Annotated in this window: 107 protein-coding genes, 8 tRNA genes, 6 pseudogenes, 1 riboswitch and 1 other annotated feature; of the genes and pseudogenes, 20 read left to right on the forward strand and 101 right to left on the reverse strand. The window is 49.5% G+C overall.

Features of this window, described 5'->3' with window-relative positions; all coding sequences use genetic code 11:
* Window positions 1–734: 734 nt before the first annotated feature.
* From DW085_RS04305 to DW085_RS20400, 6 genes are all read right to left on the reverse strand, one after another.
* Entirely contained in the window at window positions 735–2,186 is a 1,452-nt protein-coding gene (locus DW085_RS04305; RefSeq protein WP_118491573.1) for a 4Fe-4S dicluster domain-containing protein, read from the reverse strand.
* Window positions 2,187–2,201: 15 nt separating this feature from the next.
* Complete coding sequence (locus DW085_RS04310) at window positions 2,202–3,386, reverse strand: SpoIIE family protein phosphatase (protein ID WP_107000473.1); 1,185 nt, start codon at window positions 3,384–3,386, stop codon at window positions 2,202–2,204.
* Window positions 3,387–5,102, reverse strand: a complete 1,716-nt coding sequence (locus DW085_RS04315; protein WP_107000474.1) for a [Fe-Fe] hydrogenase large subunit C-terminal domain-containing protein — start codon at window positions 5,100–5,102, stop codon at window positions 3,387–3,389.
* A 37-nt stretch (window positions 5,103–5,139) separates the two neighbouring features.
* Window positions 5,140–5,385: an NAD(P)H-dependent oxidoreductase subunit E gene (locus DW085_RS04320; RefSeq protein WP_107000475.1), complete on the reverse strand. Its 246-nt coding sequence runs from the start codon at window positions 5,383–5,385 to the stop codon at window positions 5,140–5,142.
* Window positions 5,386–5,689: 304 nt separating this feature from the next.
* Window positions 5,690–6,016 carry an HAD-IA family hydrolase gene (locus DW085_RS20395; RefSeq protein WP_347474969.1) on the reverse strand — a complete coding sequence of 109 codons (327 nt, stop codon included), beginning with the start codon at window positions 6,014–6,016 and terminating at the stop codon, window positions 5,690–5,692.
* Window positions 6,013–6,303 carry a hypothetical protein gene (locus DW085_RS20400; protein ID WP_347474970.1) on the reverse strand — a complete coding sequence of 97 codons (291 nt, stop codon included), beginning with the start codon at window positions 6,301–6,303 and terminating at the stop codon, window positions 6,013–6,015. The genes DW085_RS20395 and DW085_RS20400 overlap by 4 nt, the downstream gene beginning before the upstream one ends.
* Window positions 6,304–6,491: 188 nt before the next feature.
* Between DW085_RS20400 and DW085_RS04330 the strand changes: the two genes are divergently transcribed.
* Entirely contained in the window at window positions 6,492–6,827 is a 336-nt protein-coding gene (locus DW085_RS04330) for a cyclic-di-AMP receptor (RefSeq protein WP_022358984.1), read from the forward strand.
* 149 nt (window positions 6,828–6,976) lie between these two features.
* On the opposite strand, the gene DW085_RS04335 is transcribed toward DW085_RS04330, so the two are convergent.
* The 9 genes from DW085_RS04335 to DW085_RS04375 form a co-directional block, all read right to left on the reverse strand.
* Window positions 6,977–7,060, reverse strand: a tRNA-Leu gene (locus DW085_RS04335).
* Between the two features lie 11 nt (window positions 7,061–7,071).
* Window positions 7,072–7,151: transfer RNA gene (locus tag DW085_RS04340), tRNA-Leu, on the reverse strand.
* Window positions 7,152–7,428: 277 nt separating this feature from the next.
* A tRNA-Ala gene (locus DW085_RS04345) sits at window positions 7,429–7,501 on the reverse strand.
* 103 nt (window positions 7,502–7,604) lie between these two features.
* Window positions 7,605–7,677, reverse strand: a tRNA-Thr gene (locus DW085_RS04350).
* Between the two features lie 233 nt (window positions 7,678–7,910).
* Window positions 7,911–8,675: a 23S rRNA (guanosine(2251)-2'-O)-methyltransferase RlmB gene (gene rlmB / locus DW085_RS04355; RefSeq protein ID WP_022358985.1), complete on the reverse strand. Its 765-nt coding sequence runs from the start codon at window positions 8,673–8,675 to the stop codon at window positions 7,911–7,913.
* Window positions 8,676–8,694: 19 nt separating this feature from the next.
* Window positions 8,695–9,132, reverse strand: coding sequence for a ribonuclease III domain-containing protein (locus tag DW085_RS04360; RefSeq protein WP_107000477.1), 438 nt, complete (start codon window positions 9,130–9,132; stop codon window positions 8,695–8,697).
* The gene (gene cysS / locus DW085_RS04365; RefSeq protein WP_107000478.1) at window positions 9,117–10,526 is read right to left on the reverse strand and encodes a cysteine--tRNA ligase; all 1,410 of its coding nucleotides are present in this window, start codon (window positions 10,524–10,526) and stop codon (window positions 9,117–9,119) included. The genes DW085_RS04360 and cysS overlap by 16 nt, the downstream gene beginning before the upstream one ends.
* 18 nt (window positions 10,527–10,544) lie before the next feature.
* Window positions 10,545–11,120: a 2-C-methyl-D-erythritol 2,4-cyclodiphosphate synthase gene (gene ispF, locus DW085_RS04370; protein ID WP_118491575.1), complete on the reverse strand. Its 576-nt coding sequence runs from the start codon at window positions 11,118–11,120 to the stop codon at window positions 10,545–10,547.
* 97 nt (window positions 11,121–11,217) lie between these two features.
* Window positions 11,218–12,165, reverse strand: a complete 948-nt coding sequence (locus tag DW085_RS04375; RefSeq protein ID WP_243033928.1) for a YegS/Rv2252/BmrU family lipid kinase — start codon at window positions 12,163–12,165, stop codon at window positions 11,218–11,220.
* Window positions 12,166–12,406: 241 nt separating this feature from the next.
* On the opposite strand from DW085_RS04375, the gene DW085_RS04380 reads away from it, so the two are divergent.
* The 5 genes from DW085_RS04380 to DW085_RS04400 all read left to right on the forward strand — a co-directional run bounded on the left by DW085_RS04380 (window position 12,407) and on the right by DW085_RS04400 (window position 13,645).
* Window positions 12,407–12,479 (forward strand) — tRNA-Val (locus tag DW085_RS04380).
* 18 nt (window positions 12,480–12,497) lie between these two features.
* A tRNA-Met gene (locus tag DW085_RS04385) sits at window positions 12,498–12,571 on the forward strand.
* 8 nt (window positions 12,572–12,579) lie between these two features.
* Window positions 12,580–12,652: transfer RNA gene (locus tag DW085_RS04390), tRNA-Val, on the forward strand.
* A 17-nt stretch (window positions 12,653–12,669) separates the two neighbouring features.
* Window positions 12,670–12,743: transfer RNA gene (locus DW085_RS04395), tRNA-Met, on the forward strand.
* Window positions 12,744–12,979: 236 nt separating this feature from the next.
* Window positions 12,980–13,645: a phosphatase PAP2 family protein gene (locus tag DW085_RS04400; RefSeq protein WP_118491747.1), complete on the forward strand. Its 666-nt coding sequence runs from the start codon at window positions 12,980–12,982 to the stop codon at window positions 13,643–13,645.
* A gap of 288 nt (window positions 13,646–13,933) precedes the next feature.
* Here DW085_RS04400 and DW085_RS04405 read toward each other — a convergent pair whose 3' ends face one another.
* From DW085_RS04405 to DW085_RS04465, 14 genes and pseudogenes are all read right to left on the reverse strand, one after another.
* Complete coding sequence (locus tag DW085_RS04405) at window positions 13,934–14,953, reverse strand: glycosyltransferase family 2 protein (protein WP_107000480.1); 1,020 nt, start codon at window positions 14,951–14,953, stop codon at window positions 13,934–13,936.
* Window positions 14,954–14,967: 14 nt separating this feature from the next.
* Window positions 14,968–15,561 (reverse strand): hydrolase, encoded by a 594-nt coding sequence (locus DW085_RS04410; RefSeq protein WP_118491577.1) that lies wholly within the window; start codon window positions 15,559–15,561, stop codon window positions 14,968–14,970.
* Window positions 15,562–15,785: 224 nt separating this feature from the next.
* On the reverse strand, window positions 15,786–17,066 hold the full coding sequence (locus DW085_RS04415) for a D-alanyl-D-alanine carboxypeptidase family protein (RefSeq protein ID WP_118491579.1): 1,281 nt from the start codon (window positions 17,064–17,066) through the stop codon (window positions 15,786–15,788).
* Between the two features lie 69 nt (window positions 17,067–17,135).
* Window positions 17,136–19,235, reverse strand: coding sequence for an aminopeptidase (locus DW085_RS04420; RefSeq protein WP_243033929.1), 2,100 nt, complete (start codon window positions 19,233–19,235; stop codon window positions 17,136–17,138).
* A 100-nt stretch (window positions 19,236–19,335) separates the two neighbouring features.
* A complete protein-coding gene (locus DW085_RS04425; protein WP_107000483.1) occupies window positions 19,336–19,662 on the reverse strand; it encodes a hypothetical protein in 327 nt (108 codons plus the stop codon).
* Window positions 19,643–20,110 carry a VanZ family protein gene (locus DW085_RS04430; protein WP_107000974.1) on the reverse strand — a complete coding sequence of 156 codons (468 nt, stop codon included), beginning with the start codon at window positions 20,108–20,110 and terminating at the stop codon, window positions 19,643–19,645. Before DW085_RS04430 ends, DW085_RS04425 begins: the two co-directional genes overlap by 20 nt.
* A 106-nt stretch (window positions 20,111–20,216) precedes the next feature.
* The gene (locus DW085_RS19065; RefSeq protein WP_022359365.1) at window positions 20,217–20,366 is read right to left on the reverse strand and encodes a hypothetical protein; all 150 of its coding nucleotides are present in this window, start codon (window positions 20,364–20,366) and stop codon (window positions 20,217–20,219) included.
* 74 nt (window positions 20,367–20,440) lie between these two features.
* Complete coding sequence (pyrE, locus tag DW085_RS04435) at window positions 20,441–21,115, reverse strand: orotate phosphoribosyltransferase (protein WP_107000484.1); 675 nt, start codon at window positions 21,113–21,115, stop codon at window positions 20,441–20,443.
* A 14-nt stretch (window positions 21,116–21,129) separates the two neighbouring features.
* Window positions 21,130–22,034: pseudogene (locus DW085_RS04440) on the reverse strand (dihydroorotate dehydrogenase).
* The gene (locus DW085_RS04445) at window positions 22,031–22,795 is read right to left on the reverse strand and encodes a dihydroorotate dehydrogenase electron transfer subunit (protein ID WP_118491581.1); all 765 of its coding nucleotides are present in this window, start codon (window positions 22,793–22,795) and stop codon (window positions 22,031–22,033) included. Before DW085_RS04445 ends, DW085_RS04440 begins: the two are co-directional and overlap by 4 nt.
* 10 nt (window positions 22,796–22,805) lie before the next feature.
* On the reverse strand, window positions 22,806–23,723 hold the full coding sequence (pyrF, locus tag DW085_RS04450) for an orotidine-5'-phosphate decarboxylase (protein WP_118491583.1): 918 nt from the start codon (window positions 23,721–23,723) through the stop codon (window positions 22,806–22,808).
* Between the two features lie 276 nt (window positions 23,724–23,999).
* Window positions 24,000–24,764: a nitroreductase family protein gene (locus tag DW085_RS04455; protein ID WP_333489839.1), complete on the reverse strand. Its 765-nt coding sequence runs from the start codon at window positions 24,762–24,764 to the stop codon at window positions 24,000–24,002.
* 121 nt (window positions 24,765–24,885) lie between these two features.
* Entirely contained in the window at window positions 24,886–25,578 is a 693-nt protein-coding gene (locus DW085_RS04460) for an LrgB family protein (protein ID WP_107000487.1), read from the reverse strand.
* On the reverse strand, window positions 25,575–25,940 hold the full coding sequence (locus tag DW085_RS04465) for a CidA/LrgA family protein (protein WP_107000488.1): 366 nt from the start codon (window positions 25,938–25,940) through the stop codon (window positions 25,575–25,577). The genes DW085_RS04460 and DW085_RS04465 overlap by 4 nt, the downstream gene beginning before the upstream one ends.
* A gap of 280 nt (window positions 25,941–26,220) precedes the next feature.
* Between DW085_RS04465 and DW085_RS04470 the strand changes: the two genes are divergently transcribed.
* On the forward strand, window positions 26,221–27,102 hold the full coding sequence (locus DW085_RS04470; RefSeq protein WP_182430781.1) for a GNAT family N-acetyltransferase: 882 nt from the start codon (window positions 26,221–26,223) through the stop codon (window positions 27,100–27,102).
* A 65-nt stretch (window positions 27,103–27,167) separates the two neighbouring features.
* Here DW085_RS04470 and DW085_RS04475 read toward each other — a convergent pair whose 3' ends face one another.
* The 12 genes and pseudogenes from DW085_RS04475 to DW085_RS04525 form a co-directional block, all read right to left on the reverse strand.
* Window positions 27,168–27,881 carry a GTP pyrophosphokinase family protein gene (locus DW085_RS04475; RefSeq protein ID WP_107000490.1) on the reverse strand — a complete coding sequence of 238 codons (714 nt, stop codon included), beginning with the start codon at window positions 27,879–27,881 and terminating at the stop codon, window positions 27,168–27,170.
* A 37-nt stretch (window positions 27,882–27,918) separates the two neighbouring features.
* A pseudogene (locus DW085_RS04480) lies at window positions 27,919–28,745 on the reverse strand (Mrp/NBP35 family ATP-binding protein).
* Between the two features lie 312 nt (window positions 28,746–29,057).
* Window positions 29,058–29,642, reverse strand: coding sequence for a biotin transporter BioY (locus tag DW085_RS04485; protein WP_022359354.1), 585 nt, complete (start codon window positions 29,640–29,642; stop codon window positions 29,058–29,060).
* Window positions 29,643–29,768: 126 nt separating this feature from the next.
* On the reverse strand, window positions 29,769–30,332 hold the full coding sequence (locus DW085_RS04490) for a folate family ECF transporter S component (RefSeq protein WP_022359353.1): 564 nt from the start codon (window positions 30,330–30,332) through the stop codon (window positions 29,769–29,771).
* Window positions 30,333–30,395: 63 nt separating this feature from the next.
* Window positions 30,396–30,499, reverse strand: a riboswitch (THF riboswitch).
* A gap of 90 nt (window positions 30,500–30,589) precedes the next feature.
* Complete coding sequence (locus DW085_RS20405; protein WP_347474972.1) at window positions 30,590–30,826, reverse strand: hypothetical protein; 237 nt, start codon at window positions 30,824–30,826, stop codon at window positions 30,590–30,592.
* Window positions 30,784–31,023: a thioesterase family protein gene (locus DW085_RS20410; protein ID WP_347474973.1), complete on the reverse strand. Its 240-nt coding sequence runs from the start codon at window positions 31,021–31,023 to the stop codon at window positions 30,784–30,786. The genes DW085_RS20405 and DW085_RS20410 overlap by 43 nt, the downstream gene beginning before the upstream one ends.
* Before the next feature lie 128 nt (window positions 31,024–31,151).
* Window positions 31,152–31,427, reverse strand: a complete 276-nt coding sequence (locus DW085_RS04500) for an HPr family phosphocarrier protein (protein ID WP_022359351.1) — start codon at window positions 31,425–31,427, stop codon at window positions 31,152–31,154.
* Window positions 31,428–31,500: 73 nt separating this feature from the next.
* Window positions 31,501–33,977 (reverse strand): annotated as a pseudogene (locus DW085_RS04510) (homocysteine S-methyltransferase family protein).
* Between the two features lie 31 nt (window positions 33,978–34,008).
* The gene (locus DW085_RS20415; RefSeq protein ID WP_347474974.1) at window positions 34,009–34,389 is read right to left on the reverse strand and encodes a vitamin B12 dependent-methionine synthase activation domain-containing protein; all 381 of its coding nucleotides are present in this window, start codon (window positions 34,387–34,389) and stop codon (window positions 34,009–34,011) included.
* Window positions 34,390–34,463: 74 nt separating this feature from the next.
* A complete protein-coding gene (locus tag DW085_RS20420; RefSeq protein ID WP_347474975.1) occupies window positions 34,464–34,661 on the reverse strand; it encodes a hypothetical protein in 198 nt (65 codons plus the stop codon).
* A pseudogene (gene metF, locus DW085_RS04520) lies at window positions 34,661–35,519 on the reverse strand (methylenetetrahydrofolate reductase [NAD(P)H]). The gene DW085_RS20420 and the pseudogene metF overlap by 1 nt, the downstream one beginning before the upstream one ends.
* Before the next feature lie 166 nt (window positions 35,520–35,685).
* A complete protein-coding gene (locus DW085_RS04525) occupies window positions 35,686–36,156 on the reverse strand; it encodes a hypothetical protein (RefSeq protein WP_118293476.1) in 471 nt (156 codons plus the stop codon).
* A gap of 235 nt (window positions 36,157–36,391) precedes the next feature.
* On the opposite strand from DW085_RS04525, the pseudogene DW085_RS04530 reads away from it, so the two are divergent.
* Window positions 36,392–37,412 (forward strand): annotated as a pseudogene (locus tag DW085_RS04530) (PTS sugar transporter subunit IIC).
* Window positions 37,413–37,630: 218 nt separating this feature from the next.
* On the opposite strand, the gene DW085_RS04535 reads toward DW085_RS04530, so the two are convergent.
* The 3 genes from DW085_RS04535 to DW085_RS04545 form a co-directional block, all read right to left on the reverse strand.
* Window positions 37,631–38,485: a RelA/SpoT domain-containing protein gene (locus DW085_RS04535; protein WP_265104151.1), complete on the reverse strand. Its 855-nt coding sequence runs from the start codon at window positions 38,483–38,485 to the stop codon at window positions 37,631–37,633.
* A 10-nt stretch (window positions 38,486–38,495) separates the two neighbouring features.
* Window positions 38,496–40,001 carry a UDP-glucose--hexose-1-phosphate uridylyltransferase gene (galT, locus tag DW085_RS04540; protein ID WP_118491591.1) on the reverse strand — a complete coding sequence of 502 codons (1,506 nt, stop codon included), beginning with the start codon at window positions 39,999–40,001 and terminating at the stop codon, window positions 38,496–38,498.
* Window positions 40,002–40,173: 172 nt separating this feature from the next.
* On the reverse strand, window positions 40,174–40,707 hold the full coding sequence (locus DW085_RS04545; RefSeq protein WP_118491593.1) for a Gx transporter family protein: 534 nt from the start codon (window positions 40,705–40,707) through the stop codon (window positions 40,174–40,176).
* Window positions 40,708–40,994: 287 nt separating this feature from the next.
* On the opposite strand from DW085_RS04545, the gene DW085_RS04550 reads away from it, so the two are divergent.
* Both DW085_RS04550 and DW085_RS04555 read left to right on the forward strand, forming a co-directional pair.
* Window positions 40,995–42,020 (forward strand): FAD:protein FMN transferase, encoded by a 1,026-nt coding sequence (locus DW085_RS04550; RefSeq protein ID WP_118491595.1) that lies wholly within the window; start codon window positions 40,995–40,997, stop codon window positions 42,018–42,020.
* Window positions 42,001–42,345: a NusG domain II-containing protein gene (locus tag DW085_RS04555; RefSeq protein WP_182429724.1), complete on the forward strand. Its 345-nt coding sequence runs from the start codon at window positions 42,001–42,003 to the stop codon at window positions 42,343–42,345. The genes DW085_RS04550 and DW085_RS04555 overlap by 20 nt, the downstream gene beginning before the upstream one ends.
* A gap of 69 nt (window positions 42,346–42,414) precedes the next feature.
* Here DW085_RS04555 and DW085_RS04560 read toward each other — a convergent pair whose 3' ends face one another.
* The 21 genes and pseudogenes from DW085_RS04560 to DW085_RS04660 all read right to left on the reverse strand — a co-directional run bounded on the left by DW085_RS04560 (window position 42,415) and on the right by DW085_RS04660 (window position 67,493).
* Window positions 42,415–43,410: an aldo/keto reductase gene (locus tag DW085_RS04560; protein WP_118491599.1), complete on the reverse strand. Its 996-nt coding sequence runs from the start codon at window positions 43,408–43,410 to the stop codon at window positions 42,415–42,417.
* Window positions 43,411–43,425: 15 nt separating this feature from the next.
* The gene (locus tag DW085_RS04565; RefSeq protein WP_022359338.1) at window positions 43,426–44,286 is read right to left on the reverse strand and encodes an SseB family protein; all 861 of its coding nucleotides are present in this window, start codon (window positions 44,284–44,286) and stop codon (window positions 43,426–43,428) included.
* Between the two features lie 16 nt (window positions 44,287–44,302).
* Window positions 44,303–44,932, reverse strand: a complete 630-nt coding sequence (locus DW085_RS04570) for a DUF3877 family protein (protein WP_182430785.1) — start codon at window positions 44,930–44,932, stop codon at window positions 44,303–44,305.
* A gap of 134 nt (window positions 44,933–45,066) precedes the next feature.
* A complete protein-coding gene (locus DW085_RS04575) occupies window positions 45,067–45,564 on the reverse strand; it encodes a metallophosphoesterase (protein ID WP_107000502.1) in 498 nt (165 codons plus the stop codon).
* Window positions 45,564–46,163, reverse strand: a complete 600-nt coding sequence (rdgB, locus tag DW085_RS04580; protein WP_118491603.1) for an RdgB/HAM1 family non-canonical purine NTP pyrophosphatase — start codon at window positions 46,161–46,163, stop codon at window positions 45,564–45,566. Before rdgB ends, DW085_RS04575 begins: the two co-directional genes overlap by 1 nt.
* 109 nt (window positions 46,164–46,272) lie before the next feature.
* Entirely contained in the window at window positions 46,273–47,988 is a 1,716-nt protein-coding gene (locus tag DW085_RS04585) for a lectin like domain-containing protein (RefSeq protein WP_118491605.1), read from the reverse strand.
* Window positions 47,978–49,144, reverse strand: a complete 1,167-nt coding sequence (locus DW085_RS04590) for a class I SAM-dependent RNA methyltransferase (RefSeq protein ID WP_107000505.1) — start codon at window positions 49,142–49,144, stop codon at window positions 47,978–47,980. The genes DW085_RS04585 and DW085_RS04590 overlap by 11 nt, the downstream gene beginning before the upstream one ends.
* 141 nt (window positions 49,145–49,285) lie before the next feature.
* Entirely contained in the window at window positions 49,286–49,597 is a 312-nt protein-coding gene (locus DW085_RS04595; RefSeq protein ID WP_022359332.1) for a rhodanese-like domain-containing protein, read from the reverse strand.
* A gap of 217 nt (window positions 49,598–49,814) precedes the next feature.
* Window positions 49,815–50,015, reverse strand: coding sequence for a hypothetical protein (locus DW085_RS04600; protein WP_107000506.1), 201 nt, complete (start codon window positions 50,013–50,015; stop codon window positions 49,815–49,817).
* Window positions 50,016–50,279: 264 nt separating this feature from the next.
* Window positions 50,280–50,999, reverse strand: coding sequence for a C40 family peptidase (locus tag DW085_RS04605; RefSeq protein WP_022359330.1), 720 nt, complete (start codon window positions 50,997–50,999; stop codon window positions 50,280–50,282).
* Between the two features lie 384 nt (window positions 51,000–51,383).
* Window positions 51,384–53,141, reverse strand: coding sequence for a HAMP domain-containing sensor histidine kinase (locus DW085_RS04610; protein ID WP_118491607.1), 1,758 nt, complete (start codon window positions 53,139–53,141; stop codon window positions 51,384–51,386).
* A pseudogene (locus tag DW085_RS04615) lies at window positions 53,138–53,814 on the reverse strand (response regulator transcription factor). Before DW085_RS04615 ends, DW085_RS04610 begins: the two are co-directional and overlap by 4 nt.
* A gap of 358 nt (window positions 53,815–54,172) precedes the next feature.
* Window positions 54,173–55,981, reverse strand: coding sequence for an aspartate--tRNA ligase (gene aspS, locus DW085_RS04620; RefSeq protein ID WP_107000508.1), 1,809 nt, complete (start codon window positions 55,979–55,981; stop codon window positions 54,173–54,175).
* A 53-nt stretch (window positions 55,982–56,034) separates the two neighbouring features.
* Window positions 56,035–57,297 carry a histidine--tRNA ligase gene (gene hisS / locus DW085_RS04625; RefSeq protein ID WP_118491609.1) on the reverse strand — a complete coding sequence of 421 codons (1,263 nt, stop codon included), beginning with the start codon at window positions 57,295–57,297 and terminating at the stop codon, window positions 56,035–56,037.
* A gap of 148 nt (window positions 57,298–57,445) precedes the next feature.
* Window positions 57,446–58,897, reverse strand: a complete 1,452-nt coding sequence (hemZ, locus tag DW085_RS04630; RefSeq protein ID WP_022359325.1) for a coproporphyrinogen dehydrogenase HemZ — start codon at window positions 58,895–58,897, stop codon at window positions 57,446–57,448.
* The gene (locus DW085_RS04635; protein WP_022359324.1) at window positions 58,894–59,538 is read right to left on the reverse strand and encodes an MBL fold metallo-hydrolase; all 645 of its coding nucleotides are present in this window, start codon (window positions 59,536–59,538) and stop codon (window positions 58,894–58,896) included. Before DW085_RS04635 ends, hemZ begins: the two co-directional genes overlap by 4 nt.
* A 68-nt stretch (window positions 59,539–59,606) precedes the next feature.
* Window positions 59,607–61,892: a bifunctional (p)ppGpp synthetase/guanosine-3',5'-bis(diphosphate) 3'-pyrophosphohydrolase gene (locus DW085_RS04640; RefSeq protein WP_022359323.1), complete on the reverse strand. Its 2,286-nt coding sequence runs from the start codon at window positions 61,890–61,892 to the stop codon at window positions 59,607–59,609.
* 277 nt (window positions 61,893–62,169) lie between these two features.
* Window positions 62,170–62,694 (reverse strand): adenine phosphoribosyltransferase, encoded by a 525-nt coding sequence (locus DW085_RS04645; RefSeq protein ID WP_022359322.1) that lies wholly within the window; start codon window positions 62,692–62,694, stop codon window positions 62,170–62,172.
* A gap of 32 nt (window positions 62,695–62,726) precedes the next feature.
* Window positions 62,727–65,582 carry a YfhO family protein gene (locus DW085_RS04650; RefSeq protein WP_118491611.1) on the reverse strand — a complete coding sequence of 952 codons (2,856 nt, stop codon included), beginning with the start codon at window positions 65,580–65,582 and terminating at the stop codon, window positions 62,727–62,729.
* Window positions 65,583–65,687: 105 nt separating this feature from the next.
* The gene (locus DW085_RS04655; RefSeq protein ID WP_107000978.1) at window positions 65,688–66,125 is read right to left on the reverse strand and encodes a GtrA family protein; all 438 of its coding nucleotides are present in this window, start codon (window positions 66,123–66,125) and stop codon (window positions 65,688–65,690) included.
* A gap of 81 nt (window positions 66,126–66,206) precedes the next feature.
* Window positions 66,207–67,493: an aminotransferase class I/II-fold pyridoxal phosphate-dependent enzyme gene (locus DW085_RS04660; RefSeq protein WP_107000512.1), complete on the reverse strand. Its 1,287-nt coding sequence runs from the start codon at window positions 67,491–67,493 to the stop codon at window positions 66,207–66,209.
* A gap of 296 nt (window positions 67,494–67,789) precedes the next feature.
* On the opposite strand from DW085_RS04660, the gene DW085_RS04665 reads away from it, so the two are divergent.
* On the forward strand, window positions 67,790–68,683 hold the full coding sequence (locus DW085_RS04665; RefSeq protein ID WP_243033930.1) for a polysaccharide deacetylase family protein: 894 nt from the start codon (window positions 67,790–67,792) through the stop codon (window positions 68,681–68,683).
* Between the two features lie 2 nt (window positions 68,684–68,685).
* Here the strand turns inward: DW085_RS04665 and DW085_RS04670 are convergent, their stop codons facing one another.
* The 10 genes from DW085_RS04670 to DW085_RS04715 all read right to left on the reverse strand — a co-directional run bounded on the left by DW085_RS04670 (window position 68,686) and on the right by DW085_RS04715 (window position 78,636).
* Window positions 68,686–69,786 (reverse strand): zinc ribbon domain-containing protein, encoded by a 1,101-nt coding sequence (locus DW085_RS04670; RefSeq protein WP_118491613.1) that lies wholly within the window; start codon window positions 69,784–69,786, stop codon window positions 68,686–68,688.
* 107 nt (window positions 69,787–69,893) lie between these two features.
* Complete coding sequence (locus DW085_RS04675; protein WP_118491615.1) at window positions 69,894–70,727, reverse strand: RNA methyltransferase; 834 nt, start codon at window positions 70,725–70,727, stop codon at window positions 69,894–69,896.
* A 532-nt stretch (window positions 70,728–71,259) separates the two neighbouring features.
* Window positions 71,260–72,219: a LysR family transcriptional regulator gene (locus tag DW085_RS04680; RefSeq protein WP_118468162.1), complete on the reverse strand. Its 960-nt coding sequence runs from the start codon at window positions 72,217–72,219 to the stop codon at window positions 71,260–71,262.
* Between the two features lie 117 nt (window positions 72,220–72,336).
* The gene (gene atpC, locus DW085_RS04685) at window positions 72,337–72,750 is read right to left on the reverse strand and encodes an ATP synthase F1 subunit epsilon (protein ID WP_118491617.1); all 414 of its coding nucleotides are present in this window, start codon (window positions 72,748–72,750) and stop codon (window positions 72,337–72,339) included.
* 6 nt (window positions 72,751–72,756) lie between these two features.
* Window positions 72,757–74,157 (reverse strand): F0F1 ATP synthase subunit beta, encoded by a 1,401-nt coding sequence (gene atpD, locus DW085_RS04690; protein WP_107000980.1) that lies wholly within the window; start codon window positions 74,155–74,157, stop codon window positions 72,757–72,759.
* 41 nt (window positions 74,158–74,198) lie between these two features.
* On the reverse strand, window positions 74,199–75,101 hold the full coding sequence (atpG, locus tag DW085_RS04695; RefSeq protein ID WP_107000517.1) for an ATP synthase F1 subunit gamma: 903 nt from the start codon (window positions 75,099–75,101) through the stop codon (window positions 74,199–74,201).
* 14 nt (window positions 75,102–75,115) lie between these two features.
* Window positions 75,116–77,188: a F0F1 ATP synthase subunit alpha gene (atpA, locus tag DW085_RS04700; RefSeq protein ID WP_118491619.1), complete on the reverse strand. Its 2,073-nt coding sequence runs from the start codon at window positions 77,186–77,188 to the stop codon at window positions 75,116–75,118.
* On the reverse strand, window positions 77,175–77,663 hold the full coding sequence (locus DW085_RS04705) for an ATP synthase F0 subunit B (protein ID WP_118491621.1): 489 nt from the start codon (window positions 77,661–77,663) through the stop codon (window positions 77,175–77,177). Before DW085_RS04705 ends, atpA begins: the two co-directional genes overlap by 14 nt.
* Window positions 77,664–77,694: 31 nt before the next feature.
* Window positions 77,695–77,919, reverse strand: coding sequence for an ATP synthase F0 subunit C (gene atpE / locus DW085_RS04710; protein WP_022359062.1), 225 nt, complete (start codon window positions 77,917–77,919; stop codon window positions 77,695–77,697).
* A gap of 39 nt (window positions 77,920–77,958) precedes the next feature.
* Window positions 77,959–78,636 (reverse strand): F0F1 ATP synthase subunit A, encoded by a 678-nt coding sequence (locus DW085_RS04715; RefSeq protein WP_107000520.1) that lies wholly within the window; start codon window positions 78,634–78,636, stop codon window positions 77,959–77,961.
* A 381-nt stretch (window positions 78,637–79,017) separates the two neighbouring features.
* On the opposite strand from DW085_RS04715, the gene DW085_RS04720 reads away from it, so the two are divergent.
* Window positions 79,018–79,962, forward strand: a complete 945-nt coding sequence (locus DW085_RS04720) for a LysR family transcriptional regulator (RefSeq protein WP_118491623.1) — start codon at window positions 79,018–79,020, stop codon at window positions 79,960–79,962.
* 68 nt (window positions 79,963–80,030) lie between these two features.
* Here DW085_RS04720 and DW085_RS04725 read toward each other — a convergent pair whose 3' ends face one another.
* On the reverse strand, window positions 80,031–80,696 hold the full coding sequence (locus DW085_RS04725; RefSeq protein WP_181357208.1) for a Crp/Fnr family transcriptional regulator: 666 nt from the start codon (window positions 80,694–80,696) through the stop codon (window positions 80,031–80,033).
* 244 nt (window positions 80,697–80,940) lie between these two features.
* Between DW085_RS04725 and DW085_RS04730 the strand changes: the two genes are divergently transcribed.
* Complete coding sequence (locus tag DW085_RS04730; protein WP_118491625.1) at window positions 80,941–82,887, forward strand: DEAD/DEAH box helicase; 1,947 nt, start codon at window positions 80,941–80,943, stop codon at window positions 82,885–82,887.
* A 217-nt stretch (window positions 82,888–83,104) separates the two neighbouring features.
* On the forward strand, window positions 83,105–84,472 hold the full coding sequence (locus DW085_RS04735; protein ID WP_118491627.1) for an NAD(P)/FAD-dependent oxidoreductase: 1,368 nt from the start codon (window positions 83,105–83,107) through the stop codon (window positions 84,470–84,472).
* Between the two features lie 130 nt (window positions 84,473–84,602).
* Here DW085_RS04735 and DW085_RS04740 read toward each other — a convergent pair whose 3' ends face one another.
* Both DW085_RS04740 and DW085_RS04745 read right to left on the reverse strand, forming a co-directional pair.
* Window positions 84,603–84,947 carry an MGMT family protein gene (locus DW085_RS04740; protein ID WP_347474976.1) on the reverse strand — a complete coding sequence of 115 codons (345 nt, stop codon included), beginning with the start codon at window positions 84,945–84,947 and terminating at the stop codon, window positions 84,603–84,605.
* A gap of 20 nt (window positions 84,948–84,967) precedes the next feature.
* Window positions 84,968–86,725, reverse strand: a complete 1,758-nt coding sequence (locus tag DW085_RS04745; RefSeq protein ID WP_118491631.1) for a SulP family inorganic anion transporter — start codon at window positions 86,723–86,725, stop codon at window positions 84,968–84,970.
* A gap of 241 nt (window positions 86,726–86,966) precedes the next feature.
* Window positions 86,967–87,221, forward strand: a binding site (T-box leader).
* A 113-nt stretch (window positions 87,222–87,334) separates the two neighbouring features.
* Here DW085_RS04745 and DW085_RS04750 point away from each other — a divergent pair.
* Window positions 87,335–89,071 carry a carbon starvation CstA family protein gene (locus DW085_RS04750; protein ID WP_117796188.1) on the forward strand — a complete coding sequence of 579 codons (1,737 nt, stop codon included), beginning with the start codon at window positions 87,335–87,337 and terminating at the stop codon, window positions 89,069–89,071.
* A 335-nt stretch (window positions 89,072–89,406) separates the two neighbouring features.
* Window positions 89,407–90,009 carry a bifunctional phosphoserine phosphatase/homoserine phosphotransferase ThrH gene (gene thrH / locus DW085_RS04755; protein ID WP_022359071.1) on the forward strand — a complete coding sequence of 201 codons (603 nt, stop codon included), beginning with the start codon at window positions 89,407–89,409 and terminating at the stop codon, window positions 90,007–90,009.
* Between the two features lie 105 nt (window positions 90,010–90,114).
* Here thrH and DW085_RS04760 read toward each other — a convergent pair whose 3' ends face one another.
* The 5 genes from DW085_RS04760 to DW085_RS04780 all read right to left on the reverse strand — a co-directional run bounded on the left by DW085_RS04760 (window position 90,115) and on the right by DW085_RS04780 (window position 95,203).
* Window positions 90,115–91,140 (reverse strand): NrtA/SsuA/CpmA family ABC transporter substrate-binding protein, encoded by a 1,026-nt coding sequence (locus tag DW085_RS04760; protein WP_333489837.1) that lies wholly within the window; start codon window positions 91,138–91,140, stop codon window positions 90,115–90,117.
* Between the two features lie 13 nt (window positions 91,141–91,153).
* Window positions 91,154–91,867, reverse strand: a complete 714-nt coding sequence (locus DW085_RS04765; protein ID WP_117796190.1) for an ABC transporter ATP-binding protein — start codon at window positions 91,865–91,867, stop codon at window positions 91,154–91,156.
* Complete coding sequence (locus DW085_RS04770) at window positions 91,854–92,642, reverse strand: ABC transporter permease (RefSeq protein ID WP_118472250.1); 789 nt, start codon at window positions 92,640–92,642, stop codon at window positions 91,854–91,856. Before DW085_RS04770 ends, DW085_RS04765 begins: the two co-directional genes overlap by 14 nt.
* Before the next feature lie 73 nt (window positions 92,643–92,715).
* Window positions 92,716–93,360: a hypothetical protein gene (locus DW085_RS04775; protein WP_118472182.1), complete on the reverse strand. Its 645-nt coding sequence runs from the start codon at window positions 93,358–93,360 to the stop codon at window positions 92,716–92,718.
* Window positions 93,361–93,805: 445 nt separating this feature from the next.
* Entirely contained in the window at window positions 93,806–95,203 is a 1,398-nt protein-coding gene (locus DW085_RS04780) for a sodium-dependent transporter (protein WP_118491633.1), read from the reverse strand.
* Window positions 95,204–95,513: 310 nt separating this feature from the next.
* Here DW085_RS04780 and DW085_RS04785 point away from each other — a divergent pair, with 310 nt between their 5' ends.
* Genes DW085_RS04785 through DW085_RS04790 form a run of 3 tightly spaced genes read left to right on the forward strand, consistent with a single transcriptional unit; the run spans window position 95,514 to window position 96,861 of the window.
* Window positions 95,514–95,783, forward strand: coding sequence for a hypothetical protein (locus DW085_RS04785; RefSeq protein WP_118491634.1), 270 nt, complete (start codon window positions 95,514–95,516; stop codon window positions 95,781–95,783).
* Between the two features lie 29 nt (window positions 95,784–95,812).
* Complete coding sequence (locus DW085_RS20425; RefSeq protein WP_347474979.1) at window positions 95,813–96,124, forward strand: hypothetical protein; 312 nt, start codon at window positions 95,813–95,815, stop codon at window positions 96,122–96,124.
* A complete protein-coding gene (locus DW085_RS04790) occupies window positions 96,121–96,861 on the forward strand; it encodes a transglutaminase domain-containing protein (protein ID WP_347474980.1) in 741 nt (246 codons plus the stop codon). The genes DW085_RS20425 and DW085_RS04790 overlap by 4 nt, the downstream gene beginning before the upstream one ends.
* 310 nt (window positions 96,862–97,171) lie before the next feature.
* Here DW085_RS04790 and yqeB read toward each other — a convergent pair whose 3' ends face one another.
* From yqeB to DW085_RS04830, 7 genes are all read right to left on the reverse strand, one after another.
* Window positions 97,172–97,987, reverse strand: a complete 816-nt coding sequence (gene yqeB / locus DW085_RS04800; protein WP_118491638.1) for a selenium-dependent molybdenum cofactor biosynthesis protein YqeB — start codon at window positions 97,985–97,987, stop codon at window positions 97,172–97,174.
* Between the two features lie 114 nt (window positions 97,988–98,101).
* On the reverse strand, window positions 98,102–98,332 hold the full coding sequence (locus tag DW085_RS04805; protein ID WP_118491640.1) for a DUF3343 domain-containing protein: 231 nt from the start codon (window positions 98,330–98,332) through the stop codon (window positions 98,102–98,104).
* 16 nt (window positions 98,333–98,348) lie between these two features.
* Window positions 98,349–99,488, reverse strand: coding sequence for an aminotransferase class V-fold PLP-dependent enzyme (locus DW085_RS04810; RefSeq protein ID WP_118491642.1), 1,140 nt, complete (start codon window positions 99,486–99,488; stop codon window positions 98,349–98,351).
* Window positions 99,485–100,102, reverse strand: coding sequence for a sulfurtransferase-like selenium metabolism protein YedF (gene yedF / locus DW085_RS04815; protein WP_022359082.1), 618 nt, complete (start codon window positions 100,100–100,102; stop codon window positions 99,485–99,487). Before yedF ends, DW085_RS04810 begins: the two co-directional genes overlap by 4 nt.
* Before the next feature lie 12 nt (window positions 100,103–100,114).
* Entirely contained in the window at window positions 100,115–101,149 is a 1,035-nt protein-coding gene (selD, locus tag DW085_RS04820; RefSeq protein WP_118491644.1) for a selenide, water dikinase SelD, read from the reverse strand.
* A gap of 70 nt (window positions 101,150–101,219) precedes the next feature.
* Window positions 101,220–101,990: a selenium cofactor biosynthesis protein YqeC gene (gene yqeC, locus DW085_RS04825; protein WP_243033931.1), complete on the reverse strand. Its 771-nt coding sequence runs from the start codon at window positions 101,988–101,990 to the stop codon at window positions 101,220–101,222.
* Window positions 101,969–102,319: an arsenate reductase family protein gene (locus tag DW085_RS04830; protein WP_022359085.1), complete on the reverse strand. Its 351-nt coding sequence runs from the start codon at window positions 102,317–102,319 to the stop codon at window positions 101,969–101,971. Before DW085_RS04830 ends, yqeC begins: the two co-directional genes overlap by 22 nt.
* A 417-nt stretch (window positions 102,320–102,736) precedes the next feature.
* Here DW085_RS04830 and DW085_RS04835 point away from each other — a divergent pair, with 417 nt between their 5' ends.
* Complete coding sequence (locus DW085_RS04835; RefSeq protein WP_182430787.1) at window positions 102,737–103,678, forward strand: ion transporter; 942 nt, start codon at window positions 102,737–102,739, stop codon at window positions 103,676–103,678.
* 92 nt (window positions 103,679–103,770) lie between these two features.
* Here DW085_RS04835 and pheT read toward each other — a convergent pair whose 3' ends face one another.
* The 11 genes from pheT to tnpB all read right to left on the reverse strand — a co-directional run bounded on the left by pheT (window position 103,771) and on the right by tnpB (window position 114,770).
* Window positions 103,771–105,633 carry a phenylalanine--tRNA ligase subunit beta gene (pheT, locus tag DW085_RS04840; protein WP_347474990.1) on the reverse strand — a complete coding sequence of 621 codons (1,863 nt, stop codon included), beginning with the start codon at window positions 105,631–105,633 and terminating at the stop codon, window positions 103,771–103,773.
* Complete coding sequence (gene ytpR / locus DW085_RS20430) at window positions 105,528–106,190, reverse strand: YtpR family tRNA-binding protein (RefSeq protein ID WP_243021981.1); 663 nt, start codon at window positions 106,188–106,190, stop codon at window positions 105,528–105,530. The genes pheT and ytpR overlap by 106 nt, the downstream gene beginning before the upstream one ends.
* 20 nt (window positions 106,191–106,210) lie before the next feature.
* Window positions 106,211–107,254, reverse strand: a complete 1,044-nt coding sequence (pheS, locus tag DW085_RS04845; RefSeq protein ID WP_117796200.1) for a phenylalanine--tRNA ligase subunit alpha — start codon at window positions 107,252–107,254, stop codon at window positions 106,211–106,213.
* A gap of 1,144 nt (window positions 107,255–108,398) precedes the next feature.
* A complete protein-coding gene (gene iadA, locus DW085_RS04855; RefSeq protein ID WP_118472190.1) occupies window positions 108,399–109,547 on the reverse strand; it encodes a beta-aspartyl-peptidase in 1,149 nt (382 codons plus the stop codon).
* Between the two features lie 86 nt (window positions 109,548–109,633).
* Window positions 109,634–111,154, reverse strand: a complete 1,521-nt coding sequence (gene yfcC, locus DW085_RS04860; RefSeq protein WP_118468203.1) for a putative basic amino acid antiporter YfcC — start codon at window positions 111,152–111,154, stop codon at window positions 109,634–109,636.
* 167 nt (window positions 111,155–111,321) lie between these two features.
* Window positions 111,322–111,444, reverse strand: a complete 123-nt coding sequence (locus DW085_RS20155; protein WP_022360385.1) for a hypothetical protein — start codon at window positions 111,442–111,444, stop codon at window positions 111,322–111,324.
* A gap of 117 nt (window positions 111,445–111,561) precedes the next feature.
* Complete coding sequence (locus tag DW085_RS04865; protein WP_347474981.1) at window positions 111,562–111,732, reverse strand: acylphosphatase; 171 nt, start codon at window positions 111,730–111,732, stop codon at window positions 111,562–111,564.
* A gap of 3 nt (window positions 111,733–111,735) precedes the next feature.
* Window positions 111,736–112,710: a Gfo/Idh/MocA family oxidoreductase gene (locus tag DW085_RS04870; RefSeq protein ID WP_118472191.1), complete on the reverse strand. Its 975-nt coding sequence runs from the start codon at window positions 112,708–112,710 to the stop codon at window positions 111,736–111,738.
* A gap of 25 nt (window positions 112,711–112,735) precedes the next feature.
* A complete protein-coding gene (locus DW085_RS04875) occupies window positions 112,736–113,770 on the reverse strand; it encodes an alcohol dehydrogenase (protein WP_118472192.1) in 1,035 nt (344 codons plus the stop codon).
* Window positions 113,771–113,791: 21 nt separating this feature from the next.
* The gene (locus DW085_RS04880; protein ID WP_118472193.1) at window positions 113,792–114,148 is read right to left on the reverse strand and encodes a hypothetical protein; all 357 of its coding nucleotides are present in this window, start codon (window positions 114,146–114,148) and stop codon (window positions 113,792–113,794) included.
* Between the two features lie 295 nt (window positions 114,149–114,443).
* Window positions 114,444–114,770 carry an IS66 family insertion sequence element accessory protein TnpB gene (gene tnpB, locus DW085_RS04885; protein WP_347474982.1) on the reverse strand — a complete coding sequence of 109 codons (327 nt, stop codon included), beginning with the start codon at window positions 114,768–114,770 and terminating at the stop codon, window positions 114,444–114,446.
* Window positions 114,771–115,343 lie beyond the last annotated feature (573 nt).

The raw sequence follows: 115,343 nt of genomic DNA on the forward strand, positions 1-115,343 counted from the left end.
GTAACGGAATTTGCCGTGGCTTCGCATTTAAATACGGCAAATTCCTGCTGCCACCACGTTTTCTTACGGCACTTTCGGTTCCAAAAGTGCCTACCTGTGAACAGTAACTATATAAGTTCTAATTTGATTCAAAACACACTCTCACTCTGAGTCAGACAGCGGTTCTTTCTGTATATAAAAAGCTTTCATTTTGCATTGCATATATCATATAATATATTGCACATTTTTTATAACGATACAGTTATCCGATTCTCCCAAATTTTCCTAAATCATCGAATTCTGTGCGAAACGCACCTCACAAATTACCAGAATAAAAAGATAAATTAGAACGAAACCACCTGCGACCGCAGTTCATTTCGATAAGATATATTGAGTCTAACACATCTATTCTCTAAATGCAAGAACTCTTTTGGAATTTTCACAACGAAAAATGCCCGCCCCAGAAAATAAAATTCATATTCCAAATTTCATTTTCCAGAGCAGGCACTTTCCCACTAACTCATATTTCAAGTCGAACATCCGTGAGACTTGGCGCGTGATTCTGGTCAGCAAAGCTGACATATTCCTATCAGAATCACTGCGCATCCTCGCGGAGCGTTTATCTCATTCGGAGATTGGACTCCCACTGAGACAAATTTGCCATTACTCACCACCTGAAGAGGTGGGAGTCTTCTAGACTGAGATAAATTCCTATTTATTTTATCTCAGCCACATTCTCCCAAGAGTATCCCACATCAATGCCGATGCATCGAGAACGACGACATATCATACGCCTTCAGGTTCTCATGTACTTCTCTTGCATCTGCCTCGGCGATGAGTTTGTCTCTCGACTTCTTCGCCTCCATCTCGGCTTTGTGCTTGCTCGGTCCGCCGACACAGCCGCCGACGCACGCCATACCCTCGATGAAGTCCTCCGGCAGACGTCCCACTTTCAGAAGAAGAAGGGCTTTCTTACACTCAGCCGCACCGTTGCAGCGCGCTACCTTGATATCGGTATTCTCACCAGACTCTTTCAGACATTCTAATACCGCCGCTGTTACGCCGCCGCCGTTGCCGAAGCGTTTTCCAAATACACTGGCTTCCTGCATACTGTTCTCTTCCGGCTCCAGATTTACGTCTTTCGCCCGCATCATCGCACGGATCTCTCCGTAAGTCATCGCATAGTCCGCATTGCCCTGGATATTCAGATCCAGCGTCTCGCTCTTCTTCGCGATACACGGTCCGATAAAGACAGTGACAACCTCCGGATCCTGCGCCTTCAGCATACGGGAGACCGCACACATCGGGGAAACCGTCGTGGACATATTGTCAAGCAGCTGTGGGAAATGCTGTTTGATCATGTTGACAAATGCCGGACAGCAGGAGGTCGTCATCTTCTTGCCCTCTTTGTAAGCTTCCGCCCACTCTTCTGCCTCGGCTGCCGCGGTCATATCGCCGCCCAGACCAACCTCGATCATATCTGCAAATCCAATCTTCTTTAAAGCTGTTTTCCAACTTGCAAACGTGATGTCCGGTCCAAACTGGCCTTCGGTCGCCGGTGCCAGCATCGCTACGACCTTTTTGCCTGCGTTGATCAGGCGGATCACATCGACCATGAAGGTCTTGGAACCGATCGCACCGAACGGGCAGGAATGGATGCAGGCGCCACACTGGATACATTTTTTCTCATCGATCACACATACACCATACTCATCGTAGGTAATCGCATCCACTGGGCAGACCTTCTTACACGGGCGCTCCAGATGGGCAATCGCATTGTATGGGCATGCCTGGGAACACTTTCCGCACTCGCGGCATTTATCCGGGTCGATGTGCGCCTTGGTATTTCCCATGCTGATCGCTCCAAACGGACAGGAGTTCTGGCAGGCTTTACCCATACATTTACGGCAGTTATCGGTGACTGTGTAGGACGCAATCGGGCACTCCTCACAGGCTGCATTGATAACCTGTACGACGTTGTTTGTATTGCGGTCAGACGGACATTTACCTTCTGCCAGACGGATTCTCTGGCGGACAATCTCTCTCTCCTTGTATACACAGCAGCGGTACTGTGCCTGCGGACCAGGGCTGATTTTGTACGGAATATCGTCTCTTCCGTCCTCTAACTGATCATTCCAAGCAAGCTTTGCTACCTCATAAAGTATCTCATGTTTGATGCGCAGAATTGTCGCGTCATTCGTTACCATGTTTTATCCTCCTTATTAATAATACGTTACCGTAACTTTCTTTCCCATACCTTCGACTGCTTCTTTTAGCTGTTTGACCAGGTTCTGGCGGATTCCCAGATCAAACGCCAGCCCTGGATTCTGGTAGGCGCTGTTCGCCGCCGTTCCCACAAACATATGTAATTCCGTGCAGTCTTCTATCAAAATCTTCGCGATCATGGACGCACCATTTTTCTTGTCCAACTCGCTGAAAAACTCAGAACTTAAATCGCATTCGATCAGATAGCGTTTCAGAAGTTCGATCGCTTTCCGCAGCGTCAGGACTCCCTCCGTCACCAGATCGATGCCTTCCATAAAAGCGATCGGCGGAATATCCGGGTCGCTGTAATCCATTGATACCCGCAGCGGTCGTCCCAGCTCCCGCGACAGGATCGTCGCGCTGGTTCCGCCCGATACAATGTGCTTTGCCGACTCATCTTTCATAAAATCCGCCGTGATCGTCTCATCGTCGTTGCGGTCGAGCGGCGGTCCCGTCATCAGGTTGACCGGTTTCCGGTCAATGATCCGAGCTACCACAACCGTCGTATCATCGCCCGGTTTTCCCTCGTAAATCTGGCTGCATTCCGCACAGAGTGCCGCCGCCATACGTGCCGACGAAAGAGAGGTCAGGCATTGTTCCGAAACAAACTCTGCCACCGACTCCCACGGCCAGCCAAATTTATATTTGCCGCTCTTTCCGACTCCCGCGTGCGTCACGCCGTCGCTGACAAGTACCAGCGCATCACCCTTCTGAACCTGGAACCGGCACTCGCTGATCTCCTTGTCCTTGACGAGACGCTTGTATTTCTGCAGCTCCACCACATGACCACAGCGCAAAAAAATGCATCGCGGGTTATCATATTCAACTAAATATACCTCGCCGTTGTTGAAAATCTGGAGAATCGAGAACGTCGCATACGCCACCTGTCTCGTCTGACAGATCGGAAGCGTCTGCACAATCGTCTCCACACATTCCTCCAGCGTGGCTCCATTTAAAAACATCGTACCCAGAATCTTTGCCGTCAGCGTCGAAAGAATATTCGCCTTGACGCCGCTTCCCATGCCATCCGCCAGAATGATAACGTCCGAATCTTCCGTTTTCAGGCACTCTACCGTATCGCCGCACAGGATCTCTGAATACTTATTCAGACTTTTAAACGTGACATCTACGGTTACTCCCATTTATCGGACCTCACTTTCGCTCTCATCGTCAATCAGGGAACAAAGCTTCATCAGGGTTGTCTTCGTCTCCGCCGTCGTCTCACCCAGGAGTCCGGCAATATTCTGTGCAACCATCATCTGTTTGTAAATGACATTCTGTGCCAGATCAATGGTCGCCTTTTTCTTGGCATATTCCTGTTTTGCCTGTTTTTCCTCGCGCGTCACATCAATGATCGTGGCAATGACAAAATTGCCGTCATCGATATACGCAATGTTTTGAAGCGTCACAAGATTCCGATCCGGATAGATCACCTTCCGGCTGTGGACGCTTGTGTGCGTCCGGAATACCTCGCGTACATCCTCGGCGTTGATAAAGTCCTCCAGCGGTTTTCCCTTGATCGCCTCCGGTTTGACGCCGAAATACATTTCTGCCGCCACCGAACACTCCCGGATCCGCATATCATCGTCGATGATCATGATCAGGTTCGGGGACGTATCCATCACCAGATGAGACAGCGACTGCGCCCGGTCATGCAGGTACGGAATACACATATCGACCTCCGCCTTTTTCTGGAAAACGGCGATCGCTTTCTCCCGGCAGGTCGGATAACCGCACGCACCACAGTTTAATTCCTGCTCTGGTGTCGTCTTGCCCGTCTTTTTCAAGATCTCCCGGATCTCTTCCTCGGTCGGAATCCGCTCCTTCTGGGAACGGTCCGCAAACGTCCGGTGAATCTCTACCTGACGCGCCGCCTCATGCATCAGGGACAAATCTGCCGGTTCCTTCGGAAGCATCGCTTCCAGATCCAGCTTAACTTTAAAACTCGACACCGAGGTCGCCGTGGACGGTCCATTGACACAGCCTCCATGACAGGCGTTCATCTCGATGAAACAGCCAGCCACCTCGCCGGTTTTCATCGCCTCACAGACATCCAGACAGTCCTTCACGCCGCTGACGTAGAACTTGCGGTACTTGTCCGGTTTCTTCTGGGTCGCCGTCACCGCCGTGAGCAGTCCGCCGCTGACCGGATAACGCAGGTTCGCGCCCGGTTCACGATCCTCGAACGGTTCTTCCTCACATGCTTCGATCTCGATCTGTTCCTCTGACAGCCACTGTTTTAAATCCTCAAATGTGAGGACTGCATCCGGCTTCACAACCCTGTTTTTCTCTTTTTCCGCGATACACGGTCCGATCACAACTACCTTCGCCGTCTCGCCGAACTCCGCGTGCAGCATGCGCGTATGGATCCCCGACGGAATCAGCACCGGTGCCAGATATTTGATGAGTTCCGGATAATGAATCTCAATCAGGTTCACGATACTCGGACAGGCAGTTGTGATGATATTTTTCATCTCGCCCTGCTCTAATAAACGGACATACTCTTCCGTCGCCAGCGCGGCGCCCTCCGCCGCATCACAAACATTCGTAAATCCCAGCTTTTTTAATGCTGACTTGACCTGCCCCCGCTTTTTATACGGCAGAACCCCCATATAGGAAGACGACAGCGATGCAATGACCGGTGCGCCGCTCTCAATCAGCTTTTTGACCTTGGAAAGTTCGCTCGGAACACGTTTTGCCGACTGCGGGCAGTTCAAAAGGCACTGCCCACAGAGAATACAGCGATTTGGCATGATATATGCATGACCATCCCGGATCATGATTGATTTCACTTCGCAGCCCCGCACACATTTATAACAATGCTTACACATCGTCGCCTTAAAATCAATAATCGGCATAGACTCTCCCTCTCTTTTTGCCGTTATATGTAAACGATTACGCGTTCAGGCGTCCCAGAATCTCCTTCTGGAAAAATTCTTCGGTTGTCTCCGGTTTTACGGAATACAGTTCTCCGTCTATCGTCACACAGACACCTTTACGGCAGTTGCCGCTGCAGAAATCTCCATTTAAATCTACCTCACTGTCCAGATGATTCTCTGAAACCAGCTTCTGCAGCTTCTGGATTACCTCACGGGATCCTTTCAGATGACAGGCACTTCCGATACAAATCGATACTCTCATATAATGACCTCCTCACTATCCGTTATAAAACAGACGCAGCCTTTCACCGGAGATTCCCGGTCAAAAAACTGCCTGTTCACATGCATCTTCCAGGGGAATTTACTAAAAATGCATCTTTCCCCATTCTTCTTCATTATCTCATATTGTGATATTATTATCAATCAAATTTCTTGCTGATTTTGTATTTTTTTTAGACCATAAGTGCCTGATTCCAAAACCTTTTCACTTTCTTTTCATCAGCTTATGACTCTCCCGGTGTTTTTTAGGAAAATAATCTTTTTATCGGCCACCTTGCACTGCTTTTCTATAATATTTCCATCTCCTCCATGTACGCCCGCAGCCTCTCCACATTCCCGTCCGCAAAACAGTAACCATCCATGCCGCAGCCCTTCGCGCTATCGATGTTATCCTGACGGTCATCGATGAAAAAGCATTCTTCCGCTTTGAGATGAAATTTTTCAAACAATCTCTCATAGATCGCCGGATTCGGCTTCGCCAGCTTCTCCTCCGCTGAGACAAGCGTGCCATCAAAATATTCAATGCCCGGAATCTCATACTCGAACACACGCAGGCGCACGGAACAATTCGAGCAGAGGTAGATGCCGCAGCCCTTTTCTTTCAGTTCCTTCACCAGCTCTCCCATCCCCGGCTTTGCCAGATGTTGTACTCATGCCAGTGTTCCAGACTTTCCTTCGCCAGCCAGCGCAGATGTTCATTTGGCAGGCGTTTCTGCACCCGCTCCAGCGCCTGTGCATCCGTCAGCGTTCCCTCGTCTAAAAGCGACCACTCCTTCGAATCAAACAATTCGCGGTGCATCCACTCCACATCCTCCGGATTATCTGTGTACTCCCAGCACACCTTGACCGGATCATACTCCAGTAAAACCATTCCCATATCAAATACTATATTTCGAATCATACTTCTGCCTTTCTCTCATCCCGCAAATCTGCCGCCATTCCTGCGGCAGATGGAATTTTCAGTCCAAAAAATTCTCACCTGCAAGCAATCATAATCATTTATATTTTAACATAAATTTCTCATTTTTTTATTTCCATTTTCATAAATTAATGGTACAATAATAGAAAATTTTTCAGGAGGTACCGCTTATGAAAATGATTATCGCAATCATTGGCAGTGAGGACGCCGATGATTTAGTATATGAATTAAACCAGCACTCCTTCTTTGTCACCAAGCTTTCCACGATGGGCGGCTTTCTGAAAAAGAAAAGTACAACCCTGATGCTCGGTGTCGAAGATGAACGCGTCGAGGACGCCATCTCCATCATCAAAAAAATGTCCGGTGCCCGCGAGCAGCTTGTATACACGCCGCCGACCATGGCCGGAAACTGCTGCCCGACCGTTAATATGACCGTTCCGATGAACATGAAAGTCGGCGGAGCAACCGTATTTGTAATAAATGTAGAAGAATTTCAGAAATTCTAATTTTTTGATTTATATTACAAATTCGAATTACAAAAGGGGCTTTCGCTTGCGCGTCTGCCCCTTTTTGATTCCTTGTATAGAAAAAGAAAAACTCCCGGAGAAATCATCTCTGGGAGTTCCACGCTGCACTCAGGTTCTGCAGCTAATCATGCAGAAGAAGGGACTTGAACCCTCATGATGTTGCCATCACACGGACCTGAACCGTGCGCGTCTGCCAATTCCGCCACTTCTGCGTAATTTCTAGTGCGGGCAACAGGACTTGAACCTGCACACTCTCGTACCAGAACCTAAATCTGGCGCGTCTGCCAATTCCGCCATGCCCGCTTGCTTGTCTTTCTGACTCACAAGTGAGTTTATTATAACATAGGGTAGTTCAAAATGGAAGAGTTTTTTTTATTTTTTTGAATTTTTTCGAAAGTTCTTTTTTAAAAAATGTGCGGCAAATTCATCGATACTGAAAGTCCGTGTGATCTTTCGTGTGATCCTTGTACCGAAAAGTTTGTACCTATAACGGAATATTTTGTTCCGCTTGAAATCTTAAAAACACAAAAAAGCCTTGAAAACAAAGGAAAAACCAGTGTTTTCAAGGCTTTCTCTATCATGGAGACAACGGGATTCGAACCCGCGACCTTTGCGTTGCGAACGCAACGCTCTCCCAGCTGAGCTATGTCCCCGTCCAAACTGTTATCATTATAGCACAACTGGAATGAATTGCAAGTAGAGAATAAAAAAAACGGAAACCCTTGTAAATCAAAGGCTTCCGTTCTTTTCTAGCAGAGCTGCTGACGGGAATCGGACCCGTGACCTCCGCACTACCAATGCGACGCACTACCGACTGTGCTACAGCAGCATCTTTTTGTTTTCGGCTCATCTCTAAGCTCGATTAGTTTATCATGATACAATCGTTTTGTCAACGGTTTTTTTGAATTTTTTTTATTTTTTTAAATTTCCCGTTTTTTTCATCGGATGCCTCCGTTTTCATTCGCAGACATCCGATTCTCATTTCCTATCTTTTCATATTTTTATATGATTCCAACGGGGAGGGGAGTAGCGGAATCGGTTGCCCGATACCTTTCACTTACCCTACATCATTCTCTGACGCACAATCTCATATGCCAGCACACCAGCTGCCACCGATGCGTTCAGGGAGTCGATATCTCCCTTCATCGGGATCGATGCGATGAAATCACATTTTTCCCGCACCAGACGGCTGACACCTTCGCCCTCATTGCCAATCACCAGACCGATCGGTCCTTTTAAGTCGAGGCGGTACATGCTCTCTCCGCCCATATCGGCGCAAACAAACCAGAGTCCTCTCTCTTTCAGCTCCTCGATCGTGGCTGAAATATTGGTTACCTTCGCCACCGGCGTATAATTCAGCGCTCCCGCCGAGGTCTTCGCAACCGTCGATGTCAGTCCCACTGCGCGGCGTTTCGGGATGATCACGCCATGTGCGCCTGCCAGATTGGCAGTACGGATGATCGCACCCAGATTATGCGGATCCTCAATGCCATCCAGAATAAAGAGAAACGGCGGCTCGCCTTTCTCTTCTGCCAGCTTTAGCATATCTTCCACCTCTGCATAGCGGTATGCCGCTGCCTGTGCAATCACGCCCTGATGCTTGCCGGTCTCAGAAAGCTGGTCGAGTCTCTCCTTCGCCACATAGTGGATGATCGTATTCTGCTTTTTTGCCTCTCTCGTGATCGTCTTGACCGGTCCATCCTGGCAGCCATCCAGCACAAACAGCTTATCCACCGTCTTGCCCGAACGGAATGCCTCTAAAACGGCATTTCTGCCTTCGATCATCGTCTCTTCAAATCTATTTTCCTGCTTATTTTCCTGTTCCATCTATCTTCCTCATCATGATTTATAACGATATTAATTCTCCCATCTGTTCCAGCCCTTTTCCCAGAAGTTCTGCCATCCTGTCAAACTGCTCGGTCAGATAGAGATAGCCCATCAGCGCCTCAAATCCGGTCGCCATCCGGTAATCCTTCATCGTCGCGTGCTTCGGCATCGTAAAAGATTTCGCATTGCGTCCGCGTCGGTATGCCGCCTTCTCCGCATCCGTCAGCTCTTCCTCCAGAAGCAGATAAAAATGTGCCTGTGCGTCCGCCTTGACCAGGTTCGCCGTCTTCTTGTGCATCTTGTTGACCTGCATATTGCCGCGGTTCATGACAAGGGTGCGGATCGCCAGCTCATAGACCGCATCGCCGATATACGCCAGCGCCAGCGGGGAATACTCCCCCGCCTCAACATGTTTTAAATGCAGCGCTTCCTTAAACGCATTTAAGCCCGTTTCCATTTGACGCCCTCTCTCGTATCTTCCAGAATAATTCCCATATCGAGAAGCTGTCCACGGATCTCATCCGCCAGTGCGAAATTCTTGTCTTTTCTCGCCTGCTGGCGTTTTGCGATCAAGTCTTCTACTTCGCTGTCCAGAATCTCTTCCTTCTTCTCCGTGATAATACCGAGCACATCGCAGAGTTTATCCATCGTCTCTTTAACATAGGAAACGTATGCCTTCGTCGATGCTTCCGAAATCGTGGAGTTGCTCAGTCGTACAATCTCAAAAATAGCTGAAATCGCATCTGCGGTGTTGAAATCATCGTCCATCGCCGTCTCGAACTTCTGAACCAACTCCTCGACTGCTGCCTGATTCTGCTTCTCCTCTGCCGTCATCTCGCCCTCTTTCGCTGCTTTCAGGCAGTCTGCCTGATGCTCTGCCGCAGTGCGGATGCGCTCTAAGCTGTTTTTCGAAGCTTCCATCAAATCCGCGCTGAAATTGAGCGGGCTGCGGTACTGGGCGCTCAGCATGAAGAGACGCAGAACCTGCAAATCGTATTTCTCACTGATCTCACGCACAGTAAAGAAGTTTCCAAGAGATTTGGACATCTTGCGGTTATCAATATTTAAGAATGCGTTGTGCATCCAGTAGTTGGCAAAGGTCTTGCCATTCGCGCACTCGCTCTGCGCGATCTCATTTTCATGGTGCGGGAAGATCAGATCCTCTCCGCCTGCATGGATATCGATGGACTCGCCAAGGTATTTCTTGGACATCTCGGAGCACTCGATATGCCAGCCTGGACGGCCCTGGCACCACGGAGACTCCCAGAACGGCTCTCCTTCTTTTTTCGGTTTCCAGAGAACGAAATCGGTCGGATCTTCCTTGCCTTCCTCTCCGGTTACCTTGATCTCACGGAAGCCGGACTGCAGATCGTCCAGATTTTTATGGGACAGTTTTCCGTACTCTTTAAAGGATTTGGTGCGGAAATAAACCGTGCCGTCAGCTGCCACATACGCATGTCCTTTTTCGATCAACGTATTGATCATCTCGATCATACCGCCGATCTCCTGAGTCGCCTGCGGATTCTTCGTCGCCGGTTTGACGTTCATCATCTCCATATCTTTTTTGCACTCTGCGATATAGCGCTTGGAGATCGTCTCCGCATCCACGCCCTCCTCGATGGCTTTCCTGATGATCTTGTCATCCACATCAGTAAAGTTAGATACATAGTTTACTTCGTATCCTTTGTACTCAAAATACCGGCGGACCGTATCAAATACGATCATCGGTCTTGCATTTCCAATATGAATAAAATTGTAAACAGTCGGTCCGCACACATACATCTTAACCTTGCCCGGTTCGATCGGCACAAACTCCTCTTTTCTGCGGGACAATGTGTTGAAAATTTTCATAACCTCATTACTCCTCTTCTATTTTAAATCTGCTTCCGGTGCTGCCTGACAGCCGCCACAGCCGCCGCATCCACCGCAAGCCGCTGCCTGCGTCATCATTTCACTATCATAACAGTAATTCTCCACTTCCGTCAACAGGGTAATCGCCTGTGAGGAAATGCCCTCGCCGCTGCCTGTAAAACCAAGCCCTTCCTCAGTCGTCGCCTTGACACTCACACGGCTGACCGGAAGCCCCAGCGCATCTGCAATATTTTCTGCCATCTGTGGGCGGTATGCCGCCAGCTTCGGGCGCTGCGCAATGATCGTGGCATCGATATTTTCAATCACATAGCCGCGTTCCTGCAGAAGTTTCCCTACCTTTTTCAGAAGCTCGATGCTCGACGCACCCTCATATGCCGAATCCGTGTCCGGAAAATGCTGTCCGATGTCGCCCAGTGCCGCCGCCCCTAAGAGCGCATCCATCACCGCATGCACCAGCACATCCGCATCCGAATGTCCTAACAGCCCCTTCTCATACGGGATCGTCACGCCGCCTAAAATCAGTTCCCGATCCGGAACAAGTTTATGCACATCATATCCCTGTCCTATTCTCATCGTATTCCAGTTCCTTTCTTGGTCATTTTGTAACTGTCCGGACTGCCCGCAGTTACTTTATTTGATAAATTATTTTATACTTTTGAAAAATATACACTTATCCAACAATTTTTAATTTTCGCTCAATACAGCGGACTTCCAGATTGCTCTGGTACTGACAGCTCTCGCCGTCCACGTGAACTGCCATCGGGCGTTCCGTGTAGATCTGGACCTCCCGGCAGCTGAAGCACCGAAGCCCCCGGTTGTGGGAGCGCCGGAACAACGCCCGGAGCAGAGTTCCAAGCACCTGCCGCTTCGAGGCATGGCTGACAATGCAGACCTCCAGGTTGCCGTCGCTGCTGTCCGCCTTCGGCGCAAACCAGAATCCGCCACCCTCGCAGGGTTGAATCTGTGCACTGATAAAATAAATATAATTAAATTCCACCCGGCGCGTTCCATCGAGCAAAATATATCCCCGGATCGGTTTCGCCTTCAAATACTGTATAAATCCCAGTATCCGGTACGACAATCGCCGCAGATGAATCCGGTTGCAGATATTTTTGATCGCCGAACGCTGCATATGCTGGCATACCTCCGCATCCAGCCCGATCCCCGCGCTGACGATAAAACGCCGATGTCGGAGCACATCATCGCCATATGCAATCACACCATAATCGATCTGCCGGATCCGCCGCGCCTTAAAAATCCGGCGCAGTCCACGCATCGGTCTTCTCGAAAGCCGGAGCCCGCGCGCCAGATCACTGCCTGTCCCCACCGGAATATAGCCCAGCGTCACCATGTCGCAGGAAACGATTCCGTCCACGACCTCATTCATCGTCCCGTCACCGCCCACGACCACAATCACCCGTGCCTCCTTGCAGTGGGACGTCAGCTTCCTTGCATACTCTGTCGCCTGCCCCGCATATTCTGTCAAATATGCCTGATACTCAACCCCGTCCCGCACAAGCCGCTGCTCTATTTTCTTCCATATCCTATAGCCGCGGTCACTCTGTGAAGCGGGATTAATAATGAAATAATACATTACTCCATCCTCATATTTTGCCATAACGTCCCCTGCTTTCCGAAAATACAGAAACTCCCCTGCCGGGGCGTTATATTTTATCTTTTACCCTGCCAGAATACCTGTCACAGGATACAGCGCCATTACAATTTTGCATGAGATAAGTATACCATACTTCCTTTTAAATGATAAGAAAATTTCTATAAATTATTTTCTCAAAAGTGTTGACAATCTTGAAAATTTATATTATACTTGCAAAGCAGTCGTGATTTGTGCGAGTGTCAGCGGGATCTTAGCTCAGCTGGGAGAGCATCTGCCTTACAAGCAGAGGGTCACAGGTTCGAGCCCTGTAGGTCCCACTTTTCTAAATTTAATATGGCGAGATAGCTCAGTTGGCTAGAGCACGCGGTTCATACCCGCGGTGTCGAGGGTTCGAATCCCCCTCTCGCTATTTTATCTGGGATCTTAGCTCAGCTGGGAGAGCATCTGCCTTACAAGCAGAGGGTCACAGGTTCGAGCCCTGTAGGTCCCACTTTTAAAATTTAATATGGCGAGATAGCTCAGTTGGCTAGAGCACGCGGTTCATACCCGCGGTGTCGAGGGTTCGAATCCCCCTCTCGCTATTGATGAAGCAGCTTGCAGTTGAGCAAGCTGTTTTTATTTTACTTAACGTCCCTGTCCATCCATAAAATTTTTGTTTAACAAATTTCACATTCCATAACCTTTTTCTTAATATTTATAACAATCCCTATTTAGCCTTGAAGTTGGCGGGTGAGTGTGCTATAATCAGACGAACTTGGAGAGATGTTAAAATAATGTTAATTTATTTATGATAAAAAGAAAATCGAGGTTGATTGATATGAAACATTTTCTGAAGGAACTCCTGAAGAAATACGGGCATATATGGATTCTGGGATACGGATTTATCTATCTTCCGTGGTTTATGCATCTGGAAAAAACCGTGACCTCCAATTACCATATCATGCACTCATCGCTGGATGATATGATTCCGTTTAATGAATACTTCGTCATCCCATATTTACTGTGGTTCGCCTATGTGACCGCTGCGATTGCATACCTGTTCTTCAAGAACAAAGAAGAATATTACCGGTTATGTGCATTTTTATTTACCGGCATGACGCTGTCACTCTTAATCTGCACCCTGTTCCCGAATGGAACTGACCTGCGGACGGTCGTAGATCCGGACAGGAATCTCTGTTCCCGTCTGGTCTATATGCTCCACCAGGCTGATACAAACACGAATGTATTTCCGAGCATCCACGTGTACAACTCCATCGGAACCCACATCGCGGTCATGAAGAGTGAGTCTCTGAAAAAGCACAAAGTAATCCGGATTCTTTCCGGTATCCTGATGGCCGCTATCTGCATGGCAACTGTCTCGCTGAAGCAGCACTCGGTTCTGGACGTCGCAGGCGCGATTCTTTTAAGCGCAGCTATCTATCCGTTAGTATATGCAGGAAGCACGCAGGAAGAGACAGAGAACGAACCAGAGTATATTCGGTGAAGGATTTCTCAAGACAAGTAAACATAAGCTGGCGCCAAAGTATGACAGGTGCCAGCTTTTTATCTGCGATAAATCCCCCCTGCCGCAGCCATTACGAAAACTAGGTCTCTAACATTCATCACGTGGTAATCCCTTATCGAATCATATCTAATGATTGACATAGAATCAGAAAATCCGACCATCTGGAAACACTCGACTTTCCAGACGATCGGATCTTTTAATTTCACTTTTATGATAGATTTGATTTCGTTTTCTAATCCATATTATTTCAATTTTTATAATGAATTTCTAGTTAAACCCATAAAACTTCTGCGAAATCTTATAGCAGGCGATCGACACCTTCCGTCCGCCTTTTCCCGGCAGGTTTACGCCCTGTCCGAGGAAGCCCCAGCGCAGGCGCATATACAGCGTGAAATTCTGCTGTTTCAGATACTGCCACAGTTCTTTTTTCTTCTTCAGATTCTCCTCTGTCTCCGAGCGAATCGCCAGAATTGAAGTAACTGTCATCATGATCTCCAGATAGCGGACCATGTAGTGGCGCAGCTTTGGATTCTTGATCTTGGTCACATCGTAATATCCCAGCATCAGCTTCGTGACGAGTATCTGCTGATCAATACGGCTGATCATGACTTTTTCATTGACCGACTGATCGTCGCGTCCGATGAAATAGCGGTAGAAATTCACATCCAGGTAGTACATGGATTTTACGTGTGGAAGCGGCTGATATACAAAAATATTATCCACGTAGAACGTATGCTTTGGCAGTTCCAAGCCGCAGTTCCGAAGCATTTCCACACGGTAAATGACCGAATGCATCAGGATATACTGTCCCAGACGGAAGCCTCTTGCACCGTTCCAGTCGATGAGCTGGCGTTTTGGGAGCGCCATGTTGTAGTTCATAACTTTTTTGTGCTTCGCGCCCTGTTTTTCATAAACGAAGTTGGTAATCAGCATATCCAGCGTCACATTGTCATGGACAAATTTGCGCAGCGTATCCAGAACCTCCATATATGCCTCTTCGTTGACCCAGTCATCGCTGTCCACGACCTTATAATAGACGCCCGTCGCATTGCGCAGTCCCGCATTGACGGCCTCGCCGTGACCACCGTTTTCCTGATGAATCGCCCGGCAAATTCCCGGATAGTTTCTCTCATACTCATCGGCAATCTCCGCCGTATTATCTTTTGTGGAACCGTCATCCACGATCAGGATCTCCACCTCATCGCCGCCCGGCAGCAGGGATTCGATGCAGTTACGCATATATGCCGCCGAATTGTAACACGGAATCGCTACCGACAACAGTTTCATTGGTTTATTTTCTCTCAAAACTCCAGTTCCTCCATCTCTTTTTTGACCCGATCCTCACAGGAGCGCATGGCGAGAATCGTCTGTTCCATCAGTTTGTCTAATTCCCAGCCAAGCTGATCAGCCCCGCGGCGGATCACATCTCTGGAACATCCAGCCGCAAATTTCTTGTCCTTAAATTTCTTCTTAAGACTTGAAAGCTCCATGTCCTTGGTGCTCTTGGACGGGCGCATCTTCGCCGCCGCCCAGATAAGCCCTGTCAGCTCATCAGCTGCAAACAACACCTTTTCCATCTCATGTTCCGGAGCCACATCCACCCGTATGCCGTAGCCGTGGCTGACAACCGCATGGACTAAATCTTCCTCTGCGCCTCCGTCGCGCAGAAGCTCCGGTGCCCGCTCGCAGTGTTCTTCCGGATAAAGTTCAAAATCAATGTCATGCAGCAGTCCTGCCATGCCCCAGAATGCTTTTTCGTCCCCGTATCCCAGCTGCTCGGCATACCACTCCATGACGCCTTCCACGGTCAATCCATGTAAAATATGAAATGGTTCTTTATTATACTTGCGAAGGAGCGCAAGCCCCTGTTCTCTGCTCAGTGATGTCTGTTTCATCCTCCGTGCCTCTCTTTCTCTTTCCACGTTTCCGTGTCCAGATCCTTGTTTGAGTCCTGATTGGAAATATTTTTCTGTGCAAAAAATACATTCTTTTCAAGATTCTCAGTAATTCACACTATCTATAGTTATAACAAAATTAACCAGCAAAATAAAGCAGATTTTTGTAAACGTATTGTGAACAAGTCGTTGCTGTTCACGCATACGTGCCCAGTAATAACAACTCAAACTCCCCACGTCTTCCACATTGACTGAAATTCTCTTTCAAAATAAGTTACGCATCGTCTTAAACACCACCCATAATCAATCTTCTCCACTGTTTCTGCCGCATAGATCGGATAAGCAGCCACCTGCTCGTCATTAATATAATAGGATGCCTGCCCGACCTCCTGTCCTTCATGAACCGGTGCTTCCAGCTCGGTCGGGTACTCATAACGGATGTCTGGCTTCTCGTCCGCGCGCAGAAGCATCAGAAACGTCTGTTTTTCCGATGGCAGATTCAGTGTGAGCGCCGTCGTTCCTTTCACGCCCCGCCTCACCTCCACCTCCGGAAATGTTTTCTCCCGGTCAAATATATCATACCAGTTATATGTATCAAATGCATACTGATCGAGTTTCCGCATATCCGCCCATTTGTACGTCTTGTGCGGCGGCCACCCGCAGCCGAGAAGCGCCACCGTAAATGCTTTTCCTTCTTTTTTTAACGCCGCTACATAACAGTACCCGGCTTTCCCGGTAAATCCTGTCTTGCCCGACAGCACCTCCGCGCACTGGCTTAAAAGCGCGTTGTGGTTTGCCAGGTAAAATGAACGGTTTCCCGACTCATCCTGAATCGTCCGTGATGCCGTACGGGTAATTTCCAGAAATGTTTCGCGGCACGGCGACTGGAACGCGCAGTAGCGCATGATCCGCGCCATATCCGCCGCAGAAGCGCTGTGTTCGTTTCCATCCTCATCCGCAACGTCCAGACCGTTCGGTGTCACGAAACAAACATTCTTACATCCTATCTCCCGCGCTTTCCGGTTCATTTTCTCCGCAAATCCTTCCACACTTCCCCCGATGTGCTCCGCCACCGCCACGGCGCTGTCGTTGTGGGATTCCAGCATCAGGGAATAGAGTAGATCCGATAGGCGGTACCGCTCCCCCGCCCGCATATTGAGCTGGACATCCGGCATGGAGGCCGCTTTCTCTGATACCTCGACCCAGCCATCGGGATTTCCCTGTTCCAGTGCGAGAATGCAGGTCAGAATCTTCGTCGTGCTTGCCATCGGATAAGCGGTATCCGCATCTTTCCCCGCCAGAATACGCCCACTGTCCGCATCCATGAGAACCCAGGCGCGGGCGTGAAGGGTCTGTTGTAGAGAAGTCTCTTTCTCTCCCAGAATCTCTTTATTTTCTATGTTTTCACGAACAAAAACCGCCCCGCCGACCGGAACCAACTGAATCATCGCCAGTATACTTCCTGCCAGCAGAACGGCTATCCATTTTCTGATTCTATCTCCCATCCGGCTGCTCCGGAATCCCTTTTCAGGAGATTATATGAGAATAAACCTGTTTTCTATGACTTTTTCTTTTTATTTTTCCAGCGGCTCATTCAGCTTCTCCGTCCTCGACAGCGCAAACCGTCCGCCCGCGATGATCTTTACACTCGTTCCATCTGGATGAATCGCCTCGATCGTATCCAGCTCGGAGTACGGGATTGTAATGTCCGTATGGCAGCCAAAATATGCCTCCTGCGGGTTTTCTTTGCGTTTTGCTGAAATCTCATTCTCACGCGCCACCATCTCGCGTCCATCCGGGTTGAAGACCGGGCAGTCCTCCATCCAGCTGTAGCAGGTATCGCCTACCGCAAAGTGCGGTCCCATCTTCTCGGCAATCAGAATCGGGAATTTGTCGAGAATGCCGTAGCGCAGCGCTACCTCATACGCAGTTGTGTTGGTGCCAATCGCAAACTCTCCCATCGGCAGCGTCTCATGGTTTTTGAGGATCATCTGTTTCACTAACGCCTTATTTTCCTCTTCCGTCTCAAAGTTTTTGCAGGTATAGGAGACAGCGATACCATTTTCAAACCGGATTTCCAGATCTTTGAACTGAAATTCCCCAATATAGACGCTGCCGACATGCAGAAGCCCGTTTGTCCCAGCAAGCTGCGGGGAGGTAAAGACTTCTCCAACCGGAATATTTACATCCGCCACACAGTTTTCGAAATTCGACTGTTTCGTCGGCTCAGCAAGCGTGTGAAGCTGTACGGTCAGATCGGTACGGTTGCCGCCGCGTCCGCTGATGTGGACTTGCGATGCCTGATCCAGTTCGTTGATCATGATCTGCTGGATGTCGCGGTACAGCTCATAGTCCAGCGTATTGATGCGGATCGTCTCCTTAAAAATCGCCTCAAACTCCGCTCCGATCTCCGGAAGCGGGAATGCAATGATTGTGAAGCTCGTCTCCGTTCCCGGAATATACGCGTCCACAATCTGCATCGCCTCATTGCTGTAGGATAACAGCAGTTTCTCCTGTTTTTCACTTAAAGAAAAGGCTGCTGCTGCATTGACCGGCTCAAATCCGGCCTCGCCGAAGGTTTCCACAACTGCCGGACCGGCATATACCGACGCCAGATCCTTGTATGTCTCATATGCCACCTTCAAAATAGACAGTTTCCGCTCACGAAAGGCCTTGTCCAGGTAAACCGCATTGTCGTAGCGGTGATCATACTCGTACTGGCGGTTCGCCGGTGTGCCATAGTAACCGTTCGTGCGCGCCGCCATCCGGTTCACCGTGCCGATGGAGGCGCGGGCAATGATCGGCTCCAGACCGAGTTCGCGGAAATTTTCCACTGCCATCCGGATCATGCGCTCAAATCCGATGTGGTAACGGATCTGCACCGTTTTCTTGCCCTCATAGCTGCGTCCGGTCGCCGCAAATCCCTTGCGGTAGCCTTCTGTGTAGGTATCTGCCATCCGGCGTACCGTCTCCTCCGGCAGCTCATTCATAAAACGTGCCGTCGCAAGCTCTGTCTCCGAGATATATTCGCCAAACCGGTACAGATAACGCAGATCGTTTAAATCACTGTCCATGATGATCGATTTTCCGAAATCCAGCGACGGATCCAGCGTCTCACGCACCCGCCACGGAAGCATCCTGTCACAATAATCACTGACAAAATAGTAGAGCGGCTCGCGAAGCTCCGCCACCTCCGGCGTCCCGTCCTCAAACAGGTTGTAAACCTCAATAAACAGTTCCTCCAACACCGTCACATCCACCAGACGGCTCTCATAGGCGTAAACGATCGCGCTGCGGATCTCCGTATAGAGAAATGACAGCCACGGACCATAGTTCTCTCCCAGCTCTTTTGCCGCATAGTCCGGGTTCGCAAAACTCTTCTCATACGCCCCCGGGAGTATATCCGCATAAAGCGTCCGGTTAAATTCTGTTGCCTCTTTCTGGCTCATCGCCGCCAGCGTCCCATCCATCTGTTTCTGGAAGGTTTCTTCTATCAGCTCGATAAACTGGACGGTGCGCTCAAAAAATGCCCGGTATGGCTCGCCAACCGTCGCTTCTTCTTTCATATGGCCGATGCGCTCCATCGCGAGCTCATGGCGCTCCGCAACCGCCTCATTTTCTTCTTTCAAAAGTTCCCAATATTTCATGTTCAGATATTTCCCTCCTTCTGCCATCGCCAAATTTCCCTTTCAAACCACGCCCGCCGCAAAGGCTCTTATCGGCGTTCCATTGGTCCGGCATTCCAGGCAAGCCACGCATAAAACCCATTCATTCTTAGCCCCGGATGCCAATCAAAATCGTCACAATCCACCAGATGACCAGAAGCCCCGACAAAATCGTACCAATTTTCGCGAATATATAATTTTTTTCTTCTTCTTTAAAAGATTTCCATCCGTACATCAGCGACGCCACGGAAAATAATATGCTCGAAAAGCACATCGACAGCGCGCCGACCGGCGTATTGCCCTGGCTGCGGACACTGAATGCCATCCCTGCCACGCACAGCAGCAGACCGACTCCCGCCAGTCCCAGACAGAGATAGCCGTGTTCTGCCATCGGCTTGCGGATATAAGAAATCCGGTTATCTGTTTGACGTCCCATGCAGACACCTCCCAATTGCACGTGTAATCCACTGGCAGAGGTAGCCAGCAATTCCACCTAACGTATTTAAAAACATATCATCCACATCAAAACTTCCCACCTTGAATACGAGCTGAATCGTCTCGATGCTCAAAGTCAGAAGGAAGCTCAGAATCAACATCAGGTACCATTTTCCAAATCTCGGACTGATGATCGGCAGGAAAAATCCAAACGGCATGAAGCACACCACGTTGCCAGCCGTATTTAACAGGAACGCTTCCGTTCCCACTATATCACGATAAATATAAAACCGTTTGATTTCCTTAAATAAAACGAGATTATAGGCATACTCCACATGCGGCGCGCGCCCGAATCCGTCCGAAAAAAACATAAAATATATAAGAAGCACCAGGTATGCGACAAAGAATATCCAGCACACCTTCTGATGCGTTTTTGTCCGTTTCCACATAATTCCCCACATAAACTGCCAGAAATGAGAAAAACCGTACACCGTCCCCGGTCATACGGTTTTTCTCTTTCGACTGGGCATATCTGCCCTGTTTCAAATCCAATTTTTAGAATGTAATATCTGATTTGCGTTTCAGTAAAAACGCACCGCTGACGATCGCCATCACACCGGCTGCCAGCCCTACCGTGATGATCACGCTTCCAATCACGATATTAATCACACCGGTTCCCTGCATCGTTTTGTAGATCTTTTCCATATCGATCCGCTCCTTCTTACACTCCGTCGCATGGCATTTCCCATTTCAAGCATGCCGCTCCGTGAACCAAATCTCTATTTTGCACCGTACTGCTCATAGTATGCGTCGATCGCTGCTTTCAGTGTATCATCGATCACGACCTTGCCCTGGCACTCCTTGTTGTACAGGCACTCTACGACATCTGACATCGATACGATCGCTGCGGTCGGGAAGCCGTACAGTTCCTTGATCTCATCCAGCGCACACTTTTCTCCCTTGCCGCGCTCCATACGGTTTAAAGATACCATCAGGCCTTTGATCTCCACATCTGCCTGGGATTTGAGGATCGGGAAGGTCTCCTCGATGGATTTACCGGAAGTGGTTACATCCTCGATGATAACGACGCGGTCGCCGTCCTTTAACTTGCTTCCCAGAAGGATGCCGGTATCGCCGTGATCCTTGACCTCTTTCCGGTTGGAGCAGTAACGTACTTCTTTGCCGTACAGCTCACTGATCGCCATCGAGGTGGCAACTGCCAGCGGGATTCCCTTGTAAGCCGGTCCAAACAGGACATCGAAATCCAGACCATAGTTGTCATGAATCGCCTTTGCGTAATACTCGCCCAGACGGCGCAGCTGCGTACCGGTTACATATGCACCCGCGTTCATGAAGAACGGAGATTTACGTCCGCTCTTTAAGGTAAATTCGCCAAACTTGAGCACTTCGCTCTCTACCATGAAATTGATAAATTCCTGCTTATACTGTTCCATCATACTCTCCTATCTTACCGAACCGCACCAATCAGTTCATGTATATCTTCAATGCCATATTTTTCCATGTAGGCGTCGATGCCCTTCACGATCTCCTCCGTCGCATACGGATTATGGAAATTCGCCGTACCGACTGCCACCGCGCTTGCGCCTGCCAGAATAAATTCGATCGCATCGTCCGCATTCATGATACCGCCCATGCCGATGATCGGAAGCTTGACCGCCTGCGCCACCTGGTAAACCATGCGGACTGCCACTGGTTTCACTGCCGGACCGGACAGACCGCCGGTACGGTTGGCTACCGCAAAGGTTCTCCGGTTAATATCGATCTTCATGCCAGTCAGTGTGTTGATCAGGGACAGCACATCCGCACCGCCTGCCTCGGCTGCCTTAGCCATCTCCGTGATGTCGGTAACATTCGGGCTGAGCTTCATGATAATCGGCTGTTTCGCATGGCGTTTTACCTCGCGGGTGATCGCCTCCACTGCTTTCGGATCCTGTCCAAATGCGATGCCGCCCTCCTTGACGTTCGGGCAGGAAATGTTGATCTCCAGCATATCGACCGGTTGGCTCGCCAGTTTTTCCACTACATCGACGTAATCTTCCGTCGTTTTTCCACATACATTGACGATAATCTTCGTATCATACTGACGTAAAAACGGGATATCCTCGATGCAAATAAATCATACCCCGGATTCTGTAAGCCGATCGCGTTGATCATGCCGCCGTACACCTCCGCAATACGCGGGGTCGGATTGCCTGGCCACGGCACATTTGCCACACCCTTGGTCACAACCGCGCCGAGCTTGTTCAGATCGACCATCTCGCCGTACTCTGCCCCTGAACCAAAGGTTCCGGATGCCGTCATGACCGGGTTTTTAAGCTCTACACCCGCAAGATTGACTGCCATCTGTCTCATAATTCTACCTCCTCGGCTAAAAATACGGGACCATCCTTGCAGATCCGCTTGTTGTGTACATTGCTGTGGTGGTCTACATCCTTCGACTGGCAGACACATGCCAGACAGGCGCCGATTCCACATGCCATCTTCTCCTCCAGGGAAATATAGCACTTGATTCCCTTTTCTGCCGCATACTCCTTGATGGCGCGCAGCATCGGGGTCGGTCCGCAGGCGTAGATCACATCCGCCGTCAGGTTCTGCTCCCGGATCGCGTCCAGGACATTGCCCTTCGTGCCGACGCTTCCGTCCTCGGTCGCCACAAAGACTTCTCCATATGCCTCAAATTCATCCCGGAGGAAGAGATTTTCATCCCGGTATCCTAAAATGATCTGTTTTTCGCAGTTTAACTGTTTCGCCATCTCAAGCATCGGCGGAACACCGATACCGCCGCCGATCAGAAATACATTTTCGCCCTCCTGCGGGAAACCATTTCCCAGAGGTCCCATGATGTCGATCGAGTCTCCGGAAACATATTTGGAAAATTCATCTGTTCCTTTACCGGCAATCCGGTATACGATCCGCAGGCGTCCTTCATCCGGATCTGCCTCGCAGATACTGATCGGGCGCGGAAGAAGTCTGGAACCGTCCTGGCTGTAGACCGAGATAAACTGTCCCGGTCTTGCCTCGTCCGCTATGTCCGTCACGATCCACATACTGAAAATGCCAGGTGCCAGTTCTTCCTGACTATATACAACTGCTGTCTCTTTCTTCTGTGCCATGAGCTCCTCCTTACAGTACGCGTCCAATGTCCGCAATCATATCGATGACAGCCTGTCTCGATGCGTCCGCAAAATGCTCCGGACCGAATTTGGCGTATGCGTCTTTCTTGTATGCTGCGATGATACCGCGGGAAGAATTGACGATCGCGCCCAGTCCATCCTCGTTGAAGCAGTATTTTAAGTCTTCTGCCGTACCGCCCTGTGCGCCATAACCCGGAACCAGAAAGTAAGTCTTCGGCATCAGCTTACGCAGAATCTTGCTCATCTCCGGGTAAGTTGCGCCCACAACTGCACCTACATTACTGTAGTCGCCATCCATGGAAGCCTCCCCCCACTCAACGACCTTCTCCGCTACCAGCTCATAAAGCGGGCGGCCGTCCACCAGACGATCCTGGAACTCGCCGCTGGATGGGTTAGAAGTCTTTACCAGTACAAAGATACCGCGGTCGGATGCGTTGCACTCGTCCACAAATGGTTTCACGCCGTCGGTTCCCAGATACGGATTGACCGTGACATACTCGGTATTGAACGCAAAACAGGTCGTATTTCCAACCTTCACGCTGCCGAGATGACCGGTTGCGTAGGCAGCCGATGTGGAACCGATGTCGCCGCGCTTGATGTCTCCGATGACAACTAAGCCCTTCTGCTGGCAGTATTTGACAGTCCGGTCATACGCTTTCAGGCCTTCGATGCCAAACTGCTCATACATCGCAATCTGCGGTTTGACCGCCGGAATCAGATCAGCCGTCGCATCCACGATCGCACAGTTAAACTGCCAGATCGCCTCTGCCGCTCCTTCCAGGGTCTCTCCGAACTCCGCAAATGCTTTTTCCTTCACGTGCTCCGGAATATATCCAAGCATCGGATCCAGTCCTACACAGATCGGTGCCTTTGTCTTCTGAATCTTCTCAATCAATTTACTAACCATCACGTTCTCCTCCAGAGTATCTCTCATAAATAATCAACTTATTTTATCATAAGTGGAGGGCGCTTTCAAGGGCACAGAGCAAGGAAAAAAGGGTTTTTGCTTATGCCCTTTTGATTGCCCCGAAAGAAGCGCGCCAGCTGTCACGGCATCGGACGGCTGGCGCGCTTCTTTCTTGAGTGTATCGTTTCTTTGAATAATTGGTTTTAAAATTGCAAAATTAGTTTTTCTTGCTCAAATATAAACTATTTCAACATTTAATACAATGAATCAATGCATCTAATGCAGCGTCAACGTCGCCACATAATCTCCATTTTTGTAACTTTTAGCCGCAAAATGTTCCTCCGTCTCCGTCTGAAGTTCCATCCAGAGTTCTTCGGCGGCGAGCATAATGTGGGAGAGCATAATGCCGATGCTGAATTCGCGCATCGCATGGAAGCTCTTGCCCGGAAAGCGGGTTTTTAGGGCGAACACATAGATTCGGTCGGAATAGACGATGAAGCGCCACGGCTGGGTGTTCATCGCGGACGGTGCGAGACGCGCCGCACGGAGAATCGTCTTCATCTGCTCTCCGGCTTCTTCCTTGAAAATACAGAGTTCATTGAGCGGGAGGCGCTTTGCCAGCGGGCTTTCACGGTAGAGCTTGCCCTCCGGGTAGCCGAATGCGACCATCATCAGGCAGCGTTTGCCGCCGCGCACCTTCTGCGCCGGCTGCACGCTGCCCAAATAGCAGGTTCCAAGCCCTTTTGCCGTCATATAGAGCACCATCTGCTCCATCAGATAACCGGCATTGCGCTCGCAGCCTTCCTCCTGGTCCGAATAGATCGCCAGATAGTAGGGAGCATCCACCTTCCAGAGTCCGTGGACATCGGCTTTTTTCTTTGTATTGTCGAATATCACTGCCTCAACCCGGATCCGGTCATTTAACCGGGAGGTCTTATCAAAATAGGACAGGATCTGCCCACGCAGCTTCTCCGTGACCTCCCGATCGGTGTATTTTCGAACTGAATGGCGACATCCTATCGCCTCATACAAATTCATCATACCTGCTCCCCTCCTATCTTTTTGCTGCCGTTATCATGCGTATGACCCGCAGTATCTTTTTCTCTGCCTCTCTATGTGCATTCCAATTTCTATACAAATTCTGACCGTTTCAGCACCACCTTTAAATCAGTCCCGACATCAGTGGTACTACCACTACGGTCAAAAGACCAGCGACCGCAATTGACAAGCTGCTCATCGCACCCTCGATCTCGCCTAATTCCAGCGCCTTTGCCGTTCCAATCGCATGGGCTGCTGTTCCAAGTGCCAGACCCTTCGCGATTGGCTCTTCAATTTTAAATATCTGAAACAGCCAGTCGGCTATAATATTTCCCAAAATTCCTGTAATTATAATGCTGATAACCGTCAGCGTCACGATACCTCCCGCTTCCTCGCTGACGCCCATGCCAATCGCCGTCGTAATGGACTTTGGAAGCAATGTTACATAGTGCGTATGCTCCAGCTGAAAGAAACGGCACATCACATAGATACTGCCGACACTTCCCGCTACCCCTGCCACGATTGCAGAAGCAACCGCAATCAGGTGCTGGCGCAAAAGCTCCAGCTGCTTATACAGCGGAATCGCCAGACAGACCGTTGCCGGTGTCAAGAAATAGCCCAGATACACCGCACCGCGGTTATACTCCTTATATTCTATATGAAAAACAGATAAAAATGCAATCACAACTATAATTGCAACCAGCAGCGGATTTAAAATCGCCCAGCCGGTCTTCTTTTTCAGCCAGACGCCCAACATATACGCGCCAACGCTGACCAGCATTCCAAAATAAAGAGAAGAATGAATCAGTCCATTCATGCTTTCGCACCTCCTTTATTCTTTCTGCGGATGATGCTCTGCGCCACGCACCCGGTCGCAACCATAACAAATACCGTCGAAATCACGGTAATCACTGTCAGCGGCACCAGGATGGACTCCGCCTCCTGCACGCTGTCAAGCAGACCTACACCTGCCGGTATAAACATAATCGGCATCGTATCCAGGAAGAAATCTCCCACTTCCGCCACATCTTCTGTATGTAATGCACCTGTGCAAAGCAGAAGCAGAAGAATGAACAATCCGTATACGCCGGACGGAACCGGAAACGGAAGCAGATAGTTCAAAAACTCTCCCAGCATTGTGATGCCAAAAATAATTGTCACTTCTTTCAAGTACTTCATGATGTCTTCACCTTTCGTATTTAATGCCTCTATTCTATCACTCCCAAATTTATAGGACAATATGAAAATTAGCATAAATTCTGTCAATTTCCTTGAATTTTTTGCGTCTTTTTTATACGATACAGGTAAGCTTTTCCGATTCGTAAAATCCAGACATTTTCGTTCCAAAAAACGTGAAGTTTTTATCCGCAAATACGTTTATCTTTATGAAAGACTTATCTTCTCAGCTGCTTTTGTAGCTGGTACACTTTGTATTGCAAGAAAGAAAGGATTAGAATTTATGAATTTAATTCAGACAAACTCACTCTCTGCCAGACAGGCAGAACAGATCCTGGCACTGTTAAATGAATGCCAGAAGACGCAGCCGATCCACATTTCTTTTCCATTTGAAGACGGAAATTGTTTCCTGCTTCTTCTGGATGAATCAGAGACACTTGCAGCCATCATGGGAATGATCCTTCCACCGGATGGCTCTTCGGACGAGGAACCCGTCGAATGCATCGCCTTCACCCGCCCTTCCCTGCGCCGACGCGGATATTTTGCCGCACTCTTAGAAAAAGCCTGCGACATCTCCGGTGAGCACGATATTCTATTTCCGGTTGACCCGGAATCTGCTGATACGGCTGCCACGATGAAAGCCATTCACGCTGACCGCGTTGATCAGGAATATCAGATGAAATGGGACTTTGACCCGGCGGCCGAACGCTTTGACTCTCCCATGGTTGAAAAACGCCCGCTTACCTTTACCTGCACTTCTGCACCGGAAGGTGACGTCAACGAAAGTGTTGATCCCGACAGCTGCTGGGACTGCTTCCACAGCGCCGATGATCCAGATCCGGCCGTTACAATTCTGACCTATGAATTTTTAGAGACTCCGCCAGATCCGATGTGCTCTCCGGCTGCCGTGTGCATGGCGCGTATGCAGCCCGTCCCGGACATTCCCGGCACATTTCATGCCTGTTTCTACGGTTTCCGGGTCCATGACCTCTGCCGCGGACTAGGAATCGGTGAAGCTGCTTTCTGTCTGGTCTTAAACGATCTGATCGCGCGCGGCTGCACCCGAATTGTTCTTCACGTCAGCAGTGACAATTATCCGGCACTCTCGATCTATAAAAAAGCAGGGTTCCGAATTACCGAAACCCTGTCCTATTTTATGTATTAAAGATATGGCAGGCGCTTCAGCCGCCAAAAGCACCCCGATACATGGGCTATTCGTTTACATCACGACTATTCTTCCTGCGTCGGATGTTTTTCCTCAATCTTCTGACGGATGCTTAACATCTTGCAATCCGTCTCCGCGATGACATCCGCGCACTTTTTCAGCTCCGCACCGATCTCTGCGGCTTCCTGGGCATCCAGCTGCTTTTTATACTTGAGCTGGTGATCCAGACTCGCCCAGAAATCCATGGCGATCGTGCGGATCTGGACTTCCACACGGATATTTTTCTTACTGCTTGAAAAGAATACCGGTACTTCCACGATCATGTGGTAGCTGCGGTAGCCGTTTTCCTTCGGCGCCTTGATATAATCTTTGATCGCAATGATGGTCACATCATCCTGGCGTTCCAGCATCCGGCTGATCTCGTAAATATCGTCCACAAACGAACATATCACACGGACACCCGCTATATCATCCAGGTTGGACTCCATCGATTCGATCGAAAGCGGAAGTCCGCGCCGCTGCAGTTTTTCTACAATACTCTTCGGCTTCTTCACTCTCGCCTTGATCATCTCGATCGGGTTTCTTGCATTCCGCATGGAAAGCTCATCGTTGAGCACTTCCAGCTTCGTCTTAAACTCTCGAATCGCGCAGCTGTACTGCATCATCGCTTCCTGAAACTGCCTTGCCGTCTCCCGGAATGTCTCAGGAATCTCAAACACCTGAGGCGTATTGACCGCGAAATGGCTCAGCTCGCTGTTGGGATTCTGAGCAATATTCATTTGTATTCTTCCACCTCTTCTATATATCTATATTCTTTTATGCCTTCTCAACTGCGTCAGCCGCCGCATCCAGCCATGGGGATTCCACATACTCAACCAGCCCCTCGTCCACCTTGGACGCAATCGACGGATCGATCGGAATCTTCGCAAGCACCGGAATCCCATACTCGTCTGCCGTCTCCTCGATATGGCTTTCACCGAACACAGAAATCTTCTTTCCGCAGTCCGGACATTCCAGATAACTCATGTTTTCAACCAGTCCCAGAATCGGAATATCCATCTTCTTCGCCATGTTGACCGCTTTTGCCACGATCATCGAAACCAGCTCCTGCGGGGAAGTCACAATAATAATACCTGCCAGCGGCAGGGACTGAAATACAGTCAGCGGCACATCGCCGGTTCCCGGAGGCATATCGACAAACATATAATCAATGTCCTTCCAGAGTGCCTCGCTCCAGAACTGCTTAATCACGCCGCCCACAACCGGTCCACGCCAAATTACCGGATCCGTCTCATGCTCCAGAATCAGGTTCGAAGAAAGAATCTCTATCCCCGTCGAGGTCGTGCGCGGCAGCATCAGCTGATCCGCTGTCACACCTACCATGCCGTGAATGCCAAATGCCTTCGGGATCGACGGTCCTGTAATATCTGCATCAAGAATGCCAACGCGGTTGTTTCTCGCACGCATCTTACATGCCATCAGGGATGTCACCAGGGATTTTCCGACGCCGCCCTTGCCGCTGACTACACCAATTACTTTTTTAACTGAACTCTGTGGATTTAACGGCACCCGGAACTCTCCATCGTCCGGCTGGCACACGTTTCGCCGCAGCTTGAACAATTATGACTGCAATTCTCACTCATACATACTTCTCCTTTTTATCAGGTTGGATTCTGATCGTTCGCTGGTTTTCGTTTTTGCATCCTCTTCAGACGTTTTCCAAGACCAAAAACCTGTAACGCCCAAATCCTCCCCTGTCGTAATCTCCGTACATTTTACCATATTTTCTGCAAAAATGATAGGGGGCAAACACAACTGGCAGCGTTACAAAAGAATGTGCCGTTACTGTACACGTATGCGTGAACAGTAACGTTTTCTATGAGACAAAAACAGACAGCCCGTTTGCTGCACTGCATTCAGACTGTCTGTCTTTTTTATATCCTATTCATTTTTCTCTACAGATACGCCTGTACCATCGGGCGCAGCCGTCTTGCCATGATCGCCGCCAGAATGCAGAGAATATAATCCGCCGGCATCTCCGGCAGGCAGTAAACCAGCACAATCGCTTTCCAGCCGATCGGCTGCAGGGTTACGAGATGGGTAATCAGATAGAAATAAACCATTCCCATTCCATAATATACCACATATCCAGCCGTCGCCGCCGTCATCAGCGCTCCCATTTTCCAGGAATTCAAACATTCACAGACCTTTCCCATGACCCACGCCGCAAGGAGAAATCCCAGCAGAAAACCAAAGGTCGGGCGCAGCAGATACGCCGGACCGCCGCCGCGTGCAAAGATCGGGACGCCCGCAAGTCCAATCAGCAAATAGACACCCACACTGGTAAATGCCCGTCTGGAGCCCAGCAGAAATGCTGCCAGCATCACGAAAAACCACTGCAAGGTGAAGTTCATGGTATCTGCGCCGGTCGGAATGACAACCTTGATAAATGCCCCCACGGCGACCAGCGCCGCAAACAGACCGCAAAGCGCCACATCCTTCGAATGTTCCCGGCTCCGCGAAACTGCTTTTTCTCTCATCTGTTTTCCTCCATCATGCATGATGCATTTTTCATAAACGGTTCCTTTCATAGCATGCAGCCACCGTGCCTGCAGACTTTCGCTGTCCATGTATGTTTCCTTTTGCTCAAAACGAATCCTCCAGCATCACTCCGCCTGGAATTTACGGATCATCCGCACAAGCCCAAGACTCTCCATCCGTTTTGCAATCAGATAAAAGAGTGCTGCATCCACCGGCCACTTGATGAGATTCTTAAGCACACGCATCGGCAGAAGCACCATCATTGCTTTTCCAGACATCATGCTAAGCCAGAGTGTGTTCAAAAATATGTTGCAGATCAGCGCCACCACCAGATCCGCCCAGAGCGCCCGGCGGAAGGTAAGCGGTTTCCGATACAGAATTGTGCCATATAGCACGCCGCCCAGCATCGCATTCAGCGTAAATCCCGGAAAAAATGCCCCCGTCGGCTTTACGACATATTTGACCAGGTCCAAGACTCCGCCATAGACCGCTCCAGCCACCGGACCGAAGAGGTAGTAGACAAACTGGTTGACCACACCGCCGAATCCGATTTTCAAATACGGACCAGCCTCAATCGTGAAGTATCCCAGAACAACGGAGACAGCCATCAGCATGGCGGCAGTCGTGAGTGTTTTCACGTGTTTCAGTTCCTGAAAGGATGCCTGATAACATACTGCAAATTTTTTCATAAAAAAATACCTCCTTTTCTGCAGATCTCTCGAACCACATCAGGAGATAGATTGTATCAACGATGCAGCGGGATGCGGAATACTGACCGCGAAACCCCGGAGGTCTCTTCGTCCGGCTGACAACTCCCTGTTCAACCGGCACTTAACGCCTGTATTCCTACTCTGCGTTTCTTTTTTTATCTTTTACATCATACCACAATTTTCCCGCTTTTCAAGCACTTTATAAGCGCATCTGTCATTTTCGAACCAGTCAGCATTTACTCTTCTTTTTGGCTCTGTTCGCTGTATTCCCTAAACGCACGATCCATCTCGATATAGTTGCGTTTCAGGGAAACCGGCTTTCCGTCGCGGGTCAGGAAACAATGGCGGCTCTCGCCCACGCAGCGGATTGCGCCCGTTTCCTTGTCAAAAACCGTGTATTCCAGCGTCATGCGGATGCCGTTGTATTCCTTCATCTGAACCAGCACCTGCACCGTCTCGCCAAACCGCGCCATGCTCTTATAATCGCAGTGAACCGACAGCACCGGCTTATGATCCCCTGTTTTTCCATGATGTCATATCCCATTCCCATCTGCTCCATCATGTCGATCCGCGCTTCCTCAAACCAGTGTAGGTAATTTGCATGGTGAATGATTCCCATCTGGTCGGTTTCATAATACTGCGCTTTGTGTTCGTAAATTTTCAGTTCCATAAAAACCCCTCTTTTCCATCTAAAAAGGGATACCTGCACAACTGCAATTTCTGCCGTTCTGCAATATCCCCCTCTGGTTCTGATATGTGTGTCACCGTCCGCACACTATGCAGGCAATGGCTGATACCTTACTGTTCCAGTTCTTCTCCGAGTCCGCTCTCGATCGCCTCGGTAATCGTCTTCAGCGCTTCTTCCTCATCCGGTCCGTCGCAGGCAACCGTGATCTCGGTGCCGCACTTGATACCCGCTGCCATCACGTTCAGCACGCTCTTTGCCACAATATGTTTCTCCCCGCACTCAATCAGAGTCCGGCTCTTAAATTTCATCGCGGTCTGCGAAAGCACGCCAGCCGGCCGCAGGTGAAGTCCCGATGGATTAACCACTTTCACTTTCTTCGATACCATAGCTGTCCCTCCCTCGTCAATTCTTAGTTTTAATTACCCTAATTTTAGTCTAAGTAAGGCAGACTGTCAAGCGTTAGACCAGCACCTGCTGCGCGTAATTAACAGACGCCATCGCATCGCGGCAATACGCATCCGCTCCGATCATATCCGCGTATTCCTGAGTCAGAACCGCGCCGCCTACCATGACTTTCGCCCACGGTGCTTCCTTGCGGAGCTGCTTGATCGTCTCCTCCATGCTCGGCACGGTGGTCGTCATCAGGGCGGACAGACCGACCAGTCTTACATGGTTCTTGATCGTCTCTTCCACGATCGCCTCCGGGGCTACGTCCTTACCTAAATCCAGCACATCATAGCTGTAATTCTCCAATAATACTTTTACGATATTTTTTCCAATGTCATGAATATCGCCCTTGACGGTCGCCAGCACGATCTTGTCCTTCTTCTCTCCTGCTTCCCCGGAGGACTCCATCTGGTTTTTGATGACCTCAAACGCCGATTTTGCCGCCTCCGCACTCATCAGAAGCTGCGGCAGAAAGACGGTGCCTGCCTCAAACCCCTTTCCGACCTTATCGAGTGCCGGGATCATGCAGGAATTGATGACGGTCAGGGAATCCATGGTCTTTAAGAGTTCCCCGGCTGCCGATGCCGCCTGCTCTTTTAAACCTCTCTCCACACTGACCGTAAGCTGATGCTCCGGACCGGATGCCTGGCTGCCAGTGTCCGCACTGCCGGAAGCTCCAGCTGCACCTGCCGCCGGGCACCCGAACCTGCGCTGCCTGCTGCACCTGCGCCGGAAGCTCCGCCCGCACCTGCCTTTGGAATCGCCAGCCGCGCTGCCTGCTCAATATAATCGCCGCAGTGTTCATCCAGTGCTGCCAGGGCCCGGTAGCTATAATAAGAACGCATCATTGCCGCCGAATTTGGATTGATGATCGCCGCGGTCAGACCGCTCTGCATCGCCATCGTAAAGAAATTAGAGTTGACAATCTCACGCTGCGGTAATCCGAAGGAAATATTGGAAACGCCGAGAATCGTATTGCAGCCAAGTTCCTGGCGGACACGGCGCACCGTCTCCAGTGTCACCAGCGCGCCGATCGGCTCGGAGCTGATCGTCATACAGAGCGCATCGATCACGATGTCTTTTTTCTGGATGCCATACTTTTCCGCCTCCGCACAGATTTTCCGCGCGATCGCCATACGTCCGTCCGCCGTCGCCGGAATGCCTTCCTCGTCGATCGTCAGCGCAACCACCGTGCCGCCGTAATGTTTTACCAGCGGAAATACAGCGTCCATGACCTCCTGTTTGCCATTGACAGAGTTAATCAGTGCCTTTCCATTATAAATACGCAGCGCCTGTTCCATCGCCTCTGTGTCAGTCGTATCAATCTGCAGCGGAAGCTCGGTCACCGCCTGCAATTCCTGTACGACCTCGCGCATCATCGCCACTTCATCGATCTCCGGCAGTCCCACGTTGACGTCAAGCACCGCAGCGCCATTTTCCTGCTGGGTGATCGCCTCGCGCAGGATATATTCCAGGTTGTGATCGCGCAGCGCCTGTTTGAATTTTGATTTTCCGGTCGGATTGATGCGCTCGCCAATAATGACCGGATCGGTTCCCATCTCAACTACCGACGCGTAGGAAGTGATGAGAGTGTCATTTTTCGGCTCGATCGGCTTTCTCGTTCTGCCCTTACACATCTCTGCCAGCAGACGGATGTGCTCCGGGGTCGTACCACAGCAGCCCCCGACTGCCGAAACGCCCATCTCCAGCATTCCTTTCATTTCCTCGACAAATTCTGGCGGATCAATATCATATACGGTCTTTCCTCCCTCGCTTCGCGGAAGTCCCGCATTTGGATTGACAACCACCGGGATCGACGCATACCGAAGCAGTTCTTCCACAATCGGCTTCATCTGAACCGGACCTAATCCACAATTGATTCCGAGCGCATCCACGCCCAGACCTTCCAAAAGTGCCACAACGGACTTCGGTGTTCCGCCGGTTAAAAGTTTGCCTTTTCCATCGAAAATTGTGGTTGCAAAGATTGGAAGATCGGAATTTTCCTTTGCCGCCAGAACCGCTGCCTTGAGTTCATACGTGTCGCTCATCGTCTCGATCAGAATCAGATCCGCGCCGCCTCGCACGCCTGCCTTTACCACCTCGGTATAGATGGAGACCGCCTCCTCAAAGTCCAGATCACCCATTGGCTTTAAAAGGCGTCCGGTCGGTCCCAGATCCAGCGCTACATAACCACGGCCGCAGTGTTCTACCGCTGTCCGGGCATTTTTCATCGCCGCATCCACGATCTCATCCAGATTAAACTCGGCTGCCTCATTGTATTTCAGGCGGTTCGCGCCGAATGTATTCGATAAAATAAGATTCGCGCCCGCGTTCAGATAATCCTCATGGATCTTTACCAGAACCTCCGGATGCTTGATATTCCAGGTTTCCGGCAGTTCGCCCGGTTTCAGCCCGGCTCCCTGCAGAAGACTTCCCATTCCTCCGTCAAATACCAGTATTTTATCGTTCCAATCTTCCCGTATACCCATGTCAGCTTCCTCTCTGTTTTTTGTTTCTTACTTATTTATCTCTCCGGTACAGGCAGTTTTTGTTTGAACAGACCTCACAGCCCTCTTTCACACAGCCCGCCGCTATCTTCGATACTCCGATGACCGCCGTCACCGACTTGGACGGCATCATCAAAAAACTTTCCGTCAATGTAATCCCCACCGTCTTTTCCGCTTCCAGTACCCGGCAGAAATCCGGCTGGCACGAAAGCGGCAGATCTCCATAACCTGGCGAAAAGCGGGGACGCAGATAGAGTCCTTCTTCTGCTGCCTCCGCTTTTAATTTGTCATTGATTTCATTGCAGTAACTCTCAATCCGTGCCGCCGCGCACGCCTGCAGGACAACCGCCCGGCTCATCGAAAGACGGCTGTATCGGCGCAGAAGCAGATCCACACCAGCACCCAGCGTCGCCGCAAAAAGGATGACCTCCTGGCAGTCCTTTAAATTGCGGCTGAGCGCCCGGCTTTTTACTTAAAACACGTAAAATCAAGTTCTGAATCTGGCAGCAGCGTCAGCGGATAGCGTCTGTAAAAGCTCCGGCAGTTGACGGACCGCTCTAATTCTCCCAGACAGTCCTCCACCAGATCTTTCGTCTGCGGATCCGGCTCCTGCTGCCCTTTAATTCCTAAATACCGATATATTTCTCTCCGATTGACTTCCGCCATTACAGAATCTCCGACAGGTTGTTCTTAATCTGCGCCGCTACATCCGGTTTATTCATTGAATATACATGGATTCCATTTACATGGTTTGCAATCAGATCGATGATCTGCTCAGTTGCATAGGCGATACCTGCCTGCTTCATCGCTGCCGGGTTATCACCAAAACGATCTACGATCGCCTTGAAGCGTGCCGGAAGGTAGGTGCCGGACATGCTGCAGATGCGCTTAATCTGACTTATGTTTGTCACCGGCATGATGCCTGCGACAACCGGAACCGTGATTCCTTTTTCTCGGATACGGTACAGGTAATTATAAAGGATATTATTATCAAAGAACATCTGGGTCGTCACAAAATCACAGCCCGCTTCCACTTTTTCTTTCAGATGCCCGATATCCACCGTCTTGTTGACCGATTCCACATGTCCCTCCGGATAGCAGCTGCGCCGATGCACAGATCCGGGCAGGTCTCACGGATCTCGCGGATCAGCTGGGATGCATACTGATAATCTTTTTCTACCTTGCCGTCTTTCGGAATATCGCCGCGAAGTGCCAGGACATTCTCAATTCCGTGTGCTGAATCTCGCGCAGGACACTGTGCACCTTCTCACGGGTCGAGGAGACGCAGGTCAGATGTGACAGCGCCGGCACCTGGCAGGTGCTCTGGATATCCGATGCGATCTGGACCGTATACTGGCTTGTGCCGCCGCCTGCTCCGTAGGTCACGCTCATAAATGATGGATTTAACTTTGCAATCTCAAGCGCCGCTTTCTCAACGGAAGCGAAGTTGCTCTCCTCCTTCGGCGGGAACACTTCAAACGAAAGCGTCGGCTGTCCTTTGGCTAAAATATCCTTAATCTTCATCGTATTTATCTCCTGTTCTCATCATTTCGTCCGGTTCTGCCCCGGACCTCTATTGCCTATGTATTCTATATGATTTTTGCTCAGTATACCATATTTCCCCAATGAACGCCAGACTTCCGACAGCTATCTTCTGGATTGATTTTCTATATCTTGCCATAGGAAAAATCTATAGGAACCAAATAAAATACATAAACATACGATACAGATAATTAATTCCAGACAAAGCAAACAAAATCAGCAAAATCACCAGCACAAGGCTCATTTTCCCCTTCTTTTTCTGATTTTTTCCTTGCTGCACCGCGCTTCGTCTCTGCGTTGTCTGATACGACATACTGTTCTGGTTCTGTGTCCGGACGGATGCCTGTCTGCCTGCGCCTGCTGCTTTCTGCGTCTGGGAATATGCCTTCGCCCGGTCCGCAAGCGTGCGGATGGCATCTGTTCCTGCCCTTGCACTCGTTTCCCACGAGGCAGATCCCGCATTGTGATACTCACAGTCCGTCTCATGCGCCGGGTGACGCTCATTCAGATAATAAGTTGCATTGACATAGTTAGGATTCCGGATCCACTGTTTACAAAAAGAACAATAATGACCATACTTGATCGGATGGTCGCAAATCGGACAAATTCGTCTCTGCATGAAATACCTCCCCTCGAATCGAACATACTTTTTCGAAAACACCTCGTCAATTATTTTTTATTGTATCATAACTTTTTTACTTTTTTCTATATTTTCTCTTGTATTTTCTCCATTTCGTGTTAAAATACAAACGTCCATTACACTGTCAAGACAGGTGTAAGCCATTTATTTGACCGGAATGGCTGAAACGATTCATTCCGTTCACAATTATTTTACTCTGGGAGGTTCTATCAATATGGAACGTGTGAAAGCTTTTCTGAAACGGAAGCAGGTTGTCATCTCCGTTCAGACGTATCTCATCGATGCGCTGGGCGCGATGGCATTTGGTCTGTTTGCTTCTCTTCTGATCGGTACCATTTTCGGCACGCTGGGGGAAAAAACAGGCGTTGTAATTTTTACTACGATCGCAGGCTACGCCAAGAGCGCGACCGGTGCGGCGCTCGGCGTCTCGATTGCCTACGCCTTAAAGGCACCGACGCTCGTCCTTTTCTCCGCCGCTACCGTCGGCATCGCGGGCAATGAACTCGGCGGTCCGGTCGGCGCGCTCGTTGCCACCATCATCGCAGCCGAGCTTGGAAAAATCGTCTCCAAAGAGACACCAGTTGATATTCTTGTCACCCCGGGCGTCACCATCATCTCCGGTATCCTGGCCGCACAGTTTGTCGGTCCGGGCGTCTCTGCATTCATGACCGCTTTCGGAAATCTGGTGAAGACAGCGACCGTTATGCAGCCGCTTTTCATGGGTATTCTGGTTTCTGCCTGATCGGCATCGCCTGACGCTTCCGATCAGCAGTGCGGCAATCTGCATCATGTTAAGCCTCGACGGTCTGGCAGGCGGTGCCGCCACCGCAGGCTGCTGCGCGCAGATGGTCGGATTTGCCGTTTTAAGCTTCTGTGAAAATAAATGGGGTGGTCTTCTGGCACAGGGACTCGGAACCTCGATGCTCCAGATGGGAAATATCGTCCGGAACCCGAAAATCTGGATTCCACCGACACTCGCCTCGATGGTCACCGGTCCGCTCTCCACGATGGTCTTCCATCTGGAAAATATTCCAGCCGGTTCCGGCATGGGAACCTGCGGTCTCGTCGGACCGATCGGCATCTACACCGCCATGCAGGGAAGTGGAAATTCGATGATGTGGCCGGGCATCCTGCTCATCTGCTTCGTGCTTCCGGCTGTTTTGACCCTGTTCTTCGGCGCACTTTGCCGGAAAGCTGGATGGATCAAGGAAGGCGATTTGAAACTGGATCTATAATTATAGCTCCATGTGCTTCCAATTATCCATCATTCCTATCTGGCATCTGTCCTTAGAATCAGCCAGATTGTCACGGTTCACGCATACGTGCCCAGTAACGCCAGATTCATAGACCTATGACACCAAAACAGGCATTGAAATGCTCTTCATCCACCACTGTGTGGATAGCAAGCATTCCAATGCCCGTTTTTTTGATCCAGTTATCTTTTCCCTATTCCTTATCGTTCTTCTTTCCCCAGCAGCTCCCGCATACTTGCGAGCAGCTTCGCCTCTTTGTCTTCCTTATATTCTCCGAGCAGGACCTCTTCAAACTCCTTCTCCACCTTCATCCGGCGGAAATACGAGCTCATTTCATCCGCCATGCCGGAGAGCCGGTTTAACAGACGGGAGAAATCGCGCAGCATCACGTCGTCCTTGTGGTACGGATAAACAATGTCGTGGTCAACCTCACTCCATCCCTCCTCGAACAGCGTTCTCGCCTGAATCTCGACGTAGTAACCGCGGTATTTGATGATGTAGTGAAGGGAACGGTAGATACCGCCTGACTTGATTTCGATCACATTTTCATCGTAGATCCGGCTGTCCCCGTTTCGGCGGTATACCTTCGGACGCTCTGCAATGTAGCAGTGTGTCTCATCGTTGTCAAAATCGCGCTCACGGTCTTTTACATACTGCTCCGGAGCATTTTCAAACGCCGATGTGATGTATTCATGGAAATGACGCCAATCCTCACGGTACAGGAAGAATACACGGATACCGATAAGGTCCGTCACGTATTTCCAGTAATTATCAACTCCCAGCTGGGCAAATTTCTCCGGCTGCTCTTTTTTCTTGCGGATGATCTTCTCCAGAAGATGCCCCGGTGCCTTGGTACGGTAACGGTAGGAATGGATCCCCGCTTTTTCAATATCATACAGATACTTATCTACAAAATCCTTGCCAATCTCCCGCAGCTTTCCCTCGATCGTCGCATAATGATCCGCGATCGCAGTCAATTCCTCCCAGGAAACGCCCGCCGCGTCAAAGTCTTCCTGTTCGATCCGATATTTTCTTAAAAATAAATCTCTCTCCATTATCTCCTCTTTATCGGAAGCCCACTGAGCGCAGGAACCGGGCAAATGCCTCCCTGCCTTCCGGCGTACACTTATATACGCCCGCGTCTTCCAGTACCTGCTCAAAGACAAGACCTACCTCTTTTTGCAGGATTTCGTTTATATTTTCACTTGTTATATGCTCATACTTCGGCAGGAACTCATCCACCCAGTCCGCATGCTTTTCAAGCTCCGGATTGGAACGGATATCGCCTCCGGAAAGGATCGCCTCCGCCAGATCGGCAAGCTCCTGTTTCAATCTGGACGGGAGCACCGCCAGACCCATGACCTCGATCAGACCGATATTTTCTTTCTTGATGTGATGCAGCTTCGCGTGCGGATGGTAAACACCAAGCGGATACTCATCCGTCGTGATGTTATTGCGGAGCACCAGATCCAGCTCATAGAAATCGCCATTCTTTCTGGCAATCGGCGTGATCGTGTTGTGCGGTTCTCCGTCCGTCTCAGCATAAATAAAAGCATCCTCATCCGTATAGCTGCGCCATGCACGCAACACCTTTTCACCCAGATCAATCAGGCGGTCCGGATTCTTGGAACGGGTCCGCAGAACTGACATCGGCCATTTAACGATTCCGGCTTCCACATCCTCGAAGCCTTCCATCTCAAATTTCTGTTCAATCGGCGCTTTTGCCATCGCAAACGTGTAATGTCCGCCTTGGAAATGGTCGTGACTTAAAATCGAACCGCCGACGATCGGCAGATCCGCATTGGATCCCAGGAAATAGTGCGGGAACAATTTCACAAAATCAAACAATTTGACAAACGTTGCCCGTTCGATCTTCATCGGTGTGTGCACACCGTTGAACACGATACAGTGCTCATTGTAATACACATACGGCGAATACTGGAAACCCCACTGGCTGTCATTGACCGTGATCGGGATAATGCGGTGGTTATTGCGCGCCGGATGGTTGACACGTCCGGCATAGCCTTCATTTTCCTTGCATAAGAGGCATTTCGGATAACCGCTCTGCTTTGCCAGTTTGGCTGCCGCGATTGCCTTCGGATCTTTCTCCGGCTTGGATAAATTAACCGTGATGTCCAGCTCCCCGTATTTTGTATCCGTTTTCCATTTCATATCCTTGGAAACACGGTAACGGCGGATGTAATTGGAATCCTGGCTCAATTTGTAATAATAATTGGTTGCCGCCTCCGGCGATTCCTCATACAATTTCCAGAAATGTCCAATCACCTCGCTCGGGCGCGGCATCAGGCAGTTCATCAGCTTCGTGTCGAACAGATCACGGTACACCACGCCGTCCTCCTTCAAAACGCCCGTCTCATGTGCATAATCAAGCAGGGCATCCAACGTCTCTTCCAGTGAAATCTCCCTGCATGCGCCCTGTGGTTCTTCATATTCATCCAGTCCCAGAACCTCGAGAATCTGGTTCGTCGCGTAAATGCGATCCGACTCCTGAAGAAGCCCCGTATTGACTCCGTACTGTACTAAATTTCTGATTGCTTCATATACTGCCATACCCTATCCTCCTGACTGAAAAACAACCTTGCTGTTTCATTCTTATCCTTTTATCATTATAACTTTAGCTGCCCGTATACCATTGCGCCACCTTATCTCATGGCATTTTCGGTTCCAAAAATGCCTGCATATGAACAGTCACTGTACATCCTCTTACTCTTGTGGCTTCCATTTACATAAATTTTGTCAAATCCAGACATTTTAAGCGGTTTACCAGGATTCCTCCGAGAAGCCCAATCAGCGCCCCCGCTGCCGTTCCGGCTGCCAGAAGCACCGGAAGATAGTAGAACAGACTCGCATTTTCCACCACCAGCGCCGCCACGATAAGCTGCCCGATGTTGTGTCCCGCACCACCCAGGATGCTGACACCGGTCACGCCGAACCAGTCCAACCGGCGGAACACCACCATCAGAAGAAGGCTGACCGCAGCACCTGCCAGACTATACAGCATCATCGACAGGTTTCCAAACGTAAATCCTACCAGCACGATACGCACCAATGCAATCGCCGCTGCCGCACCGGCTCCCAGCAGATACAGACTCACGATCGACGCCAGATTCGCCAATCCCAGCTTGACCCCCGGAACGCCCAGGTTGAGCGGTATCAGGGTCTCGACATAGCTCAGCAGAAATGCCAGCGCTGTCATCATTCCATATAAAGCGATTTTTCCGGCTCTGGATGTGCCTGCTCGTCCTTTTTTCTGCATTTCTTCCTCCTCTGTATACCTCTATGAATATATTAGTAAAAATTTTTAGTTTTGTAAAGCGCGTAACTGTTCACAGATAGGAATTTTCTGAACTGAAAATTCCGTACGATACAGTTCTGGCGTTACTGTTCACGCATACGTGCCCAGTAACGTTCTGGCTGCCGATGCGTTTAGTTTCTGGGCCGTAATCTTGACTTTCCTATCAACCTTTGTTAGAGTAGTTGCAGACATTTTTGCAAACATAGTTTCAAACCGAATTTTCGATATTTTTAAGAATGGAGCTCTTTATGAAAAAAAAGGATTTATCCGCGCTTCTGACACTTCTTGCCGTCGTATTTTTTGGCTGCGGCGCGGCGCTTCTTTTCAGCAAATCCCGCCGGGAGCCGATCAGCCGTTCCGCGTTTCTGCTGAATACATTTGTCAACATCACACTCTATGATTCGCAGGATGAAGCGATCCTTGACCACTGTGTGGACATGTGCCAGGAGTACGAAAACCGTTTCAGCAAGACGATCGAGGGCAGCGAGCTTTACAAGTTAAACCACCGCAACGCCGACGAGACGACTTTTACCGTCTCCGACGATATGGCGGCTATGATTTCTGAAGGACTGCATTACAGTGAGGTTTCCCATGGTGCCTACGACCTGACGATCGAACCACTCAGTTCTCTCTGGAATTTTACCAGCGACGAGCACGTGATCCCGGCGGAGGATGACATAACAGCGGCGGCAGAACGCGTCAACTGGAAAAATGTGAAACTTGACGGAAATACTTTAACCTTCCTCTCCCCGGACACGACGATTGACCTCGGCTCCATCGCCAAGGGCTACATTGCCGACCGCATGAAAGACTATCTGACCGAATCCGGCGTCGAAAGCGCCATCATCAACCTGGGCGGCAACGTACTCTGTGTCGGTGAACGCACAAATCACCAGCCGTTCCGCATCGGGCTGCAGAAACCGTTTGCCGACTATGCAACGGTGTTTGCCGATCTGAATATTGATGACATGTCCGTTGTCTCCTCCGGCGTCTATGAGCGCCATTTTGAGAAAAACGGTGTCAATTACCATCACCTGTTAAACCCGAAAACTGGCTATCCGTACCAGAACGGACTGGTTTCCGTGACGATCGTCTCCCCGCGTTCGGTGGACGGCGATGTACTCAGCACGACCTGTTTCTCGATGGGACTGGATAAGGGCCTGGAACTCATCAATTCGATGGATGGCATTTATGCTTATTTTATCACGGATGATTATGAACTGATTTACTCGGATGGAGCGGAGGCATTTATTGATGAAATCAAAGAAAAATAGAAATGATTTTGTTTTGATTCTGGTTCTTCTTGCCGTCATACTCATCGGTTTTCTGGTTGTGCGCTTGCAGCGCCAGAAGGATGCTTTTACCGTTGATGTCAGTGTCAATGGAACAACCGTCGCCACCTACCGGCTGGATGAGGAGATAGACACCTGGATCGACGGGTATCAGGGGGGACAAAATCATCTGGTGATTCAAGATGGATGTGCCCGGATCGAAGAGGCAGACTGCCCGGACAAGCTCTGTGTGAAGCAGGGAACCATTTCAGAGAGTGGGGAATCGCTGGTTTGCCTGCCGAATAGGGTGGTTGTGGCGGTTAAATAGATATGGTTTGCCAACACGGACGGAAACGCCCAGCGGGTACGCATAATTGCGCCGCTGGGCGTTTTCTGTTTATTTTATTCCACAAATTTGATCGATTTTAAGCAGCTCTTCCTCGCTCAACGGTGCCCCATCCAACATTTTCAGATTATCTAATATCTGCTCCGGTTTGGACGCACCGATGAGAACGCTGGTTACCACAGGATCCTTCATGACCCATTTGAGCGCCATCTGGGAGAGTTTTTCGCCTCTCTGTCCGGCCATCTCGTTGAGGGCGCGGATCTGGCTGATTTTTTCTTCGGTGAGCTGGTCTTTTTTGAGAAATCTGCCGTCGGTCATGACGCGGCTGTCGGCTGGGATGCCGTACAGATAACGGTCGGTTAAGGTTCCCTGTGCAAGCGGGCTGAATGCAATCAGACCTTTCTTTTCTTTGACAGCGGCTTCTTTTAAGCCGTTGTTTTCGATCGTGCGGTCAAAGATGCTGTAGCGGTTCTGATTGATGACGAACGGGCATTTCAGATCGCGCAGGATCGCAGCGGCTTCCTGCATTTTTTGTCCATTGTAGTTGGAAAGTCCTGCATAGAGAGCTTTTCCGCTCTTAACTGCCTGATCGAGTGCTCCCATCGTCTCCTCAAGCGGCGTCTCCGGGTCCATCCGGTGATGGTAAAAAATGTCTACATACGGAAGTCCCAGGCGTGTAAGGCTCTGATCGAGGCTTGCAAGCAGGTATTTGCGGCTGCCCCAGTTTCCATAAGGGCCGTTCCACATCTCGTATCCGGCTTTCGTGCTGATGATCAGCTCGTCTCGATATGGCATGAAATTTTCCTTTACAATCCGTCCCAGATTTTCCTCAGCACTTCCCGGCTCTGGTCCATAATTGTTGGCTAGGTCAAAGTGCGTGACGCCATTGTCAAAAGCGGTAAAACACAGCTTCCGCATTGTCTCATAGACGCCGGTGCTGCCAAAATTATGCCAGAATCCCAGCGAAACTGCCGGGAGCCTGAGTCCGCTGCTGCCGCAGCGGTTGTAGGTCATTCCATCATATCTTGTGCCTGCTGCCTGATACATATACTCTTTCCTTTCCTACTCCCGTCCAGCCTCTGCCTGAACCTCGCGGATAGCTGCGTCGATCTGTGCCTCTACGGATACCGGCTTCTGGACCGGTGCTTCCGGCTGCTTCTTTACTTTCTGTACGGTCAGCGGCATATTAACGCCCAGCGGATTGAGAACGATGCCCTTTGCCTCCTCCGGGAGTACCTGAGCCAGCTTGAGCGCATCTACGACAACCGGGCGGAATTTCTTCTCACGGTTGAAACGCTGGAACTCGATCACATCCGTAAAGATCGGCTGGAAAATATCTCCGCTCTTTAATTTAACCAGCGGAATGCCATTTCCTTCCTCTGGAAGCGGCACGATATAGCGACCCTTCGTGAAGTGCGCGCCGATCTCCTCCTGTAAATCGTTTAATTCCGGCGTAATCTCCTGATTTGGCTGACGGCGCAGATCCTGCATATAGTAAAGCATCGTCAGGTGCAGCTCCGGGTTCTCCACCCAGACTTTTCCATTCTTGCTCTCCTCCGGGTCTTTGCGTCTTACAAACTCGGTCAGCTGAATCATCTTCTGCTCCTCGCCCACGTGTACCTGGATAGCATTGACACCCATCGTGTAAAGGCTGGTATAGAAAAGCAGAAGGCTCTTTCTGTCTACCTTCGCGATTCCTACCGGAATCTGCTGCTCTGCCAGCTTCTGTGCGCCTGCCTTTGCGCCCTCTTCGTCCGTAAACAGCAGGATGGCATCATCCATTGTTTCCGGATCACAGTATACATACGGCTCTTTCGTACATCCGGAAAGAATGGCATATAAGGAATCTGCCTCTCTTAACTTCTGTGCGAAGATATCCGGCTCCTGTTCATTCGTATTTGTCTGCTTTGTCTCGTTTTCCATCCGTCTAATCTCCTTTTTATTGAATCGTCATCAATGCCTCAAAATCAGCCCGTGCAAATCGGTGGTAAATCGTGTGCCCCATCTCCTCACGGATGCAGTAATCATATGCATCGATGCTGCTGTCTGTAAAATAAATGACATAATCAAAATCCATGCCGTCCGGCATCTGCCGGCACTCATACGCGCCGAATTTTTCAAACACAGCGGTAATCTCTTCCTTTTTGCAGGCGTGCTTTTCCCGAAACAACTGGATCAGCTCCCTTAAAAACGGCGGTTCCGGAACCTGCTCATGGACATACTCCACAAAATCCGGCGGGATCGTAAAGACGATCCGATCGGCGTGGATCCGAATCTGGGTATCTCCCATTTTCTCCTTCTTCGCCTCCAGATCATGCCGTATCTTCTTCGCCAGCTCCCGGATATCCGTCTCCTGCATCTCCAGCATCGCATTCAGGGAAGAAAGCGGATAATAAAGGCGCATCGTCTCCCTGGCATAACCAAGTTTTAGCTGCGCCTCTTTGATCTGATCCGTCATATTTTGAATTAAAGCTTCCAGTTTCATGTCATACTCCTGCCTCGGAAACGAAACCTCCGTCCCCGGCATCTTTATTGGGTCGATTGAATCATTGATAAGTACCTTTTTCACAATCTCTCTCATTATAACAATTTACCGAAAATGCGTCAATATGCGGATATTTGCTTTTTCGGTTTCTGTTCACGCATAGTTACTGGGCACGTATACGTGAACAGTGACACGCATATGTGCCCAGTAACAGACCTCTACAAATAGCAGGTCGTAAAATGCGCCTCGCCCTCGTCATCCAGATCCATGAGCATGTAGCTCGGGCGTCTGCCCTCCTGGCGCGGAAATGAAAGACTGCCCGGATTCAGCACAGTCAGATCCCCGCGCCGCTCCAGATACGGCTTGTGGGTATGTCCAAACATCGCAATCTGCACGCCGCGATCCTGTGCCTCATCGATCAGGCGCTCCGTCCCAACCGATACGCTATAAAAATGACCGTGGGTCAGAAATGCGCGGTATTTTCCAATCGAAATCTCCTTCTCGCGGTCCAGATGGGAGAAAAAATCATTATTTCCCAGCACCATATAGACCTCGCAGTCCGGGTTCTGCTCCTTACACCACGATGTAATCATGTCCTCACTTCCCTCGGCGTCACCCAGATGAATGAACATGTCAAACGGCGCTTCATTCTGGATGACTTCCAGCAGATTACCATCCCGGCGGTGGGTGTCGCTTGTAATTAATATTTTTTTCATCACTCGCCAAGCGCCTCCTTCAGCGCATCCTTCATCCGCTCCAGCGCCTTGCCCCGGTGGCTGATACGGTTTTTCTCCTCCATCGTGAGCTCTGCTGACGTTTTGCCGTACTCCGGCAGCCAGAGAATCGGATCATATCCAAATCCACCGTTTCCAGCCGCTTCCTTTGCAATCTCGCCCTCCATCGCCGCTTCTGTGTGAAGCACTCTGCCATCCGGCAGCACTGCCGCGATATTGCACATAAAACGGGCGCTCCGCTCTTTTCCTTTTGCATCCTTCACGCGCTCAATCAAAATCCGGTTCTTTTCCTCATACGGTGTGTCCCCTAAATACCGCGCTGAATAAACGCCCGGCTCGCCGTTTAAATAATCTATCACCAGTCCAGAATCATCTGCCAGCACAATGCCGCCCGTCTTCTCCCAGACTGCCTTCGCCTTGATCTCTGCATTCTCGCGGAAGGTGGTTCCATTTTCCTCGATCTCGTCTTCAAATCCAGCCTCGCGCATCGTAACAATCTCACGGTTTAAATCCTTTAAAATCTCACGGATCTCTTTCAGCTTTCCCGCATTTCCCGTCGCAAATATAATTTTCTCGCTCACTTTTCCTCGCTCCTTTATCCTCAAACAGCATGGCTTTTCATATCCCGACATTCCGAATCACCGTTCTTCAAAAACAGCTTCCGCCATACCTTCACATCCGTACCAGCAATCAATTCCAGGAATCCACATTTCTCGTATACGCTTTCAAACACACATTGCAGTTTTGCTCCGTCTCCACGCGCTCCCAGGAGGAACCGCGGTAACTGATATAGCCTTCACCGTCGCTTAAATCGACCGTCAGTCCCTTATCCGGCGAACTGTACTCGATCGCCACCGGATGAATCGCTCCCGGTGTCGTGATCTCGACAATCACGGCAAACCGTTCACCTGCCTCCAGCGTCATCGTCTTATCCAGCAAAACCGTATAATATCCGGCGTTCGCAACCTCCCCGGAAGCCACCTTTCTGCGCCGCCCGAACTGGGAGCTGCCCTCGGCGTCCGTCACGGTATATACCTGATACGATGTATTTTCCCCGGTTGCATAGAAGCCGACTGCCTCCAGCTCTTCTTTCTCCTCTGCCGTATAAATATTGGCAAAAAATGCCGATTCTTTTCCGTAACCGAGCTGCCCGACCCAGCCGCACAAATCTGCCTGGTAAATGTGGTCGTAATTATCTGCCGACTCGATTCCGGAATAGAGAATGTTGTGGATCCCAATATTTGTATCATAGTAGGACACGTAAAAATACCCATCGTCCCCAAATTCGCCGCCCCAGCTGTTGGCGCAGATAAACGCGCCATCCCCCTCCGGCGGCTGATTAAAATTGTCCCTCGAATAGTGGTCATCCCAGCCGATGATCACAACGTCATGATTGGGCTTCTCATCGCCATTATACCAGTACGCCCCTGTCTCTTTCCGGTAATAATACGTGTCGTCGCGGTCACTGACCATCGCCGTATACAGGGAGCTCTGAACGCCTCCGTACAGATAAACCGCCCGTTTAACCGCCTCATAATCCTTCTCCGGCAACACCTGTATCTCCTGCACATGACAAGCAGGTCTTAAACCGTCAGGCGAATAGCCGTCGCCGTATGGATCCTCTTCTTCCAGCACCGGCCCCTGCCACGCCAGCAGATACGCCATCGACATCGTATACTCGCCCCCGGCATTCTGTGAAAAATGGAAGCTGTTCCGGAGGGACATATGATCCTCCGAAAAGCTGACATTCCACTCCGGCCGGACACGACTTTCCAGCGCCATCACCGATGCAAACGCCCAGCACGTTCCGAGACTCCCCTGGTTTTTAACCGCCGGTGCCCGGCCAGCCTTCCGGTAATCATAGGATTCCGGCAAAAACGTGGCTGGATCCTCTGACCCGGTCAGTTCCATTTTCCGGTTCTCTGCATCCCAATTTTCTTCATAGGAAAATACCTCCGTCACCGCCTCAAGCGGCACATACAGGATTCCATTTTCCCACTCTGGGGGTGCTGCAATCGTCTGGCTCTCCTCCCCAAGCAAAAGTTCCGGGCTTCCGACCGTCATCTCCGCATGAGTATTGCCGCGCTCCATCACAAGCCGGTTTCCATCGTAGAGAAGCACCGCACAGGAAAGCGCGTCCGGCAGCATCCCATACGGTATCATAAACTGCCCGTCCTGCGACATTCTCAAGCTTCCAAGCTGCGGATCGACCATTGTTCCATCGACTTCCAGCGTGATCGGGCTGTCATTAATCTCCTCGGCCATCTGCTCATACCACTCCGGCTGCCACTCGGCGCTCTCCTCCGTCTTTTCCACCTGCTTCGGAATATGAATCAGACGGTTCTCGCGTACCAGAAATCCCAGCAGAAGCACCAGAAGCGCCCCATAGAAAACATTACGCTTCAACCTGATCCCCCGTTTTTCTTCTCGGCGGCTTCGGACCCATAAACTGATAATAATACGTCTTCATCATACCATTGTAGATTTTCCGGTTCTTGTCCGCTTTCCTGCCAATATAGCGCTCTGCGTCCTCATACGCGGTAATCAGGTACATCGACCAAGAATCCAGCGCCTTAAACCGTTCACCGATCGTCTTATAGAGCGCTGGAAGGTTCTTTTTCTCCTCGATACGCTCGCCGTAAGGCGGGTTTGTGATAATAAAGCCATACTTCTTCGGATGGCTCAGCTGCGCCACCGGGCGCTCCTGGAAATGAATCATGTGATCCACTCCGGCTCTCTCCGCATTTTCCCGCGCCGCCTTGATTACCTCGCCGTCAATATCGTAGCCCTGAATGTCTACCTTTACGGTATCATCCACCATCTCGGTCGCTTCATCGATCGCGTCGTACCAGCATTTCTTCGGAATCAGGTTTGTCCAGCTCTCCGACAGGAAGGAACGGTTCATGCCCGGTGCCATATTGGCCGCGATCATCGCCGCCTCGATTGGGAAAGTACCGCTTCCGCAGAACGGATCGACCAGAATCCGGTCCGCTTTCCACGGAGTCAGAAGAATCAGCGCCGCTGCCAGTGTTTCCGTGATCGGCGCCTTACTCGTCATCTGACGGTAACCGCGCTTGTGCAGCGACTCGCCGCTCGTATCGATACCGACTGTCACCTGATCCTTATAGAAAAAGACGCGCAGCGGATATTCATTGCCCGTCTCCGGCATCCGGTCCAGATCGTAATATTCCTGCATATGACGGGCAATCGCCTTTTTCATAATTCTCTGGATATCTGACGGGCTGAACAGCTTACTCGAAATAGACGACGCCTTTTTAACCCAGCATTTACCGTCCTTCGGAAGATATTTCTCCCACGGAATCGCACGGGTCGCCTCAAACAGCTCGTCAAAGGTCACTGCCTTGAAGCTTCCCACTTTTAAAAGGACGCGCTCCGCCGTCCGCAGAAAAATATTCGCACGGCAGATCGCCTCCGCATCGCCGATAAAGGTTACGCGACCATTTTCCACCTCGGTAACCTCATAGCCCAGATCCACTACCTCTTTTTTTAACACTGCTTCCAGTCCAAAATGACAGGGAGCAATCAGTTCATATCGTTCCAATCTTTTTTCCTCTTATCTCTCTGTGGATTCATTGCCAAATCATTTCATGCAAAGAATCCTTTTATTTTCATTACAGTCTTCACCATTTTTATTCTAGTTGACTGGTCTGCATCTGTCAATGAAAAGCCGCGGCAAAAGTGCCTATCTCAGGCTGCACTGATACTTTCCCTGATAAAAGCGGTAACCGCCGCCCAGATTATAAACCTCATATCCCATCCGGTCATACCAGCCGCACACCAGAAGGCTTTCACTCCCCCGCGCACAGTAAAACAGAAGCGGACGTTCACCTGTAAGTGTCTGCCGGTTATCCTGAAGCCATAAAAATGGAATATTTTCCGCCTCGCAGAGGTGAGACACATTATATTCTTCCGGCGTCCGAAGGTCAATCAGCCGTCCCGTGTACCCTTGCTCCAGCCACGCGTCCAGATACCGCACCGGTATGGTCTGATACATCCGTCATCCCTCCTCATTTTATACAAAAACGGTTTCTGACAGAACCCGATTTCTTTTTTAACTCTATGTAATATTAATATATGCTTTGTCCGGCGGACAGGTGTCGGAGGAGATGCGGCAGCCTCTTCCATTGGCTAGAAAACGAACAAATGCCGGGAAACGGTGGATATTCCGCATTCCCGGCATTCACTATTTTTTCTCTTATCTGCCTGTCTCATCAGTCACAATCGCTGTAATCATCCTCTGTCTTGTCCTGATACTGGTTTTTAGAGCTATTCCTGGAACGGTTCTGGCTCTGGTTCTGCATGCGGTTCTGGCTCTGGTTGGAACCATAATTAGAGCTGTTCTTGGATGCATTTTTGGTGCTGTTTTTCTCAGCACTGTTATCATAGTTGCTGTAACTGTTTTTGCTTGACATAAGTCATTCCTCCTAAATTCCTGCCCTGTCAGGTTTTCTACGTGTCGGTTCCGGCTTCCTGTGAACAGCCGCTTAACCGTCACTTTCTTGTTACAGGTCTTAGTATGGAATTTTACTGCGAAAGTATGCAGGGTAATTCTTACTTTTTATGCCAGTAATATTTTTTTGTTTCATCGGACGCAATTTCCTATGAAATCAAAAAACATCTGCATCCAACCCTTTTTTCATGAAAAGGTTCAATGCAGATGTTTCGTAAATTCATTCTTAACCCAGCACGTTCACAATCTTAACCGGTGTGCGGTAGTTCCATGGGGAAGTCTTGATGCCGGTTCTTTCAGTTGAAGCATGTACCACTTTGCCGTCGCCGATATACATCGCTACATGGTTGATACCTCTTCCGCTTCCGTAGAAAATCAGGTCGCCCGGCTGCATCTGGTCAGCGCTGATTGCTGTACCCTGCTTGGACTGGGAAGTTGAAGAACGGTTCAGGCTCACACCGGCACCGTGCTGCATCACATATTTCGTAAAACCAGAACAGTCAACCCCTGTGTGCGGGTCGCTGCCGCCAAATTTATAACGTCCACCTACAAACTGCAGTGCATAATTGACTAACTGCTCTCTGGTCGAGAGATTGCTCTGCTCTGCGACAAATGCATCTGCGACTGCAGCTGCTTCCTCTGCCTTGCTGAGCATAACGCTACTCTGAACCTTCAAATAGCCTTCCATCTCACCGGCCGCTACCTTGATCCAGCTGTCATCTGCCTTTCCAACTACGTCATAGGACTCGCCCTTTTCAGCCATCGCTACTACTTCTGAGTTTTCATCCTCATCCGCATAGATCGAAAGGTCTGCTGCCACGGTTGCCACCATGTCGCTCTCATAACCTGTAGACGGCCCCGCAAAAGCTGCCTGCGCGCTACCAATGGTCAGCATTGAGCACACGCATACCATACTGAAAAGTTTCTTTGTTCTATTTAAATTCATGCTTCAAAACTCCTTAATTAGATTTCGAGATTCCCGCAGATATTGCTGAAACAAAAGAATCGAGTCCCAATCGCTGTGGTGTTATCTATCGTTCGAAATGTTACATAATTATTAAATCTTGTTACATTGTTATTATATTTTCTTTTCTTTTCGTTGTCAAGGAAATGACGGATCTTTTATATTTATTTAAGATTTTAATTTCCGACAAAAAAGCGCAAAAATACAGGGAATTTCAACCATATTGGTACAAAATATTTTTGCCTCAGGCTGCCGAAATGCCCTGTATTTTCAAGTGTTTTTTATATCATCTTATATATAATGCAAATCACGATTCTGAAACATATTTCATAATTCTAAGATTCTGTCTCTGGCAAAATTTTATTTTCATTTTTCACCAGCCGTGTCCAGCGTAAACCAGAACTCCACACCGTTCTCATGGTTCTTCACACCGCACGCCTTATGGTGCATCTCCATGATCGCCTTGACGATCGAAAGCCCGATGCCGCTGCCGCCATATTCCCGCGTTCTCGCTTTATCTACCTTGTAAAACTTCGTCCAGAGGTTCGGAAGCGCTTCGTCCGGGATCGGATTTCCCGTGTTAAACACTTCCACGCAGACCTCTTTTCCATCGCGCCGGTGGTCAATCCGGATCTGAATCTTCTTCTCCCCGCCGCCCACATGATGAATCGCGTTCGTCAGATAATTGGTGATGACTTCCTCTATTTTAAATTCATCGCCCATGACGTAGACCGGTTCCTTCCCGTCAAAATCCACAGTCAGCTCATTCTGCTTAAGCAGCACACCGGAAGAAGAAATCACACTGGCAATCAGCTCCGTCAGGTCAAACCGCTCCACAGACAGCCGTTCTCCGCCAAATTCCAGCGCCGTCAAGGTCAGAAGCTGGCGCACCATCCGATTCATTTTCCCAGCCTCGTCCATGATAACGCCGCAGTAATAATCGCGGTTCTCCTTGTCCTCCGCCATGCCCTCGACGAGTCCTTCCGCATAGCCCTGAATCAGCGCGATCGGCGTCTTTAACTCATGCGACACATTCGCAATGAACTCCTTCCGCATCTCATCGATCTGCACTTTCTCGTCAATATCCTTTTTAAGCTGTGCATTCGCCTCTTTCAGTTCCCCGATCGTTGTCTTGAGGCGCTCCGAAAGCACATTCATGCTGTTTCCAAGCGTATCAATTTCCTCCGTCGAGCGGCGGCTTGTCTCATAGCGGGCATCAAAATCCAGGTTCGACATCTTTTCCGACAGCTCCGACAGCCGTTTGATCGGCATCGTAATGTGCCGGGTAATAAAATAAATCAGAATACTTCCCGCCAGAATTACCACGATTCCAACAAACATCAGAAACCGGTTTGAGATAGCCGCGCTCTCATGGATGCTCTCCATCGGCATCGTCATGATGAAAATGGTCGCATTATCCGAGAAAAATCCCCAGCTTTCCAGATAAAACGTCTTGCTGAGCGGGTCAAACGTCTTCTGAATCATGTAGTTGTCATATTCCCGCAATACATCCCGCTTCGCCCCCGCATGACCGACGATATAGCGCCGCACCCGGTCACGCATGACTTCCACATCCCGCGCCGAGGAGACGAGTGTCTGGTCACTCTCGCTGTCATATAAAAGCAGGGAAATATTCGACCGGTCACGCAGCTCGCGGATCACATTTGCCAGCCGGACACCGCCGCTCGAAGCTTCCTCCCCATCCAGTGCATCCGCCGATGCATCCTCCGAATCATCCTCCAGCACCACCGTGTCACCTTCCGCATATTCACCCAACGCATCCTGTGTCTCATCGCCAGCCCTATCACCGGTTCCATTTTTACCAGACTGAGCCGAACCGCCATCCGCACTGTCCATATCAGAACTTCCATCTTTCGACTTCTGGTACTCTTTCCAGCCCGAATTCAGCTCCGCCTGTGCGTCCTCCAGCGAACTCTCGCCATTCCGGACCTCATCCTGGATAATCGCGTCAATCGCCCGATATCCCTTTTCCAGCGTATGAATCTTATAATTCTGGTAATATCCGGACAGAAACCAGTTATTGATACACCAGATAAGCGCGATTGCAACCGTCATCAACCCGGCAAATATGATTGTAAATTTCCATCGGACCGAACGTTTCATTCGCTTACCTCAAATTTGTAGCCCATGCCCCAGATCGTCTTGATGTACTCGCCTTTCTCGCCCAGCTTACTCCGAAGCTTCTTCACATGCGTATCGATCGTCCGCGCATCGCCGAAATAATCATAATTCCATACATTATTCAGAATTTTTTCTCTCGAAAGCGCAATTCCCTGATTCTCTGCAAAATACGTCATCAGCTCAAATTCCTTGTAGCTTAAATCCACCGGTTTTCCATCCACGCTGACCTGATGTGCCGTCTTATCAATGTGGATGCCGCCCACATCGATCACATCCTGGCTGCCGCCGTTGCTGCGGCGCAGGATCGCCTCCACACGTGCAACCAGGATCTTCGGACTGAACGGTTTGGAAATATACTCATCCACGCCCAGATTAAAGCCCTGCAGCTCGTCGCTCTCCTCGCCTCTCGCCGTCAGCATGATGATCGCACCTGCGAATACTTGCGGATCGTCTTCACAACCTCCCAGCCGTCCATCTTCGGCATCATCACATCCAGAAGAATCAGCGCAATGTCCTTCTGCTGGAAAAACAGATCCACCGCCTCCTCGCCGTCCCCGGCTTCCAGCACCTGATACCCTTTAATCGAAAGGAAGTCCTTCACCAGCTTCCGCATCCTCGCCTCATCGTCCACGACCAGTATTTTAATCTTATCCATAAAATCTTCACCTCATTTATTTTACTCTGCCGTGTATGACAGAACCTCTTTCCACGCTGTCATATCCTGATTACATTCTCAATCTGTCTGTATTTTAGCAGATCCGGGTGGGAGATTCCATAGGTTCACAAAAGATTCATAGTTTCTACCACATATAGAAAAGAGAGTCCTTTTCCATCCTCCTGGGCTCCCCAATGCAAGCAATTTATATATTCAGTTGCCAAGGACAAATGGAACTTTTTCATCTCACACGCAAAACAGGACTGTCCGACAAAATCCAGTATTTCCCTGCATTTCTCATCCAGCCCTGTTTGCTTTCTATTTCACAGTCTTCCCAGGCTGTTCCATATCTTATATTTTATTCTTCGGTCTTCTCCGCTTCATCGCTCTCGACCACACCAATGGAAAGATCTTCAAGCTGTTTCGGATCAACCTGAGACGGTGCTTCCATCATCAGGCAGGAAGCATCTTTTACCTTCGGGAATGCGATGACGTCGCGGATGCTGTCTGCGCCGACCATCAGCATAACCATACGGTCCATACCGTAAGCCAGACCAGCGTGCGGCGGTACTCCGTACTTGAATGCATCTAACAGGAAGCCGAACTGCTCCTGTGCCTTCTCCTTCGTGAATCCAAGAACCTCAAACATCTTCTCCTGGATGTCTGCCTGATGGATACGGACAGAACCGCCGCCCATCTCGGTACCGTTCAGGACGATATCGTATGCTTTTGCACGTACCTTGCCCGGATCGGTATCGATCAGCGGAAGATCCTCTTCCATCGGCATGGTAAATGGATGGTGCATAGCTACGTAGCGATCCTCTTCCTCTGAATATTCAAGCAGCGGGAACTCGGTTACCCACAGGAACTTAAAATCATCCTTCTTTAAGAGGTCAAGCTGTCTAGCGATCTCCAGACGTAAGTTTCCAAGTACATCAAATACAACTTTATCCTTGTCAGCTGCGAACAGAAGCAGATCGCCCGGCTTACCGCCCATAGCAGCCACCAGTGCATCCAGCTCTTCCGGCTTCATGAACTTGGAGAAGGAGCACTTATAGGTACCGTCCTCATGGATTGCCAGATATGCAAGACCTTTTGCACCAAAGCCTTTTGCGTACTCAACCAGCGCATCGATCTTCTTTCTCGGCATAGCGCCCTGTCCTTCTGCGTTGATACCGCGGACAGAGCCGCCATTTTCCAGTGCACTCTTAAATACAACGAACTCGCAGTCTTTTACTACATCCGATACGTTTTTTAGCTCCATGCCGAAACGCAGATCCGGCTTATCGGAACCGAAACGATCCATTGCCTCGCGCCAGGTCATACGCTGGATCGGAAGCTGCAGATCGTAATTGCAGATCTCCTTGAAGAGCTTCTTTAACAGACGCTCATTGACATCCAGAACGTCCTCCACATCCACAAAGGAAAGCTCCATATCGATCTGGGTAAACTCAGGCTGACGATCGGCTCTTAAGTCCTCGTCACGATAGCAGCGTGCCAGCTGGAAGTAGCGGTCATATCCAGAACACATCAGAAGCTGTTTTAACAGCTGCGGAGACTGCGGCAGTGCATAGAAGCTGCCCGGATGTACACGGCTCGGTACCAGGTAGTCTCTCGCGCCCTCCGGAGTACTTTTAATCAGAGTCGGAGTCTCAATCTCAAGGAAGCCTTCCTCTGCTAAGAATGCACGGGTCAGGATAGCCACGCGGCTTCTTGTCATCAGGTTTCTCTGGATATCCGGACGTCTCAGATCCAGGTAACGGTATTTCAGGCGAAGATCCTCTTTGGTCTTGGAGTTCTCCTCGATCGGGAACGGCGGTGTCTCAGACTCTGCCAGAATGCGGAGGTAATCCGCGCGGATCTCAATCGCACCTGTCTTTAAGTTTTCATTTACTGCACCGGAACGTGCCTCTACGCGTCCGGTTACAGCGATAACGAACTCGCTTCTCAGCTTTTCTGCCTTTGCAAAGCTCTCAGCGCCGCAGTCAGCTTCCTCGAAGATCAGCTGCAGGATACCGGAACGATCCCGCAGATCCACGAAAATAATGCCGCCTTTATTTCTGCTCTTCTGAACCCAGCCCATAACGGTTACTTTCTCACCGATATTGGCAGTTCCCAGCTCGGTACAGCGATGGGAACGTTTCAGTCCTGCCATAGATTCTGCCATGATAGTATTTCCTCCGTTTATTATAGTTTTATCTGAAAAATTCAAAAACTGAATCACTTCAAACTGTCTTTGTAAAATTCCACGATCTCCTCGTAGCCGTCCTTCGCCAGCTGCTCCTTCTGGAATTTCTTGTTCTTGTTCATCTGTGCGACTGCCACGCGGGTGCCGTTAGCGCGCTCTTCCTGTGCTTTCTTTAAGACGGCACGGAACTGCTCGCCGCTTAAACCTTTCTCATACAGGAATGCTTTCTTGCCGGCTGACTCCGGTACTTTGAAACCGGAATCCATCAGGATCGTGATGATACGCTCAAAACCGATGGAGAATCCGCACGCCGGTGTATCGACGCCGGTAAATTTGCCGATCAGCTTGTCGTAACGTCCGCCGCCTGCAACGGAGCCGCCGAAGCCTTCCATGGAAACCTCAAAAATCGTTCCGGTATAGTAGCCCATGCCGCGCACCAGCGTCGGGTCAAATTCAAGACCGAATTCGATGTCTGCAACCGCTTTAACAGTCTCCATGATCGTTGCCAGATTCTCTGCCTTTGCCGGATCCATCACGCCGGAGAGCTTCTCGCCCAGCGCGCGGACGCCTGCCGCATCGTTCTGAATCTCTGCCAGAAGTCCGGTGTATTTCTCAACCGCCTCTGGCGCATAACCTTCTGCAAGCAGCTCTTCGCGGACACCGTCCAGACCGATCTTATCCATCTTATCGAGAATGATAAATACCTTATCGGTCTCATTTTCCGGAAATCCGCTGTAATCTGCCATGCCCTTTAAGATCGCACGGTCATTGACGCGGACAGTGTATGCCTTGTCCGGGCAGATGCGCTTCAGCGCCTTGGTAAGCGCCAGAATCTCCTCGATCTCAGCCAGGTTTGTCGCATCACCTAAAATATCGATATCACACTGTACAAACTGACGGAAACGCCCCTTCTGCGGACGATCGGCACGCCATACGCTTCCGACCTGCAGCGCCTTGAACGGCGCTGATAAATTAGCAGAATTGTTTGCATAATAACGGCTGAGCGGCAGAGTTAAGTCATAGCGGAGACCACCGTCTACGACATCTGCCTCTGTCTGTGCTGCTTCGACGTTCAGCTTCTCGCCTCTCTTTAAAATCTTGAAGATCAGCTTCTCATTGTCGCCGCCCTGCTTACTGGTCAGGTTCTCAATGTGCTCCACGCACGGAGTCTCGATCGCCGAGAAGCCGTATCCGCGGTAGGTATCTTTGATGATATTCAGCACATAATCCCGGATCTCCATCTCGCCCGGAAGAATGTCCTTCATGCCTGTAACTGGTTTTTTCTTTAAAGCCATGTGTCAAACTCCTTCTATGTCTTTCTGCGACCATATTTCCCGCGCAAAGAAAACTTCACTTTTCCATGCTGGAAACTGGATTTTTATGTTTCTCTGTTACAAAGTGTTTTTCTGCATCTGACACCCTGTATCTGTGAATTTTTCGTTTTTACTCTCTTCGTCCAAGCAGCTTCTCTTTCCGCCCGATCATCTCATCGATCCGGTCGATATACTGCTCAACTTCCTTGACGTTCTCCGCCCTCTCAATCCGGTTTTCTGCCGGGAAATAAACCTTGGTAGTCGTTCCCGCACCGCAGGCGGCGATCGTCTGTTTTTCTTCCATAATCAATATATTATAGAGACATTCCTTGCCCGGAACCGCATAACCGACATTTTCAAAATTGCCCGCCATATTTTTCTGGCGGTAGAGATAGTACGGTTTCAGTCCCATCTCCTCGGCATACTGCGCGGTCAGGTCAATCATCTCCTGTGTATTGACAATCTTCAGATTTCCGTAGCGCTCCTTATAGATATTCAGGCGCGCCGCGCGCTTGATCGCCAGCGAATGCACCGTCACGCTGTCCGGTCTGAGTGCCTTGATCTCCTCCATTGTCTGGCGGACATCGTCGATCGTCTCCTCCGGCAGACCCACGATCAGGTCCATATTGATATTGTCAAATCCCAACTCCCGCGCCAGCAGGAATTTTTCCTTCACATCCTCCACCGTATGACGGCGTCCGATGAGGTCAAGCGTCGCCTGCTTCATCGTCTGCGGATTGATGGAAATACGGGAAATGCCGTGATTCCGGAGCACCTGCAGCTTTTCGCGCGTGATGCTGTCCGGACGTCCCGACTCAACGGTAAATTCAACTGCCTGTTCCACCGGGAATAATTCTTCCACCTTTGTCAGGATCTCATCCAGATCCTGCGGATTTAACGAGGTCGGTGTGCCGCCTCCAAAATAGATGGTCGAAAGCGGGCGATCCTTCATCTGCTCCGCCACATATTCCATTTCCTTAAAAAGCGCCTCTTTGTAGAGGTCCATCCGTTTTTCCCATTTCACAATCGGAAACGACGTAAACGAACAGTACAGGCAGGTTGTCGGACAGAACGGGATTCCCACATACAGGCTGTACCCATTCTCATAATCGATCGTGGACAGCAGGCGTCTCTCGCGCTCCGCCACGTCGATGCTCAGATCGATCTTTTCCTTGCTGGTGAAATACGTCTCGCGCATATAGGTCTCGATCTGCTCGTCCGTCCAGCCATCATACAGCTTCGTGAGCGCAATCTTCGTCGGACGGATGCCGGTAAGCGTCCCCCACGGAAGCTCTCTGCCGGTCTGGGCACTCAAAAGACGGTATAACGTCTGTTTGATCTCATTTTTCGTCTCAAAACGGTTGGAAAAATCCGGATAAATCAAAGCAAAGTGAACAGCTTCTTTCTTCACCGGCGTCACATCCAGTGAAAACGAGTTTCCGTCCCGGACTCCCCGTACAATCAGCTCCGCCTCCCCGGCTTCCTCTTCCTTGTGCGTAAATGTCTCGCCCGGATAAAATGCCATCAGGAGCTCACGGATATCCTGTTCAAAGGACGCGTCATTTAACAAAATCGCTATCATGCTTCGCGCCCCCTGTATCCCGCCAGCGGATTGTACTGTTTTTCGTCGGCGATCGTCGTATATCCCATGTGTCCCGGATATACATTCGTATCATCCGGCAGGTTCAGAAGGATATCTGCCACCGAATGAATCATCTGACGTCCGCTTCCAGTCGGGAAATCGATGCGTCCGTAAGAACCTTCAAATAAGGTATCTCCCGAAAACAGCACCTTCTCTGATTTTACATAATAACAACAGGAACCTTCTGTATGTCCCGGTGTATGAAGCATCTGGAACGTGTAGCCCGCTGCCTCGAACGTCTCTCCATCCTTCAAAAGCATATCCGCTTTCAGATGCAGACCGCCGCCCTGAAACTGGACGGACAGGTTCTTATCCGGATCCGCCAAGACCGCCTGCTCCTGCTCACAGGCATAGACCGGCACGCCCAGATCCCGTCTCAGCTCTTCCATCGCCGTCACATGGTCAAAATGTCCATGAGTCAGCAGAATCGCCTTTGCCTTCGCTCCGGTCTGCGCCAGTGCATCCTCGATCCGCGCCGCCTCATCGCCCGGATCGACAATCACAGCTTCTTTCGTCTCCGGATGCACCGCAATATAACAGTTCGTCTGGACCATTCCCACGATCAGCCGTTTTATCTCCATCTTTTCCTCCTAATAATATGTGAAACTTTCACAGGGTGTAAGTACCTGTGAAATATAGAGAGAACCGCTTATCCGGCAGTTCTCTCTATATCTAATACTCCTTCAATCTGTCTGAGTTTATCAGATAATTTATTTAATTCCTCAATTCCGTGAATATCGAACGTCATGACGATCGTCGCCTTGCCCTGCTTGCTTGTCCGCACATTCATCGAGGTAATATCGATCTGGCGCTCGGTAAATACCTTGGAAATATCCACAAACATACCGATGCGGTTGTTCGCATAGATCTTGATTTCGGTGGAATATTTTTCCGTGCCCGTCTGTGCTTCCGGCTGCTGCCACTCGGCTTCAATCAGGCGCTCACGCTCTTCCTGCGGTAGATTCATCACATTGATGCAGTCCGTCCGGTGGATCGAGATACCGCGTCCCCTTGTGACAAATCCGACGATCTCATCGCCCGGAACCGGGCTGCAGCACTTCGAAAAACGAACCGCCAGATCGTGGATTCCCTTGACAACGATACCACTCTTCGACTTCCCGGCTGCGATCACCGGAACCTTGTTTCCATCCGACGCCATGTTATCGAGGATCGTCGTGTCGGTTACTTCCTTCTTTAACTTCTTGTTGCGCTCATCCAGCATCTTGTTGATGACCTGTCCCTCTTTGAGGGCGCCATGTCCGATCGATGCCAGAACGGAATCCCAGTCACGGTACGCATAGCGCTTCATGACCTTTTCCATATATTCCGGTTTATTTAACTCTGAATAATTGATGTCCTTCGCCTTACAATATTTATCCAGAAGCGCACGGCCGCGCAGGATATTGTCCTCTTTCAGCTCGCTCTTGAACCACTGGTTGATCTTATTCTTCGCCTGTGTGCTCTTAACCAGTTTCAGCCAGTCGCGGCTCGGTCCCTTGGAATTCTGGGAGGTAATAATCTCGACACGGTCACCATTTTTAATGACATAATCGATGTTGACCAATTTTCCGTTGACACGGGCACCAACCATCTTGTTGCCGACCGCACTGTGGATCGAATACGCAAAATCGATCGGGGTGGAACCGCTCGGCAGGTTCTTGACATCGCCCGTCGGGGTAAAGCAGTATACATCATCCGTAAAGAGGTCCAGATCACTCTTTAAGAGACTTAAGAACTCTTTATTATCGGACATATCCCGCTGCCATTCCAGGATCTCACGCAGCCAGGAAAGCTTTGCCTCGGCGCTGTCGATCGCCGCCTTGCTGCTGCCGCTCTCCTTATATTTCCAGTGTGCCGCGATACCATACTCAGCGGTACGGTGCATCTCATAGGTGCGGATCTGAATCTCAAACGGCTGTCCGCTGCTGCCAATCAGAGTCGTATGCAGCGACTGGTACATATTCGGTTTCGGCATGGCAATATAATCTTTAAAACGTCCCGGAATCGGTTTGTACATCTCATGGATGACACCGAGCGCCGCATAACAGTCCTTCACGCTCTCCACGATAATCCGGACCGCAAAAATATCATAGATTTGATCCAGCGTCTTGTCCTGGTTTACCATCTTTTTATAGATGCTGAAGAAATGTTTCACACGGCCGTCTACCTTGGCTTCGATGCCCGCATCGTCCATATGTTTCTTGACTTCATCCATAATCTTATGGATAAACGCCTCCCTGGTGTCCTTACGGAGCGCCAGTTTTTCGGACAATTCTTTGTAAACCTCCGGCTGGAGATATTTGAGAGACAAATCATCCAGCTCGGTCTTGATCTTGGAAATACCAAGACGATCAGCAATAGGCGCGTAGATATCCATCGTTTCACGCGCCTTTTCTTTCTGTTTTTCCGGCTTCATATATTGAAGCGTCCGCATATTGTGCAGACGGTCTGCCAGCTTAATCAGGATAACCCGGATGTCCTTCGCCATCGCTAAGAACATCTTACGCAGGTTTTCCGCCTGAATCTCTACTTTATCGATCGTCCACGAGATCTGGGTCAGCTTGGTAACACCGTCTACTAAAAGTGCTACCTCCTCGCCAAAGATCGCCGTGATCTCCTCCTCTGTCATGACCGTATCTTCCACGACATCGTGCAGGATACCTGCCACCAGAGTCTCTTTATCCAGCTCCAGATCCGCCAGAATGATCGCCACACAGAGCGGATGAATGATATACGGTTCACCTGATTTACGCCTCTGGTCCTTGTGTGCGTCATACGCGATCTGGTACGCTTTCTCAATCATGCTGATGTCATCCGACGGATGGTACTTGCGAATGGCGGCAATCAACTCATTATACAGTACCTCCGGACTCGTAAAATCCGCCGGCGCTTCAATTTCCTGATCCAGCTTTTTTATTTTATCCAAATTTCCCATATATGCCTCCTGACCCTTCCGTAGATAACTGAAACGCCTGCCGTTCGGGATCCGGAAAGCGGTTCACGCAAATGAAATAAAATATTATATAGAATACCCCTATTATACGAATATTTGACAAAAAATGCAACGGCAAACTATTTTGTTACTGTTCACGCATACGTGCCCAGTAACGGAATTTGCCGTGGCTTCGCATTTAAATACGGCAAATTCCTGCTGCCACCACGTTTTCTTACGGCACTTTCGGTTCCAAAAGTGCCTACCCGTGAACCGTTACCTATTTCCCCTCATAGGTAATTAGGGCATCCACCGCATATCCGTTCAGTTTTTCGCGTCCCTTTAAGCCTGCCAACTCCATCACGCAGCAGATTTTTACAACCTCTCCGCCCATCTTCTCGATGAGCTTGACAATCGCCTCGGTCGTTCCGCCGGTTGCGATCAGGTCGTCAACGATAACTACCTTCTGTCCCGGTTTAATGGCATCCTCATGCATCTCCAGAACCGCGCTGCCATACTCCAGATCGTAGCTTACAGATACCGTCTTGCACGGCAGTTTGCCTTTCTTGCGGATTGGCACGAATCCCTTGTGCATCGCATATGCAACCGGCACGCCAAAAATAAACCCGCGGGACTCCGGACCAACCACGATATCATAATCCACGCCCTCTAAGGATTTCTGGATTCCGTCGATCGCAAGCTGCAGTCCGTCTGCATCCTGTAAAATCGTAGTAATATCGCGGAAAATGATACCCGGCTCCGGGAAGTCCGGAATGCTTCTTACATATTCTTCCAGCTTTTTCATGATTTTAACCTCTTTTCTATAAATTTTGTATCTCAATTTCTCAGTTTCAAATCGCCATCCGGCTCTTTTTCCACCGTTCTTCTCATTTTTGCAGAAGTTTTCCCCTGCTTCTTCTTCCTTATATACATAGAAGCCACAATCACCGCCAGCACAAACAGCGCACCTCCGCTGATCAGCAGTCCCTCATGCAGTCCCTGCGGATAATACCTGAGTTCCACCGTATGGGTTCCCGCCGTCAGTTCCACGCCGGTAAATGCCTTCCAGACCGGACGCGTGATAGCTTCTTTTCCATCCACCGTGACCGTCCAGCCCTCGTCATACGGGATCGTGAGGAACAGCGTTCCGCCCTCGCCCGCGTCGATCGTGCCCTTCATCGCCTCCTCGCCCAATGTTTCCAGTTCAAATGGATGCTGGTTGAGGCGCTCATAGAGCGCACGCAGCCCGGCTTCGTCAAAGCGGTACGCGCTCGCGTCCATGCTTCCGGCACTGTCATTGCTCTCCAGCAGAATCAATGTGCCTGCCTTCACATATCCGGTTTCCACCAGATACCCGCGTTTCAACGTATCAATGCTGCGGCTCTCCCCGCCGACATCCAGTTTAACCGAATCAATCTGACGGTTTGCGACACTTATATAATACTCCCCATCTTCCGGTGCTGTAAAGGAAAAACGATTCCCCTGCTCCTCCCCGCCCGTGAAAATCAGGCACTCCGGCACGCCCAGCACATCCGATAAATCATTCTGGACATCCGCCGGCGAAGAAAGATCGCGCTTCCAGCCCGTTTCCACTATGTCCGGCAGGATAAAGCCGAGCGGCAGCGTCCACGGATTCTCATAGAGGTACGTGTCACCTGAAAATGCATAGAGCGACAGGCGCGGATTGTCCTGCTTACCCTCATAGAGTGCATATTTGATTGAAAATAACGAATCCACCAGCGGCGTACTTCCCACGATGCTGTATGCGTTCGTCGAACCTTCGCAGCCCATCTGTTTGAAGAAATCCGTCACCCCGGCATTTGCCACCGATGAAAACAGTGATACGGATGGAAAATGCATCCACGCGCCATCATTTTTCGTGCGCGCATTCGTTTTATCAATCCGGTAAAATTCCGTCTTTTTGAGCGGCTCTGTCACCGCTGCAACATCCTGATTGTCTGCCACATAATCAGTCCGGCTCGTCGTCGGAATGCTCGTTGCCGCCATATTGGCAAGCGCCTCCACACTTACCAGAGCCATCGCCAGAAGCGCCGCCGTGAACGCGAAATGTTCTTTATTTTGATAGAAATAAAAGACGCCCAGATACAGCAGCAGAAGCACCACTGCCACATACCAGACAACTGGCTCAAACGCATCGTCCGTCACCAGCTTTTCTGCCAGAATCACGTAGCCAATCGCGGCGGATGTCACCCCGGCAAACTGCCGTTTGGATATTTCATCCAGATATAGATACGCCCGGAAACACATCGTCAGCACCAGCGCGATATAGATAAACGACTGGCGGCACGGCAGGCTGTTCGGGTAATGGAAGCCATGCCAGATAAAATTCAGCACATTGAACGAAAAGCTGGCATAGAAAAAGAGCAACAGCACACCGTACACAACCTTTTCCCGGATCGCAATCCGGCGGTTCAGAAAATACAACCCCATGAAAATGTAAACTGCCACGCCGCAGTAGAGGTTCGGCCAATGGTCGAGTCCCGTCTCCACCTGTACATTTCCGATGTGCCGCGCGATCATGTCAAAGATCGGGAAGTAGATTTCCAGTGTGGTCGGAAAATTAAAATCGCCAGACGCCGTACTCTGCAGCGCCGCAATCTCCGGAAGAAGCACCGCAGCCGCCAGCGCACCCGCCAGAAGCGAATACACACCAAACAGGAAAAAGCTGTGCAGACAATCTTTCCATCCCGGCCGTTTCTCCAGAAACAGGAGCGCCACATAGTAAATCACCATGAAGAGGCATATCATAATTGATATATAGTAGTTGGACAGGATTGAAAGTCCCAGCATCAGGCAGTAAAAAAGCCCTTTTTTTTCGCGCACCAGCCGCTCCAGGCCGTGCAGGATCAGCGGCAGCAGCACGATGCAGTCCAGCCACATGATATTCCAGCTATACGCCGCCATATAGCCGGACAGCGCATAGAATACGCCGAAATAGCACGCTCCAAACTTCTGTGAACCCGTGTGCTTTTTCAGATACCACGCCATCGAAAGACCCGCCAGACCGCTCTTGAACACGATCATGTAGGTCATAAATTCGATAATCAGGGACGACGGGCATAACAGCAGCAGCCAGTTAAACGGGCTCGCCAGATAGTACGCATAGAGCGCGGCAAAGTTTACGCCCATGCCGACATCCCAGCTGTAAAGCAGGCTCTCGCCACTTAAAAGCTTATGCCGGAATTCCGAGAAAAACGGCGCATACTGGTGGTACATATCCGTCCGCAGGAAGCTTTCCTGCCCAAAGGGGAAAATACCGCGGTATGCAAAAATCAGGATCAAAATCACCACCGGCAGGAAAAATGCCGCCAGGAGATCATCCGACGGACGGAAAACCGCAGCCAGGCGCCCCATTCCGCGGGGTGATTTCTCTGGTTCATCCCACTCATCTAATTCATCTAATTCTTCCTGCTCCCAGTCATCGTCATTCAACTCATTAACGACATCTGCTCTGGACTCTGAAAGTTTAGATTTTCTGGCATCTTCTTCCTGTCTCCAGGCAGGCATTCGTTCAGCACGTCTCATATCTGTACAAGCGATCTCCGAATCCACGTCCGCACCTTCCCGCTCGTTCTCATACTCCTCTATTTTCCCCGTTGTTTCCGCTCCCGTAAGCTCCCTGAGTGCTTCTTCCAGTTTACTGGAACTTTCGTCTCGTTCTCTTTGCTCCATCTTCCCTCCATCCAGAATCCTGTTCAGGCGGCGTTTTCTCTACTCTTTCCGGCTTTTCCGGTCTGACTTCAGCATCCATTTCCGCTGTCATTTCTCCACACAGCCCTATTTCGAGGATTCTTTCTTTTTGAAAATAAATAATTTACTGCAAATATAATTCAGCACCAGCGAGATCGCTGATACCACAATCTTACAGATCATATCCTGTTTGATTCCCATGCCGTCTACCATCACGATCATCGCCACATACGTGAACACCGATGTGAGAATACGGCAGGAGAAAAACGAAGCCATTTCCTTAAGAAGATATACAGGGCGGAAATTGTAGCTTCGGAATACCCAGATCTTGTTTGTCACATATGCAAACAGGATCGCCGCCGCCTGACAGCAGATCGTCGCCATACGGTAGTTCATGCCGTTGTGGCGAAAAACCGCATAGGAAATCCAGTCCACCAGCGTCGTCAGAACGCCGAATATCAGATACGATATCGTCTCCCTGTTTACAAACTTTCCCCAGATCAGGGATAACTTTTCCTTTATCATCACTTTTTCTCCGAAAAAAGAATTGTATGGGCAGCGGTCCTTCGACATACCCATACAATTCCTGTACTTCTTGGTTTAATATTACATTTCCTCTAACAGCTTGTTGACACTGACCAGCTTGACGCAGAGTGCAAACAGCTCGGTTGCAGTGATCAGATCCTGCAGCGGCGGATAAGATGGAGCAATACGGATGTTGCGATCCTCCGGATCCTTGCCATATGGATAAGTTGCACCGGCTCCGGTCATGACAACGCCTGCTTTCTTGCACTTCGCAACGATCTCCTTCGCACAGCCGTTCAGTGAATCAAAGGAAATGAAGTAGCCGCCGTGCGGTTTTGTCCAGGTACCGATCTCCAGTCCGCCCAGCTCGCGGTCGAGAATGTTCTCAACAGCCTCGAATTTCGGACGCAGGATGTTGGCGTGCTTTCTCATGTGCTCTACCATGCCGTGGATATCCTTGAAGAAACGCACGTGGCGGAGCTGATTCACCTTATCATGACCGATAGTCTGGATCTTTAACTGCTTCTTGATATCGTCCAGGTTGTTGTGGGAAGTTGCGATTGCCGCAATACCAGAACCCGGGAAGGTAATCTTGGAAGTTGAAGAGAATTTGTAAACCATATCCGGGTTACCGGCTTTCTTACATTCTGCCAGAATCTCCAGCACATGATCCTGCTCATCGTCATATAAATGATGGATACCGTATGCATTGTCCCAGTAGATACGGAAATCCGGAGCAGCCGGATGCATGCGTGCCAGACGGCGTACCGTCTGATCGGAGTAGGAATTGCCGGTCGGGTTAGAGTACTTCGGAACGCACCAGATTCCCTTTACGGTCGGGTCGGTTGTCACATACTGCTCTACCAGATCCATATCCGGACCATCTGCGGTCATCGGAATGTTGATCATCTCGATGCCAAAATATTCAGTAATGGAGAAATGTCTGTCATATCCCGGTACCGGACACAGGAATTTAACCTTGTCAAGCTTGCACCACGGGGTATTTCCCATAACGCCATGAGTCACAGAACGGGAGATGGTGTCGTACATTACGTTCAGGCTGGAGTTTCCATAGATAATGATATTGTCAGCCGGAACCTCGATCATATCCGCTAACAGCTCCTTCGCCTCGCTGATACCGTCCAGACCGCCGTAATTGCGGCAGTCTGTCCCATCTTCGCAGGTCAGATCACTGTCGCTGCTCAGTACGTCCATCATTCCCATCGATAAATCAAGCTGCTCTGCACTTGGCTTACCGCGTGACATATCCAGCGTCAGATTCTTGCCCTGAAACTCCCGGTACTGATCGCTCAGATCACGCTTAAGTTCCAGAAGTTCTTCTTTCGTCATCTCGCTATAAGGCTTCATCCTTCAACATCCTCCTTGTTTCTCTTATTTATTTCATCATAATTTCATAATCTGCTTTTCATCCAGCTCCCCTTGTTCAAGGGTTCGGAGCATCTCATCTAAGCATCGTTATAATAATAACATAGGTACAAAGGGCATGACAAGCATTAATTTGTTATGTCAGCACATAAAATTTGTTATATGGTACCGCTTGGTTTTTCCGATTCGGTGCATTTCACGGACACCAAATTATAATAAAAACATGATGTTCCCCCTTCTTTCATATATTTATGAAAATATATCTTTCAGGTCACATCATGTTCATTCATTTTCCCATGCATTTTGTTCCATCACGTTTCCGGCACATCATTTCCCCGCTGCTGGTTCCCGCCCTGTTTGCCATCGCTTTCTTCGCCGGGCAGACTGCCGCACATTTCCTGCGCCGTCCATCCGGGCACACGGTTTCAGCGCCTGTTATCGCCTGTGGCTCGCTCCCACCTGCCTTTGATTCCGATTCGATTCCGGTTTCCGCAGATGGAAACTGGGGACTTGGATTTCCCAGTCCAGGGCAGACACCGGTCGGCAATGCCTCCGCCGACACTTTAAAAAATTTTGATGCTTTCTATGTAGGCGATACCTCCAAGCCCGTCATCTATCTGACCTTCGACGCCGGATATGAAAACGGCTGCACACCTGCCATTCTGGAAGCACTGAAAAAACACCATGTCCCGGCAACCTTTTTCGTCGTCGGCAACTATCTCGAAACCAGTCCTGAACTGGTAAAACAGATGATCGCAGAGGGTCACACCGTCGCCAACCACACGTATCACCATCCCGATATGTCCCGCATTTCCGACAAAGCAGCATTTGAAAAGGAGCTGACTGCCCTGGAAACACTCTACCAGTCCGTCACCGGGCAGACAATGAAAAAATATTACCGTCCGCCGCAGGGCAAATACAGTGAATCGAACCTGCAGATGGCAAAGGAGCTCGGCTACAAGACCTTTTTCTGGAGTCTCGCCTATGTGGACTGGATGCAGGATCAGCAGCCATCCAAAGAAGAAGCATTTTCCAAGCTTCTGACGCGCATCCACCCCGGCGCGATCGTCCTTCTGCACAGCACTTCGCAGACCAACGCTCAGATTCTCGATGAACTTCTGGCAAAATGGGAGGAAATGGGGTATCAGTTCGGGCAATTAGATGAATTATAAAATTATACCAGCAGCATTTTCCGGATAAACGAAAGGATCGCGCCTCCGATGCTGCAGAACAGCAGAAATCCGTGGTTCGCATTGATCGCCTCCAGCGCCGCATAGCCGCCGTCTACAATCGGCTGTAAGCTGCCCGCATTCTTCGGCATCAGGTACGCTGCCGGACCGGCTACTAATACCAGAACAAGGATGATTATAAACGGGATAAATCCGCGCCCCGTATCGTATTTTTGCAGCCGTACTTTACCACCCGCGTGCTTGCCTGACAGAATCCACAAGCACCAGATCGCGCCCATCAGTACCAGAAATACGCCAATCCCTACATAGAGTCCCAGACCATAATTTTCCTCGGTAATCATAGTTCCGATATAGCCCAGATCGTCGCCGCCATACCGAAATGCCTTCGCATTCGCCCAGGTGATTCCCGCCATCAGAAGAAAACTGGCTGCCTGCATCACGCGCGCCATCAGCACAACCACGCCGGTTACTCCGGCTGCCGTCACATCCAGCACGGACGGACCGTCATTTGAGTCACTCTGCGTATGCGCCTCACTGCGCTCCGCCGCCCGTCTGGCGCGCTCTGCCTCCCGGGACTGGCGTTCCAGTTCCCGCTGGTGGCTGCGCTCCATCCGATTTTTCTGACGCTCTGAGCGCTCCCGCTCCGACTCCAGAGCATGAAGGCGTTTTTCCATCTGCTTCTGCTGTTTTGCATCCCGCTTATCCTCTTTCGCGCTGGAAGAAGAACGTCTCGCGCCCTGTCGTCTGCGCGATGCCGCTTCACGGTCGCGGCGGGCATCCTCCTGTGCCTGGGATTGGCAGCGTTCATTGTCGCGGCGCTCTTCCTCACGCTTCTGTGCGTCCTGACTCTGGCTGCTCCGCTTTTCCTGACTGTTTCGTTTCGATCCAGAGCCGGATTCCGCCTTTTTCTCATCCGATTCCATCCGAGCTGGATTCCGCTGTTCTGAATCACCGTCGTCATAGCTATTTTCCGGCTTTCTTCCCACCGTTTCCTGTTCTCGGCGTACTGTATCATTTACAAGCGGAGTTCCGCAGTTACTGCAAAAATTTCCAACTGCCTCCTGTCCGCATTTTGGACACTTCATTCTATTTTCTCCTTCCTCCAAACGATTCTTTCCATCCATTTCCGCACTCATTTCTGGCATTTGAAACGCATTTAAACAATGTACATTTTTTTTACACAGCCAGAACTTTATTTCCTGTTTCCCATGCCCAGCTGCCAGAACGCCACTGCACTCGCTGCTGCCACGTTGAGCGAATCCACGCCGTGTGACATCGGAATTTTCACAGTGTAATCGCACGCCGCGATCGTCGATGCCGCCAACCCGTCACCCTCGGTTCCGAGAATGATCGCTAATTTTTCTTCCTGCGAAAGCGCCGGATCCGCGATACTCACGGAACGGTCACTGAGCGCCATCGCCGCCGTGCGAAATCCCAGCTTCTTAAGCGCTTCCATACTGTTCTCCGCCCAGTCGCCCTTCGGAATGTACGTCCACGGCACCTGAAACACTGTTCCCATACTGACACGGCTTGCGCGGCGGTACAGCGGGTCACTGCATCCCGGTGTCAGAAGCACCGCATCCATAAAGAGCGCCGCCGCTGACCGGAAAATCGCCCCCACATTCGTAGGATTTTCTACATTCTCAAGAATCGCAATCCGTCTGGCACCTGCACAGATTTCCTCGATCCCCGGCATTTTCTTCCGTTTCACCGCACACAGCATCCCGCGCGTCAGTTTAAAGCCGGTCAGGCGCGTCAGCACATCAAATGGTGCCGTAAACACAGGCACTCCCGCACACACCGGGCGTTCCAGAATCTCCCGCCCTTCTGTCTCGATATGGCGTTCTTCCATCAGAAAAGAAACCGGCTCATATCCCGCGTCAAGCGCCCGCCCGATGACCTTCGGGCTTTCCGCAATGAAAAGACCTTCCTTTGGTTCATTATAATGAAATAACTGCCCCTCGCTCAGCCGGGCGTAGATATCCAGCTCCGGCGCTTCCAGGGTTGTAATTGAAATATGATTCATTCTGCTTTTCACCTTTTTTAATATGGTTTTCATGTTCTATCGAGTATACCACATTTCTTACAAAAAGAAAGTGCCGATTATGGACGCTGACATGAAATCATTCCTCTATTCTGCCGCATTCTATCATCCTCTTTCCGATTTCGTTCCTATTTCCGTGTAAATCTATCTTCGGCAAAAGATTTCGATTTGTCACATTAAAAATGGCAGCAAATAAAACGGTTTCAACAATAAATTTTCCTCTTTCCCCACATCTTTCTGTGACAGCAAATATAGGTTATGCACATTCCTTGAATATTTTCTGTAAAACTCTCGGATTGACTCATGTTTTCCCATTCCGGAAGACTTTATTTCAAAAGCATTTATTTTGCAACACACTTTTTAATGGCATTTTTATGAAATTTAATAAAAAATGCACCTTGGCACATTCTTTATGGAATAATAAAAAAGAGCAGCAAAAGCTGGATTTACGCTCATTTGCTACTCGTTTCGGTATTATTAATTTCCTGTTTTAAAAAAAGTCAAACCAAAAAAATCACCTGTCGGAAACAGGAATTCTGGTTATTGGTTCACGGGTAGACACTTTGGAAACCGGCACTCCCACTCTCCGCTTCAACGCCTCAATATACAGTCCCGCAAACCGTCCCGGTGTCACGCGATTGTGGGTAATGTAACCGATCTCCATATAATCGTCCACATCAAGCGGAATCGCTACAATATTCGGTCCGTTCAGTTCCTCATTGATGACACCGCTGCAGATCGTATACCCATTCAGCCCGATCAGAAGATTAAACAGGGTCGCGCGGTCGGACACCAGGATGTCCTTGCGGCTGTCCAGCGTGCTGAGGATCTCCTCGGAGAAATAAAAGGAATTGTGCTCGCCCTGCTCATAGGACAGACGCGGATAAGGTTCCAAATCTGACAGGGTGATGGAACTGCGGCTTGCAAGCGGATTGGCCGCACCGATAAATACATGTGGTTTTGCCATAAAAAGCCGCGTAAATTTGAGGTCGTGTTCCCGCAGCGTCTTGCGGATCACCGTCTCGTTAAAACGGTTCAGATACAGCACGCCAACCTCGCTCCTAAGCTTCGCCACATCCTCAATCAGCTCATACGTCTGCGTCTCGCGGATACGGAAATCGTACTCTTCTCCGCCGTACTCGCGGATCAGATCGACAAACGCCTCAACGGCAAAGGAATAGTGCTGGGTGGAGACACAGAACTGGCGTTTCTGCGGCACAGCGCCAAAATAGCGCTCCTCGATCAGGTTTGCCTGCTCGATCACCTGTCTCGCATACCCCAGAAATTCTTCCCCGTCCGGGGAAATCACCACGCCCTTGTTCGTGCGGGTAAACAGGGAAAATCCAATCTCATGCTCCAGTTCCTTGATCGCCGCCGTGAGGCTCGGCTGTGCAATATAAAGTTTTTTTGCCGCCCCGCTGATGGTTCCGGCTGCCGCCACCTCCACCACGTATTTTAACTGAAGTAATGTCATGCCCTGTTCTCCATTCTTACTGATTTTCTGTCATTTCTTTCTGAACCGCATCTGCCACAGAATCATATTTTTTTCATTCACAGGCATAAAACAGACTCAAATCTGTCTCTGAAATACCTAGTTTACGAATTTTTCCGTCTCTTTCAGACGAACCAGCGCTCTCGCCATCGCCGCGCGGGTGCTGTAATACTCGGAAATACTCTGTTTCTGGCGCAGCCGCTCTTTCGCACGCTCTAATGCCTCCTGCGCCCGGATCCGGTCGATCTCCTCCGGTTTCTCGATCGTATCTGCCAGCAACATAACACGATTGTTGGCGATCTCACAGAAGCCCTGCCCGACGACTGCCGCCTCCCACGGACCGTCCTCTGTCGCCTGGAAACGCATTTCTCCCGCTTTGACTGCCACGATCTCGCTCTCATGGTGTGCCATGACAGCCATCTCACCGTCCACCGCCGGAAGGATCAGACAGTGGCAGACTCCCTCATAGAATGTCCGGTTACTGGATATGATTTTTACATGAAAATCTGCCATCCGTTCCTACGCCTCCTGTTTCTCTAAAGCCTTCGCCTTTGCCACTACATCCTCGATCGTTCCGACATTGAAGAATGCTGCCTCCGGGTACGCATCCATCTCACCATCCAGAATTGCCTTAAAGCCCTTGACGGTATCCTTTAACGGCACATACTTGCCCGGTACACCAGTAAAGTTCTCCGCCACGTGGAACGGCTGGGATAAGAAACGCTGTATCTTTCTTGCGCGGCCGACGGTCAGCTTATCTTCCTCAGACAACTCGTCCATACCCAGAATTGCGATAATATCCTGCAATTCCTTGTATTTCTGTAAAATCTCCTGCACCCGTCTGGCCGTCTCATAGTGTTCTTCGCCGACCACATCCGGTTCCAGAATACGGGACGAGGATTCCAGCGGATCGACCGCCGGGTAGATACCCTGTTCTACGATCTTTCTGGAAAGAACCGTAGTTGCATCCAGATGGGTAAAGGTCGTCGCCGGTGCCGGATCGGTTAAATCATCCGCCGGTACATAGACTGCCTGGATTGAAGTGACCGAACCATCTTTCGTCGAGGCAATCCGCTCCTGCAGCTCGCCCATCTCATTCGCTAACGTTGGCTGATAACCAACCGCCGACGGCATACGCCCAAGCAGCGCTGAAACCTCCGAACCTGCCTGTACATAACGGAAAATATTATCGATAAATAGTAACACATTCCGGTGCATTTTGTCACGGAAATATTCTGCCATCGTAAGCCCGGTCTCTGCAACTCTCATACGAGCTCCCGGCGGCTCGTTCATCTGTCCAAACACGAGCGCTGTCTTTTCCAGAACACCGGATGCCTTCATCTCACTCCAGAGGTCATTGCCCTCACGGGAACGCTCACCGACACCCGTAAAGATAGAATAACCGCCCTGCTCCATCGCAATATTCCGGATCAGCTCCTGAATCAGGACTGTTTTTCCGACGCCCGCGCCGCCAAACAGACCGACTTTTCCGCCCTTGGAATACGGCGCCAGAAGATCAATAACCTTGATGCCCGTCTCCAGAATCTCCGCGACCGGGCTCTGATCCTCAAATGGCGGCGGATCCCGGTGAATACACCAGTGCTCCTCACCATCCAGCTTTTCTCCTCCATCTACCGTCTCACCTAAAACATTAAACAAACGTCCAAGCGTCTTTTCGCCAACCGGAACGGAAATGCCTTCTCCCGTCGGTGTTACCTTCATGTCACGGCTCAAGCCCTCGCTTGCCGACAGCATGATGCAGCGGACGATATTATTTCCCATGTGCTTGGCAGCTTCCATCACACACGTCTTTCCCTGATTTTCTACTGTGAGCGCGTCCCGGATCTCCGGAAGGGGACCGCTCTCAAATTTCACATCGACAACCGGACCGGAAACCTGGACAATCTTGCCTTCCGGCAGGCTGGTTTCAGTCTTTTTTGTCTCTGCCGCCTGTTCTCCCATCACACTCTCATCTCCTCTTCTCGTTCTCGTCTCTGTGCAGCCGCGCCGCCGCATACTTCGGTGATCTCCTGTGTGATCGCCGCCTGCCGCGCCCGGTTGTACATCGTATTCAAATCTTTTAAAAGTGCATCCGCATTATCCGTCGCCGCATCCATCGCCATCATACGGGCATTCTGCTCGCTGCAGAACGACTCAACCAGCGCGCCATAGATAAATCCGGCTACATAGTTCGGAACGATCGCATTCATCGCTTCCTCCGGCGTTGGCCGGAGGGAAAACTCCTCCAGCCGCACATCGACCGGAATCGCCATTCCGTGCATATCCGGCTTGGTAATCGGAAGCACCCTTTTATCCTTCGCCACACTCTGCATCACATTTTCCATTCTTGTATACAGGACATGGATCTCATCCAAATCACCCGACAAATATCGTTCCAGAAGCATTCCAGCAATCCACCTTGCCCGGTTAAACGTCGGATCCTGCGCCGTATACTGGAAATTTTCTTCAATCGGGATGTGCTGGGAGGCAAAAAACTGCCGCCCCGTCTCACCGATGACAAACAGATGTACCTCGCGGGAAGGATCCTTTAAAAATGTATCCGCCATCTTCATGATGTTATGGTTATAAGCACCCGCCAGCCCTTTATCGCCGGAAATAACCAGCAGCCCCGTTTTCTTCGACTGGTGCCCTTCTTTTTCAAAATAGGGACTTTCCATATTCGGCAGATGTCTCTGGATACGCCGGATGACATTTTGCAATGCATAGAAATACGGCTCCGTCTCTGCCAGTTCTTTTCTGGCTTTCTTTAATTTCGTCGAAGATATCAGGTACATCGCGTTCGTGATCTTGCGCGTATCCTGAATACTCCGGATCCGGTTCTGGATCTCTCTGAGTCCTGCCATCTTCCATCACCGCCTTACTGCTTATCCAATTTTGCATCCGCTGTGGCTGCCTCCAGCGCATTTCCCTGTGCTTTCAGGAATTTTGCCTTGTACTCGCCCACCGCCTTCGCAATCTCGCGCTGGATATCCTCGCTGAGTGTCTTCGTCGTGCGGAGTGCGTCTCCCACCTGCGGGTAGGAGCTTCTCATATATTCGTAAAGACCGCCTTGGAATGTCTTCAGCTTTTCCTTCGGAATATCTACCAGCAGATGGCTCGTCGCCGCATACAGAATCACAACCTGTTCTTCCATCGAGAGCGGATGCTCAAGCGGCTGTTTTAACAGCTCCATCAGACCGCTGCCGTAGGTAAGCTGTGCCTTAGTCGCCGGATCCAGATCGGAGCTAAACTGTGTAAATACTTCCATCTCGCGGTACTGTGCCAGGTCGATACGTACGCTTCCGGCTGCCTTCTTCATCGCCTTGGTCTGCGCTGCGCCGCCGACACGCGATACCGAAAGCCCTACATTGACCGCCGGGCGCATGCCCTCGAAGAACAGCGAACTTTCCAGGAAAATCTGTCCATCTGTGATGGAAATAACGTTGGTCGGGATATACGCCGACACATCGCCCGCCTGTGTCTCGACAATCGGCAGCGCTGTGATTGAACCACCGCCCAGCTCATCCGAAAGCCGCGCCGAGCGCTCCAGCAGACGGGAATGCAGATAGAATACATCGCCCGGATATGCCTCACGTCCCGGGGAACGTTCCATCAGAAGAGACAGTGCACGGTACGCAACCGCGTGTTTCGATAAATCGTCATAGACAATCAGAACATCTTTTCCCTGATGCATGAAATATTCTGCCAGCGCCGTTCCTGCATACGGCGCGATATACTGTAAGGACGCCGGATCACTCGCCGTCGCTGCCAGCACGATGCTGTACTCCATCGCCCCGTGTTTTTCCAGTGTATGAACCAGTCTCGATACCGTTGAAGCCTTCTGACCGATCGCCACATAGATGCAGATCACGTCTTTTCCCTTTTGGTTCAGCATCGTATCCACCGCGATCGAGGTCTTACCGGTCTGGCGGTCGCCAATGATCAGCTCACGCTGTCCGCGTCCGATCGGGAACATCGAATCGATCGAGAGGATACCTGTCTCCATCGGGGTATCAACTGACTGACGCTCGATAATACCCGGCGCCGGTGACTCCACCGGACGGTATCCGGCTGCCTCAATTTCCCCTTTATTGTCGATCGGATTGCCCAGCGCATCTACAACACGCCCTAAGAATCCCTCGCCAACCGGGATACCTGCCATCTTGCCAGTCCGCATCGCGCGGCTTCCTTCTCCGATGGTGTTCGCATGTCCAAAGAGGATGCAGCCGATCTCCTTCGACCGGATATCCTGTACCATGCCTCTCACATCACCGTCAAACGCCACGATCTCGCCATACATTGCGTGGTCGATTCCATCCACATAGGCGATGCCGTCGCCCACCCGGCTGACCGTACCGATCTCACGGGCTGAAATGTCGATTCCATCCAGATTTCCTTTCAGAATCCCGATGATTCCCTTCTGGGTAAGGAAATCACCCGAATCCGGCTCTTTTACCAGATTCTTTAATTTATCTGCCAGTGCCCGTTTTCTTCCCTCCGTGCTCCAGTCATATTCCTCACTTCCGACCCGGAGGATAAAACCGCTTCCAAGCTCCGGCTTTTCTTCCTTCACAATCCGGAGTTCCCGTCCCGGATATTTCTCCGAGAGAAATTTCCGGATTCCGGCTGCCTGTTTTTCATCCGGCTCTTTGACATATTCCAGCACACAGCGCAGATATTTATCCGGCTTTTCAAACGCCTCCGCTTCCTTAATCAGATCCGGCATCATTTTCATTGTCTGATCCTGTGCCAGCACCTCGATGATTCCCCGGACTGCCAGCGGAAACAGGCTACGAACCAGATCTTCCCGCTTCTCACGGGTCAAATCCGGATTTTCAAGCTCTGCCGGAAGCTGCGGTGTCGCAGCCAGTATCTCAGCCGCATGCTGCAGATCATCGACAGAAATCTTCTGCCTCTTTATTTCTTGTAAATAGACATCAAGTTTCTTCATTCTCCGTCGTACCCGCTTTCTTCAAAAACTCATCATAAAGAGCGCTGTCATCCGACTTCTTGTTCATCGAACCAGCCGCCGCGTCCAGAACCAGCGACAAAATTTCATGCTTCGCCTGTTCGAGCATCTTATCCTTCTCCCGGCGTGCATCCTCGCCCGCCTTACGGATGACTTTATCTGCCTCTTTCTGGGCGTTTTCAATCAACTGGCGTCCTTCCTCACGTGCACTCGCACGCGCCGCATCCAGCACCTTGTTTTTCTCTACTTCTATTTCATCCTGGCAGGCTGCGTATTTCTCTTTCTCCGCCTGCGCTTCTTCCTGCATCTTTTTTGCCTCATCATACTTTTCCTGAATGGCTGCATTCCGTTTATCGATCACTTTGTTGATCGGCTTAAAGAGGAAAATACGGATAATTGCATACCAGATTAAAAGGTTGATGATCGTAAAAACCAGGTTGATGTCCAACCGTAACATAGCCTTGCCCCACCTTTCGTTTTCTATCGTATCAGCTTAAAAGAATAATAATCAAAAGGGCAATAACGAAACCATAAATAGCAGTTGCCTCGGCAAGTGCCGCACCTAACAATAGAATCTTTGTGATTTTTCCCTCTGCCTCCGGCTGTCTTGCGACTGCCTCAGTCGCCTTAGATGTGGCGATTCCGATACCAATTCCGGCTCCTGCGCCTGCAAGAACTGCCAGACCTGCTCCAATTGCAATGATTGTACCCATAATAAAGTCTCCTTTTTGTAATTTTCTATTTCTCTTCTACTACTCGATTGATTCCTTGATAAAAAGCCCTGTCAGAAAGACAAATACATACGCCTGAATCAGACCGTCAAAGATATCAAAGTAAGCGCTGAACAATACCGGAAGCCCTACCGGAAGGATGTATTCAATCAATTTCATGATGACGAACGCGCCCAGCACGTTTCCGAACAGTCGCATACACAGCGACAACGGTTTGATAAATACCTCCATGATATTGATCGGTGTCACGATGGCGATCGGCTCTGTAAAGCTCTTTAACCATCCTTTTAAACCTTTGACCCGAATCCCTGCTGTCTCAATCAGCACAATACTCATCAGCGCCAGTGCTGCCGTGACGTTCAAATCCTTAGTTGGCGGCTTGAACCCCAGTATACCAAGCAGGTTCGCCACGCCCAGATACATCAACACAGATGTCAGATACGGCGCATAGCCTTTTCCTTCCTCTCCGAGGATTCCCTCGCCAATGCCCTGCAGCCACGTAACAGCGTTCTCCAGAAGGAGCTGTCCGCGTCCGGGATGTTCAACTTTCAGACCGTGCGTCACAATCAGTGAAACCACGAGCACCACTGCCATCATGATCCATGTAACCACAACGGATTCTGATATGCCGATCCCGCCAATTGTAAAGGCTGTCTCACAGTTCAATTCCTTGATCAGGGTCGCACCCAGATCTCCCATACTGTCACTTCCTCTCTCCGGGTTGTTCTCCCGCGGCTGCCCCGGCTATTTTTTTCATTTCCCGATGCCGCCACGTGTTCTAGTTACGGTTCACGCATATGTGCCCAGTAACGTTTTCTCCTGTGTCTCCACATTCTTCCCGTCTGTTCCCGATCTTACTCCCGGAAATACAAATGGTAAAATTATATTTTTTTCCTATATCCATAGATAAAATGAATGGTGATAGTTATTGGTAATCGTTATTGTGGCTGGACATTTCTGGAAAAATACGATAAAGTGTGACTATATTTGGTAAATACACGTACAGATATAAAATCAGATAAACACTGTTTCAATCAGGCAGAAACAGTCCGGCATACAGAAAGGATTTCAACTACATACATGGACATCAGTTTCGACTACTACAAGGTTTTCTATGAGGTGGCTCGATGCCAGAATATTACCCAGGCGGCTTTGAATCTCTGCCTCACGCAGCCAACCGTAACAAAATACATTCATAATTTAGAAGATATGCTTCAGTGCAAACTTTTCAACCGCTCCCAAAAAGGCGTGACCCTGACCGATGAAGGGCGGATCCTGTTCCGCCAGATCAACCGTCCCTGCCAGCAGATGGGACGAGCGGAAGAGCTTTTAAAAGAATACACGAACAGTCAGAGCGGCAAGGTTTCGATCGGTGCGAGCGAGCTGACAATGCGCTTCTTTCTGCTTCCTTATATTGAACAATTCCAGCAGCGTTTTCCGAATGTGACCGTGCAGATTCATTCCAACTCTGCGCCGATCACCGCTTCTTCCTTAAAGGCCGGGGAAAATGACTTTGCCGTCATCATTTCTCCGATCCACGAGATCATGAAGGATCTGGATCTGGTTCACGTGATGCCGGTTGCCGAGTTCCAGGACATCGTCATTGCCGGAAACCGTTTTTCCGAGCTGCAGAACCGCACACTCTCCCTTGAAGAGCTCTGTATGCACCCACTTGTCAGCATGGAGTCCGGCACAACGACGCGGCTTTTTTGGGACAATCTCTTTGAGGAACAGGGGCTGGATCTGCGCCCGAGCATCGAAGTTTCTTCCAACGACCTGATCGCCCCGACCGTCTCCCACAATCTGGGAATCGGCTTTGTTCCCTCGGAATTTGCCCGGAACTACCTGCTCAACTACCGCGTGTTCCAGCTTCACCTAAATATCCCTATCCCGAAGCGCCAGATCCTCGTCCTGCAAAACCCGATGCGCCCGCTGACGCCGGCGGCACAGGCATTTCTGGATATGCTGAAACAGCCGGTGCAGGAAAGTATAGGGAATGGACAGCCGGTCTTGTTACACCCATAGGAATTTTCACTAAAAATACCCTGTCGGTCGGATTTTAATGCTCCTGACAGGGTATTTTTGTTTGTAATCTACAAGCTTCTAACCTCTTCATATAAATGAAAGTGATTTTTTCTAAATTCCAGAAGCCCTTCCCGCTGCATTTTCCCCAGCTCTGCCGACAGCGCCGACCGGTCCACACCCAGATAGTCGGCGAGCTGCTGGCGATTGAATGGGATATCAAATCTCTCGCTCTCATTTTTTACCGCCTGATCGGAGAGGTACGACAGAAGCCGTCCCCGGATGGATTTCGACGATGTATTGAAGATCCGGCGGGACAGCTGCAAGTTTTTCTGCGCCGAGATTGCAAGCAGGTTGCGGATAAGCTGCGTGTGATGTCCGCAAGAATTGGGACACTGCGACAGCATTTTTCCAACATTTAAAAACAGCACTTCCGTCACCTCTGCTGCAAACACATCGACCAGCAGCTTTTCCCCCGGCACGCACGCATATGTCTCCGCAAAAATCTGTCCCGGTTCTACCCGGTCTAGAATGCTGCGGTTACCCCACAGATCATCGTTGACAATCATCACACTTCCGTGCATCACCACACCCAGAGATGTGACCGTATTCCCCGCGCGATAAATCATTTCTTCTTTTTCATAACTGCGTTCCTCCGCCCCCAGACAGGACAGCATCTCCCCGATTCCGGATTCGCCCGCGCCTCGAAACAGGGGGCTGCGGCTTAGAAGCTGCATTTCGAAGGGAGTTAAATTCAGGCTGGCGCCCGTTTTATAGTTTGATGCCATATAGATGTTGACCTTTCTGTTTTAACTAAGTGTTCTTATTATATCAAATATTTTTATATTTTTCTGCAATCTGATTTCCCGTTCTTGCACATCCATACAACTTCTGCGATAATAGAAACATTCCTATATCAAATGAAGCTTTAAACCAGAAGATTTATCGGACAGGATATTTACATAAAGAGGAGACTTTCAAATGATCGAGCCAAACCAGCTTCTTCAGACATATATCCGCCAATATCAGGCGGCAAGCAAGAAAAAACGAAAAACCAGTTCCCGCCCCCGCGATCTGAACGAGCGGACGAACCGGCTGTTAAAAACATTGAAACGCACCAAACCGACGCAGGTCACCAGCCTCTCGCTGGAGGAATGGCACCGCCAAATCAAAAATCTGGCTTATTTTGCGTACCGTTCGCACAACGATGCTGTCACAAAGCTCATTGAAACCAGCCTGCTGCCACAGCTCATCCGCCTGGATGAGGCAATGTTTCTGCCTGCCCAGCGCGATGATATTTCCATGGATTTTCTGAATTATCTGGAAACAGAACTGGATGGTCAGCTCTGTACGCAGACACTTCTGGAGCTTTACCAGATCTATAAGCGCTACGTCATCCAGTATAAAATCATGGATCTCGTCCCATCCCGTCCAGAGCTGGAATTTCCGGAGACTATGGCAATGAACCGCCGTTTCATTCTCCACATCGGCCCGACCAACAGCGGCAAAACATTTCACGCGCTGGAACGCTTAAAAACAGCGAAAAAGGGCACTTACCTCGGTCCGCTGCGCCTTCTGGCGCTTGAGGTATATGAAAAAATGCACGACTGCGGCGTTCCCAGCACCATGCTGACCGGTCAGGAGTGTATCGCCGACGATGACAGCCGGATCACAGCTTCGACGATCGAGATGGCAGATTTCTCCGAGGAATACGATATTGCCGTGATTGATGAGGCACAGCTGACCGCCGATCCAGACCGCGGGCATTGCTGGACAAAGGCGATTCTGGGACTGAAAGCCCACGAAATCCATGTCTGCATGAGTCCCGCCGCTGAATCTGCTGTCACACACCTGATCCATCTGTGCGGCGACAGCCTTGCCATCTGCCGGTATCAGCGCAAAACTGCGCTCATCTGTGAGGACACGCCATTTTCTTTCCCAGAAAGTGTTCTTCCCGGCGATGCACTCGTCGTATTTTCCAAAAAATCCGTGCTGGATGTGGCGGGACGTCTGGAAGAAGAAGGTATCAAGGCAAGTGTTATATACGGAAGCCTGCCGCCGGAGATCCGCCGCCGCCAGATGCAGCTTTTTACCAGCGGCAAAACCAAGGTGGTCGTCGCCACCGACGCGATCGGCATGGGACTCAACCTGCCTGTCCGGCGTATCGTATTTGTACAGACCCAGAAATTTGACGGTACCACCCGGCGCGGTCTGTCCGTACCGGAGATCAAGCAGATCGCCGGACGCGCCGGACGCTTCGGACTCTTTGACACCGGCTACGTCAATGCGATGGGGCAGGAATCCCTCGATTATATCCGGGAACAGCTTACTCAGGAGGAGGAACCGATCGAAAAAGTCAGCCTCGGTTTCCCACAGATTCTCCTCGATCTGGACGAGCCGCTGGACGTTATCATCAAAGTCTGGAAATCCGTTGAGCCGACGCCTCCGTTTGAAAAGGTCAGCGTCGATGAGATTTTAAGCCTTTATGCGCAGGCAGAACGCCACAGAGACGATATCTACGGATTCGATGACAAACGGATTCTCTACCGCATGATCAGCTGTCCCATCGATATCAAGGATCATCAGGTTGTCCTGCAATGGCTGCGCTACTGCAAGGATTACCCGGCGGACAAACGCCTGAAACACCCGGACAAAGGCGCCGGTTCCAAGCTGGGACTGCAGAAATACGAAACGTATTACCGCAAGCTCGACCTCTACTACCAGTTCTCCCACCGTTTTGACAAGATCATCGACGAGGACTGGCTCGAACAGGAACGCAGCCGCACTGAGGGTACGATCATGCGGTATTTGTCCAAGGGCAAAAAAAGCTACATCGCCCGCTGCCAGCGTTGCGGACGGATACTGCCGGTTGGATATCCGTTTAAGATTTGTGAGCCGTGTTTTCATCACAGTTCCATTATCGATTAGCCCCTGATTTTACCGTTTTACGTTCCGGCTGTTCAACACCACCAATGCCGTAAAAGAATCTTTATTCTGAGGTGATGATATAATAACGGAAGATGCCATGACGACATGGGGGATACTGTTTCGGGGGAGCGCATGACGTGCTGCCTCTTTTTTCGAAATTTATGCTATAATACAGAAAGAGGGAATCAAATTTTAGGAAAACAAGGAGAATTTCAATATGTATGATGTGTTAATTATCGGCGCCGGTCCCGGCGGTATCTTTTCTGCCTATGAGCTGATGGAACGTAAACCGGATTTAAAGATCGGTGTTTTTGAGGTAGGACATCCGCTGGAGCACCGTAAATGTCCCATTGATGGTGATAAAATCAAGTCCTGTATTCACTGCAAATGCTGCTCCATCATGAGTGGATTCGGCGGAGCCGGTGCATTTTCTGATGGAAAATACAACATTACCAATGATTTCGGCGGCACCCTCTATGAGTATATCGGAAAAAAGACAGCCATTGAACTGATGGAATATGTGGATGGAATCAACCTCCGCTTTGGCGGGGAAGGCACGAAGCTATATTCCACTGCGGGAACAAAATTCAAGAAAACCTGCATGCAGCACGGCCTGCATCTTCTGGATGCTTCGGTCCGCCATCTGGGTACGGATATTAATTATATTGTTCTGGAGCACCTCTATGATCATCTGAAGAATAAGGTGGATTTCTATTTTGACTGTGCCATCGAAACCGTGGAGAAAACGGAGAAGGGTTACAAAGTTTACAGCGATGATACAACCTTTGAGGGTACGAAATGTATCATTTCCGCCGGCCGAAGCGGCAGTAAGTGGATGCAGAAGGTATGCAAGGACCTGGATATCCATACGAATTCCAACCGTGTGGATCTGGGGGTCCGGGTTGAACTGCCGGCTGAGATCTTTTCGGATCTTACAGATGAACTCTATGAGAGCAAGATCGTGTATCGTACGGAAAAATACGAGGATTACGTGCGCACCTTCTGTATGAATCCCAAGGGAGCTGTGGTAAATGAGAATACCAACGGCATCGTAACGGTAAATGGCCACAGCTACGAGGATCCTGCAAAGCAGACCCATAACACGAACTTTGCCCTTCTGGTAGCGAAACATTTTTCAGAGCCCTTCAAGAATTCCAATGAATATGGAGAGAGTATTGCAAAACTCAGCAACATGCTGGGCGGTGGTGTAATTGTGCAGCGTTTTGGAGACCTGATCCGCGGAAAAAGAAGCACGCAGCAGCGAATCAATGAATCTTTTACGGTTCCAACCCTCAATGCGGCAGCCGGTGATCTGAGTCTGGTTCTCCCGAAGCGGATTCTGGACGGTATTATCGAGATGATTTATGCCCTGGATAAGGTAGCACCGGGTACGGCGAATGATGACACCCTTCTCTATGGAGTGGAGGTAAAATTCTACAACATGGAGGTGGAAGTGGATCACAACCTGATGACCTGTCATGATGGACTCTACGTCATCGGTGACGGCAGCGGTATTACCCATTCCCTTTCCCATGCATCTGCCAGCGGTGTCTATGTGGCACGGCAGATCGCGGAGACAATTTAATAATAAACGGTCAGAAATGTCTATTAAAAATGGATAAGATGCAGCCCCTATCGTCTGCCATCTTATCCATCTCATTTCACTTCTTTCGCTTACCAACATCTCATTCAGATGCATTTTCCTTGATTCCCACTCAGATCCCCAACTTCCGAAACAACGCATACAATTCTTCTGCCTCGTCCATCGAAGGTTTCCATCCATATTGTTTTAAATCGACGCGGTCACCGTCCTCGGTGGAGTCCACCCGTATTCCATCCTGTTCCAGCAGTTTTTTCTGCTGTCCCGGATAGTCGAACGCCGCTGCGCCGCTTAGAAAGCCCTTGGAATTAATCACCCTGAATGCCGGGACATCGCCCAGGCGGTTGGTGCGGAGCGCATATCCCACCTGACGGGAATGGCGCGGTTCACCGCACAGGAGCGCTACCTGACCGTAGGTCGTCACGCAGCCGTCCGGAATGCGCCTAAATACTTCTTTCATTCTCCGATAGATGTCCATAATTATTTTCCCAGCACCTCGTCCGCATGATCAAGTGCTGCCTCGATATTCGGGCAGAAATGATCGCGTCCGACCATATCCACAAATCCTGCTTTCTCCATCACGTGCATCGGCTGCTCGTTGACATGGGACAAAATCAATGTGACGCCGTTCTTCTGGCAGCGCTCATAGAGGGCAACCATCGAATTCATCGCTGTACTGTCAACTGCCGGAACAGCACGCATACGAAGAACCAGGCATTTCGTCTCCTCGCAGGTTTCAATCTGGTTGATGCGGTCTGCTGCACCGAAGAACAGAGGTCCTGTAATCTCATAAACAGCCAGTTCTCTCGGGATCTCCCGCAGACGTGCCTGTTCTTTCATGGCTGCTTCTTCATCTTCTGCAGCTGCCGCTAAGAGCTGTGCCTCTTCCACTGAAAGCTCTTTTCCGGCTTTTTTCGCTTTTCTTACTTCCTGCGCTTTGCGCTTCTGCTCCTCTACTTCTTCGACATAAAGCCAGCTTCTGACGCCCGTCTCATCGCTCATCCGCTTCATAAACAGCAGGCAGGATAACAGCATACCGATCTCGATCGCTACAACCAGATCGAAGATAACGGTTAAGAAGAAGGTCAGCACCAGAACCGCAATATCACTCTTCGGAGCCGTCTTGGTCAGACGGACGAAGGTTCTCCACTGACACATATTGTAGGCAACCATAAACAGGATTGCCGCGATGGTCGGCATCGGGATCCAGCTTGCACACGGCATCAGAACTACCAGAATCAGAAGCAGGACAACCGCATGAACCATGCCTGCAACCGGGGTACGGCCGCCATTTTTGACATTGGCTGCGGTACGCGCGATCGCGCCCGTCGCCGGAATACCGCCAAACAGGGCGGAAATAATATTACCCGCGCCCTGTGCCACCAGCTCCGTGTTGGAACGGTGTTTTCCGCCGATCATGCCGTCCGCCACTACGCAGGAAAGCAGAGACTCAATCGCCGCCAGAACTGCAATCGTAAACGCATCCGACAGGGAACCCTGAATCACATCGTAGCTAAACACCGGCAGACGGAACGCCGGAAGCTTGTTGCTGACCGTGTAAAGGTCGCCGATCGTATTCACATGCAGCGGCAGGAATTTTACCATTAAAATACCTGCAATAACCGCTACCAGCGATCCCGGAATTTTTTCCGTGATCATCGGCATCACAATCAGAATCGCCAGACACACCACGCCGACGATGATCGCGTGCAGGTTGACACTTCCGAATCCGGCTGCGAACGCTTTCAGCTTCTGCATCGTCTCGATCGTCTCCATGCCTGCCGGATAGGTTACGCCAAAGAAATCCTTCAACTGACCGATGACGATCGTCACCGCGATACCGGAGGTAAAGCCGGTCGTGATTGTAAACGGAATAAACTTAATCAGTGAACCAAAATGGCAGAATCCCATGATAACCAGGATGATACCTGCCATGATCGTCGCAACTGCCAGCCCTTCCACGCCGCTCTTCGCCACAATACCTGCCACGATCGTTGCAAATGCCGCCGTTGGACCTGCAATCTGTACCTGGCTGCCGCCTAAAAATGAAATCACAAATCCGGCTGCAATCGCCGTGTAGATACCCTGTTCCGGACCTACCCCCGAAGCCAGCGCCAGCGCGATCGAAAGCGGCAGCGCGATGATCGCTACGATGATACCCGCTACCACATCTGACATCAGCTGTGCGCCGGAATACTTCTTCAATGTTGTAAACAACATTGGACGTATTTTTTCCATACCTCAAACTCTCCCTTTTTCTTCCCAATTTAAATAAAAAGTAATTGCCAGCCCTAAAAAGAACCGACAATTACCTATTATACCGCAAAATAAGGGGGTGTCCAGTTTTTTCGAAATTTTAACACAGATTTCTTAGTTGTGATTTTTTTGTCAAAATGACGGATTTGTAAACTTTCTGTCACAAACTTCCGGCTATTTTTTCGATTGACTTTCCTTTAAAAAAGTCTATAATTCGTACTTGTAAAAAGCATTGAGCAGGACACGATTTCCAATTCTCCACGTTTTCAGAGAGCTGCCGGGCGATGAAAGACAGTAACGCCGATGGAAATTATCCCCTGTGAGCTGATCGGACAAACGCATGCAGGATACCAGTAGTCCGGTCCGGATTCCTACCGTTAAAGAGGAACATATTCAGAATGATGGATATGGCTGAGAGATCGGCTTTACAGCCGGTAAAAGAAGTGGTACCGCGGATGCTTATGCCTCCGTCTTCTTGAACTTTTAAAAGTTTCAGGAGGACGGAGGCTTTTTTGTTTCCCCGCTCCCGAAACTCCGGCAAACTGCCGGGACACTAAAAACCATTTGACCTATGGGAATGGAGGTATCTTTATGAACACATTAGTTATCGTAGTTATCGCAGCCTGTTGTCTGGCGGCTGGTTATCTGCTCTACGGCAGATGGCTCGCCCATAAATGGGGCATTGATCCAAACGCAAAAACACCGGCCGTCACAAAAGAAGATGGTCAGGACTATGTTCCGACCGATGGCTGGGTTGTATTTGCCCACCAGTTTTCATCCATCGCCGGTGCCGGTCCTGTCACCGGTGCTATTCAGGCGGCTGTCTTTGGATGGGTTCCGGTCTTTCTCTGGATCATCCTCGGCGGCATCTTTTTCGGCGCTGTTACCGATTTTGGTGCCCTGTACGCCAGCGTTAAAAATGAAGGCAAATCGATGGGACTTCTGATTGAACAGTACATCGGCAAAACCGGTAAAAAGCTGTTTCTTCTGTTCTGCTGGCTCTTTACTTTAATTGTAACCGCCGCTTTTGCCGACATGGTTGCTGGTACATTCAATGCATATGAGACGGTAGACGGCGTGACCAGCTTATCCGCCGCCGCAACTGTTAACGGCGCAGCCGGAAGCATTTCCCTTCTGTTCATTGCCTTTGCCGTTGTATTTGGACTGATTCAGAAAAAGGCTCAGTTCCATGGCTGGAAACAGACCTTGCTCGGACTTGTCTGCACGGTAGCTGCTTTCGTCATCGGCATGAACTGCCCGCTCATTACCACCAAGGCGAACTGGTCCTACATGGTATTCGCTTACATTTTCCTCGCAGCCGTTCTTCCTATGTGGCTTTTGATGGAACCGCGTGACCTGATGACAACCTTTATGTTTGCCGGTATGATTATCGGTGCCGTCGTTGGACTGCTTGTCGCACATCCGGCAATGAACCTGGCGCCTTACACTGGTTTCCACAATGAGAAATCCGGTGACCTGTTCCCGATTTTGTTTGTAACCGTTGCCTGCGGCGCCGTATCCGGTTTCCACAGCCTGGTTTCCTCGGGTACTTCCTCCAAGGCAATCACCAATGAAAAGGATATGCCGAAAGTTGGCTTCGGCGCTATGCTTCTGGAAAGTTTACTGGCTGTCCTGGCTCTGTGCGTTGCCGGTGCTGCCGCTTCCGCTGATGGCACGCCTGCAACCGGTACTCCGTTTGCTATCTTCTCCTCCGGTGTTGCCGGATTCCTGGAGATGTTCGGAATCCCAGTTTACGCTGCCCAGTGCTTTATGACGATGTGCGTCTCCGCACTTGCCCTGACAAGCCTGGATTCCGTTGCACGTATCGGACGTATGTCCTTCCAGGAGCTGTTCAGTGTCGATGACATGGAACACGCCGAAGGATGGAGAAAACTTCTCTGCAACAAATATTTTGCAACGGTTATCACCCTGGTATGCGGCTACATTTTAACCCAGATTGGCTACTCCAACATCTGGCCGCTGTTTGGCAGCGCCAACCAGCTGTTAAGCGCTCTGGTTCTCATCACGCTGTGCGTCTTCTTACGCGTCACCGGCCGCGAAAACCGCACGCTGCTGGTTCCGCTGGTTGTTATGCTGTGCGTTACCTTCACCGCACTCGTTGAGCGCTGCATCGCACTGGTAAAGGCTTACAATGCCGGAACCGCTGTCTTTATGGTAGAAGGACTGCAGCTTATCATCGCGGTTCTGCTGATGGTTCTGGGTGTCATTATTGTGGTTCATTCCGGTAAAGTACTGTTTTCGAAATCGACTGCTTCGAAGACAGAAAACGATAAAAGATCTGAAATGAATAAACCGGCGCATTGCTAATGATTTCATCAAAATCAAATTATAACCCGACTATAGGTGCCAAAAAGGGAGTCTCTCGCTCACGAAACGAGACTCCCTTTTTTGGTATTTTTAATTCTATTGATAACCACTCTGCTACTATATGATGCCAACTCTTCACTTCTGAATCTTTCTCACCGCGAATAATTGGCACTTTTGTTACTGTTCACGCATACGTGCCCAATAACGCACTTTTTTCTATTCTTTCATCTTTTCTCAAATTTCTCTGGTATTTCCCCTGCATTTCGTCTATAATAGGAAGCAAATTTTTCAACCGAGCACAGCGCTGACAGGCGTTGTATCAGACAGGAGGAGACATGGATATTGTATGTTTAGATCTAGAAGGTGTATTAGTGCCGGAAATCTGGATCGCATTTGCTGAAGAAACCGGAATACCAGAGTTAAAACGCACCACCCGCGATGAGCCGGATTATAACAAACTGATGAATTACCGTTTAAACATCCTGCGCGAGCACGGACTGGGACTCAAGGAAATTCAGGAAACGATCTCTAAAATTGATCCGCTTCCGGGCGCAAGGGAGTTTTTAGACAAATTAAAAGAAATCACTCAGGTAATCATCATCAGCGATACCTTCTCCCAGTTTGCCGGACCTCTGATGAAGAAACTTGGCTATCCGACCATCTTCTGCAACTCTCTGGTTGTCAGCGAAAATGGTGAGATTACCGATTTTAAGATGCGCTGTGAGAAATCCAAATATACAACCGTCAAAGCACTCCAGTCCTGCGGCTTCGAGACGATCGCCAGCGGCGACAGCCACAACGACCTCGCCATGATTGAGGCAAGCAAGGCGGGCTTCCTCTTCCGCACGACGGAGGAGATCAAGGCAGAATATCCGCAGATTCCGGCTTATGAGACGTATGATGAGCTGTTAGAAGCGATTAAAAAGGTATTAGCGTAAACATTCCGTATTTTCATAATTGCATATGCAATCGTAAAAGCAGCCCCCGGAATCCACACTCCGGGAGCTGCTTTTCAATCGTTTATCCTCTCAAATGTTCACTGATTATTTTTCAATAAATAACTGTTTTACATCAAATGCCTCGTCGATCATGCCGGATTCATACATGAAATCAGCGGTCTTCTGGAAGCCTTCTTTGTCATCATCTGTGATCTCGGTAGAGAAATCATAGAGATCGTACATGCTTTTGACTGCATCGGTGTCCAGATCCAGCTCATCGGCTACGATCTGCATCGTCTCATCCGGTTTTTCTTCCATGAAATCAGCAATCTCGGTCTGTGCTTCTTCCAGCTTCTCGATGATCTCCGGGTGCTCGTCATAGAATTTCTGCGTCACTGCCACTGCAATGATCGCCTTAATCAGGCCTTCGCCGTCGGCTACCAGGTGGTAACCCTGCTTCCCTGCATTGTAAGCAGTTGCGCCAGCAACCAGAGCCACGTCTACACTGCCGCCGTCCAGACCTGCTTTTGCATCCGGGATCGACATATTGACATAGTTGACATCGTCGATCGTCATGCCAGCCGTTGCCAGATAGGAAACGAGAAGCTCATGCAGGTTGGTTCCGGTCGGTCCTGCGATTGTCTTTCCTCTCAGGCTTTCCGGCGTCGTCAGGGACTCATCCTTAGAATACATACAGAATGCCTTCGGAGAACGGCTGTACATATTTAATACCTTGATATCCGCTCCATTTGCTGCAGACAGAATCACCGAAGTACCGCCAACCGCATACAAAACCTGCACATCGCCGGAAGCCAGCGCCTGTGTCTGATCTGCCCCGGAGGTCAGCTCCGCATAATCAACCTCAATCCCCATATCGCCAAATGTTTTTTCAAAAATACCCTGATTTTTTTCGATGATCGTCGGCACATTGAGCGGAGAAGTTACATACGTAAAGGTCAGCTTATCCAGATCAGATTCTTTCGCTGTCTCCTCCTCGGCTGCCGCCTCCTCTGCGCTGGTTTCTGCCTCTGCCTGCGTGCTCTCAGCCGCATCTTTTGTACCGGAGCAGCCTGCCAGGGAAGCTGCGGTAAGGCAGAGTGCCATTCCCATTGCCATCCATCGTTTCATCATAATCGTTCCTCCTCTAAATAAAATGTAAATTATTTATAATATCCCTTTTCAGGGTTATCATCTCATCCTCCAAAAGATTCCTCTCTTCCTGCGGTGCCTTGACCTCATAGAGCGCCTTGACCATGCCCTTTTCAATGACCGCAATCTGGCTTCCCAGAATCAGTGCCTCATCGATGCTGTGCGTCACAAACAGAATGCTCGCACTGCGCTCCTGCTGGACGCGCAGAAGCTCTTTCTGCATCTGTTCCCTTGTAAAATAGTCAAGCGCGGCAAACGGCTCATCCATCATGATAAAGGTCGGCTCATACGCCAGCGCCCGCGCGATCGCCGCCCGCTGCTGCATTCCGCCGGAGAGCTGTGCCGGATATGCTTTTTCAAATCCAGATAATCCGACCGTGCGGATAACCGCCTCTATTTTCCCCGGATCTGTCTCCTTTTTTGAAAGCCCGAACACCACATTTTCCCAGACGGTCAGCCACGGCATGAGGCGCGGTTCCTGAAAGACAAATGCCGTCTTGTGGGCGCTCTCCCAGCGGATCTCTCCGCTGTCCGCCGTCTCCAGTCCTCCGGTCAGCCGCAGAAGCGTCGTTTTCCCGCATCCGCTCTGCCCCAGAATCACGGTGATTCTCCCCGCCGGAAGCGACAGGTTGATCCCGTTTAAAACGGGAATCTCCCGGTTATCCACTCGGTATGTTTTATGAATATCAATCAGTTCAATTCCAGCCATTTTCCCCGGATCCTTTCAGCACAAATCCTATCATCCATCCAAACAGGCGGTCCGTCACATATCCGACTGCCCCGATCACCAGAATCCCCACGATCACCTTGTCGGTCCGCGACATCTGCTGTGCAAATAAAATCATATGTCCAAGCCCGGTGGACGCCGCCACCATCTCCGCACCGATAATGGCGCGCCAGCTATAGCCAAGCCCGATCCGCATTCCGACCAGAATATCTGCCATCGCATAGGGCAGAATGATGCGGAAAAATTTGCGGCGCTTCGAGTAGCCGAACATATCGCCCACTTCCAGAAGTTTCGAATCGCACCCGGTAAATCCCTTCACGATATTTAAGTACATCGGGAAAAAGGACGCCAGCACAATAATCACCGTCTTCGTCGTCTCTCCGATTCCGCACCAGAGAATCAGCAGCGGAATCATGCTGAGCGGCGGGACATTGCGGAAAAACTGCACAATATACTCATAGTAAACGCTGCTGCCCGGAAACATCGCCCGGAACATTCCCAGCACAAAGGCAAACAGGAACGCAATCGCAAATCCCTTCATGACACGCAGGAAACTGATTGAAACATCCCGCCACAGTTCCCCGGTTTTCACCATTTTTAAAAAGCTCGTCCACACCCGCGCCGGGGACGGCAGCACATACGCACTGACCATCTCCATGCGGCAGACCAAATACCAGATCAGAAATACCGCTCCGATTCCCAGCGCCGGACCGAAGTATTTCTGCCAATTATCCTTGAATTTCTTCGTTTCTTTCATTCTTCCCATTCTTTTGCCGCAATTCATGCATTTTCCGCTTCTTCAAGCGTTTTCCATGAAGCGCAACTTTCTCTCACTCTGTCTGCACGCCATCCCCGTGATGGCATCCATCCTTACAATACAAAAGTTCCAGCAGATCCGCCTGCTTCCAGCTTCCGCTCTCCACATATGCCCGGATTTTCTCCGGACTGCTGACACTCTCTACCTTCGCCGCCTGTCCATCTTTCCGGCAGATTCCCGCAAAATACCCCGGCGGAATCGGGCTGTCTTCGATCGCCCGGACGCACACCTCACCGCCCGCCAGACGATTCCATGCGATAAACCGCGTATTCTCAAGTCCCAGCGAATTTCCAAGCACCGCAAGACTCTGGCATGGCGTCGTGATGATCTTCTCCCCATCCGCCAGATCCGGACGCGTGCTTAATTCCCGCGCACAGTGAAGTAAAATCGGCTCGATCGGGGCAACTTTCAGGTTTTCAATTCCAGATTCGTTTTCCGGCTCCTTCTGTATCTCTTCAAGCAGCCGAACCGCCTCCGGACAGCGCGCATCCGCAAGCGTCACGCCCGCCCGCAGACTAGCTTCATATCTTTCCCGGACGATCCGTCCCCAATCGCCCCGGCACTCGACCCGCGTCAGACCATGCCGTTCTAAAAAACGCTTCAGCGAATCTTCCTCACACATCCCGGCAGAAACCGGATTTATCCACAAATACTGCATTGTTTCTCCACTCTATCCAATCAGGCTGCCTAGCTTTCACACCTATGCACCTAATTTACTGCGTTTTCACGTTCCCTGCAAGTTAGTTTTTTCTAACTAGCTTATCATAGCAAAAAATCGATATATTGTCCAGTTTTGATTGTAAACTTTTACAATTTTATAAGTTGACACTAGCCGGTAAAAATGATAAAATCGGTTTTAATAGTTCCTATTTTCCTACATCTTTAATAGGTTTTATTCCGAACAGATTCCTGTTTTTATTGAATCCTATAAAAAAAGCAGGCGGACAGGGCATCAAGGATACAATTCAGGCGATCGAAAATGCCGGATATACCTATGAGATCGAGTCGGATGACCGTGAAGAATAATGGGACGCATTTTTCTATAAAAAAGGTTTTAACCAATTCTCGCACTTTCCGTGAAAATCGGCTAAAACCATTTTTCATTACAGCATATTAATAAACCCGGTCGATACCAGGAAAAGAACCAGCATGACAGCCGGCACAATATACCGGATTAAGAAGCTGTACATACCTGCTCTTGAAAAATGTTCCCCATTTTTCTCGACTTCTTCCACGATCCACTTCGGTCCGACCACCCATCCGATCAGGATGCTGGTTAAGAAGGAAATGATCGGCATAAGGAAGCTGTTGCTGATATAATCCATCACATCAAGCAGCTGTCCGGTGGAACCGTTCGGCAGCTTCAACTCAAAATACAGAACATTGTAGCCCAGACAAATGAGAACTGCCGTGATCAGGGAATAGATTCCGACCATCACACACATCTGTTTTCTCGTCTTTCCAAACACTTCCATGCAGTTGGCAACCAGCGTTTCCATGACAGAAACGCAGGATGTCAGCGCCGCAAAGCCAAGCATCAGGAAAAATGCAAGTCCCACGATATGACCGGCGCCGCCCATCGCCTGAAATACCTTTGGAAGCGAAATAAAGGTCAGACTCGGACCGGACGCCATGCCGTCGCGTCCTAAAAATACAAAGACCGCCGGAATAATCATCATGCCGGACAGAAGCGCCACACCTGTATCAAAAAATTCAATCTGGTTGGTCGCTTTATTCAGATCAATCTCATCTTTAACGTAAGAACCATACGTTACCATAATTCCCATCGACACACTCAGTGAAAAGAACAGCTGGCTCATCGCATCCAGCAGTACCTCTAAAAATCCTTTCACAGTCAGCCCCGTAAAATCTGGGCGCACATACACCAAAAATCCCTGCAGTCCTGTCCGGACGGTTCCATCCGCATCGGTATAGGAAAGTGTCAGTGAAAAAATCGCAATTCCGATGACCAGCAGAATCAGCCCCGGCATGATGAAACAGGAAAACTTCTCGATTCCCTTCTCCACGCCTCTGTATACAACCCAGATTGTGAGCGCCAGAAAGATTCCCGTGAAAATCAGCGGCGCATTCTTTTCCGTGATAAACGATGTAAAATATCCGTCCTCCGCCACATCCCTGCCGGATGTCGTCAAATACTCAAAGAAATATTTCGTGATCCATCCGCCGATGACCGAATAATACGTCATAATTAACATCGGAACCAGAAACGTCAGGTATCCGACAAACTTCCACTTCGGATGCAACGTTCCAAACGCCCGCAACGCATTCTCCTTCGTTCTTCTGCCGATCGCCACATCCGTCGTCAGAAGTACAAATCCAAATGTCGCCACCAGCACCAGATACACCAGCAGGAACAGTCCGCCTCCGTCTTTCGCACATAAATACGGGAAACGCCAGATATTTCCCACACCGACGGCACTTCCGGCTGCTGCCAGCACAAAGCCCAGCGAACCGCTGAAGCTGTTTTTCTTTTTTGCCATTTACTTATAACCCCCGTGATTGTAACTTTTATGTCCGTCTCCCGCGGACATAGATAGCTTCTATTCTACCTGTTTTTATTAGAATTACAAGTATCTGCCGGCAATTTTCTTCTCAAATTTCTCCCCCCTCCCGCTTTTCTTCCCAGCCGCCCCATCGTTACTGTACACGCATCATGTCCAGTAACGGAATTTGCCGTGGCTTCGCATTTAATTTATTCCCCCTTCATCTCTACTTGCCTGCCTTATTATCTTCTGCTAAAATTAAAAAGATAAAAACAGAAATTTTCCCATGAAATGAGGCATATACACAATGAACAACAATCAAACATTCCCGCGTCTTTGCCGGGTTTTAGAAATATACGAATCCGATTTTGGCTGTGAAGAACGCCCGGACGGACAGGAAACGATGGTCTGTGTCCGTCTGCTGGACACAACTGAAAATGCAAACCTCTCAGAGCATCCAGAATATACGATACGCACCGCGGATCAGGCACTCTATGATGCCGGAATCGATGAGGGCGATCGCGTCTGGTTTGACCCGGAATCCGGGCAGATTGAGAAAGCGGCTGAATCACACTAAAATATAAAGAGTTACAAAGGAATATCAAAATGGAACCATTTTACTATAATCACATGAACAAGAACCAGCAAGCCGCCTACCGCGCCATGCAGCAGGGGCTTACCAATCTCTCCGACGAATTTCAGATTCCGCGCCTGGAGGGAAAGGATTTAAGCAATGTATTTTTTGAACTGCGGCTCGATCACCCGGAGATTTTCTGGGCTTCTGGCTTTAAATATAAGTATTACCCAGATTCCCCGAACCTGATCCTGATACCGGAATACCTCTTTGACAAGGGCAAGATCCGCGAACATCAGAAAGCGATGGCGCCCGCGTCGAAAAACTTGCCCGCCCGGCAATGAAGCTGACTGAACTGGAAAAAGAACGCTATATCCACGATTTTATCTGCGAACACGTTCACTATGACAAATTAAAAAAGCCCTACTCCCATGAGATCATCGGACCTCTGGGACAGGGCGTCGGTGTCTGCGAGGGCATCGCCAAATCGGTCAAAATTCTTTGTGATACGCTCGGCATCTGGTGCATGATCGCGCTCTGCGGCAATAACCCTGAAAAGGGCATCAAATACCGCCATACCTGGAACATCGTCAAGATCGGGAAAACGTACTACCATCTGGACGCTACCTTCGACAACAGTCTCGGCAAATGCAGCCAGACCGGCGAGGAAATCCGCTACGATTACTTCAATCTCGACGACAAGGCGATCTTCCGCGACCACGAACCGCTCATCGCCCCAGCGCCTGCCTGCACGGACAGCGACCATTTCTATTATAAAGAAAAGAAGCTCTCCTTTACCAAACAGGAGGACGTTTACAAGCGCTCCTTACAGGCGGCCAAAAAAGGAAAAACACTGACGTTTCACTGGCGCGGCGGCTATCTGACAAAAGAAGTTCTGCGTGAACTGCTCGACCTAATCGAAAAAGCCGGAAAAGAACGGCAGAAAACAGCTCTCATTAAGCTTAACTGGCCCCAGGCTGTCCTGCGCGTCCGCTATACCGATGAGGCCATCCAGCCGATTGTCACCATGGAGGAAGCCAATGAAGGGGAAGAAACCCCGGAAGGCACAGCGTCTTTATAGTTCGCTGTGCTTTTCCGCGGAGCATTTTTTGTGTCATAGGACGAAGTTTCCTATGACATGAAGATTCTAACAATCATAGGGATCATCTTCCAAAACCAGATCCTGATGTTTATCAAAGCTGCCTGCCAAAGGAGCTTATCCAGAAAGCTTTACGTTATTTTTCATAAAAAACAGCCACAAATTCATTCTCCTGCTAAATTCCAAAAACAAAACGAAATGAATTTTGTGGCTATTTTTTTGCTATACGTCAATGATTAGGATGAAATTTCTTAGAATTTTTCTCAAAGGAACTATTGCTATAGTCTCTCTTTTACTTCCATAACAGGGCACACACCAACTCCAGTACACTTCCCGCGATACATCTCGCCTTGTCCGAGATCAGAAAACAGTTGGAAAGTTCCTCTTTTCTCGGATCGACATCTGCTACCTTGAAATGTTCCGTCACCCGATAACCATCCCGCAAAAGACCTCGCAGAATGCCTGTGATCTGTGTCTGAACCAGAAGTTTCGTTCCGTCCTCCTGCCAAATCTCCGCGAGCGTGTCCCCGGCTTCGACGATATCACCGATCACACGCACATTTTTGAAAATACCCGCTGCCTGCGCGTGAATCACCCGCTCTGCACCGTATCCACCGATCACGCCCGGAATCCCCGTATTCGGGATTGCCGCACCCTCGCGGATAATTCGCCCCAGCCGGTGACCGCGCTTTGTCTCCACCACAACATCCACATCCTCACCTGCCGTAAAGCCCGGACCAAGTGCAATCGTGAGCGGTGCCATATCCCGGCGGGTTCCAAGATTTCGCTTTGCCAGAATCGCATCGATCACAACAGCCGGTTTCAGCGCTCCAATCGACACGCCTTTCGGATCAATCAAAATCGGCACGCTATTTTCCTGCCAGACCGCTTCTGCCTCCTCATATCGATCAATCCGGACAGCACGAAGCCCCTCGACCTCAGTTGTTTTTGTATAAACCGCCTCACACAGAGCTACCTGTCGCCGGATCGCCGCCGGATTTTCAATCTCCAGCACCAGCACCCGAAGCCCTGCCGCCCAGAGCCGATGAATCGTCCCAGTTGCCAGGTCACCGCCGCCGCGCACAATAATTAAATCATCTCGTTTCATGAGGATGCCTTCTCCTATCTCACTTTTGTTACTATTATTTCCATTACCTGTTTACGCAGCTTCTTCTTCAAATAATTCTTTTGATTTTGTTTTCTGCTTTTAGAGTAATTCTTTTTACTGCCACACACACGACACCTTATCATAAACAGAAGTATCTATCCGTCCGCTCCACTGCTCCCACTCTTCCGGACGCATCCGCCACGCAAGACCACAGCCGGCAGAAATCTCCCTCGGAAGTGGAATTAAACGTCCCGGAATGCCCGTTTCCATACATCGTTTTTCCCATTCCATCGCCGCCACAGTTGTCTGAAAGGACAGTACGATAAATGGATGTTTTTCTCTCATACTACCAATTTCTCCCCTACGCTTCCTCTGCCAGTGCCCGAACTGCTTCTGCTGCCCTCTCAATCTCCTCTTCCGTATTAAAATGCGAAAAACTGAACCGCACCACTCCCTGACCGACCGTTCCAAGCGCCCGGTGCATGAGCGGCGCACAGTGTGCCCCCGCGCGGACGCAGATGCCGTATTCTTCCCAGAGTGCATCCGCCACACGTGCCGAATCTTCCCCGGCAAGGTTGAGGGAGACGATCGGCGCATGACATTTTGCCGCCGGAGCTCCATACACAATGATGCCCGGAATTTCCTTCACCTGTTCGTAAAAACGGCGTGTTAAATCCCGCTCCCGTTTCTGCAATTTCTCGATCCCCTGATCCATCCGGTAACGGATGCCTGCTGCCAGCCCCGCCAGACCATGGACATTGAGCGTCCCGGCTTCGAGTGCCGTTGGCATTTCCTTCGGATGGTGTTCATCATAACTGTGAATGCCGCTGCCGCCAACCAGAAGCGGTTCCACCGAAAGTCCCGGCTTCACATACAGCCCGCCGGTTCCCTGTGGTCCCAGAAGCGCCTTATGCCCGGTAAAACAGAGCACGTCGATTCCGAGCTTCTGCACGGAAAACAGTTCTTCCCCTGCAGTCTGCGACGCATCCACAATCAGAAGCAGTCCATTCCGTTTAACAAACGAAGAAATATAGGAAAGATCCGTCACATTTCCTGTCACGTTGGACGCGCCGGTAATTACCACCGCACGCGTCTCTGGGCGCAGAAATGCTTCCAACTCTTCATATTTTAGATTTCCACGCGCATCCACACCCACAAAACTAAGCGTCGCTCCCTGATCACGCAGACGGTAAAGAGGGCGCAGCACCGAATTATGCTCACAGACCGTCGTGATCACGTGATCGCCCGGACGGATCAGCCCGGAAATGGCTATGTTCAGCGCCTCCGTTGCGTTTGCCGTAAAGGCAATCCGCGACGCATCTTCCGCATCGAACAATTCTGCCGCTGCCGCACGTGCCCCGTACACCAGTCTTGAAGCATGTAAGGTTGCCTCATGCGCGCCGCGCCCTGGATTTCCTGCGGTGCGAAGCGCCTCAAGGACTGCCTGTTCCACCTGCAGCGGCTTTTGAAGCGAAGTCGCCGCATTGTCCATATAAATCATGGTTTTACCACATTTCCAGCACCCAGCATTTTTTCAGCGATGACATACATGTTGGTTACACCGCCGACTGCCAGCTTCTCGGTCAGACCATAGAAATTCAGGCAGGTGCCGCAGGTCAGGATCTCCACACCTTCTGCCTCCAGTGTCTTCAGATCCTCCAGCATCGGAGATCCTTCACAGGTCAGACTGGCTCCGCCGTTATAGAAAAGAATGGTTTTCGGCAAGTTGTCCTGCTGGGTCAGGGCAAATGTAAATGCCTTCAAAAGCGTCTTTCCAAGTTCCTCACTGCCCTCGCCCATCTTATCATTGGCAATCACAACCACGGTATCGGTACGGCTGTCCGGAATACAGGCTTCGCATCCGGCTCCTGCCTGTGCTTTTTCCTCTTCTGTCTGTTCACCCACCGTAAAGATAACCTGATATTCCTGATCCGCCAGCTTCTTTGCACTGCTCTGATAGCCCTTCTGCTCCGCCATTTTCGTCAGATTCTGAACTGCAATCTCATTATCCACCAGCACTTCCACCTGTCCGGCACCCGAAAGTTCCTCTATCGCGTGTTTTGCCTTTACGACCGGAATCGGGCATGCGTCTCCTCTTGCATCTACTTTCTTCATTTCTGTTTCCTCCTATCCTCGTACAAAAATTTCAACCTCTCCCGGTTCCGTGATCGTTCCCACGATCCGCGCCGGAAGCCCGGCGTTCTGCAGCTCCTGTTCCAGTTTCTCCGCCTCATCCGGGGCAGCTGCCATCAGAAGTCCGCCGGAGGTCTGCGGGTCAAACAAGACCTCTTCCATTGAAAACGGTACATTTTCAAACTGCACCGCCGCCCCGACATGGTTGCGGTTTCTCTGTCCTGCCGCCGTGTATAAAAACGCATCTGCCGACTCACGTGCGCCCGGAAGCACCGGGATATGCTTCACATCAATCTCGCACGACAGCCCGCGCCCCATCATTTCATGCAGATGTCCCAGAAAACCGAACCCAGTCACATCTGTGCACGCGTGAACCGTGTACTTCCGGCTGATTTCCGCCGCTGTTTTATTGAGCGTCGTCATCGACTGTACCGCTCCGTCCATCTGCTCTTTTGTCACTTCTCCGACGCGGTTTGCCGAACAAATCAGCCCAACCCCCAATGCCTTTGTCAAAATCAGGCGGTCGCCCGGCTGTCCGGCATCATTGGCGTACAGCTTTTTCGGATTTACCAGTCCCGTCACGGACAAACCGTATTTCACGCCCGTGTCCGCAATCGAGTGACCGCCCGCGAGAATGCCGCCTGCTTCTGCCACCTTCTCCGCGCCGCCCTGTAAAATCTGTCCCAGAACATTCAAATCCATTGATTCCGGAAAACACACCAGATTCAGCGCCGTCTTGACCTCACCGCCCATCGCGTACACGTCGCTCAGCGCATTTGCCGCTGCAACCTGTCCAAAAATATACGGATCGTCCACCATCGGCGGGAAGAAATCAACCGTCTGTACCAGCGCCAGCTCCTCCGTAACCTGATACACTGCCGCATCGTCCCGGCTGTCATATCCGACTAAAAGATTCGGATCCTTCTCGCCGCGCGGTAGTTTTTCCAAAATGCGGCTTAAAACACCGGCTCCCAGCTTCGCCGTACAGCCGCCGCCCGTACAAAATACAATGTCCTTTTTCTCACTCATTTTTCTCACCCCTGATTTCGTTCTGTTTCTGAAAAGGAAGTTAAAATTCCCTGAATTCCGTAGCTATGTTTCAGGATATCCAGTACCTTTCTGCCATCCTCCGGCGCTCTGACGTGTCCGCCTGGTTCAGAACCACAAAAAACGAACGCCCCGATATATCTTTTCTGGCACCGTTTTCGCTACCAAGAAGCCACGCCAGAAGTTCTGGGGTCAAAGGCGTATCTTTCGAAATGGGCACTTCTTTGAGCAGTCTTTTTCCTTCTTTGGGATAAGCTGCGTCCCCATACTCGCACACATCCCTGTTCCACGCCTCAATCGCCAGTTCCGCCCGAAAGCACACCTCCCCCAGCGGACGATACAGGGCACTCAGCCCCGCAACCGCCAGCACGATATCGCTCTGCGGCAGTATCACCGGCTCATACGCCGCCGGAAATTTACACGGAAGACATTTCGCGCCATCCGCCTCCAGAAATGTGATATCTGCATCCGAAATCCACTCGCTTCGAATCGATTCTGGCAGAATTGTCAATTTTTCGTGTGGGGCTGGGGTTCCGGCTACGACATAGGTTCCCTGCTGCCAGAGACGATCGCGCTCTTTTCTGGCATTCTCCCACGCGGTATTTTCTTCCTCATTTACCACAATCCACGGCACATTTACCGGCTTCCGAATATGCGTCGTCGTCGCCGTCAGCACCCGCCATCCCTTCGCCGTGCAGTACGCCGACAGCGCATACAGAAGCGTCGTCTTTCCGCCTCCGCCAATCAGCGAGACCACGTGTCCTTTTTCACGTAAGAAAGGAAACTTCTGCTCCCAGTCCATCACCGCAGCTTCTCTTCCCATTCCTTCTCCCGAAATCCCGTTAAAACAGTATCTCCATCCACAATGACAGGGCGTTTTACCAACATCCCATTGGTGGCAAGCAGCTTCAACTGTTCGTCCTCGCTCATCTGCGGCAGCTTATCCTTTAACTGCATTTCCTTATATAGCATCCCGCTCGTATTGAAAAATTTCTTGATCGGCAGCCCGCTTCTCGCCTGCCACTTCTTCAATTCCTCATACGTCGGATTCTCCTCCACGATATGGCGCTCTGTATATGAAATTTCCTGTGCATCCAGCCATTTTTTCGCTTTCTGGCAGGTACTGCATTTTGGATAATAAATAAACAGCATCGTATTCCTCCTTTGTGAGCATGCTTGCTATTATACGGCACCTTCTATTTTAAATGCGGCCGTTTTAAACAAAGCATTTTACCTTTTTAAATTACCTACAGAAATTATACCCAGACACCAGAAAGATTGCAAGGGATGCCTGAAAATGATACAATAATAGTATCTGCAACTATATTCAAGTCGAACGTCCGTGAGACTTAGCGCGTGATCCTGGTCAGCGAAGCTGACATATTCCTATCAAAATCACTGTGCAACCTCGCGGAGCGTTTATCTCAGTCGGAGACAAGGCTTCCACTGAGACAAATTTGCTATTACTCACCACCTGAAGAGGTGGGAGTCTTCTCGACTGAGATACCCCCCTCTTTTATACCAACAGGGAAACACATTCACCCAAAAATTATTATAAAAATATCCACTATGAAAGAAAAAATATTTAACATCATCCAGATCGGCGACAAGAGCAACCGTATCAGCCGTGCATTCGATATTTTCATCACCTTCACGATCATCTGCAATATCATTGTCACGTTTCTGGAAACATTCGAGCAATTAACATCCTTCGGTGGTCTGTTTACCATGCTGGAACATGCCAGTGTCCTGATTTTCTGTATTGAATACGCGCTGCGCATCTGGACTGCCGACTATCTCTATCCAGAAAAAACGCCGGGACGCGCCCGGTTCTGCTTTCTCATTTCCTTTGATGGAGTGGTGGATCTACTGACGATCATCCCGGTCTTTTTTCTGTCGGGCTTCATCATTTTCCGTATGCTGCGCGTGGCGCGGATTTTCCATCTGTTCCGGCTCAATGCGAAATACGACTCGTTCAACATCATTACCACCGTACTCTATGAAAAACGGAACCAGATCATTTCCTCTGTGTTCATCGTCATGGTGCTGATGCTGGCGAGCAGCATGTGCATGTATAGTGTCGAGCACAACGCTCAGCCGGACATTTTCCGCAATGCATTCAGCGGCATCTGGTGGAGTATGTCCACGCTGCTGACCGTCGGTTACGGCGATATTTACCCGGTCACAACGCTTGGGCGCGTGATGGCGATCTGCATCGCCTACCTCGGAGTCGGTGCCGTCGCGATCCCAACCGGTATCATCAGCGCCGGTTTCGTCGAACAGTACCAGCGCAAGAGCAGCCTGTCCAGCATGAAGGACGCGGATATTCAGGAAATTGCCGAGGTTTTCGTCGATAAACGGTATGCCGGAAAAACCATTGAAGAGATGGAAGAAGAGCAGAATATCAAGATATTTCTGGTGCTGCGCGATGATCTGTCGGTGCTTCCGCAGAAAAATATGGTTTTGAAATTAAATGATATTGTGATTATACGAATAGAACATGAAGCATAATCAAACTTATCATCAAACATTTTTTGTGAACACAAAAAGACTGCCGTCCAAAGTTTCTCTCTCTGGACAGCAGCCTTTTCTTTCCTTCAAAATCAGCTTCTCAGCTCAATTCCATACGTCTTATTCAGCTGTTTCAGCACTTTCTTGACATATCCGTCAACGGTATCTGCCTTGAACGCCTCTTCCTTCGGAGTGAAGAGAACGGTAAATGCCATCGATTTCTTATCGGCTGCGATCTGTCTGCCCTCGTATACGTCGAACAGGCTAACATCCTTGACGTAAGCACAAGCCTCGCGGATACAGCCCTCAACCTGTCCGCAGGTGATGTCTTTGTCCATAACCAGCGCCAGATCACGTTTTTCCTCCGGGAATTTTGGAAGCGGCTCAAATACTTTGGCTTTTCCATACCATTTTTCCAGCGCTTTCATGCTGATCTCCAGCACATACGCATCCTCGCGCATTGCCTCTTCCTTCATGATCTCATATTTTACCTTGCCGAGGTAACCAATCTCCTCGCCCTCGCAGAAGATCGCTGCGGTCTGGTACGGATGCAGGAACGGTTTCTCTGCTTTTTCATAGTTAAAAGTAATATTTAAAACATCGGCAACTGCCTCTGCCATTCCCTTTAAGGTAAAGAAGGACTCTTCCTTACCAAATGCACCGATGCACAGCGTCTCTCGCTCTTCTGGATATTCCGTCAGAGGCAGGGACTTCGGAATAAATGCATTTCCAATCTCGAAGATACGTCCCTCGAAGATGCCTCTCTTCTGGTTGCGTCCCATCGCATGAATCATCTGCGGTGCCAGTGTTGTTCTCATCAGGGACAGATCCTCGTTGATCGGATTCATGATGCGGATCGCCCTGCGCTCTGGCGCGTCCTCTGCAAATCCCATTTCATCCAGATCCGACGGGGAGAAGAAGGAATAATGCATTCCCTCAAATGCGCCAACACTACACAGCGTTCTCTTTACCTTCAGAATGGTTCTCTGACGCAGGTTGCTTCCGCCGATGGTTACCTTTGCAGTCGGCATAAAGGTGGAAACGATATGGTCATAGCCGTACATACGGATCACTTCCTCGGCAACATCCGGATAATCTTCCATATCCTCGCGGTATGCCGGGAAATGCATGGTCAGTTCGTCGCCGTTGATCTCCGGCTGGAAGTTTAAACCAGTCAGGATGCGTAAAATATCCTCGTCCGGAACGGTAATACCCAGAACAGCGTTTACCTTCTTAACACTTGTCTTGAAGGTAGTCGGCTCTAAGGAGTTTCCGGTATTTACATTTTTATGGGTCTTGGAAATCTTACCAACTCCCAGCTCCTCAACCAGGTGCAGGACACGTTTCATCGCCATCTCAGTTGTGTACTCATCGACGCCCTTAGAATATCGCTGGCTCGCGTCGGATCCCTGTCCTAATGCACGGGAGCTTCTGCGGATGTTGTCACGGGCAAATTTAGCTGCCTCAAACATCACTTCCGTCGTGGTATCACGGATCTCAGAATTTAAACCACCCATGATTCCGGCAAGTGCTACCGGCTTTTTGCCGTCGCAGATAACCAGATTGTTCGGATTTAAGGTAAATTCTTTCTCATCCAGCGTCACGATCTTCTCGCCCTCGGCCGCGCGTCTTACGTTGATCGCATTGCCCTCCAGATAATCGCAGTCAAACGCATGAAGCGGCTGACCTAACTCACGCATGATATAGTTTGTAATATCAACAATATTGGAAATGGAATTATTCCCTACCAAAGCCAGACGTCGTCTCATCCATGCCGGGGACTGACCCAGTTTTACGTCATATACATAGTGTGCAATGTAACGCGGGCAAAGATCCTGTGCCTCTACCGTTACGTTGAAGCCTTCTTTCTCAACTTTTGTCTCAGTGTAATCCAGTGCCGGCGTCTTGAGCGGCTCGCCCAGTGCGGCAGCAACCTCTCTTGCCAGACCGAAAATACTCTGGCAATCCGGACGGTTTGCGTGATAGAAACATCGAAGATCCAGTCATTTAAGCCGGTCAGCTCTTTGACATCCGAACCAATTTCCGCATCCTCCGGCAGAACCAGCAATCCGTTGTAACCAGCACCCGGATACAGATCCTCGTTTAAGCCAAGCTCGGTACCAGAACACAGCATACCCTGGGACTCATAACCTCTCAATTTACCCTTTTTAATGGTAGCCACGCCCTCGATCGTCACATGATCTTTTGCAGTTGCATATACTTTCGCGCCAATCATGGCAACTGGGAATTTTCCACCAGCTTTTACATTGTCAGCGCCACAGCAGATCTGTAAGAGTTCCGGACCACCTACATTGACCTGGCACACATGAAGATGTGTTTCCGGAATCGGCTCACAGGAGTCAACATAACCAACGACGATGCCGCTGATATCCTTGCCAACCTGCCATTTTTCTTCTACCTCAAATCCACAGTCAAAAAGCTTCTTCTCCAGCTCATCTGCGGAAATATTAATATCTACATAATCTTTTAACCAGCTTAACGGTACAAGCATTTCTAATCCTCCTGTCCTGATCAGTCATCGATCTGATCCAGCACACGCAGATCAGACTCAAAAAGCATCTTGATGTTGTTGATGCCGTATTTCAGCATTGCGATACGCTCCAGACCCAATCCGAATGCGAATCCACTGTATTTATTGGAATCAATGCCACAGTTTTCCAGTACCTTCTTATTTACCACACCAGCGCCGAGAACCTCGATCCAGCCAGTTTCCTTGCACAGACGGCAGCCCTTTCCGCCGCACTGGAAGCAGCTTACATCGACCTCGACAGACGGCTCCGTGAACGGGAAATAGGACGGACGAAGTCTCGTTTTTGTCTGCTCACCGAAAATTCTCTGAACAAACATATCCAGCATACCCTTTAAATCACACAGGGTGATGCCCTCATCAACAACCAGGCCTTCCATCTGGCTGAACATCGGAGAATGGGTCGCATCATCATCAGAACGGAATACCTTACCCGGGGAAACAACCTTGATCGGCGGTTTTTTCGCTTCCATGACATGAACCTGTCCAGCCGATGTCTGGGTACGAAGCAAGAACTCCGGAGACAGGTAGAATGTATCCTGCATATCGCGTGCCGGATGATCCTGCGGTGTATTTAAAGCCGTAAAGTTATAATAATCGGTCTCTATCTCGGTTCCCTCATATACCTCAAATCCCATAGAGGTGAAGATATCCGTCAGCTGATTGCGGACCGTCGTAACTGGATGCAGCTTGCCGTAACGGATTTTAACCGGCGGCATCGTAATATCAATCTTCTCTGATTCATAGCGCTGCTGCTGCTCTTTCTCCTTTAATTTCTGATCCAGCTCGTCAAAGAAATTGTTTGCCCACTCCTTGGCGCCGTTGATTGTCTTACCAAATTCCGCTTTCTGATCATTGGCAACATTACGCATTTCTTTCATCAGCAGACCAATTCTGCCCTGCTTATTATCCAGAAAGGTCTTCTTAAACTCATAGACACTCTTGGAAGTCGTCAGAGCATCCGCACCCTGGCGGATTTCCTCTTTGATCGCAGTGATCACTTCATTCAGCTCTTTTAAATCCTGCATGATTTCTCTCCTTCTATTACTTTTGTTGCTTTTTATCTTGATATTGCTTTAACTTGTGGACACGAATTTGTGCATAAAGGATGTTCTCTGGCACATTCGGGCGTCTCGCGCGGTCGCTTGCGACATGACATAAAAAAATCCCTTCGCACAAAACGTGCAAAGGGACGATCATATCTATACCGCGGTACCACCCAGCTTCCTGTCGGCAGCTCATTTTTTCGTCTGCCACAGACACTTTCCGGTATGTAACGTACACCAGACGGCAATGCCTACTCTAAATTTCAGCAATGCAGCTCCCGTGGGAAATTCGGATATCTGTCTGAACGGAAAAAGGCTCACAGCCGCTGACCTCTTCTCTCTGACCGGAAACAGTATCTTATAAAACACGATCATAGCTTTTGGTTTGTTTGGTTTGATTGATTTCATGTATGCAATCTGTTTATTATTTTAGGCATGTTGGTGGGAAATGTCAAGGGATTTCTTTCCTTGATATTTTCATCTTGGTATTTTCAAATTATAAGAAATTTTACTTACTGCAAGCATTTTGCAAGCACAAAGCCCAGAAACCTCTAAAAAAGCAGATGTTTCAGTTTGAAAACTTCCGTGTAAGGAAGCTCACTGCAATCAATGCCCTAAATTTTTATATTACCCTGTGCATGGCATTTCTGGCACATATGTCCATGAAATCAGAAACGCATGCCCTGAAGGTTGCAATCATACAGAAAGCAGACCCTATAAAAGAAAAAATCCATTTCAGCTATTATCGGCTGGCTAAAGGTATCTCAGGCATACTGTCGTATGTAAAAGAAGGGATCAGGCTATGGTTTCGGACAAAACGTCCGATATACCGTCAACTTTGCCTTAAGCTGGTCGCTTAAATAGATAAAAGAATAACTCTCCCAAGTAGTGAAAGGAATCATCCATTTATCATTTATCTCCTTCTTCTATCATATAGAATAATTATAATTCAAACATTTAGAATTGTTATTATATTTGTGGTGTATGTCAACAACTTTTTTTTCTTTTTAATTCTACCAGCAGACAGCATCTCTTTTTATGCAAGGTTATCATTTTATCAACTGTATAAGCACGCAAAAAAGCACCAGCCAACTAAGTGACTGATGCTTCTCACATCTGATATCCTTTATTTTTTATAAACTGTATTCCCTTTTGCAATCACTTCAACAAGCTGAAGTTCCTGGTCGAGAATACAAAGATCCGCATCATAGCCTTCTTCAACCTTACCTTTTCCCTTAAGACAAAGAATATCTGCTGGATTCGATGTAATTGTAGAAATTGCTATTTCTAAAGGAATTTCTGTTTTAAATACACATTCCTTTACTTCCTTCAGAAGGCAGCTGGACTGTCCAACGCCCATTCCAAGGAATTTGCCATCACTACTGTACATCGGAAGGCTTCCCTGCCCGTCAGAAGAAATTGTTATGCGGTCAGGATTTACTCCTGAATCTAACATCCGTTTGATACCATTACATACACGTACCTCATCACAGATAGTTTCCCAATAGTCAATATCTTCATTTCCAGTAAAGTCTACTGCTCCGCCTTTCAGTGCATACTCAATCGACTTGCCAAAAAGCATCTCATTTCGATTGATATGTGTTGGCAGTATTTGAGTTGCCGGTATCTCTGTCTCATCGACTACTCGTTCAATCAGATCTAAGCATCTCGGACTATCGCCCAGATGAACATTTACAATGCCAGCTTTCCCGGAAAGAACACCACCAAGCCTTGTATCCGCAATGACACGTGCAAATTCCTCGAAAGTCGGCTGTGAAGAACGATGATCCGAGATCGCGATTTCTCCCGTTCCAATGATTTCCTGAATCATCATAATATCTTTCACAATACTGTCAGTCAACGTGCGGACCGGAATCTGATAACTTCCGGTATAACAGTATGCAGACATTCCCTGCTCATTCAATCCTTTTGTCTTTGCAACCAGTGCACACATATCACGACCGATTCCATCTGTTCCAAGGCAGCCAACAACGGTTGTCACTCCAAACTTCGTAAGTCCTTCCATGGTTGCTTCCGGAGTACGATTGGCGAATCCGCCTTCGCCACCACCTCCGAGTACATGAACATGACTATCAATGAATCCCGGAGTTAAAAGTAGCCCCTCTCCATTGATCCTTTCTGTCTCAGAAAGAAATCCGTCTGCGGATATAGAACCCGCATCTTTAATCTTAACAATCTTATCATTGATTATAAGTACATCTTTTTTCCCCAGATGCTGTGGAGCATAAACATCAATATTCTGAATTAATTTCATCACAAATCACTCCCACTGAGACAAATTTGCTATTACTCGCCACCAAAAGAGGTGGGAGTCTTCTCGACTGAGATAAAATACATATTTTAGAATCCAATTCCAACTGCAACAAGAACTGTAATGATTGCACCAATCATTAAGACACCAAGGAATTTCCACATGAATTTAATCCAATTAGACCACTCAATCTTTGCAATTGCAAGAGATCCAATCAAGCATCCGGATGTAGGAACAATCAGGTTTGTAAATGCATCACCAAGCTGGAATGCAACTACAGCTGTCTGACGCGAAACACCTAACAGGTCTGACAGCGGAGCCATGATCGGCATTGTGATGGCAGCCTGTCCTGTTCCGGATACAACGAAGAAGTTAAATACGGACTGGAACAGATACATAAGTACGGCTGCAACTGCTCCGGAAACTCCAGACAATGCATTTGAAATATTATACATAATTGTATTAATAACTGTAGGTGTTGTCGGATCAGAACCACCAAGAACCTGCATGATTCCCTGTGCCATAGCAACGACAAGGGCAGCACCGATCAGGTCTTTTGCTCCATCTTTGAAAGATGTTGCAATATCATTCAGTTTCATATCATTCAGTTTAAAGATAACTCCAAACACACCGGAAACAATTCCCATAATAAAGAACTGTGTTGCAATCTCCGGCATGTAGTATCCCTGAGTCATAACTCCCCAAACTACCCATACTACTGTAACAGCCAGTGTCAGAAGGACTAAAATGTGTCCAAGACCAAATGAATGTCCTTCGTCAATTCCTGTTGTTTCATTCTGCTCACGGAAATATGAATCCGTCTTATATGCGATTGAGATTGTCGGATTCTTTTTAATCTTTGATGCATAGAACATAGTCATTCCACAGCCGAGTGCTGTAAATACGACCCACATTACCATACGGAATCCTGCACCGGAGAATACGTCAATACCTGCAATACCCTGTGCAATGCCTACAGAGAACGGATTCATCCAAGATGAACCGAAACCAATCTGTGTGGCAACATAAGTAACAAGAACTGCGATAACTGAATCATATCCAACTGCTACAAACAACGGACAAAGAATCATAGTAAACGGAAGCGCTTCTTCTCCCATTCCGAAAACTGCTCCACCAAGAGAAAACAGTACGAAAAGTATCGGAATCAGTAGTTTTTCTGCTCCCTTGGCCTTACGGATCAATCCGATCAATCCAGATTCAATCGCACCTGTACGGATCATGATACCAAATGCACCACCTACTACCATAAGGAATGCGATAATCTCGATTGCAGAACTATTTACGATTCCGTTATACATATAGTTGAAGAATCCTGTTCCACCATCTCCGCTAAAGAGTGCTACTCCTTCTGTTACTACATTTCCTGCATCATCTGTCAGATACTGGAAACTTCCGTCCTTGATTACTGTACGGGTTTTTTCAACACCATTGATCATATATGAAATATCCTGTGTTTCGTAAAATCCCTTTGGTACAAGAAATGTCAGAAGTGCTGCGATAACGACTACTAAAAAGATGATAATGTAGGTATCTGGCACTTGGAATCCCTTGTTAAAGGACTTTAGCCCTTTTTCTTCTTTTTTGCTCATTTTTGAGTCTTCCTCCCATTTTTTGATATACCATATTAGTGTACCATAGAATGCTAAAAAGCCAACTAAAAATTTACATGTTTTTTGTCATTTTCCTGTATTTTTATACACCCAAAAATGGAATTGGCTCTGGTAATGCAAATCATGACCACTGGCTTAGCCAGTGATTAGACTGCGCCTTCCGGAACCTGCGGAAAGGCCAGATCCTCAATCGTTCCATACTGAAGAGCCGCATTTCTCTCTTCCTCTGCCCAAAGTCTGCTTGGATGATTGGAAAAATTGATAAACATAGTAACATCCCCCTCATTTTTATCTCTATCTTATCTTAAATCCTCTTTCTTCTTCACAGGGAATCTCTGTGATCTCCATATCCGCCACGTTGATCCATCTCTGTTGCTGAATCCGATCTAACATTTCCCGAATGGAGCTTCGCTTCCCTGCACTTCCATCTCCACTCTTCCGTCCCACAGGTTCTCCACCCAGCCGGCCAGGCCAAGGGACTGGGCGATATAAAAGGAGCGGTAGCGGAAGCCGACGCCCTGGACATCACCTGAAAAAAAGATGTGTTTTCGTACCATAATTTACATCTCCTCCGGATACTGAAATCCCCATTCTTTTCTGAATTCCGTCATCATACCCATCACATCTTTTGTATAATCCAAATGCATGCATTCTGCATCCCCACGGATGGCTTTCTCCATATCCGCCAGCTCATAGGCCAGCGCATCTGCATGCTCACCGGTCTGAATCACTTCCGTTTCTCCGGAATCTGTATAGGTGATTCTCGCTTCCCAGGCTCTCGGATATTCCATGATTTCTATATATCCCTTTTCACAGGATACCATGCCTCTTTTCGGCTGCTTGGAATGCAGCGACAACATGACAGATGCCATCTGGCCTTCCTGATTCATCAGCAGCAATCCTGCCTGTTCATCCACTCCTGTAGGTGCCGGTTTTACCTGGGATAAAAGCTGATCCGGCTTGGAATCCATAAACCAACGGATAAAGGAAAGCGCGTACACCCCGATATCCAGCATGGCACCTCCTGCCAGGTTTTTATTAAAAAAGCGGTTGTTCATATCATATTCTTTGAAGCTTCCAAAATTCATAGTAATCAGATTCACCTTTCCAAGTTTCCCTGACTCAAGAATCTCTTTAAGTTTTTTATAAATCGGCATATGATAAATCGTCATGGCCTCACCTATGACAACACCCTTTTTATCCGCCAGAGCAATTGCCTCATCCAGTTCCCGGCTGTTTAAGGTGATAGATTTTTCGACCAGAATGTGCTTTCCATTCTCAATTGCCCTGCGCATAAAATTAATATGGGTATTATGGGGAGTTGTGATATAGATTACATCAATATCCGGGTCTGTAAACATGTCATTATAATTATCATATACCTTTTTTATCCCATATTTTTCTGCAAATTCAACCGCTTTCTCATGGGTTCTGTTACCCACCGCATCGATGTTTCGCCCGTTTTTCTTTAAGGCCACGGCCATTTCATTTGCAATCACTCCGGTTCCAAGAACTGCCCATCTGATGTTCTGCATGTATCTCTTACCTTTCTTTATCCAACTAGCACTCCACCGCTACCTTAATCACTCCATCTTTCTTGTTCTCAAAAAGCTCGTATGCATCTTCGATCCGGCTAAGCGGATAGGTATGGGTAATAAGCGGTTCCGTATCGATCTTGCCCTCTGCAATGAGGCGAAGCGTCTCCTCACAGTCGCATCCATCTACACCGCCGGTTTTAAAGGTAAGATTCTTGCCATACATATCCGGAAGCGGCAGCGTCTGGGCTTCGTCATAAAGCGCTACCACTGTGACGATTGCATTAGGCCTTGCACATTCCCAGGCTAACCGGAAAGTAGAGGGAGCTCCTGCCACCTCAAGGACTACATCGGCTCCGCCATGATCACTGTTTTTCTGAACATATTCCAGACATTCCTCCGGTGAAACGGTGTATACATCCGGATAATGCTCCTTTATAAAGCGGATACGGTTTTCATCTTTCTCGCAGACAATGATTCGTTTCGGTTTCTTTAACATTACGCATAGAAGGGTACAAATACCCGTCGGACCGGCACCGATGATCAGAACTGTATCTTTCTCCGTGATCTCAGAGATTCTCGACGCCCAATAACCGGTCGCCAGCACATCTCCCACAAACAGTGCCTGCCGGTCTGTCACTCCATCCGGAATCTTATTTAATCCCTGATCTGCAAATGGAACCCGCACATATTCGGCCTGTCCGCCATCGATACGGCATCCCAGGGCCCAGCCGCCATTCTCCTCCGTACAGTTATTTACATATCCATTTTTACAGAAAAAGCATTCACCGCAGAAGGTCTCTACGTTTACAGTGACCCTGTCCCCCGGCTTCACATGGGTCACCGCTGCCCCAACTTCTTTCACAATTCCTACCATCTCATGGCCGACTGTAATTCCAGGGACCGCCCGCGGCACACTTCCGTGTTTGATATGCAGATCACTGGAACAGATGCTGGCCAGTGTTACCTTTACAATCGCATCCCGTTCGTGCATAAGCACCGGTTTTGGTTTTTCCACTAATTCAAACTTTCCCTTAGAAATATATGTATATGCCTGCATTGCTTAACCCCCTTCTTTCTATTATTCATACTGAATCCTATTATAGGCGAAACTTGGGGTTATTAGCAAGATTTGCCGTAAAAAACATGCTTCTGCTTCATTGAAACATTCCGCGTACATGATGGCTAGTTCCAACTGCTGGCAGGCTCCGGTATCATATGTCATTTTTTCAGAAAAACGTCCAAAGCGAGTTGCCTGCGCAAGGTTCCATTTTTCAAGGATCACCTGCATCTGCTGGTTTGTCCGTTTCAACTCATCCGTAAGAACAGCCAGCTGGCTACGTAATTCTTTTTCCTGCTCCATGCTTTCAAGCAAGAGCTGCAGGATATCTTTTTTATTCAGTTTTGCCAGCTGTTCTTTTGATAACGCAAGTGCCATACGGACGATCAGTCTCCTTCGCTTTTATGGATCCAGTATAACAGAAGAAGCGAAAAAACACAAAAATCAGACCGATATCTTTTCGGTATTTTGACGGTGGAAAACTCCTGCTCCAAAAGCAGTTCTTTCTGTAGAGAATACCTTCCAGGCTGCCTGAAAACAGGTGGATCCGGCTTACTTTTCATGTGGCAGAGAAGACTGTCCACAATTCATGTTAAGCGGATAAAAAACAGAACTTTTTATCCCCATACAGGCTTTCGAATCAAACAGAAAACTTCTCTGTTTTGTACAAAAGTCACACTGGATGTTTTGGATCGATCTTATGGACAGATGGATCTATGGAGTATCCGCTCATGAGCAGATGATACTGCTCCGAAGTGATGTTCCGGGCTTCCGCTTCCGATCGGGGCCATTGAAAAGTTCCCGCCTCCAGCCGCTTATAAATAAGCAGGAAGCCGTCTTCCTCCCAGACCAGCCCTTTGATCTTCCGGTTACTGGAACCACAGAAGAATTTGAGCGTTAACATTTCATTTGGATCAGCTGTTACAGACCTCTGCACAGGGAACTGCTTTGGCTGCGTTACTTCAACAAAGCCGCTTTCTACAAGCAGGGCCTCTTTCACTTTGCGGAGCCAGTAATAATAAGAGTCTCATGAAAGCTGATGCTGTGCACAATAATCTTTGACAGACAGACCAGATTCGTTGCGCTCCTGAATAATAGCAGCCCAGTTTTTTACACGGATCTGTGCTGTGGCAAGTTTGGTGTTCATAATTGACCTCCTAGTGTGAAAAATGGGAAAAGTGTATTGTACAACTTTTCCAACATTATCTCAAACTTGGAGGTGTAGTTCTAGAGATGTGTGGTTTACTATTTACGATCGAAATGTTCCAAGACAAACTCAAACCAGATAAATAAGCACGACAAAAGCCCTTAGCTATGAGTTTTATACCCACAGCTAAGGGCTTTTTAGATAAATATGGATTTATTTGTTGCACAACCACCTGTCAATCATTCTCTAACCCTAAAACCACTGGATTACAAGAATAATGGCTCTCATGCAACCGTTATCAAATTGTTATCAAAAGACTTTTAAAAGTGCTGCAAACCCGCATAAACGCTGGATTTACTAAACATTTTTGTTTATTCAAACTCGGCAAGTCCAAAGATATTATTAAATATATTTGTTTAAGTTTTG

Source organism: Clostridium sp. AF50-3 (assembly GCF_003477445.1).
Taxonomy (GTDB): Bacteria; Bacillota; Clostridia; order Lachnospirales; family Lachnospiraceae; genus Otoolea; species Otoolea fessa.

What these genes read in the sequence shown, in the direction of transcription:
- DW085_RS04445 (WP_118491581.1), bottom strand. Translation starts at nt 22,795, where the DNA reads ATGGCACAGAAGAAAGAGACAGCAGTTGTATATAGTCAGGAAGAACTG.
- DW085_RS04725 (WP_181357208.1), bottom strand. Translation starts at nt 80,696, where the DNA reads ATGCAGCTTCTAAGCCGCAGCCCCCTGTTTCGAGGCGCGGGCGAATCC.
- DW085_RS04875 (WP_118472192.1), bottom strand. Translation starts at nt 113,770, where the DNA reads ATGCAGGCATATACATATATTTCTAAGGGAAAGTTTGAATTAGTGGAA.
- DW085_RS04740 (WP_347474976.1), bottom strand. Translation starts at nt 84,947, where the DNA reads ATGAAAGAAGTATTTAGGCGCATTCCGGACGGCTGCGTGACGACCTAC.
- ytpR (WP_243021981.1), bottom strand. Translation starts at nt 106,190, where the DNA reads ATGCTTGTACCGTTAAGCTGGTTAAAAGATTATGTAGATATTAATATT.
- DW085_RS04565 (WP_022359338.1), bottom strand. Translation starts at nt 44,286, where the DNA reads ATGGAAAACGAGACAAAGCAGACAAATACGAATGAACAGGAGCCGGAT.
- DW085_RS04650 (WP_118491611.1), bottom strand. Translation starts at nt 65,582, where the DNA reads ATGGAGCAAAGAGAACGAGACGAAAGTTCCAGTAAACTGGAAGAAGCA.
- DW085_RS04660 (WP_107000512.1), bottom strand. Translation starts at nt 67,493, where the DNA reads ATGAAGCCTTATAGCGAGATGACGAAAGAAGAACTTCTGGAACTTAAG.
- aspS (WP_107000508.1), bottom strand. Translation starts at nt 55,981, where the DNA reads ATGGCAGAATCTATGGCAGGACTGAAACGTTCCCATCGCTGTACCGAG.
- DW085_RS04790 (WP_347474980.1), top strand. Translation starts at nt 96,121, where the DNA reads ATGAAGCTGACTGAACTGGAAAAAGAACGCTATATCCACGATTTTATC.
- DW085_RS20405 (WP_347474972.1), bottom strand. Translation starts at nt 30,826, where the DNA reads ATGGCGCGGTTTGGCGAGACGGTGCAGGTGCTGGTTCAGATGAAGGAA.
- DW085_RS20420 (WP_347474975.1), bottom strand. Translation starts at nt 34,661, where the DNA reads ATGGCGGAAGTCAATCGGAGAGAAATATATCGGTATTTAGGAATTAAA.
- DW085_RS04600 (WP_107000506.1), bottom strand. Translation starts at nt 50,015, where the DNA reads ATGTCAAGCAAAAACAGTTACAGCAACTATGATAACAGTGCTGAGAAA.
- atpC (WP_118491617.1), bottom strand. Translation starts at nt 72,750, where the DNA reads ATGGCAGATTTTCATGTAAAAATCATATCCAGTAACCGGACATTCTAT.
- DW085_RS04640 (WP_022359323.1), bottom strand. Translation starts at nt 61,892, where the DNA reads ATGGGAAATTTGGATAAAATAAAAAAGCTGGATCAGGAAATTGAAGCG.
- DW085_RS04555 (WP_182429724.1), top strand. Translation starts at nt 42,001, where the DNA reads ATGAAATCAAAGAAAAATAGAAATGATTTTGTTTTGATTCTGGTTCTT.
- pyrF (WP_118491583.1), bottom strand. Translation starts at nt 23,723, where the DNA reads ATGGTTAGTAAATTGATTGAGAAGATTCAGAAGACAAAGGCACCGATC.
- DW085_RS04730 (WP_118491625.1), top strand. Translation starts at nt 80,941, where the DNA reads ATGATCGAGCCAAACCAGCTTCTTCAGACATATATCCGCCAATATCAG.
- DW085_RS04315 (WP_107000474.1), bottom strand. Translation starts at nt 5,102, where the DNA reads ATGCCGATTATTGATTTTAAGGCGACGATGTGTAAGCATTGTTATAAA.
- DW085_RS04670 (WP_118491613.1), bottom strand. Translation starts at nt 69,786, where the DNA reads ATGAAGTGTCCAAAATGCGGACAGGAGGCAGTTGGAAATTTTTGCAGT.
- DW085_RS04455 (WP_333489839.1), bottom strand. Translation starts at nt 24,764, where the DNA reads ATGATGAATTTGTATGAGGCGATAGGATGTCGCCATTCAGTTCGAAAA.
- DW085_RS04680 (WP_118468162.1), bottom strand. Translation starts at nt 72,219, where the DNA reads ATGACATTACTTCAGTTAAAATACGTGGTGGAGGTGGCGGCAGCCGGA.
- DW085_RS20155 (WP_022360385.1), bottom strand. Translation starts at nt 111,444, where the DNA reads ATGTTTATCAATTTTTCCAATCATCCAAGCAGACTTTGGGCAGAGGAA.
- pyrE (WP_107000484.1), bottom strand. Translation starts at nt 21,115, where the DNA reads ATGGAACAGTATAAGCAGGAATTTATCAATTTCATGGTAGAGAGCGAA.
- DW085_RS04420 (WP_243033929.1), bottom strand. Translation starts at nt 19,235, where the DNA reads ATGGCAGAAGGAGGGAAATATCTGAACATGAAATATTGGGAACTTTTG.
- DW085_RS04410 (WP_118491577.1), bottom strand. Translation starts at nt 15,561, where the DNA reads ATGAAACAGACATCACTGAGCAGAGAACAGGGGCTTGCGCTCCTTCGC.
- DW085_RS20425 (WP_347474979.1), top strand. Translation starts at nt 95,813, where the DNA reads ATGGAACCATTTTACTATAATCACATGAACAAGAACCAGCAAGCCGCC.
- DW085_RS04745 (WP_118491631.1), bottom strand. Translation starts at nt 86,725, where the DNA reads ATGGAAAAAATACGTCCAATGTTGTTTACAACATTGAAGAAGTATTCC.
- DW085_RS04610 (WP_118491607.1), bottom strand. Translation starts at nt 53,141, where the DNA reads ATGAAACGTTCGGTCCGATGGAAATTTACAATCATATTTGCCGGGTTG.
- DW085_RS04635 (WP_022359324.1), bottom strand. Translation starts at nt 59,538, where the DNA reads ATGGAGATAAAACGGCTGATCGTGGGAATGGTCCAGACGAACTGTTAT.
- DW085_RS04605 (WP_022359330.1), bottom strand. Translation starts at nt 50,999, where the DNA reads ATGAATTTAAATAGAACAAAGAAACTTTTCAGTATGGTATGCGTGTGC.
- cysS (WP_107000478.1), bottom strand. Translation starts at nt 10,526, where the DNA reads ATGAAAATTTTCAACACATTGTCCCGCAGAAAAGAGGAGTTTGTGCCG.
- selD (WP_118491644.1), bottom strand. Translation starts at nt 101,149, where the DNA reads ATGAGTGAGAAAAAGGACATTGTATTTTGTACGGGCGGCGGCTGTACG.
- DW085_RS04475 (WP_107000490.1), bottom strand. Translation starts at nt 27,881, where the DNA reads ATGAATATTGCTCAGAATCCCAACAGCGAGCTGAGCCATTTCGCGGTC.
- hemZ (WP_022359325.1), bottom strand. Translation starts at nt 58,897, where the DNA reads ATGATAGCGATTTTGTTAAATGACGCGTCCTTTGAACAGGATATCCGT.
- DW085_RS04465 (WP_107000488.1), bottom strand. Translation starts at nt 25,940, where the DNA reads ATGAAGTACTTGAAAGAAGTGACAATTATTTTTGGCATCACAATGCTG.
- hisS (WP_118491609.1), bottom strand. Translation starts at nt 57,297, where the DNA reads ATGGCTTTAAAGAAAAAACCAGTTACAGGCATGAAGGACATTCTTCCG.
- DW085_RS04560 (WP_118491599.1), bottom strand. Translation starts at nt 43,410, where the DNA reads ATGTATCAGGCAGCAGGCACAAGATATGATGGAATGACCTACAACCGC.
- DW085_RS04880 (WP_118472193.1), bottom strand. Translation starts at nt 114,148, where the DNA reads ATGGCACTTGCGTTATCAAAAGAACAGCTGGCAAAACTGAATAAAAAA.
- DW085_RS04500 (WP_022359351.1), bottom strand. Translation starts at nt 31,427, where the DNA reads ATGGTATCGAAGAAAGTGAAAGTGGTTAATCCATCGGGACTTCACCTG.
- DW085_RS04375 (WP_243033928.1), bottom strand. Translation starts at nt 12,165, where the DNA reads ATGGCAAAATATGAGGATGGAGTAATGTATTATTTCATTATTAATCCC.
- DW085_RS04415 (WP_118491579.1), bottom strand. Translation starts at nt 17,066, where the DNA reads ATGGGAGATAGAATCAGAAAATGGATAGCCGTTCTGCTGGCAGGAAGT.
- DW085_RS04320 (WP_107000475.1), bottom strand. Translation starts at nt 5,385, where the DNA reads ATGAGAGTATCGATTTGTATCGGAAGTGCCTGTCATCTGAAAGGATCC.
- DW085_RS04405 (WP_107000480.1), bottom strand. Translation starts at nt 14,953, where the DNA reads ATGAAACTGTTGTCGGTAGCGATTCCGTGTTACAATTCGGCGGCATAT.
- DW085_RS04575 (WP_107000502.1), bottom strand. Translation starts at nt 45,564, where the DNA reads ATGAAAAAAATATTAATTACAAGCGACACCCACCGCCGGGATGGTAAT.
- DW085_RS04715 (WP_107000520.1), bottom strand. Translation starts at nt 78,636, where the DNA reads ATGGGAGATCTGGGTGCGACCCTGATCAAGGAATTGAACTGTGAGACA.
- rlmB (WP_022358985.1), bottom strand. Translation starts at nt 8,675, where the DNA reads ATGGAACAGGAAAATAAGCAGGAAAATAGATTTGAAGAGACGATGATC.
- DW085_RS04775 (WP_118472182.1), bottom strand. Translation starts at nt 93,360, where the DNA reads ATGCAGTATTTGTGGATAAATCCGGTTTCTGCCGGGATGTGTGAGGAA.
- DW085_RS04425 (WP_107000483.1), bottom strand. Translation starts at nt 19,662, where the DNA reads ATGGGACGTCAAACAGATAACCGGATTTCTTATATCCGCAAGCCGATG.
- pheS (WP_117796200.1), bottom strand. Translation starts at nt 107,254, where the DNA reads ATGCAGGATTTAAAAGAGCTGAATGAAGTGATCACTGCGATCAAAGAG.
- DW085_RS04400 (WP_118491747.1), top strand. Translation starts at nt 12,980, where the DNA reads ATGAAACATTTTCTGAAGGAACTCCTGAAGAAATACGGGCATATATGG.
- ispF (WP_118491575.1), bottom strand. Translation starts at nt 11,120, where the DNA reads ATGAGAATAGGACAGGGATATGATGTGCATAAACTTGTTCCGGATCGG.
- DW085_RS04535 (WP_265104151.1), bottom strand. Translation starts at nt 38,485, where the DNA reads ATGGAGAGAGATTTATTTTTAAGAAAATATCGGATCGAACAGGAAGAC.
- DW085_RS04550 (WP_118491595.1), top strand. Translation starts at nt 40,995, where the DNA reads ATGAAAAAAAAGGATTTATCCGCGCTTCTGACACTTCTTGCCGTCGTA.
- atpE (WP_022359062.1), bottom strand. Translation starts at nt 77,919, where the DNA reads ATGGGTACAATCATTGCAATTGGAGCAGGTCTGGCAGTTCTTGCAGGC.
- yqeC (WP_243033931.1), bottom strand. Translation starts at nt 101,990, where the DNA reads ATGGGAAGAGAAGCTGCGGTGATGGACTGGGAGCAGAAGTTTCCTTTC.
- DW085_RS04655 (WP_107000978.1), bottom strand. Translation starts at nt 66,125, where the DNA reads ATGATAAAGGAAAAGTTATCCCTGATCTGGGGAAAGTTTGTAAACAGG.
- DW085_RS04735 (WP_118491627.1), top strand. Translation starts at nt 83,105, where the DNA reads ATGTATGATGTGTTAATTATCGGCGCCGGTCCCGGCGGTATCTTTTCT.
- DW085_RS04870 (WP_118472191.1), bottom strand. Translation starts at nt 112,710, where the DNA reads ATGCAGAACATCAGATGGGCAGTTCTTGGAACCGGAGTGATTGCAAAT.
- DW085_RS04765 (WP_117796190.1), bottom strand. Translation starts at nt 91,867, where the DNA reads ATGGCTGGAATTGAACTGATTGATATTCATAAAACATACCGAGTGGAT.
- DW085_RS04785 (WP_118491634.1), top strand. Translation starts at nt 95,514, where the DNA reads ATGAACAACAATCAAACATTCCCGCGTCTTTGCCGGGTTTTAGAAATA.
- DW085_RS04830 (WP_022359085.1), bottom strand. Translation starts at nt 102,319, where the DNA reads ATGCTGTTTATTTATTATCCAAAATGCAGTACCTGCCAGAAAGCGAAA.
- galT (WP_118491591.1), bottom strand. Translation starts at nt 40,001, where the DNA reads ATGGCAGTATATGAAGCAATCAGAAATTTAGTACAGTACGGAGTCAAT.
- DW085_RS04770 (WP_118472250.1), bottom strand. Translation starts at nt 92,642, where the DNA reads ATGAAAGAAACGAAGAAATTCAAGGATAATTGGCAGAAATACTTCGGT.
- DW085_RS04595 (WP_022359332.1), bottom strand. Translation starts at nt 49,597, where the DNA reads ATGTATCAGACCATACCGGTGCGGTATCTGGACGCGTGGCTGGAGCAA.
- DW085_RS04545 (WP_118491593.1), bottom strand. Translation starts at nt 40,707, where the DNA reads ATGCAGAAAAAAGGACGAGCAGGCACATCCAGAGCCGGAAAAATCGCT.
- DW085_RS04805 (WP_118491640.1), bottom strand. Translation starts at nt 98,332, where the DNA reads ATGAGAGAAAAACATCCATTTATCGTACTGTCCTTTCAGACAACTGTG.
- DW085_RS04720 (WP_118491623.1), top strand. Translation starts at nt 79,018, where the DNA reads ATGGACATCAGTTTCGACTACTACAAGGTTTTCTATGAGGTGGCTCGA.
- DW085_RS20400 (WP_347474970.1), bottom strand. Translation starts at nt 6,303, where the DNA reads ATGATTCGAAATATAGTATTTGATATGGGAATGGTTTTACTGGAGTAT.
- DW085_RS04665 (WP_243033930.1), top strand. Translation starts at nt 67,790, where the DNA reads ATGTTCATTCATTTTCCCATGCATTTTGTTCCATCACGTTTCCGGCAC.
- yedF (WP_022359082.1), bottom strand. Translation starts at nt 100,102, where the DNA reads ATGAAGAAAGTAGATGCAAGAGGAGACGCATGCCCGATTCCGGTCGTA.
- DW085_RS20410 (WP_347474973.1), bottom strand. Translation starts at nt 31,023, where the DNA reads ATGGAACTGAAAATTTACGAACACAAAGCGCAGTATTATGAAACCGAC.
- DW085_RS04460 (WP_107000487.1), bottom strand. Translation starts at nt 25,578, where the DNA reads ATGAATGGACTGATTCATTCTTCTCTTTATTTTGGAATGCTGGTCAGC.
- DW085_RS04835 (WP_182430787.1), top strand. Translation starts at nt 102,737, where the DNA reads ATGAAAGAAAAAATATTTAACATCATCCAGATCGGCGACAAGAGCAAC.
- DW085_RS04330 (WP_022358984.1), top strand. Translation starts at nt 6,492, where the DNA reads ATGAAAATGATTATCGCAATCATTGGCAGTGAGGACGCCGATGATTTA.
- DW085_RS04760 (WP_333489837.1), bottom strand. Translation starts at nt 91,140, where the DNA reads ATGATGAAACGATGGATGGCAATGGGAATGGCACTCTGCCTTACCGCA.
- DW085_RS04705 (WP_118491621.1), bottom strand. Translation starts at nt 77,663, where the DNA reads ATGTTACGGTTGGACATCAACCTGGTTTTTACGATCATCAACCTTTTA.
- DW085_RS04360 (WP_107000477.1), bottom strand. Translation starts at nt 9,132, where the DNA reads ATGGAAACGGGCTTAAATGCGTTTAAGGAAGCGCTGCATTTAAAACAT.
- DW085_RS04750 (WP_117796188.1), top strand. Translation starts at nt 87,335, where the DNA reads ATGAACACATTAGTTATCGTAGTTATCGCAGCCTGTTGTCTGGCGGCT.
- atpG (WP_107000517.1), bottom strand. Translation starts at nt 75,101, where the DNA reads ATGGCAGGACTCAGAGAGATCCAGAACCGGATCCGGAGTATTCAGGAT.
- DW085_RS04675 (WP_118491615.1), bottom strand. Translation starts at nt 70,727, where the DNA reads ATGAATCATATTTCAATTACAACCCTGGAAGCGCCGGAGCTGGATATC.
- DW085_RS04470 (WP_182430781.1), top strand. Translation starts at nt 26,221, where the DNA reads ATGAATTTAATTCAGACAAACTCACTCTCTGCCAGACAGGCAGAACAG.
- yfcC (WP_118468203.1), bottom strand. Translation starts at nt 111,154, where the DNA reads ATGAGCAAAAAAGAAGAAAAAGGGCTAAAGTCCTTTAACAAGGGATTC.
- atpA (WP_118491619.1), bottom strand. Translation starts at nt 77,188, where the DNA reads ATGAAGAAACTTGATGTCTATTTACAAGAAATAAAGAGGCAGAAGATT.
- yqeB (WP_118491638.1), bottom strand. Translation starts at nt 97,987, where the DNA reads ATGAAACGAGATGATTTAATTATTGTGCGCGGCGGCGGTGACCTGGCA.
- DW085_RS04525 (WP_118293476.1), bottom strand. Translation starts at nt 36,156, where the DNA reads ATGCAGAGACGAATTTGTCCGATTTGCGACCATCCGATCAAGTATGGT.
- DW085_RS04865 (WP_347474981.1), bottom strand. Translation starts at nt 111,732, where the DNA reads ATGGTACGAAAACACATCTTTTTTTCAGGTGATGTCCAGGGCGTCGGC.
- thrH (WP_022359071.1), top strand. Translation starts at nt 89,407, where the DNA reads ATGGATATTGTATGTTTAGATCTAGAAGGTGTATTAGTGCCGGAAATC.
- DW085_RS04485 (WP_022359354.1), bottom strand. Translation starts at nt 29,642, where the DNA reads ATGAGAGAAAAAGCAGTTTCGCGGAGCCGGGAACATTCGAAGGATGTG.
- DW085_RS19065 (WP_022359365.1), bottom strand. Translation starts at nt 20,366, where the DNA reads ATGGAAAAGATCTACAAAACGATGCAGGGAACCGGTGTGATTAATATC.
- DW085_RS04310 (WP_107000473.1), bottom strand. Translation starts at nt 3,386, where the DNA reads ATGGGAGTAACCGTAGATGTCACGTTTAAAAGTCTGAATAAGTATTCA.
- DW085_RS04780 (WP_118491633.1), bottom strand. Translation starts at nt 95,203, where the DNA reads ATGGCAAAAAAGAAAAACAGCTTCAGCGGTTCGCTGGGCTTTGTGCTG.
- DW085_RS04490 (WP_022359353.1), bottom strand. Translation starts at nt 30,332, where the DNA reads ATGAAAAAATTTGCAGTATGTTATCAGGCATCCTTTCAGGAACTGAAA.
- DW085_RS04305 (WP_118491573.1), bottom strand. Translation starts at nt 2,186, where the DNA reads ATGGTAACGAATGACGCGACAATTCTGCGCATCAAACATGAGATACTT.
- DW085_RS04645 (WP_022359322.1), bottom strand. Translation starts at nt 62,694, where the DNA reads ATGAAAAAGCTGGAAGAATATGTAAGAAGCATTCCGGACTTCCCGGAG.
- iadA (WP_118472190.1), bottom strand. Translation starts at nt 109,547, where the DNA reads ATGAAATTAATTCAGAATATTGATGTTTATGCTCCACAGCATCTGGGG.
- DW085_RS04430 (WP_107000974.1), bottom strand. Translation starts at nt 20,110, where the DNA reads ATGTGGAAACGGACAAAAACGCATCAGAAGGTGTGCTGGATATTCTTT.
- DW085_RS04810 (WP_118491642.1), bottom strand. Translation starts at nt 99,488, where the DNA reads ATGATTTATATGGACAATGCGGCGACTTCGCTTCAAAAGCCGCTGCAG.